Here is a 115,343-nt window from a genome sequence, read left to right as displayed (position 1 = left end):
TTCTCCGCTTTTTAAAAAAGTCTGCTATGATAAAAACACAGTGGCCGCTGTAAATATTCTTTAGGAATCAAAGATAATTAAAATTGGTACTAATAATTACTAAAAATTTCTAATATTCCATTTGCTTTAGAAGAATTTAGAAAGGGAGGATTAAGTATGCATGCGATTTATCTCGTCATTGCTGCCGCCTGTATATTACTGATTGGCTACCGCCTTTATGGAACGTTTATGGCCTCCAAAGTTCTGGCCATTGACCCTCGGATAGTTACACCGGCTAAACGTTTGGAAGATGGGCATGACTTTGTTCCGACGAATCGCTGGGTCGCATTTGGCCATCACTTCGCGGCAATCGCTGCCGCCGGACCTTTAGTAGGACCGGTTTTGGCTGCTCAATTTGGCTACCTGCCGGGTACCTTGTGGATTCTGATTGGAGGAGTCCTGGGAGGAGCAGTTCATGATATGGTGGTTCTGTTTGCTTCAATCCGGCACGATGGTCAATCTCTACCTCAGATTGCTAAAAAGGAAATAGGTCCTGTAACAGGAGCTGCGGCATCATTAGCGGTATTATTCATCTTGATTATTACGATGGCCGGCTTGTCAATTGTTATTGTTAGTTCTTTGAATACCAACCCCTGGGGGGCCTTCACAGTTGCCATGACGATTCCCATCGCCATCTTTATTGGAATTTATATGCGTTTCCTGCGCCCGGGAAAATTGGGTGAGGCATCCGTAATTGGAGTTGCGCTTATTCTCCTGGCAGTGGCGCTCGGGCCCATGATAAAGAGTTCAGCTTTAGCTCCTTACTTTAATTACAGTGTTCATGCTATCGAAATCGCTCTCCCTGTCTATGCCTTTGTCGCCGCGGCTTTGCCCGTTTGGCTCCTTTTGGCGCCGCGCGATTATTTAAGTTCTTATCTTAAGATCGGCACAATCGGTGCCTTGGCTCTGGGAATCATATTTGTGAATCCCGTACTGCAAATGCCGCCTGTAACAAAGTTCATCAACGGCGGCGGCCCAATTATTGCCGGTAAAGTTTGGCCCTTTGTCTTTATTACCATTGCTTGCGGAGCCATGTCCGGTTTCCATAGCTTAATTGCTGCTGGGACGACACCGAAAATGCTGGAAAGTGAAAAAGATATTAAGATTGTTGGCTTTGGCGCGATGCTCATGGAATCTTTCGTCGCCATTATGGCTATGATTGCCGCATCCGTTCTCCCAGTGGGGGATTACTTTGCAATTAATACCACACCGGCAGTTTTTGCTCACCTTGGCATGCATGTTGACAAATTACCCATGCTTTCCAATCTTATTGGGTTGAATGTCGCAGGCCGTCCCGGTGGATCAGTTTCTTTAGCAGTCGGAATGTCCTATGTATTTAGCAGCATACCTGGTTTAAGCCATTTGGTTGCTTACTGGTATCAATTCGCTATCATGTTTGAAGCCGTATTTATTCTCACTGCAGTAGATGCCGGAACGAGAGCAGCGCGCTATGTTGTTCAAGATATGATCGGCGTTGTCATTAAACCTTTTAAAAAGATTACCTGGTGGCCGGGTGCTGTCATCAGTGCAGCTCTTGTCTCATTCGCTTGGGGTTATCTCTTGTATGGCGGGAATATTTCCACAGTTTGGCCGCTCTTTGGAGTTTCGAATCAATTGCTCGCTTCATTAGCTATGGTGGTCGGTACGTCGATTATTTTAAAGAGCACCGGGCGAATCTCCTATGCCCTAACCACCTTTATCCCATTTATTTTTCTGTTCATAACGACCTTAGATGCCTCCTACTTTAATGTCACAAAAGTTTATCTGCCTCAACATATGACCTTAAATGTTATTCTTTCCGTCATTATGGCAATTTTGGCTTTGATCATCGTTGCTGATGCTTTTGTTAAATGGGCAGCCTTGATAAGAGATAAGAAAACTCTTGAGAGCCAAAGACTCCGACATCAAGAAATCGTTAAAGATCTTGCAGCGAAGTAATTGAGGTGGCGAACAATGTGGACAATCTCTCCGGAGGCTCTGGCTTTTCTTGAGAAAAGAGAAGTCGCGACGATTTCAGTAGATATGCCGATAATTGTTAATGGATGCTGCCTCCAGATTTCTGAGCCGCCCCCTGTGTATTTGGGTGAGCTCAAGGTGAGAAAAGGGTTAAAGGTCCCTGCAGGGTCTTATACGACATTGGAAGTCCAAGGGATTAAACTCAATGTTCCCTCTCATTTACGCAACATGAATCTTGTGATTGATTTGACTCGCTTTTTTCGCAGAGAGAAATTGGTCATCGAAGGTTGGAATCTTTGCTAGGTATTGGAGATTCATTCTCGTGAACTAAATTAATTAAATGCAGAAAAAGTATTGACAGAAAGAAATAAATGGATTAAAATCAATCCCAATACAACGTTCGAAATACACTTCAACACGATGAAGGGAAGTCCCGGTCTTAAGCCGTTTAGAGAGCTGGCGGTTGGTGCAAGTCAGTCTGCTAAGTCTAAGGATTCCATCCCGGAGTGGCCAATGATGAATTGTGACGGGTTCCGCCCGATAGCGCGGACAAAAGTTGGCCGATTTTGGCAACATGGGTGGCAACGCGGGAATAACCTCTCGTCCCTTTAGGGGATGAGAGGTTTGTTTGTGTTTATAGCGTTTATTTCCTATGCTCTTAACTGGCTTGAACTTGGGTGGCACCGCGGAATTCCCGCCCCAATGAAGGGGCGGGTTTTGTTGTTTTCTGGACATCCAGTATATTACAATTTAATTAAAATATTTAAGAAAAGGAGAGTTGTGTAAATTGTTAACGAGAAATAGTGATAGCAGTAATACGCAGTAATAGGTAGTGACACGCAGTAATACGCATATTACGCAGTGGTAGGTAGTAATAGGCAGCGATAGTAGTGAGAGATAGCGATAGATAGTGACAATTGTGATAATGAGAAAGTTAAATTTGAGGATAGAATAAAAGGAGGATTATTTCATGGCAAGAATATACAATTTTTCAGCAGGTCCGGCCGTATTACCGGAAGAGGTGTTAAAAGAAGCGGCAGAGGAGATGTTGGATTATAACGGTACAGGCATGTCTGTTATGGAGATGAGTCATCGGTCAAAAGCCTTTGAAGAAATAATTACGGATGCTGAGAAAACGTTAAGAGATTTGATGAACATTCCGGAGAATTACAAGGTATTGTTCCTCCAAGGCGGAGCATCCCAACAATTCGCGATGATTCCAATGAACTTGATGAAGAATAGAGTAGCAGATCACATTAATACCGGGCAATGGGCTAAAAAGGCCATCGCCGAAGGCAAAATTTATGGCAAGATCAATGTCATCGCTTCTTCTGAGGATAAGATGTTTTCCTATATACCTGACCTCAAGAACCTGGCAATATCCGATAATGCTGATTATGTGTATATTTGCCATAACAACACAATCTATGGCACAAAATATAATCAGTTACCAGAAACAGGCGGCAAGATCTTAGTTGCGGATATGTCCTCGGATATTCTTTCAGAACCGGTTGACGTCACGAAATACGGCATCATTTTTGCCGGCGTTCAGAAAAATATTGGCCCTGCAGGAGTTGTGGTCGTTATTATTCGCGAAGATCTAATTACCGATGATGTCTTGCCTGGGACGCCGACAATGTTAAGATATAAGACCCATGCCCAAAACAAATCCCTTTATAATACCCCTCCTGCCTACGGTATCTATATCTGTGGCAAAGTATTTAAGTGGGTTCAAAAGTTAGGCGGTCTTGAGGCTATGAAGAAACGAAACGAGGAGAAGGCAGCGATCTTGTATAACTATCTCGATTCAAGCAAACTGTTTAAGGGAACTGTCGTCAAGAAGGATCGTTCGCTCATGAATGTGCCCTTTGTTACGGGTTCAGAGGAACTTGATGCTAAATTTATCAAAGAATCAAAGGCAGCCGGCTTTGAAAACCTAAAAGGGCATAGAACTGTTGGCGGAATGAGAGCGAGTATTTATAATGCTATGCCAATTGAAGGTGTTAGAAAGCTCGTGGAATTTATGAAAAAATTTGAGGACGAAAACAAGCAGCTTTAGTGAGTGAAAAGCGGATTTAATAATAAGCAGGCAAATAACAAGAGGATTTAAGAAGGAGTCGATGAAACAATGTTTAAGATCAACCGATTGAACAATATAGCCCATGTGGGCTTGGACTTACTCACGGACAATTATGAGATGGTGGAGGGCCTTAATACTGCCGATGCGGCACTTGTCAGGAGCGCAAATCTTCATGAAATAGAACTGCCGAATTCTTTGAAGGCTATAGCCCGAGCCGGAGCCGGAGTTAATAATATTCCTCTCGATAAATGTGCTGAAAAAGGAATTGTTGTTTTTAATACACCGGGCGCGAATGCAAATGGAGTTAAAGAGATTGTAATCGCCTCATTGATTCTTGCTTCTCGTGACCTTCTGGGAGGAATAAACTGGGTGACTTCCGTTAAGGAGGAGCCCGAGGTTGCCAAACTCGTGGAAAAAAATAAAGCTAAGTTCGTGGGAACTGAAATTAAAGGTAAAAAACTAGGGGTAATCGGATTGGGAGCCATCGGAGTTATGGTTGCCAATGTGGCCATTAAACTGGAAATGGAAGTCTACGGCTATGATCCCTTTATTTCTGTGGGCTCTGCCTGGAAACTTTCAAAGTATATTAAGCCAAGTAAATCTTTGGAAGAGATCTATCGTGAGTGTGATTTTATTACGGTTCATGTACCCTTAACCGATACGACCAAGGGTATGTTCAATCAAGACGCTTTCGCCCTAATGAAGGATGGAGTTAAACTTCTTAACTTCTCCAGAGACACTTTGGTTAATGATGACGACATCATCGCAGCTTTAGATTCAGGCAAAGTTGGCAAATATGTAACAGATTTTCCTAATCCCAAAGTGGTTGGACATCAAGGAGTTATCGCAATTCCTCACTTAGGAGCTTCGACGAATGAATCAGAAGATAATTGCGCCGTCATGGCAGTTGTTCAGCTGATGGACTATCTGGAAAATGGGAATATCAAAAACTCGGTCAACTTCCCTAATTGTGACATGGGAGTTTGTACTCAGGCAGAGCGTATTGCTATTCATCATCGCAATGTACCCAACATGTTAAGTCAATTTACCGCAGCGTTTGCCAAAGAAAACATTAATATATCGGACATGATGAATAGGAGTAAAGGACAGTGGGCATATACCATGCTCGATATCGAACCTCCTTCGAATCCTGACATTATTAAGAGAATCGAAGACATTGATGGGGTTTTGAGAATCAGGGTCATTAAGTAATTCTACCTATTTACACTTCGGTAAGCAGAAGAACATGATTAAACGAAATTCTTCGTGCCGCATAATAGTGAACTCATTCAGCTAAAGCCGAACATCGGGGCTTCAAGTAGTGGGGACCTTAAAAACTGGATAAATTAACTTGAGGGGACCATTTTTGATCCCCTTGAATTTTGTTTATCGGAGAATGATCGTAAAATTTAATGATACTAGAAGCAACGAATAACTATTTCTGGGAATGGAGGAAACATACTTTGGCTGCGATCAAACCTTTTAAAGCTGTAAGACCCCGAGAAGATATTGCCGGCAGAGTTGCCGCACTGCCGTATGACGTTTTTAACCGCGAAGAAGCACTAGCCGAAGTCTTAAAAGAACCGTTCTCTTTTTTGAAGATTGACAGAGCTGAAACTCAATTTGCCAAGGACTTCAACCCGTATGATGCAAAAGTGTATGAGAAAGCAAGAGATATCCTTCAAAAAATGATCAGCGAAGGTATCTTCATCAAGGAGAACAAGGACTGTTACTATATCTACGAGTTAACGATGAATGGCCGTTCCCAGGCGGGTCTTGTTGGCTGTGCCTCGATTGATGATTATCTGCATAACGTTATCAAAAAGCATGAGAAAACGCGGGAAGAGAAAGAAATTGACCGCATCAATCATGTGGATATTTGCAATGCTCAAACCGGTCCAATATTTTTAGCGTATCGTTCCCAAAAAACTATTAATGACATAGTGGAAAAAATAAAAAGGGAAAAGCCAATATATGATTTTATCGCTCCTGACCAAATTAGGCATACAGTATGGAAAATTGCTAACGAGACTGATATCGAAAAGATCGCAAGAGTATTTAGAAAGATCGAAAGTGTCTATATCGCTGATGGCCATCATCGCACGGCTTCTGCAGTAAAAGTTGGATTAAAACGAAGAGAAGCCAATCCCAATTATACTGGAGAAGAGGAGTTTAACTTTTTTCTCTCCGTGCTGTTTCCCCATGACCAGTTGATGATCTTAGATTACAACCGTGTGGTCAAAGATTTAAACGGTTATACGAAAGAAGAGTTTCTCAAGGCTGTGAGTCAATCATTTTTAATCGAAAATATTGGCCAAGACCCATATAAACCAACAGAAAAGGCTGCATTCGGGATGTACTTGGAAGGAGTTTGGTATAAGTTAACCGCCAAGAAGGAGATTCGCTCAGATGACCCGGTTGAGGGGCTTGACGTTTCTTTACTGCAAAATTATCTATTGACACCTATTCTGAAGATAAAGGATATTCGGACAGACAAGAGAATTGATTTTGTCGGCGGAATAAGGGGCCTTAAGGAACTTGAAAGAAGGGTCAACAGTGACATGAAGGTCGCCTTCGCAATGTCCCCAACTTCTATTAATGAATTGCTTAATGTATCCGATGCAGGTCAATTAATGCCGCCAAAGTCGACCTGGTTTGAACCGAAACTTAGGAGCGGATTATTTATTCATGAACTGGACTAAGATAATTATTTCGCCCAAGCACCGAACAAACTCCTCGTGGAATATTTTGGAATGTAGTCGAAATGAGGAGGGATATTTAATGTATCATTACGTTCGCAGAGGCGATACTTTGCATAAAATAGCTCAATGTCATGGAACTAGTGTGCGAAGACTTATATCCTTAAATCCACAGATTTCTAATCCAAATTATATCTATCCTGGGCAGCGAATTAGAGTTCATTAATTTTTGCAGCGTGGAGGGTTTAAGCTCTCCACGTTGCATTTTATATCGGGATTCTCAACCCTCCCTTTATGTTAGCCTTTGTTTTTGATATTTATAGAAGCAACATAAAAAGGAAACCTAGGCAAGCACCTAGGCAAAAGGATTGAAGGAAAGAATCAATTAGGCCGATACTCTCGTTCAAGATCGTGGATTCTGGTTAAGGTCGGCGGATGATCATAGCTAAACCAGACTATGAACCCTGGAGGGTCTAGATCAGTTAAACTATTGCGTGCCAAATCTTCCTGAAGTTGAATTTCCGCCGGAAGGTTGCCGGTTAGCTCTAAAGAGAAATAATCGGCATTTCGTTCCATTTGTCTGGAAATGGCATTTTGGAGGGGGCTGCTTACAAAGAGGAGGAGAATAAGTGCAAGCTGCAAGGCGGCCCAGAGCTCTGGTGGTTTAGTGGAGTTTTTGGGCAGCCATGGCTTTAAGAGAAAGGTCAAGATACTAAAAACGATAAAACCGCCTGCCATTCCCAACAGGAGTCCGTGGGCAACATCGTTATGACGCCAATGCCCCATTTCGTGAGCAATAACAGCCTTGATCTCAGGCAGGGAATAATTTTTTAACAGGGTATCATAAATTACAATTCGCTTTGTACTGCCTACTCCGGTAAAATAGGCGTTGGCAAAGGTCGTTTGTTTGCTGGCATCCATCTCGAGAACAGAGCCAACGTTTAATCCTGCCTTATGTGCAAGTTCATTAACCATGGTAGTAATTGCGGACTTAGGTAGGGGTTCAAAATGGTTGAAAATTGGGGATACGATAATGGGCCAAAAGAAATATTCCACAACGAGCCAAAGACTAAACAACAGTGAGCCGACTAACCACCAATAGCGGGATATTTTATTGACCAATAGGAAGAAAATAATCCCTCCTGCCAGTGAGAGAACAAGATCAATACTTGTATTTTTTAAATAATCGATCCACCAAGCAACTTGACTTTGGGTACTAAAACCCCAGATTTTCTGCCAGTAGTATCCGCTGTAATATGAGAAAGGCAGAGAAATTAAAGTGCTTACAAGCCATATGGCAAGGATGGAAAGGACGGAAACTAACCAATAATTTCGGCTAAGATTCCGGACACGTTGAAACAAAATGCGCCCTCTGGTACTAAAGAGCAGCCAGGTTAAAAAACCGATCTGCAAACACAAATGGACGATATAAACAATACGGGGAGCGTAATTGTATATTCTGGCCTTCTCTGCTAAAGCTAAAGAAAAATACTTGCTTATGGAAGGGTCAATTGGCCTGGGAAAGAGGGCGGAAATGAGATAGAGAAGCGCAAAGACCGCTGTTAAACTTAGAAGAAGGAACCAGGCTTGAGAAATGCGGCGGAAGCTGTTGCCGATCGTTATCATTTTTTATTACCTCCTTGCAACTTTGCGTGTATGTTATTATTATAGATCCAATTAGAGTAACAATGGAGGTTGAGAGAATTGAAAATTGCAAACGGCGTTGAAGCCCTTGAACTGACAGTTAATCTCATGGGGCGTCAAACAACCATTTATCCAGCACTATTTTGGGATAAAGACTCTGTAATTCTAGTAGATGCCGGTTTCCCGAGTTTAGAACCACAAATTAAGGAGGCCATTGAAAAAACCGGGGTTTCCTTTGATCGCTTGACCAAAGTTATTATAACTCATCAAGATATTGATCATATTGGCAGTTTACCGGAAATCTTGGCTTGTTCACAACAAAAAGTTGAAGTATTAGCACATGAGGTTGAAAAGCCGTACATTCAAGGTGATAAGCCCCTGATTAAAGCGGATGCTGCGAAACGATCTAAACTCTTTGAAACGTTACCGGAAGAGCAACGAAAACGACTTCAAGCGGTATTTTCCAACCCTCCGAAAGCTAAAGTTGACAGAACTATTGAAGATGGTGAAGAACTCCCTTATTGCGGCGGAATTATCGTCATCCATACACCAGGACATACTCCCGGTCATATCTGTTTGTATCATAAAGCAACTAAAACGTTGGTGACCGGAGATGCCCTTACTGCCGATGACGGCCTATTATCAGGGCCCAATCCCTCTGCTACTTACGATCTAGATGAAGCGAACAAGTCGATGAAGAAACTAGCTCGATTGGATATTGATAATGTTATTTGCTACCATGGGGGCGTATTTACTAATGATGTACAAAAACGGATTTTGCAGCTGGCTCTTTAATGTTTGAGAGCATAAAGACGATGAACTTAAAACTGTCTGAGCGATTAAACAAAAACAAAAACTTCTAAAAGCCTAAAAAACCAGCCCTCTGACCTAAACTAAGTTAGGTAGAGGGCTGGTTTTTTTACTATAATCTATTTATCATCGAAACTATCCGGTTTATCTTCAGTCTTAGGATTTTGGCCAAACTCTCTGGGATCAAAAGGAGACCGTCCCTCTTCTCTGCCGAAATGGTGAGCAAATTGTCCGCCATGGAAGGGCGGATGACCGCCTCTCCGGTCACAATGCGGGCCAAAACCCCTGCCGTCAAAAGGCGGATGTCCATGGTCATGTCCATGTCCATGCCAATGTGTTCCAGGTTCAATATTTCCGAATTGCTGTTCTAACTTATCAATAATACGACTCAGATAGTCGCTGAGAGCTGATTGCTCCTCTTGATTTAGACAGCTGAATAAGGATTCAGGATCTCCCTGCCGTTCATTTTGGTCAGATACCGTTTTTCCCGCTTCCGTCAAACGTACTTCCATAACACGGCGGTCAGTCTGGGAAGGGGTTCGGGTGATAAAACCGCTTCGCTCTAATTTTGCCAGCAATTCCCCCAAAGATTGGGAGCGAATATCCAAGATATCGGAGAGTTCCTTCTGACTAATTTCCGGCTTTAACTTCAGCAGTGCCAGAACCCGGCCTTGGCCTCGATGAGAGTCCCCCATGGGGCCATGGTGCCTGTGGTTGTGTTGATGATAGCGGTGAAGGAGCCATTCAAGGCGGACAAATTGATCGAATAAGTCTAACTCATTGTTAGTCATAATTAATCCTCGCTTTCTGTAAGCAATTAATATTTAGTAAGGTACCTTATGAATAGAATTATAAAGGTACCTTACTAAATTGTCAACTATGACTTTCATAGACTCCTTGGTGTATGATATAAAGCATGAGCGTTCAAGCAGATATAAAGGAGATGATCTAGGGTGTTAATGTTGACGACACTCTATATAGTTCTGGTTGTTTTGCTGGCCAGTCTTTTACAGACCTTGACCGGGTTTGGTTATGCTTTGCTGGCGACCCCCTTGCTTACCTTGGTTATAGACACAAAGGAAGTCGTAATGTTTACGCTGGTAACCTCAACACTGATCAGTGTAATTATGATTTGTCGAACGGCCGGGAAAGCAAGGTTCCGTCAGTTGATCCTGCCTTTTGCAGCCAGCATCATGGGGATACTTCCCGGTTTGTATGTTATGAGGGTTATAAGTGAGAGTCTTTTAAAAGGCTTTGTTGGCATTGTTCTTATAGCGAGTTCCATTCTCATGACTAAAAGTTCCAGGATTAAAATCCGCCGCCAAGGATTGTTTAAGGCTGTGCTTGGCTTTATAAGCGGTTTTCTGACTGCCACAACCGGCCTGGGCGGACCGCCGATGGTTTTATGCATGATAGCGCTGAGTGAAGATAAAGAGCTGGTGAGAGCCAGCCTGGCACGCTTTTTCCTCCTTTCAAACATCGTAACCCTAAGTATGTCTTATTTTGCTCAAACGTTTCACTTGGAATACCTCAATTTCAATGTCTTGGTTGCCTGTCTGGTCATTTTCTTAGGCTACTGGATCGGCGAAAAGTTATTCGTTCGCCTTGATTTTCCTACCCTTAAAAAATTTGGCCTAAGCGTTATCTTGTTCAGCGGTCTGGCCATGTTCGCTCAATTTATACATTAGTTTAAAACTATGTTCCAAAAGAAAGTTCATTAGAACTAGTCAAAAAGAGTTTCAGGGTTCCTTGATAGGAATTCTGAAACTCTTTTTGACCTCCATTGGTAACTGAATGGTTGGTTATATTGAATGGTTTGGCTATTTTGTGGAAAGTTAAACTATGGTCTTGTTTGCAAGATCTGCAATTGATCCTTAAGAAGTTTCCGAGAAAGATCAAAGAATTAATCAGAACAAAAAGTAAAGTGTGAATAATAATCAAATTAGAACTTTGGCAAAATACTTGTTAATTTTATCACAATAAGCTAATATTTGTTTTGTATAATGAAAGCGCGTTTCAAAGAATTGAACAAATATTGCAACTAATTATGAATTAATATCTATTGTTTATTTGCAGAACAAAACAAAGGGGTATTACAAATGGAAAAAGTCGACGAGGTTTTGGAAAAGTTCCGATATGCTAAAGAAGACCTTATACAAATTCTGCTCGAACTACAGATGCTTTCGGGGAAAAATTATTTGCCCCAGGAGTGGGTGGAATATGTTGCGAAGGCCCTTGACATGCCTATGAACAAGGTTTACGGAGTTATGACCTTCTATGGGATGTTTAGCACCAAGCCCAGAGGGAAAAATCTCATTGAAGTTTGTAAGAGCGGTCCCTGTCATGTGTCAGGTTCTCAAGGTATTGAACTGATGTTAGAAAAAGAGTTGGCAATTAAGCCGGGGGAAACAACTGACGATGGACTCTTTACTTTGGAACGTTCCAATTGCTTTGGTGCCTGCGATATAGCCCCTGCCATAAAAATCGGCGAAAAAGTTTATGGCAATTTAACACCGGACTCGCTCAGAGCAGTCATCAAATCTTACAGAGAGGAGGCTTAACAGTATGGGAAACACCAAGATATTAAGTTCGCGTTTTGGGAAAATTAAGCCGGACTCCGTGGAAGAATTTGTTGCTGCCGGTGGTTACGAAGGGTTAAAAAAAGCAATTACCATGAAACCTGAAGAGATTATTCAGGAGATTAAAAATGCCTATCTTTTTGGACGAGGAGGAGCGGCATATCCCACGGGAGTTAAGTGGGAACAGGCTTATGCCATTCCTCTGGAAAAAGGGCCCAAATACATGATTTGTAATGCGGACGAAGGAGAACCGGGAACTTTTAAGGACCGCCATATTATGGCAGAGGATCCCTTGATGTTAATCGAAGGGATGACAATTGGGGCCTTTATTTTCGGGGCTAAGGAAGGATACATTTATTGCCGTGGTGAGTATTCCGGAATTCAAAAAATATTAAAAAGTGCTATTAAGAACGCTACAGAGGCTGGATACCTCGGGGAAAACATCATGGGTACCGGACTGAACTTTAATATAAAGGTAGTTTCAGGAGCAGGAGCTTATGTGTGCGGCGAAAATACCGCCTTAGTTGAATCAATCGAGGGAAAAACCGGAAGGCCCAGGCGTAAACCACCATATATCAAGAATGCGGGCCTTAATATGATGCCGACCGTCTTAAATAATGTAGAGACTTATGCCTGTATTCCCTGGATTGTTAAGGAAGGCGGAGAAACGTTTCTATCGGTGGGGACGGAATTCAGCGGCGGGACAAAATTGATGTGTCTCTCCGGAAATGTTGTGCAGCGGGGAGTTTATGAAGTGCCTTTTGGAACGACCCTTAGAGAACTTATTTATGGCCTCGGCGGGGGAATTGCCGGCGGCAAAACGTTGAAATTTGTACATTTGGGTGGATCAAGCGGAGCTTGTTTCCCTGAAGAATTACTGGATACAAAAATTTGTTATAACGACCTGCGGAAAAACGGTTTATCACTGGGTTCAGGAGCCGTTCTTGTTGTCGATGACACTCATTGCGTTGTTGATTATCTCAAGACGGTCATGGAGTTCTTCGAAGATGAGTCCTGCGGTAAGTGTACTCCTTGCCGGGAAGGAAATCGAAGAATGGTTGAAATTCTAGAAAAGCTGACTTCAGGCAGAGGGGCGAAGGAAGATCTCGAGCGTCTTCAGAGATTAGCTCGGACGATGAGAAATACAAGCTTTTGCGGCCTGGGCCAAAGCGCTCCAGTTCCTGTTACTACACTGCTCAAGCATTTTGCAGCTGAATTTGAAGCTCATGTTCAGGGCCGATGTCCCAGTGGAAAATGCAGCATGAGCGGGGTAAGGAGGTAAATAAGGATGGAAAAGATCAACCTGACAATTGATGGCATAGATATTTCCGTTGCCAAGGGGTCTACGATTTTACAAGCGGCTAAAGAAGCCAAAGTCGATATTCCAACACTTTGTTTCCTGCAAGGAGTTCATGAACCAGGCTCTTGCAGAATCTGTGTTGTTGAAGTTGAAGGCTGGAGGGGACTGCAGCCTGCCTGCGTGACGAAGGCTGAGGAAGGGATTGTAGTTAAAACCTCAAGCAGGCTGGTGCGGGAGACACGGAGAGACATCTTAGAGCTCATATTGGCAAACCATAATCGGGAATGCTTATCTTGCAAGAGAAATCAAAAATGTGAGCTGCAGAAACTAGCCGAAGATTTTGGCATTGACTCCAATTACTATGAAAAAAAAGGAACTTGCGTGGAGTTGGATCAATCCGGCCCGGTGGTCAGGGATACCAGCAAATGTGTTTTATGCGGCCGATGTGTCAGCGTTTGCTCGAACATTCAAAAGGTTAATGCCATTGACTTAGCCTATAGAGGGCCCAATACCTCTGTCACCACTCCCTATGAACAAAGTCTATCTCTGCGTTCCTGCATAAATTGCGGGCAGTGTATAAAGGTTTGTCCCGTAGGCGCACTTCAGGAAAGAGATGATACGGAAAAGGTTTGGAAGGCGCTTGAAGATCCGGAACTCCATGTCGTCGTCCAAACAGCTCCTGCTGTCAGAGTTGCTTTGGGTGAGGAATTTGGCCTGCCTGTTGGAACCAATGTTAAAGGGAAAATGGTAACTGCCCTTAAAAGATTAGGGTTTAATAAGATATTCGATACCACCTTTGGCGCAGATCTTACCATCATGGAAGAAGGTACAGAACTGCTGCACAGGATCAATAATGGAGGCAAGCTGCCGTTGATTACTTCTTGCTCTCCAGGATGGGTTAAATTCTGCGAGCATAATTATTCCGATTTTCTGGATAATCTTTCAAGCTGCAGGTCACCTCAGCAGATGTTTGGAGCGGTAGCTAAGTCCTATTATCCGCAAAAAGCAGGTCTTGATGCGAACAAGGTCTTTGTTGTCTCGGTTATGCCTTGTACAGCCAAAAAGTTTGAAGCAGACCGTGAAGAACTGAAGATCAATGGCCTTAAGGATGTTGATGCTGTCATAACGACGAGGGAACTCGCTAAAATGATTAAACAGGCGGGTATAAACTTTAATGAACTATCAGACAGCTATTATGATGAACTTCTTGGCACTTCAACCGGTGCAGGTGTAATCTTTGCCAATACCGGAGGGGTTATGGAAGCAGCTCTGCGAACAGTTGCTGATATTTTAACCGGTGAAGATCTTCAAACCATTGAATATCACGAAGTTCGTGGTTTAGAGGGAACCAAAGAAGCAACAGTCAATATCAATGGGATGGAATTAAATGTGGCAATTGCCCATGGGACAGGTAATGCGGCGAAGCTCCTTGATACGATCAGGGAAGGTAAAGCAGACTATCATTTTATTGAAGTTATGGCTTGCCCTGGAGGCTGTATTAATGGCGGCGGTCAGCCGATTTTGATGGATAAATCCAAAACTCAAGAGGTTAATCAATTACGAGCTGCCAGTATCTATTCCTTAGACAGAACAGCCGTTAAGAGAAAATCCCATGATAATCCTGAAATTAAAAAGATTTACGCAGAATTTTTGGACAAGCCAGGCAGTAGTAAGGCTCATCAATTACTGCACACTCATTATATTGCCAGAAACTAAAGAGTTGTTCTTGGAAAGCTTGGCAAATGAATTATGGCTTTCGCTGAACGAGTTACTAAAAATAAAAACAAATAGCGAAAAAGAAAAAGAACTCCGTATATGAAAATATTGCGGAGTTCTTTTTGGCGGCGTTTAGTTAAGTAATTCTGCGTTCTCAAACCAGTTTCCGATAACTTCGGGTTGGTTCGCTTTATCTAATTGATTAAGAAATTGGTCATCCTTATTAACGATAATCCATTCACCGGATTGTTCGCTATACTGAATTCTTCCCAAAGTTTTGGCTGAACTATTTGTTAAATTACCTGCAGGGCAGAAGGCAATAATGTCATTGCAGAAAATCTTCTTCCCTTTCTTGTCCCAAAGATTCGTGAATTGCATAGTATCGAACCCTATATACGCTATGACCTTTTCCTCCCAATCGTTTTCATAATGGTTCGACAAACAATTTAAGGTATAATGAATCCCCTCTGAGGAAATATGAACAGGATATTCGGTATGCCCTAACTTTTTTAGATAATCAGGAAGCCATAAATCTTGATCATAAATCAAGGCCATCTCTTTTTTATCATAGGCTCTGAATTCTCTTACGTCTTTGCCCATAGCACCGCTCCCCTTACAATTTAGCTATTTTCAGTATAATCTAAATAGTGAAGTTCGTCTATAATATTAGACTTTTCAATTATCTTATTTTAGTTACGCCACAGGTGCACTGCTTAGAGAAAATACTTTCGGGAAATTTTAGTATAAAGTTAAAGGGACAGGTACGTTGTTTTTTTAAAACAATGTCCTGTCCCTTTAGTTCTTAGCCTAAGTTGATCAATGAACTATTTTTGCTGAACCGTATAAGACAGATCAGCCGTAGCCGAGATTGTAATCTTTTCCGGACTTTGTGGTTGGGGAGTTGCAGAAGTGCTAAGGGAAACAGAATTTCTGGTGTAAGGCTGAATATTGGAAGCTGAATTAAAATCAATTTTGAGGCTGTCTAATTTGTCTATCGTAACACCTAAAGCGTTGGCACTGCTAAGAATATTCTGTTTCGCAGCGGCAATCGCGGAAGCAATGACTTGATCTTTGTATTTCGCTGGATCTTGGATGGAATAGTTAACCGAATTTACATTGACTTCGCTGATATCTGCCAGTTTATCGAGAATTTCCCCGACTTTATCTAACTCTTTAATAGTTACGGTCATACTGCTGTTCGAGGAGTAGACGGTAACTTCATTTTTAGTATTATTATCTGTTTTTGTATAGGAATAAGTGGAATAGTTTGTAGTCGTAATAGCATCTTTGCTTAGACCTTCGCCTACAAGCAAATCCATGGCCTTGTTAACAGCAGTCGAATTATTTTCCTGCGCTAACGCCGCACTGCTTGCTTCAGTCCTTACGGATAAATTGAGTTGGACTATGTCAGGGTCTACGTCTACGGAACTGGTTGCCGAAGTCTCGATTGTACCTGCTTGTTGCTGAATTTCTGCAGCAGATGCGGTTTGAGCAAATAATAGGGTTAGCACAAGGGCAAAAAATATAAGCTTAAGACTCTTTTTCAATTGAGACGCCTCCTTAGTAATTTATCATTCTAAAAAATCATCTAACAAAACAGTAACCAAATTAGGTTTTAAGGGCATTGACAGTTCGCCTTAGTAAAATAACTAATAACCATTCAATTGTAAGATGTCCGCTTCTATCGTTGTTGGGGCAATCACCCCTTTCATAGTAATTAATAGCCAGAGCTTGTTAACCACAAGTGAACTCGTTCAGCTAAAGCTGAACATCGAGACTTCGGTGGGGGACCCACTCCCACTTAAAGAAGTGGGAGTCTTACGATTGGATCAATTTGCTGGTTAAGTCAGCCCATTCCAAAAGTTATTAAATGTAAGGCTGTCCACTTTGAAGAATATATTAACGCCATTGATATAGACATAGCCTTCCTTAAAAAGCCGTAATTCCACACCGCTGCCATCCTTTAAGCGGATATCTATAAATCGTTGATCCGTTGTACCCTGTTGAGAAAATAAATAGTCTAAGTCTTCTTCAGCCACAGGAACAGAGTTTTCTAATGCTGCCAGAAAGACATTAAATTGATCAAGATTTAACAGGGATTTGTAATTATTTTTCCCGTTGTTCCAACTATCGAAATCCTCATAACGAACGGAGGCAATATGGTTTTCGATCTGGAACTTACCAACTATATCATGTCCCGTTTTCACAGTGATGCCATTCAGACAATCAAAGAACTGAGCATCAACTTCACCGTTGATTTGTCCATACGTCATGATTCTGAAGCTCTTGTCATAGCCCTTGACGGAATAGACGTCTTGGATCCCAACCGTCGAAGCCAATTCTTCATCATAATCGTTCTGCTGACTCCATTCTGTGATAGTACTCTTTGTGGTGCCAAGCTTTTCGCCCACCAGCGCAGCGGCTCTGTTTAGATCCAGGGGTAAAGAGCTGTGAATATAAATCCTCCCTTGATAGACAATAAGCTCCATCATTTTTGCTGTTGTTACCGAATCTTTTGTCCTAACCGGTAATTGAACTTTGGGTATATAAATTCCCTCATTTTGCTGATTCAACCCTTGTGATATTGGCGCCTGTGAACTGACACCGTTATTGCCATTGCCTCTGAGCAAAGTTCTGGGTTCCGGTGTTGTTTCATTTCCAGCCGGGATTTGCTGAGAACTGTTGGCCCCGTTGTTCTGTTGAAGTGCTTCTGAGTTGCCATTTTGCTTAGTTGGAGGAAGAGAGGGTGCTTGGACGCCAGAGTCGCTTCGGGTTTGAGGAACGACAGTTTCAGTTTGGCTGTTATTTTGGCCGGTATGCTGGTCTGTAGGTTGATCGTTAATTTGACTGTTAATTTGGCTATTATTTAGATTGTTATTAGGTTGCGGGAGGTTTGAATTTTGAGCATTGTTTCCTTGTATTTTCTGTTCCGCTTGGTTGCCGCCTTTATTATCGGGAAGGAAGGCAATGGAAGTGTTATCGGGGGTGTTGTTTTGAACAGCTGATTTTGGAGGGGTTGCAATCTGATAATTGGCCAGTACTCCTGCCCCAATAGCCACGATAAGCCCAGCGGCTATTACAGCTATAGGTTTGAAGGGCATTCCCCTTGCCAGCTTCCCGTTTAATTTGGCGGATAATCTTTGTTCCATGTCATCATCCGGCTCAAGTTTTCCGATGACGCGTTTAATATCAAAGCTGTTCATTTTCATTTCCTTCCAATTCCAGTTTTAGAAGCTGACGACCCCTCTGCAAACGCATTTTTATTGCTGACTCTTTGCAGCTTAGAATTTGGGCGATTTCTTTAATCGAATAATCTTCAAAATAATAAAGGTAAATTACCGATTTATACTTCGTAGGCAGGTTGATAATTTCTTTTAAAATACCGGAGTCTGCCGGATCATCGTAATAATGATCGATTTCCTCCATTTTTATGACTCGTTTGTGCCAAACACTGCGCAGGGTATCCCGACAAAGATTAACCGTAACTTTAATAAGCCATGCTTTCTCATGGCCGTCATTATTAAAAGTCGGTGATTTGAACAGAAGCTTATAAAATACCTCTTGCATAATTTCTTCGGCATCATCTTTATTTCCGAGATGAACCATGGCAATTTTGAAAACCATGTCACCATACAACTTGTATCTTGTTGAAAAATTACTGCCAGGCCATTGGGGCATGTAAGAATCTCCTTTCATCTATAACACGATTGATTATAGAAAAAAGTCACAAAGTCAATTATAATTTTTTGAAGAAAAATAAACTTTATCTTTTTGCGGCGAGAAGACTCCCTCAGCATTATCTAAAATGGAATCCTGAAAACAAAAGACGATGACATTGCTAATTATTTCATGCTATTATTGGTTTATAAGCTTCAAGAATGATGGGGTTTAAAAAATGAACAACTTGCCCATTAAATTTAAGCGTTTTCTCCTGCTGATAACGGTTCTGGCGTCTGCACTTCTCTTGGTTTCAATAGTTCATACGAAATGGACCTCAGCAACGATAACACATCTTTTGATTTTAGGAATACTTGCCGTACTTTGTGAATCATTTCCTGTAGCCTTACCGCGAGGTGGGTTTGTCACAGTAAGTTTTGCCGTTTTCTACACGGCGTTAATTTTATACCCTGGAGGCGTTGCTTTTTCAGTTTCAGTATTAGGAGGTCTCTTTCCGTTGGGGAGGGGCGCCAAAGAACATCCTTTGTTTAAACGGCTATATAACAGTTCTCAGTATTTGTTATCTCAGGCCGTTGCTCAATATGTTTTGTGGCTTGCGGGAATTGGCGGCGGTTTTCATAATAAGTTTCGTTCCCTCGTCATATATGTCATGGTATCTCTAATTTATATGCTTTCCAATATTTCCCTTGTGACAATAGGCTTAAGTTTTCTGAAAGATAAGCCGATGCGGGCAATTTGGCTGAGTAATATGCGCTGGGTGCTGCCAAATATTATTATTCTCGCCCCTGTAGGGTACATAATGGCTTTGATTTATTATCACCATGGACCTTTGGGACTTTTACTGCTTTTAATACCGCTCTTAGCAGCGCACAGGTCTTTTCAGCTTTATATTACCATGCGAAAAGGTCATCTCGAAACCGTTGGTGCTCTTGTCCAGGCCCTTGAAGCAAAGGATAATTATACCAGCGGGCATTCGTCCAGAGTCGAAAGACTTGCACTTATTATAGCCGAGGCCATTGAGATGAGTGAGGATAAAATTGAATTTCTGAAGTATGCGGCTGTTTTGCATGATGTTGGCAAGATCGGGATAAGTGATGTTATTCTCAATAAGGAAGGAGAACTTCTGGAGACGGAGTGGGATTTAATTCGCAGCCATCCCGTTATCGGACAAGGGATCATCGAAAATATTAAATTTATGTTTGATATCGGGAAAGTGGTACGTCATCATCATGAACGCTACGACGGAAAAGGATATCCTGACGGAATTAAGGAGGAGGAAATACCCTTAGAATCACGGATCATCGCCGTTGCCGATACATACGATGCAATCATCTCTGATCGAAGTTATCGACCGGGTAGATCGCATGATGAGGCGGTTGAAGAATTAATGAGAGTTTCAGGATCTCAACTGGACCCTGAATTAGTAGGCGTCTTCTGTGATTTAATGAAAAATGACTTTGAACAGAAAGAAGTCTGTTATCTAGGTTCCTTTACTTGATCCAGTTTTTAAGACCCTAACGTCTATTACTATTATTGACTTTCGCTCTGCAAAAGTTAAATGATTATAAAATTAACAAACATAAAATAAGAAAAGCCTTGAAGAGGATAATTGTTCCCTTTCAAGGCTATTTTGATATCCGGCTTCCTTTTTCATGGTATACTTATAATTAGCGAAGGGAGGGGCAACGGCAAGCTGTGAGGAAGATTCTTAAGTCTGTAAAAATATGGATAGGAATTGTGTTGTTCCTATTGGGAATATTAATACCTTATTGGATAAAACCGCAGCTCATTGGCTTGGACCAATTACTGCAAACGATGCATCATAAGACAGACGGAAGTGCCTTGATGGTAAATGCCTTCCTGATCGTGTCTATTAATACGATTATTTCTATACCTCAGTTTCTCAGCGTGGTTATGTTAGGGGATGGAATGGCGGAAGTCTTTGAACGTCCTGCCTTAAAAACCGTCATCCCTTTGACCGTTGTTCCTTGCGCTTATGTAATTGTAAACTTGGTTACTCCCTTAAACTACAGCTTTGGAGCTACGGACATTTTTTTATGGCTCATGATTGTAGTGATGCAGACCTTAAGCAAACAAAAATTGAATATTGGGATGAAACTCTTGGTTTTTTCTCAATTGATTTTTGGCGTCGCTTGGTTAAATCAAGTTCCTTTTCTAACACCTTACGGCTTTGGCCAGGGTTCCTTATCATTAAAATTGAAACAATCAGCAATTCAAATTGGATTTGGCGAGGTTTTAACGCTTTATGCCAATGTGCTTTTCTTTATCTTCGTTGCCAGTGCTATCACGTTGTGGGTTTATTTGATTTTATATATGGAGAAATGGGCGATTTCTCAGGATTTGCTTCGTGCCCAGCTTGAAGCTAATGAATCCCGTTCGGGACGAGAGGTGCTTCATTTAGTTCATGATCTTAAAACGCCTTTAGCGACCATTGAGGGGCTGGTTTCTCTTATGGAGACGCGCTGGCCGGACCCAAAGATGCAGGAATACTGTCAAACGATTTATCGTTCCATTAATTCTATGAGTGCCATGGTATCGGAGATCTTATATGAAGATCGCAAAAATTGGTGTGAACTAAAAGACCTAATTGACTATATCCGAGCCACCCGTCTAAGTGGGACAAACTTATCCGTGGATATTGAATTAGAGGGAGAACCGCGATCAAATCTCTATATTAATAAAATCAGGTTAACTCGGGCAATCATAAATTTGATTGACAATGCCTTAGATGCAGTGCAGAATCGTGAAAATGGGAGGGTTATTTTGCGTGCCAAAACATTGGAAAATACAGTGAACCTTGAAGTGGAAGACAATGGCTATGGTATAACAGCAAGCGATGTTAAAAGAATCTGGAAGACCGGATACAGCACCAAAAACCATCCTGGTTTTGGCCTGGCCTTTGTACGACAGGTCGCTGAAGGGCATGAAGGATTTGTTAATATAAAAAGCGTCGTCGGTCAGGGAACTAAGGTTTGGATAACCTTGCCTTTGGGAGAGAGCCAATGAGAATAATAATTATGGATGATGAGCAGTCACTGCGCTATACCTTAAGCGAAATATTCAGTTTTGCCGGATGGGAGCCTATAGCCTATCCCAATGGCAGAGAAGGAATCGAAGGCTTCCTTAACCATGGAGCAGATATTATTTTAGTCGATTATCATATGCCGGAAATTGATGGTCTTGAAACGGTTCGCTTGATTAGAGAACATGATCAAGAAATCCCTATCCTTGTTCTCACTGTGGATGAACGGCAGGAAATTGCTGATCGTTTTCTGGATGCAGGCGCTACTGACTTTGCCCTTAAACCGGCCAAGGCACCGGATTTAATTGCCCGGGTCCAATTGCACATGCGGCTGCTGTATATGACTAAGGCGGTACAAGCCAATACCAAAGTACAAAACGAAGTTTTTGTTACCAAAGGAATTAGTAAATCAACGCTCTCGTATATCGAACGATATCTTACAGATTGTCCTGAACCTTCTACCGTAGAGGAGATCTCCAAAGAGCTGTCTCTTGCGGTCCCTACTGTTTATCGCTATCTCACTTATCTTGTTAATAATGGTAAAGTTCAGTCAATACCGAGTTATCAAAAAATTGGGCGGCCCAAAAATCGCTATTGTTGGATTTGATTTATGATCCGGAGTTGAATTATAGTTGGGATTAGCAGCGGCACTTACTATGAAGCATATTAGTAAGTGCCGTATTTATTGATCCGGTTTTTAAGGTCCCCACGTCTATAAGTGGGGGGTGTGTCCTTCGTTAACTTCAGGTGGGGAAGAGTCCTCCTTCGTCGCTAAGTACTCCTATCGGGGCTTCAGCTTTAGCTCAACGAGTTCACTTATAAAAATGGATAGATATTTATTATGTGTCTTATATAATAGTAACCGATTTAGGATTGTATACAATAATCAAACACTTTTTATCTTTTTTATTTCTTTAGTTGGTCAGGTTCATTTGCTATAATTAGGGAAAATAATTTGGAGGTGTTATATAAAATATAGGAAATATGTGATATTTTCTAATTCAACAAAGTAGGAGGAAGAAAATGAGAAAGATAAGAAGAATGATGGCCCTTGCTCTATCTGCAACCCTTGCCCTTGTTTCCTTAACAGGTTGCGGCAGCAGCTCTACTAACGGCAGCGCAGCGAGCAGCAGTTCCGCGAAAGGCAGCGATACCTTGGTTTATGCTCAAGGGGCAGAACCTAGAGGATTGGACCCGGCTCTCGTTGATGACGGCGAATCCGCTAAAGTAATGAGTAATATTTATGAAGGACTTTTAAAGTATGATAAAGATTCCACGAAGGTACAACCCTGCCTGGCTACCAGCTGGGATATAAGCCCTGATGGACTCAGCTATACCTTCCATCTTCGTAAAGGTGTTAAATTCCAAGACGGCACTGATTTTAATGCCGATGCAGTGAAGGCTAATATTGACCGTCAGCTGCCGCCTAAGGTTACTCAGGATATGGCATATGCCTCCTTTGTCTTCGGTTCTGTGAAAGACGTACAGGTAGTTGACCCAAATACCGTTAAAATTAACTTGAAGTCTCCAAGTACTCCATTCTTAAAGAATTTAGCAATGATCATGGCCGCACCCATGATTAGTCCTAAAGATCTTAAAGATAATAACAATAACGTTAACCAAAAACCTGTAGGAACAGGCCCTTACAAATTCGTCAAGTGGGATAAGGATCAAGACATTGTCTTAGTTGCCAATGATCAATATTGGGGAACTAAGCCTCTGATTAAAAATGTTGTCTTTAAATTTATCAAAGACAATTCAGCCCGCGTTGTGGCCTTAAACAATGGTGAAGCTGATGTTATCGATGGTATTGACGCTACTGTTGTAAAGCAGATTACCGATGCCGGCAACAAGATTTTCCAGGCACCGGGCATGAACATCAACTACATGGCTTACAATACCTCACGCAAACCCTTCAATGACAAAAATCTCCGCGCTGCTATATCTCAGGCGATCAATGTTCCTGAATTGGTAAAGAGTTTATATAAAGGCTATGCTGAACCTGCAACCTCGATTATGCCAACCTTCATGGAAGGGTATGACAAGAGCATTTCTCAAGTAGCCTATGATCCGCAAGCTGCAGCCAAAACGTTAAAAGCTGCCGGATTAACGACTGTTCACATGATTACCTATACCAACCCAAGACCTTATAACACCGCAACCGGTCAGGTATTGGCCGAAGCTATTCAAGGTTATCTTTCCAAAGTTGGAGTAACCGTTAAAATTGATTCCTATGACTGGACCACTTATAAACAAAAAGTTAAAGAAGGAGATTATGATATTGCCTTCTACGGTTGGGTCGGCGATAACGGAGACCCAGATAACTTCATGAACCTCTTATCGGATCCCGATCCGACGATGAATATTGCCCTTTATAACAATCCTCAATTCAACGACTTAATTAAAAAAGGCGTAGCTACCCCTGCCGGTGACGCCCGCAACGCAATTTACACTCAATTAGAGAAAATTGCAGCTGCTGATGCTGTGTGGCTTCCCATTTCCCACGCTCAAACCCTTTGTGCTTACAGACCTAATGTCCAAAACTTCTATTTCCATATGACTGGTATTACTCCTTTTGTAGGTGTATCTAAGAAATAACTTTGGTGTAGTTCTTTAAGAATTTAGACTGCCGAGAACCGGTTTCAAGCCGGTTCCCGGTTTGTTTATTTTATCTTTTAGTTCACTCAATTGAAAAACTCCCGCTTCTGTATGTGGGAGCGGTTCCCATACCTTGCTTCGATGGTGGGGAGACTCTATCCTTCAGCGCGATAGCATTTGTTATGGGCTAGGCGCTTTCGGCGCAAGTGTCCACAGGACACTTGCGTCACCGAAGCCCCGATGTTCAGCTTTAGAGAACGAGTTCACTTGGGGGAAAGGTGTTGCTAATGCTCAGATATATCATAAAACGCTTATTAATGTTGATTCCCGTGCTTTTAGGGGTTTCGATTATTGTTTTCCTGATCATGCGCGTATTTTCACCGGATCCTGCGCCCATTGTTTTAGGCCAGCATGCCACCCAGCAGGCTGTAGCTGCCTGGCGGCAGGTCAATGGCTTAAATGACCCCATCTATTTGCAATATTATCATTATCTCACAGGCGCATTGACGGGAAATCTTGGGACGTCCTACTATACTAAGCTTCCTGTTGTCAAAGAAATCATGTCACGTTTCCCGGCGACCATTGAACTGGCGATTGTTGCCATCATTTTGGCCTCATTTTTCGGTATAGTGATCGGTGTAATCTCTGCAGTCAAGAAGAACTCGATTTTCGATAATGCCGGGATGTTCATAGCCTTGATTGGTGTCTCGATGCCGATTTTTTGGCTGGGAATATTGTTAATTATTCTTTTCTCAGGTGCCCTGCACTGGCTTCCGTCTAATGGCCGAATTAATCCCCTCTTAGAGCCTGCGCATATCACTGGTTTTTTCCTCATTGACAGTTTGATGGCAGGTAATATGGACGCTTTCTTTGATGCCTTGCGGCATCTTATTTTGCCGGCAAGCGCTTTGGCCATGTATTCCATGGCGATTATCACCAGAATGACCCGCTCCAGCATGTTGGACACGCTGCAGCAGGACTTTATTCGAACGGCCCGGGCCAAAGGAGTTCCGGAGGGCAAAGTGGTCCGCAAGCATGCCTTGCGCAACGGCTTGATACCTATTGTCACCGTAATTGGTCTGCAGTTAGGCAGTCTTCTCGGCGGTGCTGTATTGACAGAGACAGTTTTCTCCTGGCCGGGGATTGGCGCTTATACTGTGGAATGTATTTTGAAATCTGATTTTCCAGTGGTTCAGGGTGTGGTATTACTGGTAGCTACCATTTATGTCTTAATGAATCTGATCGTCGATTTGATTTATGCCTTCCTTGATCCACGTATTAAATATTCTAAAAAAGAGGTGTAGCTTGTATGGAACCAAAATATTCTTCAAATCCCGATGAAAATCTACAGGCTGCAGAATACGTGGAAAAACCGGAATCGCAGCTTAAAGCAATGTGGGAAACACTCAGACAGAACAAAGCCGCAGTTGCCGGCCTGTTTATCATTGGAATTTTAGCAATTATTGCTCTGACAGTTTGGCTAAGTGAGCTCATGGGCAAACAGATATTACCCTATGACCCTAATTATGCCGATATGACGAAAAGTTTTATTAAACCTAATGCCCAGCACTGGTTTGGTACAGATCAACTAGGCAGGGATATGTTCAGCAGAATTCTTGACGGAACCAAAATCTCCTTGTTCGTAGGTGTTACAGCGGTAGCTATTTCCTTAACCATTGGAGTTATCTTTGGTGCTATTGCTGGTTATCGCGGCGGTAAAACGGATACAGTGATTATGAGGCTTATGGATATGATGCTGGCCATACCGTCGATCCTATTGGCTATCGCCTTTATGGCAGCCTTAGGCAAGGGCTTGGATAAAGCGATTATTGCCATTGGACTGGTATCTATTCCTGAGTATGCCCGTATCGTACGCGGCAGTATTCTTTCGGTTAAAGAAAATGATTATGTTCATGCGGCCAAAATTATGGGCAACAAAACGAGCCGTATTATCTATAAACATATTCTGCCTAATGTCATTTCCGTAATTGTTGTTAGGGCTACTTTGGGCGTTTCTACTGCAGTGTTGGATACAGCAGCCCTGGGTTTTCTGGGTCTGGGAGTACAGCCGCCCTTTGCTGAGTGGGGCGATATGCTTGGCCGGGCCAGGGGCTTCATTTTCTCGGCGCCTTATACACTCATCTTTCCCGGTATTGCCATCACGATTACTGTGTTGGCCTTTAACCTGTTAGGTGACGGGCTGCGGGATGCCCTTGATCCCAAATCCAGAATAAAATAAGGTGGTGAACAGGATGTTGCTGGAAGTAAAAAATTTGACAACGGAATTTAAGCTGAAGCGCGGTATAGTCAAGGCTGTCGATGATATCAGCTTTACGATAGATAAGGGTGAGATTCTGGCTATTGTCGGTGAGTCCGGCTCGGGTAAAAGCGTCACGTCTCTTTCCATCATGGGCCTTTTGCAAAAACCGGGCAAGGTTACCGGGGGGCAGATTTTTTATAAATCTCAGGATTTAAGTACCTTGAGCAAAAAAGAATTGCAAAAACTTCGCGGTAATCAGATCTCCATGATATTCCAAGAACCGATGACATCGCTTAATCCTGTTTGGCGTATCAAGGACCAGATCATGGAAAGCATTATGCTTCATATGAAACTTTCGAAAAAGGATGCCTTAGCACGGACGATTGAAATTTTAGAAACGGTTGGAATACCATCAGCGGCCCAGCGGGCCAACGATTACCCCCATCAAATGAGCGGCGGTATGCGCCAAAGGGTAATGACAGCTATGGCTCTGGCCTGCAACCCCGAACTATTGATTGCCGATGAGCCTACGACAGCTCTTGATGTGACCATTCAGGCTCAGATTTTGGAATTGCTTTATCGCATGAGAGAAAAGTTCCATATGGCAGTAATGCTTATTACTCATGATTTAGGCGTGGTTTCTGAAGCCGCTGACCGTGTTATTGTTATGTACTGCGGTAAAATCATGGAAGAGGCAGATGTCAGAACCTTATTCAATAATCCGATGCATCCCTATACGATTGGCTTGCTGAAGTCCATCCCGCAAATCGATAATGACAGCGACGAACGCTTATATATGATCAAAGGGATGGTCCCTAACCCTTTGAATATGCCTAAAGGTTGTCCCTTTTCTGATCGCTGTGAGCAGAGTATGGAACGATGTACTCAAGAAATGCCCCAATTGCAGGACATTGACGGCCATAAGGTCCGGTGCTTTTTACATGATGCAAAGGAAGGGGGATCGGCTAAACAATGAGTGAAGTGTTGATGGATATCCAGGACCTTGCGAAACATTTTGTAATCGATACCAATTTCTTTGGTAAGCCTGTCTCGGTCTTAAAAGCTGTTGACGGCGTGTCCTTTAGCATCAATCAAGGTGAGGCCTTTGGCTTAGTAGGTGAATCCGGCTGCGGAAAAACGACTCTCGGCAAAATTTTAGTAAATCTTTACCGGCCGACCAGCGGCAAATTATTTTTTGAAGGTAAGGATTTGACAGTTCTTAATGAAGAACAGCGCCGTGCATACTGTAAGGATATCCAGATGATCTTTCAGGACCCCTACGCTTCACTGAATCCAAAAATGACAGTAGGTGATATCATTGCCGAGCCGATTCTGATCAATGGCCTGCTGCCGAGAAATCAGGTGGAAGAGCGTGTAATCTATCTTTTAAACTGTGTAGGGCTGGCTCGACACCAGCGTAACCGTTACCCGCACGAATTCTCCGGCGGGCAGCGTCAGCGTGTCGGAATTGCCCGTGCCTTGGCGGTAGAACCGAAGATCATTGTCTGTGACGAACCGGTATCCGCTTTGGACGTGTCCATTCAGGCTCAGGTCTTGAATCTGTTAGGAGATTTAAAGGAAGAGTTTGGTCTGACCTATCTCTTTATTGCCCACGGCTTGAATGTTGTTAAACATATTAGTGACCGTGTAGGCGTCATGTATTTGGGCAAACTGGTAGAAGTTGCCCCGAAGAAAGAACTTTATGCCAATCCTTTGCATCCCTATACCCAAGCCCTGCTTTCTGCTATTCCCGTCATAAATCCTGAGAAGAAAATGGAACGCATCATTTTAGAAGGGGACGTACCCAGCCCCATCAATCCGCCTGCAGGCTGTCGTTTTTGTTCGCGCTGCTTTAAAAAACTGGAACAGTGTAAACTCAACGAACCAAAATTAAAAGAAGTTTCTCCTGGCCATTTTGTTGCTTGCCATTTATTTGATTGAAAAGAAAACTTACAGTCAATTGTAGTAAGAAATGAAATATTAACAGTGCTAAAATGTCTGCTGTAAAACAACTTTCATTAATCAGCAAATTGCTATTGCCAATTCATTTGGAGCAAATAAAAACGAGTAAACGGGTTATACTAGCAAAAGCCTCTTAATTAAGACACATTCATAATCCAATAATTTTGTCCCAATATTTTATGGTTATCTCTATTGGGGCATTGCGCAAGGACCTCCGGACGCGGAGGTCCTCATTAGTTTTCCCAATTCACAAATTCACCTCCCATAATAAGGTTTAACACTTTCTAAAGATCTTTTTCATTAAATCCTAACAGAATTCGTTTATCCTATAAAAAGGGCATGTTATAAGCTGATGATACAGAAGAGAACTTAATCTACATAATTTGGAAGTGAAATGGAGGCGATTTCTTCTTGACTGGTACTACTAATAATACTACTATTGCAAGTAGTACTTAAATGAGGATGGGTGAAATCTATGTTATCAAATAAAGAACTTATGTTATTAAAATTCGTCAAGACTAAACCGTCCTATGCTTATGAAATAGAAAAGATGATTGAAGATCGGGAAATAAGAACATGGGTCAAAATTGGGGGTACGACAATCTATCAGGCCTTAGATAGGTTATGCAATAAGGGCCTTCTCGCATACAAAATTGAAAAAGAGGGGAACATGCCCCAACGGAAACGCTACTACATAACGGAAAACGGCAATAAAGCCTTTGAAAATGCAACTGAAAAAATTTTGAAACACAGTGAACGCTACTACTTTGATTTAAGCGTCGGTTTGTCTTGTCGCAATTTAATGGATTCGGAAATTTTCAAGCAAACCATTCAAGAACGCTTAATAAATCTAAATGATTTTGTGAACCATTTTAATGAGAAGTTCGCAAAAACAAAAGAGTTATATCCTACGAAGAGACTGATGGTAAAAGAATATCTTCTGTCTCATTATCAGCTAGAGCAACGGTTCCTGGAAAAAATCTTAAAGGAGATGGACAATAAAGGCGAATAATCGAGAGCAATCCGTTTCACAAAACTAAGTGAAGATTTTAATTTGCAGTTATGAACGACAATGTCAAGTTTGGAGGTTAATTTGGTGGGTATTACTGAACTATCGATAAAAAGGCCTGCAACAATTATTATTCTTGTAGTTTTACTCTTGGGCCTGGGAATTATTGGCTACAATAGTATGGGTGTAGACATGCTGCCCTCTATGAATATACCTGTTATTACAGTTTCAGTCAGCTATGCAGGCGCAGGTTCTGATGAAATTAATAAAGAAATTGTAATGCCGCTAGAGAATGCCGTTTCCGGGATAAGCGGAATTGATACCATCTCATCGACGGCAAGGCAGGGCGCAGGCACAACAGTTATAACCTTTACCCAGGATACAGATATTAACTCTGCCCTTATGGATGTGGAAAAAGCAGTGGACAGAGCCGAGAGGCAATTGCCGACAGATGCGGATAAACCGATCATCCAAAAGATCGACCCTAATGCTTCTGCTGTCCTGATGCTAACAGTTTCCGGGTCAACCTCTTATGACGAAATTTATAATGTGGCTTATAACGTCCAGCAGGGCCTTCAGAATCTCCCTAACATAGGCCAAGTATCACTTCTGGGAGCTAACGCTAAGCAGCTGCAAGTAAAACTGGATAAATCAGCTGTTGAATATTATGGAATTAACCTAAAAACATTAATGGCCTTAATTGGTTCCGAAAATGTGAATACTCCGGCAGGGGATATTGTTCAGGGTCAAAGCGACTTAACGGTGGACATGATCGGAGAATTCCAAAATATTGATGATGTCAAAAATATCATGGTTCCAACCAGTAACTCCGGCAGTGTTCGTTTGGGTGATATTGCTCAGGTTAATTTTGATTACCCGACAAATGATACCTCAATTAAATTAAACGGCAAAAATGCTATAGCCATAAGCATTCAAAAACAGAGTGATGCTAATGTGGTGGAGACAGTTGATGGCGTTAAAAAAGAACTTGTCAATATCAGAAAAACTCTTCCTAAAGGAGTTGATCTGGGCATTGCCTACGATACCACAACCTCTATCAAGGCTTCAGTCGACGATATTAAGGAAAATATTATCGAAGGTATCATCACTACTGCCCTGGTGTTATTCCTATTTCTGCGTAACTGGCGTTCATCACTCATTGTCTTGATCGCCATTCCAACGTCCTTAGTCTCAACCTTCTTTGCCATGTACGTATGCCATTTCACTCTCAATATGATGTCGCTTTTGGCTTTGTCACTTTGCATCGGCATTTTGGTTGATGACTCCATTGTCGTTCTGGAGAATATTATTCGGCATCGGCAAATGGGTAAAAGTCCAGCGCAGGCCGCTCTGGATGGGCGGCAAGAAATTGGGATGGCTGCTGTAGCTATAACTCTCTGCGATGTTGTTGTTTTTACACCGGTAGCCTTTGTGTCAGGAACATCAGGGGCACTGTTTAGGGAATTCGGTCTTACTGTGGCTTTTGCAGCCTTATTTTCTCTCTTTATTTCCTTTACCGTAACCCCTATGCTCTCTTCAAGAATCTTACGTGACGAAGTTAATCCCTTTGATTCTAAGGGAAATAGTAAGTTAAGAAAATACCTTCTCAAGGTCATGGAGCGTTCAAGCTTATTCCAAAAGGCCAAAGAGTTACATCCCTTCGAAAAAGCTACAGAGCAATATGAAAAGACTCTGTTGTGGTCAATGAATCACAGGATGAAAATCATCGCGGTCTTTGCCATCGGAGTTATTGCGAGTATTGCCTTACTGCCTTTGGGAGCCATCAAGACAGAGTTTATTCCTCAGACCGACAATAATCAGTTGTCCGTAAATCTTTTGCTTAATCCCGGGGCCAGCCTAGAGCAAACTGAAAGCAAAGCAATTGTTGTGGAAAAATACTTACACACGTTGCCGGAAGTTACAAGCGTGTTTTCCAGGATAGGCGGCAGTGATAAATCTACGGCTAATTTCGTTGTGGGACTTGTGGATAAAAGTCAGCGCAAGAAGAGCCAAGCCCAAGTGGGTGATGAAATTCGAGGGTGGAGTAAAAAACTAACGGGTGCCAGCGTAATGGTCTCCCAAGCATCCATGGGTTCAGGGGGATTTGGCTTCGGCGGCGGCGGCCGAGGCGGCGGAGGTGGTATACAGATAAATCTGGAAGGCAGCGATAACACTGTTTTGAAATCCATCTCTTATAAAGTTGAAGACTTAGTTAAATCAATACCGGGTATTGTTGATGTTAACAACTCTGTAAGACAAAATGAAAATGAAATTAAGGTCAATGTTAACCGTCTGGCCTGTAATCAATACGGCGTATCTCCTTCCGATGTTGCATCTATTCTAAGAACAAGTATCGCTGGATCAACGGTGGGAGAATACACGGACAGCGACGGCACCTCCCACGATATCGTCGTAAGTTTTGAAGACAACCAGATAAAAACCCCGGATGACATCGGTTCTATTAAGATAATGAATGCCGCAGGACAGCAAATCGCTTTGAATCAGGTTGCCTCTATTGTCTTAGCAGATAGTCAGAAAACCATCTCCAGGCAGGATAGGTTAGAGGTTATTAATATTACGGCTAATTTGCAGCAAAATGTAGCTTTAGGAACTGCTAATGCAGAAATTCAAAGCAAATTGAGCACAATCTCCCTGCCGTATGGATATAGTATAAAATTTGGCGGAAATCAAAAAAGCATGTCAGACTCTTTTGGAAGCCTTGGCGAAGCTATGGCGGGATCAATCGTACTTGTCTACATGATTCTTGTCATACTCTACGAATCGTTCCTGACCCCCTTGATTAGAATGCTTTCCTTGCCTTGTGCAATTATTGGAGCCTTTGTCATGCTGGCGATTACGAGAAACACCCTGAACTTGACAACAATGATAGGGCTCATTATGCTTGACGGTTTGGCGTCTAAAAATGGGACTTTGCTTATTGACTATACCAATACCCTAATGAAGAGAGGCAAATCCTTGAGAGAGGCCTTGATTGAATCGGGAACAACTCGACTGAGACCGATCATTATGACATCATTGACGATGATTGTAGGAATGCTGCCTGCTGTATTTACGTTCGGTCAGGGCAGCGAGATGAAAGTTGGGATGGCCCTGGTCATTATCGGGGGCATGATCGCCTCAACGATATTCACACCTATTATCTTGCCCGTAGTTTATACCGTTATGGATGATATAAAAAACCGTCCTCGCAAGAGACGAAAGATTTTAAAACATACGGAGGCTTAAGAGTGATGAGATATGATAAAAAGCGTATGGCGATTTCAGTTTTGAGTATTGGTATGTCGTTCATTTTAACCGCCTGCGGGACGGCGGCTCCCAAACAGCAGAGTGCAGTTAACGTTAGTGTTGTACAGGCAGCTTCAGGCTCAATTACGACGAATGTCGAATATTCCAGCGAATTAAAACCATTTCAGGATATAACGATTTCTCCGAAAATTGCCGGAAAGGTTGCGACGGTGCAAGCTGATGTAGGAGATGAGGTTACACAAGGTCAGGTGTTGTTTACTCTTGACTCAAGTGATTTACAGGCTCAGCTCCAGCAGCAGCAGGCAAATCTGGAAGGAAGCCAAGTCAATTATGATAAAACACAAGGATCAGCTTATCAGCAACAATTGCTTACTGCGGAGGAAGCTCAACAAAATGCTCAAATAACTTATAACAATGCTCAAGATACTTATAATAAGGACAAAACGCTGTATAATGCCGGAGCATTATCGCAACAAAGTCTGGAGAATGATAAAAAGACTCTCGATGAGGCAACTGTCGCTCTGAATTCTGCCAACTCAAACCTGAATTTACTCAAGGAACAATCAGGACCACAGTCTGTAGAAGCTGCGGCAGCCCAAGTAAAGCAGGCGCAGTCAGCCGTAAACTATGCACAGGTTCAGGTTCAAAACACAACGATTACTTCACCGATTACTGGGACTGTTTCAAGTCGTAATATAGATATAGGAGAGATTGCATCGAGTGCGACTCAAGCTTTTACGGTGATCAACACTAAAACTGTCGTCGCTGAGGTTAATGTCCCGGATACCACGGTCATCAATCTCAAAAAAGGCCAAACAGTACCGGTTAAAATTAGCGCATTGAATAATAAAACCGTCAATGGGACGATCAACATTATCAGTCCTGCTGCCGACAAAACAAATTCCTATGTTATTGATGTTAATTTAGATAATACTAATAATGAATTAAAAGCAGGAATGTATGCTACAGTGGTTCTCCCGGCGCAAGAAAAGGATAATATCGTGACGGTACCTAACGGGGCAATATCTGTAGAGGACGGGGTTTCTTATGTTTATGCTGTTGTAAATAACACTGTAGATAAGATTCCTGTACAAGTTGGGATTTCTAACGATAAAATCTCCGAGATTGTCAGTGGCTTAAAACCAGGTGAAAATGTAATCACCGAAGGTCAAATTTTCTTAAATGACGGTGAGAAAGTAAAAATCTCTAAAGATAACACGACGACTACCACGACTACCACGACTAAGAAAACTAAGACAACCAATTCAACTTACTCAACTAAAAAGTAATTTATCCAATTATAAGATTTCCGATTTTAGCAGTGGAAGTGGGTCCCATCATACGTTGCTTGTTGGGTCAGAGTCCTCCTTTGCCGCGAAGTATTCCTTTTGGTATAGGCTCTGAAATGATCGTCTCCAGTGGAGACTATCATTTCAGAGCAGTTTTGACATTAGAAAAGATAGGAAATCAGGAAAATATGGGTATCTACAAGCCTTATTTTAAAAAATACAAATTGTTATTCTTCACAGCGGTAAGCTGTGTATTTTTTGAGGCCCTCTGTGATTTGATGCAGCCGACAATCATGGCCCGCATCATTGATGAGGGCGTGAAAAACAGCCAAATGGCAACCGTAATTAAATTTGGGCTGCTGATGTTATTGATCACAGCAATCGGGGCCTTTTTTGCGGGCACGAGGAGCGTCCTGGCAAGTAAGGTGTCTCAAAGCTTTGGAGCGGATCTGCGCTATGATGTCTTTGCTAAGATTATCAAGTTTTCTGAAGTAAGTTCCGATAAGATTGAAAGCGGTTCGCTGATCACTCGCATGACCAATGACATCTCCCAAGTAACCCAATTTATCAACGGCTTAATGAGGATCTTTTTTAAAGCGCCAATTACTTGCTTAGGAAGCATCATTCTGGCTGTTATGTTAAGCCGCCAGATGAGCTTAATCCTATTTCTCGTCGTGATGATTGTGGCCTTTTTTATCGTTATCAGTATGAAACTGAGCTATGTCCGTTTTTCTAAGGTCCAATATGCCATTGATAAAGTAAATTCAGTGGTTCAGGAATATTTGATGGGTGTAAGACTCGTTAAAGCCTTTGGACGGTATGCGGATGAGGAGGATAAGTTCGACAGCGCCAATTCTGATCTGGCTGCTAAAACGTTGTCCTCCCAGATTGTTATTGCCTATTTTTCCCCCCTTATGTCTCTAAGTATTAATCTGGGGATTGCTCTGATTTTATATATTGGAAGCATACTCTATGGGCATGGGGATATCGAAGTCGGAAAAATAGCCGCCTTCATTAGCTATATGACACAGATCTTAGCCTCTCTGATCATGATCACGAACATTTTCAATGTCTTTGTCAGGACGAAAGCCTCTACAGAACGAATCAATGAGGTGCTGAACAGCGAGGAGGATTTTAAAGGTTCCGGTCAAACATCTGATCATCATTCAGGAGAGCTTGAGTTTAAAAACGTAACCTTTGCCTATCCCAGCGGCAGCGGTCTGCCGACGATCAAAAATCTCTCCTTTAAGATTAATTCAGGAGAAACCCTGGCAATTATTGGGCCTACGGGCTCAGGGAAATCCACCCTTGTCTGGCTTTTCCTACATTTTTATGACGTCCTGGAAGGTGCTATTTATTTTAATGGAAGGGATATTAAAACCCTTAACAGCGATAGCTTGAGAGAAAATATTGCCCTGGCACCGCAAAAGAGCATGCTTTTCTCTGGAACTGTTTTCGAAAATATAGCTTGGGGAAATCCCCAAGCCTCTAAAGAGGAAATTACTCAGGCAGCCCACGCTGCCCAGGCGGACGGATTTATTCAAAATATGTCTGCTCAATACGACAGCAGTTTAGGTCAGGGCGGAGTAAATCTTTCAGGCGGCCAAAAGCAGCGCATTTCTATTGCCAGGGCCTTGGTAAAAAAAGCGCCTGTTCTGATTCTGGATGACTGCACGAGTGCCCTTGATGCCGTTACTGAAGCGAAGGTCAGAAGGGCAATCAATCAAGCCGAGAACCGCAGAACAGTAATCATGATAACGCAAAGGATAGGAACCGCAATGTTTGCCGATAAAATTCTTGTACTTGACAATGGATTGAACGTTGGCTTTGGCAGTCATCAAGAACTCCTGCAGTCCTGTAAAACCTATCAGGGAATTTTTGACTCGCAAATAGGCGGCGACTTGAAAGGGATTACGCATGGCTAAGAGTAACAATAAAAGCTTTGAAAATATGCCTAACTTGGGCAGGATTGGCGGCGGAGGGCCAAGACGATTTGCTCCCACAGAAAAGCCGAAAAACACAAAAGCAACGCTGCAAAGACTGCTGGGGATCTTTATGTTATGGCGAAGGTCCTTCTTTCTGTCAATCGCTTTAACAGTCACTTCCGCCACAGTCGCCTTATTTACCCCGCTTTTTTTAGGCATGGCAATCAATACCTTCCATCCCCAAACCAATACTGTCGATAAATCATTATTGGCAGACTATATCCTGATTCTGGTGGCATGTTACCTTGCCGGCTGGCTTCTTGATACATCCAATGGCATTCTGATGGCCAAGGTTACCCAAAAACTTGTCAAACACATTCGAACCGAGTTTTTTGCTAAGCTGCAGAACATCCCCCTGGATTTTTATGACACGAGATCACACGGGGACACTATGAGCAGGGTTACTAATGATGTTGATAATATCAGCAGCACTATTTCCCAGACGACGACTCAGCTTATCGCGAGCGTTTTTACTATTGCAGGTTCCTTTATTATGATGCTCGTCCTAAGCCCCATTTTGACGCTCGTTGCCATGATATCCATACCACTGTTTTTCTTGTTAACCAAAACAATTACCAGACGCAGCCGAGGCTATTTTTTAGGGCAGCAGCAAAAGCTGGGTGCGTTAAACGGTGTAATTGAAGAGAGCATTAACGGTTTGAAGATGGTCAAAGCCTTTAACCAGCAGCAAAATGTTCTGACGGATTTTGGGAATACCAATCAGGAGCTTTGTGATTATTCGACAAAGGCTCAAATCTGGGCTGGTTTTATGATGCCGTTTATGAATGTTATTAATAACCTGAGCTTTGCTATCATTGCCTGTACAGGTGGAATATTGTCAGTTAAAGGAGTCATAACTGTTGGGGTGGTCGTAAGTTTTCTGACCTACTCCAAACAATTCGGTCAGCCTTTAAATAATATTGCCGGAATGTTTAATAACATCCAATCGGCCTTGGCCGGTGCGGAAAGAGTCTTTGAAATCATGGACGAAAAAGAAGAAGTCCCTGACCGAGCGGATATAAAAGAACTAACTGACCCTCAAGGAGCGGTCGAATTTCGTAATGTCACGTTTTTCTATAATCCCGGCAAACCGGTGTTAACGGATATCAACTTTAAAGTCAGCCCTGGTGAAGTTGTTGCTTTAGTCGGTGAAACAGGTGCTGGAAAAACGACGATTGTCAATTTATTAACTCGTTTTTATGAGCTGGACCAAGGGAAAATTCTCATTGACAACAGGGATATTACGGAAATTGCCAGAAAAAACTTAAGAAGCTGTTTCTCAGTCGTATTACAAGATACTTGTCTCTTTACAGGTACGATCTACGATAATATCCGTTATTCAAGACCTTCTGCCTCAGATGAGGAAGTCAAAGAGGCCGCTAAGCTGGCTCATGGCGACGAATTTATAACCCGTTTGCCCAAAGGCTATGATACGATCGTAACCGGCAGTACAGATAACCTTAGTCAAGGACAGCGCCAATTACTGGCTATCGCCCGGGCCATACTATGCGACGCTCCGATTTTAATTCTTGATGAGGCTACAAGCAGTGTTGATACCAAGACCGAAAAAGAAATTCAGCATGCACTGTTGACTCTCATGAAAAATCGGACGAGCTTTTTAATTGCTCATCGACTTTCAACCATTCGCGATGCTGACAAAATAATGGTTATCGGCAGCGGAAAAATATTGGAGAGCGGAACTCATGATGAACTTATGAGAAGCAAAGGGGCTTATTATGAAATGGTAATAAGCCAAATGGGATATGAGGATAAGCTGGAATCAGATGCCGATTCGTTTAAAGTCTTTTAACAACTGCTCTGGCTTTTGACGATTGGGAAAATAGCAGGGTTATTCAAAATCGCTTTTAGAAAATAAAGTAAAACAAATTAGCTCGAAAAGACGTTTTAACGCCTTTTCGAGTACTTTTTTTCATTGGTTTACCGAGCGAAAGCAAGAGTGATGAATAAGAAACATATGATCCTGGTCTTCGATGAATTTCAAGAGGTTATTCGGATTGCCGGTGAAGATGCACTCAAGGTCATGCGCTCTTACTTCCAAGCACACCAAAATGTCGCTTATCTTTTCCTCGGGTCTAAAGAAGGCATGATGAATACCATTTTTGGCGATAAGAGACAAGCCTTTTATCGTTTTGCAACAATTTTACCTATTCCTTCGATTCCTTCAGAGGCCTGGTGGATTATATAACTCGTAAATTCCAAGCGCAAAATATTATGCTTAATGACCGCGTAATTTCAGAGATCCTAACGTTAAGCAAAGGACATCCTCAAGATACCATGCTTTTATGTTCAGAAATATATTATTCCTTGCTCGAAGCTGGGGTAAAGACCTTAAGCTTGGATTTTGTCAGGCTTGGTTTTGAAGGGGCGCTGCTGTCATTATCTCCGGTCTCTGATGAGCTTCTGGATGAGTTAGGGAGTTTAGGCAATTCTCGCCGAGTTTTGATTAGTTTAGCGAAGGGGCTCCTTATTTACTCTGGGATGAGCGGGAATCCCAACGACATTAAGAGGGCCGTCGATCTGCTCATTGACAAGGTAATCATCGAAAAAACAGGGCGTGGAGCTTATCGATTTGTGGAGCCGATGTTAAAGATTACCTTGATAGACGAATCGAGGGCTATCAGCCTTCAATTGAAAACAGCCTGTCAGCAATAGAAAGACCGCTGCCGATTAATAATAAGATTATTATCAATTTCATTTTTTCACATCCTATAATGTTTCATACAGTATTCAATCAATCGTAAGACTCCTGCCTCTACAAGTGGGAGTGGTTCCCATACCTTGCTTCGGTGGGGACAGAGTCCATCCTTCAGCGCGATAGTATTTGTTATGGGCTAGGCGCTTTCGGCGAAAGTGCCCACAGGACACTTTCGTCACCGAAGCTCCGATGTTCAGCTTTAGGTGAACGAATTCCCTAGTAGGCTTTCTCTGCAAATATGGAATATCCTTCCAGTTATATTCTTTATGGTTTTTCGACATTAATGAATCAATTTTACGTTGAAAAATAACACCAAACACTATATACTGCATTACATCAGTAATGTACTACATGTCCCTAACATCTCTAATTTGGGAAGTGAGAATGTGATCCTGAATTCCGACAGTATGAAACCTATCTACATTCAAATATCTGAATGGCTGGAAACGGAAATTTTGCGGGCTAACCTTAAAGAAGGGGAGCGTATTTACTCGCAATACCAACTGGCAGAAATGTTTAATATTAATCCTGCTACCGCAGCCAAAGGGCTCAATATTCTCGTCGATGAAACTATTGCTTATAAGAAGCGGGGCTTGGGTTTGTTTGTAGCGCCGAATGCCAAACAGTTTATTCTTCATAAACGCAGAAGTCAGGTTTTGAAACAGCTGATTAACGAAATTGTTCTTGAAGCGAAGCATCTGGATGTTAAAGAGACCGAATTAATGGATTTAATACACCAGGTTTTCAATGAGATTGAGGAGGATAAAGAATGACAGTTATTCAGGGGGAGAATCTTACCAAATCCTATGGCAAAACTTTAGCCTTAGACAATCTGACCTTCCAAATCGAAGAAAATAAACTTACCGGCCTAATAGGCAGAAATGGTGCGGGAAAAACAACGCTGCTGAAGCTCATAGCCGGGTATTTGAAGCCCAGCCGGGGAGAGATCAACGTATTTTCTCACAATCCCTTTGACAGTCTTCAGGTCTCTGCCAATATCATCTTCATCGACAATCATATGGCTTTTCCCACTGCCTTTAGTCTCGATGATATCTTAACCGAAGTTGCTCACTACTATCAAAATTGGAACGCCAAACTTGCCCACGGATTATTTGACTATTTTTCCTTCAATCCAAAGCAGCGGCATGGCAGCTTATCCAAAGGCAATCAAAGTACATTTAACATGATCATCGGTCTAGCTGCCCGTTGCCCGCTGACCATCTTTGATGAACCGACAAGCGGGATGGACTCTGCTGTACGAAAAGACTTCTATAGGGCGTTGCTTAAGGACTATTTGGAATATCCTCGTACTATAATCCTTTCTAGTCACTTGCTGAGTGAAGTGGAGGATATTTTAGAAGATATTCTTCTTCTCAGGGACGGGACAAAATGCCTTCACCAATCGGTCCTTGAGCTTAAGGAATATGCTCTTGGTCTTAAGGGACCAAAGCAAACGGTTTTAGAACGGTTGAAGGGGCAGGAAATTCTACATACTGAGGAGTTCGCCCAGGGGAGTTTGTATGCAGTGATAAAAAATCAAGGATTGACCTCTCAACAATTCCTTAAACATGAGGATCTTGAACTTCTGCCGGTGTCTCTGGAAGACTTGTGCATCTACTTAACAGGCAATGCCAAAGGGGGGATTGATCATGTCTTTAAACAATAATTTATTGTCTATCGCTTCTCGCCAGTATGTCTATAAATTAAAGGCCAATTCGTCCGGGGTCTACTCTCTGATCTTTATCCAAGTTTTGGCCTTATTATTTTCCCTCAGCGGAATTCAGAGTATGTCCAGTGTTTCTGAAACATTGAGGGTCAATGTCAAATATTTCTCCGCAGATATAATAATTAGTTTTACATTTATTTGGATTTTCTTTATGTCTTTAAGATTGACATCAATTAATTCTAAAACTATGGATTTTACTCTTGTTACGAACCGTTTATCAAGTCATTTGTCCAATATAGGACTATTGCTGACAACAATAATCTTCGGCAGCATATCGTCATCTTTAATGGGCTTTGTGCTTAAAATCATAATGTATTTTGCCTTTGACCGCTCCCAGATAGGGGTAAATGGTTTCTACCCGGTTTTTTCAGACATTTTGTTAGGGATTATTACGACAGGTCTTTATATGACCCTGATTGCTTCCATGGGTTATCTGTTAGGAATCTTAATTCAGATCCATGTGCTCTTTGTAGTATTATACCCCGCGGCTCTCTTCGGACTGGAAAAAGTAAATCCGCAAATGTTAAAGTTATCCTTTGATTTCTTTGCCTCCGAAACATCGCCGTTACTATTTGCCATAAGAATTATTCTTTCGTCTCTAATCGTGTTTTCCCTCAGTTGTTTGCTTTCCAATCGCATGGAGGTGAGGAAATGAGTATTATTGGTCTTCCCATAGCTGTTGCCATCTTGGTTGTTGTAATTATGCTGGCAAGGAAACTTGGAACTATAGTTGTGACCTTTATGAGCTGGCGCAAAAGTGCGATTATAGCAGGCGTTTACCTCCTTGGCCTGATCTTATCCGTTGTGATTGCAGCAGTATTGCCCAATCATGGTTTTGGATTGATGGAGAGAAGCCATACAGGGGGGGGCATACAAAAAGGAAATGTATGGACTACCTCTTATTCTATTAGAACCCAGAAGGACTTTGAGAGCCAGCCCGGGCTGTATTTAAACAGCCGCCAAACATTTAAAATAGATCAAAGGGCAGTAAAACTTGGGTTTGCCCCGAACCCGGGACACTTTCAAATTTATGTTGAGCAGAAAGAGGCGGATGACGGCAAAATCGATGTTTCGACCTATAGTACTCCTTTTTATGTTGGAGAGACGGATTATACAAAGCTGCTTCAGCCGCCCAAAGTTATCTTTCAGGATGGATTATTGGTAATAGAACCTGTTCAACAAACGTTAACACTTAAATTATTCAAGTCGAATTTTACTCAGAGCCAATTTGAAGGAAAAAATGCGGTGAACTTGCAAAATGGTTTAAGCTCAAGTTTCGGTTGGAGTGAAGTTTTATTGAGAGTTCCTAAAAGTATGAAGATTGATAAAGGGCAGAATTACTTACAATACCTCGATAAGGATTAACAGTGATTCAGTTTATCCCCGCTTCTCCTTGTTAATCATTCAATTTAAGGCGATCTTACTCCACAATACCAGTGAAGCGAGATCGCCTTTCGCTATCTGAATTCACTTTTAATTTTTAACCCTAAGTTTCTACACATCCCCTTGGTCCTTCGTTAACTTCAGGTGGGGTAGAGTCCTCCTTCGCCGCTAAGTATTCTTATTGGGAAAGGCGGCTCGGCAATAATGTCCATTGGACATTATTGTATCTGAAACCCCGATGTTCAGCTTGAGCTGAACAAGTTCCCTGGGTGTGACTTTTATCACACCAAAAGACTTGTCTTGGTCACAGTGTTTTCCCCTAATTTGCTTTAAACTAACTATTGTCAGGTTGAGTTAAGACAAAACTTTAAATAAAATTTAGGGGGATACACGAATGAGTATGTTTTGCTATCAATGTCAGGAAACAGCGAAAGGAACCGGCTGCACCATTAAGGGAGTTTGCGGGAAGACAGAAAATGTTGCTAATTTGCAAGATCTTCTCATCTATACCTTAAAAGGAATTTCTATCTTTGCCCTTCAAGCACGAGAAATGGGTATTGTCAGACCGGAGATTGATAAATTCATCATGGAAAGCCTCTTTACTACGATCACCAATGCTAACTTTGACAGAAGCCGATTCGTTGCAAGAATTGAAGAAGGGCTAAAACTTCGCGATGAACTCAAGCAAGCCATTATTAAAGCGGGCGGCACCATATCTGCAGACTTGAATGACGCTGCAACATGGACAGGTTCTGCTGGAGAATTTGATCAGAAGGCAGCTCTCGTCGGAATTTTAACGACAGAAAATGAAGATGTACGTTCTTTGAGACAGTTACTCACCTACGGCCTAAAGGGCATGGCGGCCTATGCGGAACACGCTTATACCTTGGCTTATAAAGAAGATGGAATTTTTGCCTTCATTGAAAAGGCCTTAGCAGCTACGTTAGATGATACCTTAGCAGCAGATGCTCTCGTCGCCTTGAACTTGGAAGCAGGAAAATATGGCGTTGAGGTTATGGCTCTTCTGGACAAGGCTAATACCACAACCTATGGCAATCCTGAACTGACTAAAGTAAATATCGGGGTCAGAAACAATCCGGCCATCCTGGTCAGTGGACACGATCTAAAAGATCTTGAAGAATTACTGATTCAAACCCAGGGTACAGGTGTTGACGTTTATACTCACGGTGAAATGCTCCCGGCCCATTACTATCCGGCCTTTAAGAAATACGACAATTTCGTAGGCAACTATGGAAATGCTTGGTACAAACAAGATAAAGAATTCGAATCCTTCAATGGACCGATTTTACTAACCACGAACTGCCTGATTCCTCCCAAGGATTCCTACAAAGACCGCCTCTATACAACGGGAGCTGTGGGCTTTGAAGGAATTAAGCACATCTCTGACCGTGCTGACGGCCAAAGCAAAGATTTCTCTGCTCTTATTGCACACGCTAAGCAATGCCCGTCCCCCACTGAGATTGAAACAGGGGAAATAATCGGAGGTTTCGCTCACAATCAAGTCCTGGCCCTGGCGGATAAAGTTGTTGAAGCAGTAAAATCAGGTGCCATTAAACGCTTCTTCGTCATGGCCGGCTGCGATGGCCGCATGAAGAGTCGCGACTATTACGCCAACTTCGCCGAGGCTTTGCCGAAAGACACTGTGATTCTGACCGCAGGATGTGCAAAATATAAATACAATAAATTAAACTTAGGAGATATCGGCGGCATTCCCAGAGTTCTTGATGCGGGCCAATGCAACGATTCCTACTCCTTAGCAGTAATAGCCCTGAAACTCAAAGAAGTCTTTGGACTTGACGATGTGAACCAGCTTCCTATTTCCTACAACATCGCCTGGTATGAGCAAAAAGCGGTTATCGTTTTACTGGCTCTCCTTTATCTGGGTGTAAAAAACATTCACTTAGGCCCCACGCTCCCGGCCTTCTTATCCCCGAATGTTGCTAAAGTTCTCGTTGAAAACTTTGGTATTGCAGGTATCACTAATGTTGAGGATGATCTGAAGATCTTCCTGGGATAATTAAATGGTGCAGAAAAGAGTTGCAGTGAACCGGAGAACCGGTTTGCTGCAACTCTTTATTGTTGTATAGGAAAGTATATATTTTGGACCTGTGGATAAGTATGAGTGTGCATCGTCACACTTTTTTTGCTTTAGGTAAACTATTGTTGTTATATGGATTACTATAGGATTTTAAAGCCATGAAGATTTTAGAAAACCGGGATGTGAATTTAATGATCGCAAATTCCGGATGAAACTTTTGTCAAAATTGTCAGTTACATGGGAGGAAAAAGAATTTTCACGTCGAAAATAACTTTGGATAGGAACTTTAAACTTTATTTTAAAGGATCGAGGAGAGTTTTCATGTCAGAAGTGACTTTTTCTAGCCAAGACTGGGAGCAGGCTATTATGCAAATTAAATCGGTGATCGCTGCTCGTATTAATCTCAATAATCAAGGGGAAATCGAAGAAGTTCATGTTCTGGCTAATTCAGGAAGACCTCCTAAACAGGTAGTCCGAGATGTTGAATCAGTGATGGCTGCACAGTTTGGTTTGGAGATCGATCATAAAAAGATCAGTGTGGCGCAAATCGGGGATGATGAGGAAAACAACGTACTCGCTGTTGTTGAGTCAACCCGGCCAAAATTGGTCGGCGTTACCCTCAGAACCGTCAATGGTATGGCTGAAGTTAAAGTCGAGCTATTGTCTGGAGACAAGCTGATTGAAGGAATTGCTGAAGGGCCATCTTCCGCCTATAACAAACTTCGCCTCTTCGTCGATGCCACCCTTAAGGCCATTGCATCCATTGCGTTAAAAGAATTTATATTTGTAACTGAAGATGTAGGTATCATGCGACTGGCTAAACAAGAGGTTGCTTTAGTATCTATAACCTTAATAGCCCCTATGGGAGAGCAGTCCTTGACCGGATGTGCTTTGGTCCGGAGTGATGACCGAGAAGCAGTGGTTAAGGCGACTCTAGATGCAGTCAACAGAAAGCTTAAATTTCTCATAAACGATTAAACTTGCTAATTTTGGCCGACTTATTAACAATTAGATTTTGAATTCTGTTTGATTCCCTTGAGCGAAGCGGAAAAAACAGCGGAACGGAAAAAGAGCGGAGCGGTTAAACTATACCTTTGAAAAAAATCAAGGAGGTTTACCGCAATGAGCAAATTATTAAAAGCTATTACTGTTCTCGTAACACTCGTTCTTGCCGGCGGCGCTAGCTTCAGAATCTGATTGTGAAAGAGTCGGCCAAATAATTCTTTAGAGGTATTGAAGATGCATTCATTATCCAAAAGATTTAAAGGCCTTTTTATTTTAGTTACTATATTAGCCGTTTTAATATTGATTATTTCCGCAAAAAATTCGGTTTGGAATAATAATCAGTTTATTGACATTCTAATTTTTAGCATCTTAGCAATTGCCAGCGAATCTCTTCCAGTTGCTCTTCCAAGAGGTGGATTTGTTACAGTTAGTTATTCAGTTTTCTTTACAGCAGTGATCCTTTTTCCTTCCTGTGGAGCTCTTATTGTTGCAGCTGTAGGAGGCCTTTTTCCCTTAGGAAATGCGTCCAAAGATACGCCTCTATTTAAACGTGTATTTAACGGTTCTCAATATTTATTATCGCAAGCAGCAGCTGTATGTGTTTTAAAGCTGACAGGAATAGAAAGTTTTCATACAAAAATTTCTTCTTTAGTAGGTTATATATTGGTAGCTTTTGCTTACATGATTACTAATATTTCTATAGTAACTTTAGCTCTGGGCTTTCTTCAAAGAAAGTCTCCTTGGTCAATATGGATAAGTAATATGCGTTGGGCTTTGCCAAACTTCATGGCTCTTGTGCCAGTGGGCTATTTAATGGCCTTAATTTTTTATAATTATGGAGCCTTAGGACTTTTTTTGCTTTTTATTCCTCTCTTAGTTTGCCGCCATTCTTTTCAACTCTATATGGATATGCGCGAAAATTACCTTAATACTGTAGAAGCTCTTGTCCAGGCTCTTGAGGCCAAGGATAAATATACTAGCGGGCATTCGGCAAGAGTTGGGAAACTTGCCGTCGTCATAGCAGAAGAAATTGAAATGAACGAAGATAAGACGGAGTTTCTTAAATATGCAGCTGTATTGCATGACGTCGGAAAGATAGGGGTTAGCGAAATAATCTTGAATAAAGAAGGCAAATTGTTGGATTCGGAATGGGAATCCATTCGCAGTCATCCGGTTATTGGGGAAACCATTATCAAAAGCATAAAATTTATGTTCGATATCGGACAAGTAGTTCGTCATCATCATGAGCGTTATGACGGCAAAGGCTATCCCGATGGGATTCAAGGAGAAGATATTCCCCTAGAGTCTCGGATTATTGCTGTAGCCGATACCTATGATGCGATTACGTCAGATCGGAGTTACCGTAAAGGTAAGACTCATGAGGAAGCCATTGAAGAGCTGAAGAGAGTTGCCGGATCACAATTAGACCCTAAATTAGTTGAGGTTTTTTGTAGAGTCGTCACACTGGAATCGGTATCTCGGATAATTAATGCCGGGAAGATTCAGATAGCTTCGTCCTGCTGAGCATATTAGATGGAAGTTGAGGTAAAGCATGCTTATTGAAACCTTGATTTTATCGCTAATTGTAAGTTTACTATGCGGAGGAGAACTAAATCGTTTGGGTGAGCTAGCCTTGCGGCAGTTTTGGTTTGTCCCAATGGCTTTCTTGCTGCAGGGCGTAGTTTATTGGGCGAGCCTTCGACATAGCGGTCTGGTTCCTGGTCAGCTTTGTTCGCTTCTTGATACCGGGTCATATTTTTTGCTGCTGATCTTTACGTTACGAAATCGTTCCCTAAAGGGAATATGGCTAATTGCTGGAGGGGTCTTCCTCAATACCTTAGTAATAGCTTTAAACGGGGGGGTTATGCCCGTTGATCCCCTTTTTCTGCCGGAAACCAGCCGTAAGGCGTTGCTGGCCGGGCAGGGTACGCATGGGTTGATGACTGCAGCAACTCATTTAAAGATTTTGGCCGATCGGTTTTATTTGGCTGTTCCTGGGCTTCAGAAACAAGTGTTTAGTATCGGAGACTGTCTTATTGATATAGGATGCTTTACGTTGATTTTTAAGACGACAAGGAGATCGGCCAATAAGCAAGAAAAGCAAACTGCTTGATTTTTTTATTTCTTCATTTCTAAAATAATCTCTAATGCACTATTTGAGGTCTTTAAAGAAACAAACTAAAAAGGGACCGTTTCATAATGATTATCTATCTGTTTTATAAATAAAACCCTGCATATAAGTGGGAGATTTTACACCACTATTTATGCAGGGTTTTGTTTAATGAAGGGCGTTTATGTATTTTGCAACAGCAAGTCTTTCATGTTTGTGTAATTTCACCAGTTTATCATCCAAAATATCCTGTTTTTCGAAGTTTGCTTTCGTCACAGATTTCATCAGTTTCATTAAGTTCAGGGATACAGAGGTCAAAGGGAGCAGCAAATACTTGGTATGGCTTATGTAGTAAGTAATTGGAGATTTGTCTGAGTAATTCTCTTGAAATACTTTGGTGTTGCCAGGTAGGGAGCTGCCTGCCTATAGGGTATCCCGTCAATGATTTCCCATCGCTCATCTTCCGGCCACGTTAAGTAATCGGCGTAGGTAATTTCTCCTTTGATTCCGGTAAAGGCATAAAATCACTCCTTACTGGAAAATAACTTCAGGTGGGGTAGAGTCCTCCTTCGCCGCTAAGTATTCCTATTGGGAAAGGCGGCTCGGCAAATATATCCACTGGGCATTATTGTATCTGAAGCCCCGATACTCAGCTTTGGCTGAACGAGTTCACTATCCCTTTAATAGATCCCGGACAACTTCTCCCGCTATAAGCAACCCAACTACCGATGGCACAAAGGAGATGCTTCCCGGAGTTTGACGCTTTTGCATCGCGAGAGTTCCTTCGTTTTCGGAATTAATAGTCGTTGAATTGTCGGACGAAGGAGCCGGAGAGACTGAAGAAATAGGGGCGATCGGAAGTTCGGAACTGGAAACTACCTTCACGCCGCGCGTGATACCTTCTTGACGCAGTAATTTGCGCATGGTTTTCGCCAGGGGGTCACCACTGGTCTTGGAAATGTCACTGACTTGGTAATTTTCGGCTGTAAGCCTGTTGCCAGCCCCCATACTTGAGATTAAAGGTATTTCCCGTGCTAAACATTCTTTGATTAAAATTACTTTGCTGGAAACTGTATCGATGGCATCCACCACATAGTCCGGTTTCCTTTGCAGGAAATCGGCAACATTTTCTGCTGAAATAAATTCTTTGAAGATTTCAACGTGAGCCTCCGGATTTATCTCTTTGATTCGGCGTTGCATAACTTCTACCTTCGCTTCACCAATCGTGGAGTGAAGAGCATGGATTTGACGGTTGAGATTTGAAATGCTGATTTCATCAAAATCAACCATAATTAAATGACCAACTGAGGCGCGCGCCAGTGCTTCGACGGTATAGGAACCGACTCCGCCTATTCCGAAAATGAGGACCGTACTGAGGCGAAGCTTTTCTAAGCCCTCACTGCCAATTAAAAGTTCAGTTCTCGAAAATTTATGTTCCATCGTGTCCCCCGTATAGAGAATTATTTATCTTTTTGCGGCGAGAAGACTCTCATCCTTTTTAGGCGGCGAGATGAATCGCCGCTCCCCAATTATTGTAGAACACCAGTTCTAAACTTGTTCTTGTTGTGGTGAAATAAGGGAAATAAGGATAACGTGCTTAGCGAAGTGTTGGTAGGGGAGGCTCACTGTTATTGTAGCATAACCATCTACAAATAAGCTAATCTTGGGGTTACCGCGGTTTTCGACCTCACTCTGCTTCTTTGGCATAAGTAAACTAATTGATATTATTGTTTACTCTGTCAATAGCTTGTTTTCATTATTCGTGATGCCCTTAATAACGGCCTGCGAGTCTAATAATTATTAGCTAATGACGGTATATGAGCAGCGGATATTTCGGACAGAAACTTCTCTTGAAAGGACTACGATAGAAGTGAGGGAGAGGAATGTGGGGACTAAATCTTAGGACGTTGAGTGAAGCTTGTATGAAGAAGTTCATGGGCCCTTTCACCATATGGTTCACCGATGTACTTTTTGTACAGTTCTATGACGGCAGGGTTTTCGTGAGATTTACGGCGGGGTTTGGAGCGATCTTCTTCGTAGATGGCGGCGGCCCGAGCTTTAAGAATTTCCACATTGCCATGATGATAAGGCTGCCCGCCGCCGCCGATGCATCCGCCGGGACAGGCCATAATCTCGATGGCATCATACTCGGCTTCACCGGTTTGTATCTTTTCCAGAATTGTGCGCGCATTGCCCAGGCCGTGGGTTACTGCTATTTTAAACTCCCGCCCTTCGATAGGGATAACGGCTTCTTTAATGCCGTCCATGCCGCGGAGACTTTCGAACTCGACATGTTCCAAGGGTTTTCCTGTCAGCCATTCGTAGGCGGTTCTCAGGGCAGCTTCGATAACTCCTCCTGTCGTGCCGAAAACGACGGCAGCTCCCGTTGACTCGCCTAAAGGATGGTCGAATTCTTCATCGTTAAGCCGTTCAAAGTGAATCCCGGCTTCCCGAATCATGCGGCATAACTCCCGGGTGGTAATAACAATGTCCACATCCGGTGTGACAGGATCTTGCCCCAGTTCCGGCCGGGCGGCTTCGTATTTCTTAGCAACGCAAGGCATGACCGATACAACGGTTATTTTCTGAGGATCGATGCCGTAGGTATCTGCATAATAGCTTTTGGCTAAGACTCCTAACATTTCGTGAGGGGATTTGCAGGTCGATGGGATATCCAGGAGATCAGGGAATTGATGCTCAAAGAATTTAACCCAGGCAGGGCAGCAGCTTGTCAGGATCGGCAGCCGTCCTCCATGTTTCAGACGGTGAATGAATTCTGTAGCCTCTTCCATAATCGTTACGTCTGCTCCAAACTCCGTATCAAAGACACGGTCAAAGCCGAGACGGCGTAGAGCTGCCACCATTTTGCCTGTGACTATGGTCCCCGGTTCCAGACCAAAACCTTCGCCCAGTGCAACTCTTACTGCTGGGGCTGTTTCCACAATTACGTAGCGTGACGGATCGTTAAGAGCTTTCCAGACCTTATCGACTTGATCCAATTCCATTAACGCTCCAGTTGGACAGACAGCAATGCATTGACCGCAGAAGGTGCATGAGGTTTCATGCTGGGGTAAATCAAAAGCAGTTTTTACAACGGTCTCAAAACCACGTCCGACGGCGGAATAAACACCGACAGTTTGCACATCGTTACACATCGTTTCACAGCGCCGGCAGCGAATGCATTTGTTGGGATCACGGATAATAGCCAGACTTGATTTGTCGATTTCAAATTTAGTTTCTTCGCCTTCGTAGGTGATATTCCGTACTCCAAGATCGGCGGCGAGAGCCTGGAGGTCACAATCCAAATTCTTGGCACAGGTTAAACATGATTTTGGATGGTCGGAGAGCAGAAGCTCCACCATGGTTCGTCTGGCCTGGATAGCACGGGGCGTATCTGTTTTAACGACCATATTATGAGATACCGGGGTCGAGCAAGCGGGGGCCAAAGTACGGCGGCCTTCAACCTCGACCAGGCAGACACGACAAGAAGCGATGTGATTATTAAGTCTCATCTCATGTAAGTTCAAATAACATAAAGTTGGAATATCGATATTAACGGTTCTTGCGGCATCTAGAATAGACATTCCTTCCGGAACTGTAAGGGGTATGTCATTAATCGTTAATTGTACATCCATAGAGAAGCCTCCTTCTGGGGTCCTTAATGGCGAATAATAGCGTCAAAGCGGCATTTTTCCAAACATGCTCCGCATTTTAGGCAGCGTTCTTGATCAATGATGTGTGGTTCTTTGGGCGAGCCTGTAATACAGCCTGCCGGACAATTTTTGGCACAAAGAGTACAGCCTTTGCATTTATCGGTAATATCGTATCGAAGTAAGCTCTTACAAACCCCCGCCGGGCACGTTTTGTCAACGATATGAGCAAGGTATTCATCCCGAAAATACTCAATAGTGGATAAGATGGGGTTAGGAGCGCTTTGGCCCAGGCCGCAAAGCGAAGAATCTTTAATGGTCTTGCCTAATTTCTCAAGCTGATCCAAATCATCAAGGGTTCCTTTGCCTTCGGTGATCTTCGTAAGAATTTCGTGGAGACGTTTCGTTCCCACACGACAGGCCGTACAGCGGCCGCAAGATTCGTCGACGGTAAATTCTAAATAGAACTTGGCAATATTGACCATGCAATCGCTTTCATCCATAACAATCAGCCCGCCCGATCCCATCATGGAACCAATGGCGATTAAGGATTCATAATCAATCGGAGTGTCCAAGAATTTTGTGGGGATACATCCTCCTGAGGGGCCGCCTGTTTGCGCGGCTTTGAAGGTCTTGTGGTGCTTAATTCCTCCGCCGATGTCAAAAATAATTTGCCGCAGTGTCGTTCCCATAGGAACTTCTACCAGTCCTACATTGTTGACCTTTCCTGCCAGAGCAAAGACCTTGGTTCCTTTGCTTTTTTCTGTACCAATCCCTGCGAACCAATCCCCTCCTTTTAAAATAATTGGGGGAATATTGGCCAGGGTTTCGACATTATTGACGCAAGTTGGTTTCCCCCAAAGTCCTTGTTGAGCGGGAAAGGGCGGTTTAACCGAAGGTTCGCCGCGGGTTCCTTCGATAGAATGGATTAGTGCTGTTTCCTCTCCGCAGACAAAGGCTCCTGCTCCGTATTTAATTTCAATGTCAAAACAAAAATCGCTGCTTAAAATGTTTTTGCCGAGCAATCCATACTGCTTGGCTTGTTTAATGGCGATTTCTAAGCGATGAATAGCCAGAGGATATTCAGCTCGGATATAGATAAAGCCGTGAGAGGCACCAATGGTATGTCCGGCTATCAACATAGCCTCTAAGACGCTGTGAGGATCTCCCTCCAAAATTGAGCGGTCCATGAAAGCTCCCGGATCACCTTCGTCAGCATTGCAAATAATATAACGATTATTTGCCTCATTGTTGTGAGTCAACTCCCACTTTACACCGGTGGGAAATCCTCCGCCGCCGCGGCCGCGCAGACCGCTTTGCTTTATAACATCAATGACTGATTCCGGCGTCATGGCAAATAAGACCTTGGCTAAGGCTTGATAACCGTCGACAGCAATATATTCCAGGATATCCTCAGGTGAAATCAAGCTGCAGTTGCGCAAGGCAATACGCATTTGGCTGTGATAAAAAGGAAGGTCTGAAGCGATGCGTTCTTCGGTATTTGGATCTTGATAGAGAAGGCGTTCAAGGGGTTTTCCCTGAATGAAATGTTCTTCAACAAGTTCAGGCACATCTTTGGGAGAAACCTCTAGGTAAAGGACGTTATCGGGGTGAACTTCAAGAATGGGGCCCTTTTCGCAGAAGCCAAAACAGCCCGTTTGCAGAACATTAATTTGTTCTGCAAGGCCGCGTCGCTGAAGTTCTGCCTTAAGTGCCTCGACAATCTGAGGGCTATTCGAGGCGTGACAGCCTGTTCCGCCGCAGACCATAACCTGTCTCGGCTTTCCTTGAGCCTCAGAGACAGAAATTGGTTGGGCAGATCGTCGATTCTGAAGGAGAACCTGGTGTTGAGCTTTTAGGTTATTAAGGTCGTCTCTGGTTTTTAGTTTCATGTTGATGTTCCTTCCTTCAACGCAGGTTCTCGGTATTCATCTAAGATCTGTTTGATATCTTCCGGATGGATAAGGCGGCCATAAACTTTACCATCGACCATCATAACAGGGGCAAGGCCGCAGGCCCCGATACAACGTAAGGAATCAAGGGAAAAATGCCCATCCTCTGTCGTTTGGCCGGTTTTAATTCCAAGCTGTTTTTCAATTTCCTGCTGCAATTTCTCAGCACCTCGGACAAAGCAAGCGGTTCCCATACAAACATTAACAACATGTTTTCCCCGAGGTTTCATTGTAAAAAAAGAGTAAAAGCTTACGACTCCGTAAACCTTGGCTGAAGGAATATCAAGTTTCGCAGCGATATGACGCTGGACTTTATCCGGCAAGTAGCCAAAAAGCTGCTGGGCATGATGCAGAATGGCGATCAAATTTTCCTTTTTATAAGGAAGGCCGTCAATGTAGCGGTCAAGCTGTTGATAAGGATTATATGGGGAAGGGTTGTCACACATCGGGAAACCTCCTTTTTTTATTAGTACATAAAGTTAGCATACCCATTGATAAAAAAATTACGTATTAAAAATTTGCAGTAAAGGTGTGTCAAAGGGACGGTCCTTTCAACACTCTTTAATTTGTTAAAGGTGTGTTAAAGGGACGGTCCTATTAACACTCTTTCAAATCGTCAGTGGTGCAAAATAAGTTGAAATAGTTTTTTTACGAAGGCTCTCTGTCTTTTATGCAGTTAAGTGTGTCAAAAGGACCGTCCCCCTGACACATTGACCTGAAGTATTTACGAAGCTTATAATAAGCTTGGATCAATACTCTCTCGGGGTAAGGAGTGAGACTATGGATCAGGATCAGAATTTAAAACTTGTAGAAGAAACGGAGCTTTTGTTCAGAAGAGTCTGGAAAAAATACCAGAATTTCTTGATGTTTGCTTCATGTGAGTTATCCATGCAGCAAATGATGTTCCTTAAATTATTGGAACAGAAAGGCACCTGTACTCCTTCGGATATTGCTCAGCAGTTCGAGATTACTTTGGGTGCCGTAACGAGTTTTGTGGATCGCTTGCATAAGTTGGGCCTGATTATGCGAACTCGCAGTGAGGAAGACCGCAGAGTTGTTCTCATTCAGCTTTCTCCCCAGGGAGAAGATGCACTCTTAACCTTTGAGAGGGAGCGAAAGAAAAAACTTAGTTGTTTAATGCAGAGGCTCGATCCTTTGCATCTCAACAAATTAAATACGGCTTTGGAGCAATTGAATTCCGTTTTGGCTGAATTGGAAGCCAACCCTTTTACTGAATAGGCGTCAATTAGAGAATAGTCCTGTAAGATATTTTAGAAATTGCAGATTTGGGGATAGCTAAGACGATGAAAAGGAAGAAGTAGGAGTTTTTTTATGAGCAAAAAAAATATTGGGCCTATGGCAATATTGTTTATTATTCAATTTTTGGTTATGGTAGGGTTCGGAATCGTTGTGCCGATCCTTCCCTTTTTAGTCAGCAAACTTGGCGGAGGCGCCTTTGCCTTAGGGGTTTTCATGTCCGCATATTCAATTATGCAGTTCTTTTTTGCACCGGTCTGGGGCAAGCTCTCGGATCGAATTGGAAGACGTCCCGTTATCCTCATAGGGCTTCTTGGCTATGGCGTAACCTTTTTAATGTTCGGCATGGTCAACAATCTTTATATATTAATCGTCCTCAGGGCTTTGGCGGGAATCGTTTCCTCAGCAACATTACCTACAGCTATGGCGTACTTAGCAGATATTACCGAAGGAGCTGATCGTGCCAAGGGAATGGGGATGATCGGTGCGGCCATGGGGATGGGAATGATTTTTGGGCCTGCTTTGGGAGGGTTCCTGGGAGAATATAGTTTCTCTCTTCCTTTTTTTGTGGCAGGGGGATTGGCGTTATTACTCCTTCCCTTTACCTGGTTTTTCTTGCCGGAATCGCTTAAGGAAATGAATAAAGGCTCAGGCCGAAAGAGAGCCAGACTTACTCCTCAGGTTCTCAAAGATCCTTTATTTTTCCTCTTCGCCTTTAATTTCACCTTGAATTTTACGATGTCCATGTTTGAGAGTACCTTTGCTTTATTGGCCGCAGCCAAAGTAGGTTTCGGCCCTACGGATATGGGGATAACCTTTGCTATTATGGGAATCTTTGCTGTGATTGTTCAGGGAGGACTTATCGGGAAATTAGTCAAAACGTTTGGGGATGCTAAACTCGTCAATACAGGAGCACTCTTATGTGCTGTCGGCTTGTCATTGATTATTATCTCGGCAGATGATAAAAGTATAGTTTTTCTGATTGCCTCGACGGTTATCTTTATGGTAGGCAATTCCTTAATGGTTCCCACTAGTTCAAGTCTTGTCTCTAAACAAAGCAATCGGGGACAAGGAGCATCTCTTGGTCTCTTTCAATCGTTTGCCAGTCTGGGCAGAATCCTCGGGCCTGTGACAGGGGGAGCTCTTTTTGCCTTGTACATGGGGCTGCCGTATATGACGGGAGCAGCCATTTTAGTGCTTGTTGTAATACTGGCGGGACGTAAAATCAGCATCAAAGTTTCTGAGCCTCTGGTACAAGATTAAAAAATAGAATAAACTAGGAAAGAAGTTAGTGGGGGTGGGCCCTTCGTATGAACGAGTTCACTCTTCAGCCCAAGATTTAAAGAGCTTAATGTAGGTGGTTTTATGGTTAAGAAAATAAATAATACCCAAAGCGCTAACCTCACCCTAGGGGGAATTACCTTGGGGTTTTTGTTGAGTTATCCTTTTCACGCCACAAGCTTTTGGGGCGGACTTATCTCCAGCGGGTGCAGTGCGGGAATGATAGGAGGACTTGCCGATTGGTTCGCAGTGACAGCTTTATTTCGGCGGCCTTTAGGAATTAGGCCTGGCAAACTGCTGCGTACAGAAATTATTCCTAGAAATCGCGAACGGATTTTCAACGCTCTGGCGGATATGGTTCAGGACGAATTACTGACTAAAGATGTCTTGAAACAAAAACTAGGGATGTGGGATTTTTCAGGGGAGTTGCTTAAGGTCTTTCAACAGGATCAGGTCAAGGAATCTGCCAAACAACTGCTTGTTGACTTGACCGAGGAAATTAAGCGCTCTTTGGACACGAACAGTTTATCTCGATCTCTGCAAGGACTACTGCAAGAGAACCTGATCAGCCAAGAGAACCTGACTAGGCTGGAGCTCTCGGAAACCTTAATTGCCGTTCTTGAATTTTCTCTTGAGCATGGTCAAATTGATCATTTGTTGCAGGCTTTATGTAAGGCTATGAAAGAACTGCTGCTCCAACCCACGGTGAATAGAGCATTGACAAACATGATAGAGGCAGCCTTAATACGATATGGAGCTAATAACCCGACGCGTAAACTCGTTGGCAAGTTTTTGCCCTCACCAGAAGTTCTTGCCCAGGGTATTATAGATAAAGGGAAGACCGCTTTGCAGGACGGAACTGTTGAGCGCTGGCTGAAGGAATTGGTTCGGAAGGGCATTATAAACCTGAAGACGAACCCGGAAATGCAGGATAAGGTCAGTCAACTTTGTGCTAAAGCTTTAACCGCCCTTACATACACCGACAGCGATCTGCCTGAAGAGGCTGAGTCGACCAGGGAAACGAGTTCTGATCTAGTACCCAAAGTTATTGAACGCGGCTTGAAGAAGCTGCGGGATGACTGGGATCAAAATCTGGAAGCAATAAAGCATAAGCCGGAGTTAAGGAAAGCCTTCAATCGAGAAGTTCGAAGCTTCCTGGAAAGACAAATTGAAGATCATCATGATGTTATTGGACGAACGGTTCGCGAAGGACTTTATCCCCTAACGAATGATAAGCTGGTCACACTGATCGAAGAGAAGGCGGGCAATGATTTGCAGATGATACGGATTAACGGATCTCTTGTGGGCGGCCTGGTTGGGATGCTGATTTATGTATTGGGGATGGTGTTCCGATGAATTATCATAAGAAAGCCAACATCACACTTGCTCTTGTCTTTATTGGCTTTTTAGGGTCTGTTTTCTTAAAATACACTTACCCACAAAGCGTAGGCTGGCAGCTTCTTAATTTCATCCTTGAAGCAGCCTTGGTGGGTGGGATCGCCGATTGGTTTGCGGTCACGGCCATTTTTAAAAAACCGCTGGGCTGGGGGTATCATACAGAGCTCATTCCGCGTAATCGCGTGAAACTCATCGAAGCTGTGGCAGGGATGGTCCAAACAGAACTCTTGCACATGGACATAATTCGCCGGAAAATCTCTGAAGTCGCCTACCTCGACGCACTTGTTCAGTTTGTGGAAAAGCAGGGAGGGGCAGCCTATTTAACGGACAAAGCCGTTTTTTTCCTGCGGCACACGGCGGAAAAACAGGACCCAGCTGTCCTGGCAGAGAAATTAACCGGGTTTCTCCAGCAGAAAGCACAGACTTGGCCCTTAGCTCCGAAGGTTGAGAAGTTAAGCCGCTGGGCCTTAACTAAAGGCTATCTTGATCAAGGTTTGGATCGCTTCGTGGAACTGCTTTGGGAAAAGGCCTCAGAAGGAGAGACTCGCCAGCTTATTCTTAATTATTTGGAGACCATCAAAGCCGAGAAACTAGGCAATGGCGGGACAATTTTTCGGACCCTCTTAGGTTTTGTAGAAATGTCTGACGGATTAAATATGGAAGAAGCAGCAGATGCCCTGCATATCGAACTACTGCTTACCCTGCGTAAGTTTAATGACCCGGCAGATCCCCTGCGCCAAGCCCTAAGAGAAAGTCTCGTCAACAATCTGGAATCCTTAACAGCAGACACAGATTTCCAAGCACAAGTCGAATCCTGGAAAAACGGCCTATTGCAAGAGAACTTTTTCCAGGAACTCCTCACCAAAATCCTGAGTATTTTCCTGAACACAGCTTCCTCCACCGAACCGGAAGTCCTAAACAACGTAATCGCCCCCTATATCCAACAGGGCTGGAACGACTTTCAGAACAATAAACACCTTCAAGACCAGCTTAATTCCTTTGTCACAGACATCTTGTGTCAGGTTATCCAAAATGAACACCACGAAATTGGCATGATCGTCAGGGAAACCCTCACAAGTTACTCAAACGAAGATTTGAATCAATTTGTCGAAGAAAAAGCCGGAAACGATCTTCAATGGATTCGTATCAATGGCTCAATGATCGGCAGCCTTGTAGGAATGTTCTTGTTTTTCTTCTTAGACTATGTCTATGATCCTTATATTGGACCATTTATTGTGCATGTAGCTCAGCTTATCCATTAAAGGCCCTATATGAAGCTTCAGACTTGGTTTTTCGGAATACAGATTTACAGTCAATTATTCGCAAGGGGCCGTTGCATGATGAATATCTATCCGTTTTTATAAATGGAATTCTGCATATGTGGAGGGTTCAAACCACTATTTATGCGGGATTTTGTTAAATAAAAAGCGTTTATGCATTTTGCATCAGTCCCTTGTTTGGATTGTAAAGGAAAGTGGACGCTGTCTTCGACCTGCTCAAGCTGGTTTTTCAATACTCCCTCCTTTGCCACTCTGATAAATAGACCTTAGAGGAAGGGAGCTTCGCCCACAAGAGGGAACTCATTGCATGGAGAGGCGGCAAGGCCCACAAAGGTTGCGTGGGAAGCGAAGCCGGTGGTTCACATCAGGTATTACCCTGTGGTTCTGGTACGAAAGTGTCCAGTGGACATTTTCGCTCGAAGCGGCTATCTTCAGAGAATATTTATCCGCTGAAGATAGCTCCCACGCTACCGAGTGGGCGAGCCTTGGAATGCTGAGTGAGCGATGTGGGCGAAGCTCCCCGACCCGAGGATTCTCCATATAATGCTCCATCAAAGGAAATTGCTGTCTTGACCCATCAGGTATACAAAATTCATACCCACCAGGGGATTGCCAAACGACCTTTTAACGTGCTAAAATACCAACCATAAGGTGTGCACACCCTGGACCCAATATTAAGAAAACCGAAACAAAGCAATGGCGCTTTGAGTTAACTCTTTAATCGGAGTGAACTCAAAGCGCCATTTTATTTGTTCAACAGGAGGAATAACAAATGGATACTGGAGATACAGCGTTCGTCTTAGTGTCAACAGCGCTTGTCCTTTTAATGACGCCCGGTTTGGCATTCTTTTACGGAGGCATGGTCCGCAAAAAGAACGTCCTTAGTACGATCATGCATAGTTGGATTATTATAGGACTTATATCGTTACAGTGGATTTTAATAGGCTATACCTTAGCTTTTGGACCGGATTTTCATGGTATTATTGGCAGTTTAAATTGGTTAGGTTTAAATGGAGTAGGGGCAGCTCCTAATCCGGATTACGCGGCCACGATTCCCGCCATTGTTTTTATGGCTTTCCAAATGATGTTTGCTGTGATTACTCCAGCCCTCATTAGCGGTTCCTTTGCAGAACGAATGCGCTTCCCGGCCTTTATTATCTTTTCGCTGCTCTGGGCTACTCTAATTTATGATCCGCTTGCCCATTGGGTCTGGGGAGTCGGCGGTTTCCTAAGAACACTCGGAGCATTAGATTTTGCAGGCGGAAACGTGGTTCATATCAGTTCCGGATACTCAGGTTTAATTGTAGCTTTAGTATTGGGAAAACGTAAAGGCCTGGGCAAAGACTCCATGGCGCCTCACCACATCCCCTTTACCGTCTTGGGAGCAGGTCTCTTGTGGTTTGGCTGGTTCGGTTTTAACGCCGGGAGTGCTTTGGGGGCTAACGGCCTCGCCGGTATGGCCTTGGTGAATACCAATACGGCTGCTGCCGCAGCTGCCATCGCCTGGGCTGTAGTTGAACGTTATCATCGCGGAAAATCAACGGTTCTCGGCGCAGCCAGCGGAGCTGTGGCAGGTTTGGTTGCCATCACACCGGGAGCCGGATTTGTAACACCCCTTTCATCAATTCTCATCGGTTTTATCGGCGGAGCTATTTGTTATCTGACTATTAGTGTAATGAAGGCAAAATTCGGATATGATGATGCTTTAGATGCTTTTGGCTGCCATGGAATTGGCGGAACCTGGGGAGCTTTGGCTACTGGTATTTTTGCGACCAAGACGATTAACCCTGCCGGTGCCAATGGACTATTGTACGGAAACCCTTCACAATTGGGAATTCAGGCTCTGAGTGTTTTAGCGACGGTAGCCTTTGCAGTTATTGGTACTTGGATACTTTTAAAAATTGTCGGCCTGTTTACGAAACTGCGGGTAAGTGACGATCAAGAAACGATTGGCTTGGATCTCTCACTTCATGGTGAAGAGGCTTATCCGGACTTCATCTGATTTCAGCATAGTTAATGTTAATATTTTAGAACGAGCAGGGGGGACCTTGATGAAGAAGATAGAGGCTATCATTCGGCCTGGAAAGCTGGACGTTGTTAAAGATGCCTTAAGCAATCATGGGGTTAATGGTTTGACAGTGACGCAGGTTATTGGCTGCGGCAAACAAAAAGGGCATACCCAGGTCTATCGGGGAGTTGAGTATAATATTCATCTTATCCCCAAAGTAAAAATTGAAATTGTAGTTAAAGATCAGGATGTTGATGCGGTGATTCAGACGATTGTGCAGGAGGCAAGGACAGGGGAAATTGGAGATGGGAAGATCTTCGTCACATCTGTGGAGAACGCCTTTACCATCAGAACGGGAAATGTCGGAGAAAACGCTCTATAACCCATATATTTTCTATCGCAAAAAAGCGTTGAGGTTGGGATTTGATGAAATGAAGTCAGATCCCAACCTTTTTGCTTGTCGCTTTGATATACAGGATTAGTTTTTTTGACATTATGAAATTAATTCAACTATAGAATATAAAAATGCAATTAAAGAAAGGATTATTGAAAAATTTAGAGAACTTTTTAATCATGTTTCAATATAAGTGCCTAAGGCAGCAGGAGAATGAATAAGTGCACAAAAATATAGACTTGAGAGCAAAAATTTTACTATCACTTGGCATAATTACTTTACTGTCCTTTGTGATTATCACTTATATCCTATCGATGGAATCGAGTGAAATGGCCAAGGATTCAGCTTATCAATCGGCCGAAGAAAGCGCTGAAGAAAATGGCACCTATGTAAAGGCTAACCTGGATTTTGCTATGGACACGGCGAGAACACTGTCCTATACATTTCAACAAGTGCGGCTTACTCACCATCCTGACCGGGTGGTAATGGGCAGGATTCTTGCTAAAGTCCTGCAAGATAACCCTCAGTTTACTGCAGTCTGGACTCTATGGGAACCGAATGCTCTTGACGGTATGGATGCAGACTATAAGAACAAACCAGGTTATGACGGCACAGGCCGTTTTATACCTTATTATAGTAATCAAAATGGCAAGATTCATTTAGAACCTCTCGTGAATTATGGAACCCCAGGAGCAGGAGATTATTACTTAATTCCCAAAAGAACAAATAAGGAAACAGTAATTGAACCTTGTTGCTATCCGATTATGGGTAAAAACGTCATGATAACCAGGGTGGTTGTGCCCATTATGATCGAAGGAACCTTTGATGGAGTTGTTGGAATTGACATTTCCTCTGAAACCTTTCAGAAGGCGATAACTTCTGCCGGCCCCCTAGAAAGAGGATATATAAGCCTTTTGTCCAATGATGGCCGAGTCGTGGCGAGCAGCAATCCCTCTAAAATAGGCGCGGCCGTCGAAGACAGCAGCGCAAAAGAGGCGATTAAACAAGGAAAACGTTTTAGTACAATGAATAAAGATTCATATGAAATTTATAAACCTATAACGATTGGCAGAACGACAACTCCTTGGTCTATGTCAGTTCATGTTCCTATGGGTTTGATTCTCGAGGAAGCCACTAAGAAACGCAGAGAGATTGTTGTTCATGGGATCATTTGGACCGCAGTTATCAGTTTAATACTCTTTTTTGTTGAGAGCAGGATAACCAATCAACACCTGAAGAAGGAGATCAAGGAGCGGCAAGCGTTTCAGGAGCGTATTTTACGCTTAGCATCCATTGTCGAGTCTACGGATGAAGGAATTATCGGTTTGAGCTTAGAAGGGATTATCCTGGATTGGAACCGAGGGGCAGAAAGAATATACGGCTATACTAAACAGGAGATTATTGGCAAAACAATAAAAGGCTTAATTCCTCAAGACAGAATGCAGGAATTTGGAGATATTATTTGGAACGTTTCTCACGGGATTTCAGTAACCAACAGCGAGACTCAGCGTATAAAGAAAGACGGGCAGCTGATTTATGTCTACCTGACCGTTTCCCCTATTAAGAATCAAAGGGGAGAGATTATAGGCATGTCGACAATCGTTCGTGACATAACAACCCAAAAAATATTGGAAAAAGAAATGACAAGAATGGAACATATGAATTTGATCGGGGAAATGGCTGCGAGCATTGGCCATGAGGTTAGGAATCCCATGACAACGGTTAGAGGATTTTTGCAACTCCTTGAAGCCAATCCAACGTCTGAGCATTATAGAAATTATATTCCCCTTATGATCAGTGAGCTTGATCGAGCCAATTCGATTATCACAGAGTTTTTATCCATCAGCCGAACGAAGGCCACCGAGTTTGCCCGGGGAAACCTCAACGATATTTTAGAATCCATTAGGCCTCTTTTGGAAGTGGATGCAATACGCGAGGACAAATTGGTCGTCTTGGAAAAAGGAGAGGTGCCGGATTTATTATTAAACGACAAAGAGATCCGGCAATTGATTATTAATCTGTCCCGCAATGGTTTGGAAGCCATGAAAGAAGGCGGTCATCTTATCGATCCGCGATGAGGGAACAGGTATTAGTCCTGAAATTATCGACCGCTTAGGTACTCCTTTCTTAACAACAAAAGAACAGGGGACTGGTTTAGGCCTGGCAGTTTGTTATGGCATTGCAGCCCGTCATGATGCCAGTATTGACGTGGTGACAAATTCGCAGGGAACAACATTTTTAGTAAAGTTTAAGCTTAAATCATTTGACCTTAACTGACCTTTGTTATAAAATAAACGTAATCGGCCAGAATATATTAGGTTAAATACTGCTAATTAATATTGTGAATAGGGGGAATTATAAATGGGTTATCTCGTTCCAATGGTTGTGGAGCAAACCAATCGCGGAGAACGCTCCTATGATATCTACTCTCGTCTTCTTAAAGACAGAATCATTTTTCTTGGCGGCGCAATCGACGACGATGTAGCTAATCTTGTTGTGGCGCAAATGCTTTTCCTTGAAGCAGAAGATCCTGAAAAGGATATCAACTTATACATCAACAGTCCGGGCGGTTCAATTACAGCCGGAATGGCTATTTACGACACCATGCAATACATTCGTTCTGACGTACGCACCATCTGCATCGGGATGGCTGCCAGTATGGGAGCTTTCCTGTTAGCTGCCGGAACTAAAGGAAAACGCGCTGTTCTTCCTAATGCAGAAGTGCTAATCCATCAGCCCTTAATCGGCGGACATGGCCTTTCCGGGCAAGCAACGGAAATCGAAATTCATGCCAAACAATTACTGCGTACTAAGGCAAAAATGAACAAAATTTTGGCTGAAAGAACAGGCCAACCATTGGAAAAAGTTGAAAAAGACACGGACCGGGATTATTATATGACTGCTGAAGAAGCAAAAGAGTATGGTATAGTGGATCAAGTAGTCGAGAAGGCCGAATTAAAGAAAGAAACAAAAGAAAATAGTTAATAGATAATCTTAGCGGTTAGGCATAAAAGTTAAAGGTTATAACTAAGTTAAAGGTTATAACTAAGTTAAAGGTTATAACTAAGTTAAAGACTATAACTAGCTGCAATAAAATTAAAGGCTGAAACAAAATCGACGTCCCGATTTGTTCCAGCCTTTTCTGCTATTTGTCCGCAAATTCCAAACGTTAATTAAATTGTAATTTTGTCTAAATAATCATGCAGAAACTCAAAGCCTAAGCCGGCTAAGAACCATTCAGGGGCCATTTTTAAGGTGATAAGTCCGTTAATGTTTAAAGGATCAGAATAGTGCCAGGGGCAGTGCCCAAGAATGATCGCCAGCATTAAACCGCTGGTATACTCAACAAGCCAAATAAGCGTTAAATAAAAGGTACCGCGTATCCACCAAGGGATAGTACGGATTTTGCTGTGCAGAGGCTCGAGAAATACAGCAAGGCCATAGATTGGGAACATAACCAAAAAGGTAAATCCCTGCATACTGTAATCGCCTTTTAGAAGAGAGGCGATCCCCGTATAGATGACCTCAAGAACGAGGCCGACTATTCCGTAGATTAGAAAATGTTTTAATGTTTTCATGGGGTTAGTATGGTTGATCAGAATTGGCCCATACATAGTACTAATAAGTATCTATTGGAAGACGTGGCTTGTGATTCCTTAAATTCCTTATTATACTAAAATAATAGGTATATGGAAGGAACTTCTTGGCTTATTGGCGAATGTGTAAGAGAGTTCTATTATATACATAATGGACAGAAATAAGTGTTATGAAAAAGGAGAGTCAACTATGCGCAAAATTCGCAAAGCCGTAATACCGGCAGCAGGACTGGGTACTCGATTTTTACCGGCAACGAAGGCCCAACCGAAAGAGATGTTGCCTATTGTCGATAAACCAACAATTCAATATATTGTGGAAGAAGCCATTAATTCCGGGATAGAAGATATTATTATCGTAACCGGCCGCAATAAACGGGCTATTGAAGACCACTTTGACCGCTCCATGGAACTGGAGACCTATCTGGAAAAAAATTCCAAAGAAGAACTGCTGGATTTGGTTCAAGATATCGCAAGGTTAGCGGATATCTATTACGTTCGCCAGAAAGAAGCTTTGGGCTTAGGCCATGCAATCTATAGCGCGCGTAAATTTATCGGCCAGGAACCCTTTGCCGTTCTGTTGGGTGACGATATTATTAATTCTGAAGTACCTGCCTTGCGGCAAATGATGAACCAATATGAGCGTTATGGTGCCAGTATGGTCGGGGTTCAGGAAGTATCTTTGGATGATATTTCTAAATACGGAATTGTTGATGGTGAAAAGTTTGCTGAGCGCCTGTACCGGGCTAAGAATCTGGTTGAAAAACCGCAGCCGGAAGACGCCCCTCTGACTCATCTGGCAATTATGGGACGCTATATTTTAAATCCGGAGATATTTGATCTATTAGAAGCCCTGCCACCGGGCAAAGGCGGGGAGATACAGCTTACAGATGGAATTAAGGAACTAGGGCGCTATCAGGAAGTTATGGCTTATGAATTTGACGGACGCCGGCATGATGTGGGTGATAAGTTGGGGTTTGTCGAGGCCACTATTGAATATGCCTTGCGCCGGGAGGATCTTGCCGAAGAACTAATGAGTTATTTGCAAAATCTCGTACGAAATATTGGTAGCAATGAATAGGAATCAACAAATTATTATGATAAATGCTGAGTCATTTTCGCGAAAAAGTATTACTCTAAAGCGTCTGTTGGCAAATCGATACTTCTAGAGACGGAAAATAGGTCGTGTCACACAGCAAAAGTGACAAGCTTCTCTCCCAATAATTGGTAAAATACTCACGTACCAAGAAAAAAGAAATAAGGAGGGAAGAGACCAATGAGGCCAATGGATAAGAAGCGGATAGCGACTGTTGCGGGAACGCTGGTTCTGGCAGGCGCTGTTGTTGCCGCCGGGGTTTATGGACCCAGTGTGTGGAAAGTATTTCGGCAACAAAGCACGGTATCAGACCAAGCAGTTATTCAGAATCCAGTAGTTGACAACACCAATACACCTGGCAACAATGCGGCCGCCAGTGGCACGGGCACAGGCACAGGGACGGGAACCGGACCCGGAACTGGATCTGGATCTGGGACTGGTGCGTCGTTGCCTGACGGTGGGGCAGCACCCGGAAAAGCCACGCCAACCGTAATTGCTCCCAGTACGATTAACACACCTGCTCAAGGTGACACAGGTTCCAAAAATAAATATAAGGAACCGGATACGACCAAAATCGACTTGGCGCCATCGGTTGCAGCTTACTTCGGAGACAACGCCTTAAGCAATGATGCCAAAACGTTAGCCTTTGGCACTGCGTGGAACATCCATCAATATGTGGATGGCTATCTGTATGGACCGGCAGCAGGTCCTCAAATGAACGAACAGGATATCAAAAAGTACATCATCTTCCACAAGACTCTTTGGGACAAGCAGCTTAAAAATGAGCCCAATGCAAGCAAAGCGGCAGCGTTCACGAATTATTTCGACCTTCTGCTAAATACGGGGATCGATGCCTTTGATTCGAAAGATAAGGCTCGAATTGAGCAATTCCATCAGGGGATTCATGACTTAGATAGTCATATCTTTCGCAATGATACAAATTCTAAAATCTATGGGGCAACGCCGTTTGCAACTAAACGGACCTAATTCGAGGTTTGGTTAAGCAGTAATAACAGAAGGGGTATGCAGCTTAGTCGGAGCAATTAAACTGGCAAGGAATGCGCAGAATTATTTCCATGGTGCAAACGGCAATAGGTATCTCGCATAGATTATTTTTTAAAAGACATAAGGGTTAAGCATGTTGAGATGACACATGGAAAACCTGATTTTAAAATAGAATTTCGCTGTCTAAAGGGATGATCTTAGACGAAATTTGACTTGCTATTAAACAACTGAATAAACAACTTGATTCAGTAGACTGTGACCTTGTTTGACAAGGTTGAAAACTAATTAAGTTGTTGCAAGAAAAACCACCCATAGCAATTGAATAAATCGCAAGGCCTGCCCGAATGGACAGGCCTTGCGATTTATCCAAGCGTAAGACTCCCACTTCTTTAAGTGGGAGTGGGTCCCCCTGTACTCTGCTTCGGTGGGGGTAGAGTCCCCCGCCGAAGTCTCGATGTTCTGAACGAGTTCACTTCCTAAATTAAGGCCTAAATGTCTAAAAATCTTTTTCACTGGTCATGATAGTAGTAAAAATCCAGTTGAAGGAGATTTTGGTCTTTATGCGTAAAATGAATTACCTAATAGGCGGGTTGACGCTAGGTTTGGGGGTTTTGACAGGGATAATAGGAATGTCATTAGTTGCAAATTCCAGTTCAGCTGCCTCCTTTATTAACAAGCTGCGGGGGCAGGAAAATGTCCATACAGTTTCGGTCCCAGTTGCTGATTCAAGTCAAGTCCCGCAAACGGGCAATACAGAGACGGATACCTCCGTAAATAACTCGACTTCGGATCAAACATCGGGAAACTCTTCCACTCCGGGTCAGAGCGATTCAAGTTTAAGCGCCAATACAGCAGCTCAAAATGGCGGCAGCCAAGGGCAGGCAAAAGGAACCTCTGTCCCTGAGGCTTTAAAGAATCAAATAATTGCCGATTATAAACAGGATATTGGGACATTTTTTGATGCTTGGAAGTCGGTGGATATTGACACCTTCCGCTTAAAGCTTGCCAAGGCCTATTCCGGAGAGATATATGAAAAACATGCACGGCGCGCCGAAGAATTCCTAGTTCAGGGCATAGGTTTGGACGTCACCTCCGTTAACTTTGATCGGGTCGATGTAGAAAGTGCCGATGATAATACAGCAACTCTGCGGGTAGATTACCGTTACACCGCCAGGGATTACAATATCACTGAGAGCGTTCCTGTCGGGGAAGAGCATGAACAAAATGTACATGTTCGCGTGAACCTGATGAAATTGAATTCTCATTGGCTGATTACCGGTGAGAGCTCCATCAGTAATTAAAAGATCCAAAAAACTAGAGGTAATCTCGAGTTTACTCACTGCAAGATGCTCCGCTTCCAACGGCTAGATTTACTCACAAATCTGCTGGTTGCTAAGCGGAGCTTTTTTGAGGAAGAAACAGAGTTCATCGCAAAACTTTCTTTAGCGTGCAGAAACGGCTGGTCTATGATAAACTATCCTGAGTTTAATTAATTAATAAAAGAACAAGGGAGGCCGAAGGGAAAGGTGGGAATCAACTTAGCCCAGGAAACGAAACACCTTGAATGGGCCGATATTTTAAAAGGCCTGGGAATTTTGACCGTTGTCTGGGGACACGCAGGAAGCAAAGTTTCCTTCTATATGTTTTGGTTTCATATGCCCTTGTTTTTTTGGATCAGCGGCTATTTGTACAGCTTTAAACCTATGTCTAAAGGTACTCAGTATGTTCAGCGCAAAGTAAAGCACCTTATAGTGCCCTATGTGTTTTATCTCGTTCTTTTGACTCTGCCGGTTCTTGTCTTCAATGGTTACAGAGGTTATTCGGCGCTGGAATTTTGGCACCAGAATTGGGAAGCCCTTTTATTGGGAGGCAGTCTTTTAGGAGGAGTATATGCCACCTTTTGGTTTCCCACTGTTTTGCTTTTTGTTCAGGTCGTTTATGATGTTTTCTGTCGTAAGCTTTCTTCCCCTTTGGTGAGAGGGCTGATAATCGCAGGGTGCTTCTTGCTGGCTTATGGTGAATCACGCTATCTGCCCAACACCTTTGTGCCTTGGAATTTGGATGTCGGCCTCTATGCCATTGTGTTTTATGCTCTCGGACATCTCATGAGACAAAGAAAGCTTCTGGAAGACCTGAAAATACGGCGCATGGCTTTCGGGATTGCATGGATCATAGTTTTAGGCTTTATTTATTTATATGCTCACCATATCCTGGACTATGGTTTGGATATGAAACATCGTCAATACTATTATTTCGGAACAAACCTTCTGCTTCCGGCAGCGTTCATCGTGCTTTTCGTTCAACTGAGCATGTTCCTTGAACACATTCAGGGGTTGAAACAGGGATTAAGCTATATTGGGGAAGCATCCATGGTGATTATGTATTTGCATCCCGGTGCAGCTGCTTTTGCTCGCCGGTTCCTGGCCATTACACCTCTGCGTTTTTTTGTTATCGGGATTATTGTCCCTCTTCTCTTTTATCAGGTAATACAGCATGTCCCTTACGGACGCTATTTTGCTTTGGGTGAGACTCGTCAAAAGGATAACCAAAACCAGACCGATTTTTGTAATCTTCCCAACAAATCAGTATAATTATAATAGATAACTCGGGAATCACTCCCGCTTGTGAAGTGGGAGCCCTGCGACTGGATAAATTAAGCAGGCCCCGTATGCAGCAAGTGCATATAGCTGTCTGTCTTTATCGAGAGCAGATAAACGAGTAATTATACTAAAAGAGGAAACGTAGAGATTAATGAAAAATCAAGGGGCTCAAGCCAAAACAGAGAAAATTGCCGAAATTAATTTTCTTAGAGGATTTAGTATTTTAGCGGTTTTAGCAATTCATACGACAGGCTACTTTACAAAAGTTCAGCCTTATAAAACTTTAGCTCTTTTAGGTATTTGGACGGATGTATTTTCTCAATTTGCCGTTCCTTTATTTATTGCAATTTCCGGTTTTGTTTTAGCGAAGAATTATCGCCAAAATTTCCCTGTGACGAAGTTTTACGTTAAAAGGGCACGTTCGATTCTTCCCCAATATGTAATTTTTTCCGCCTTGTACACGGCGTTTAATCATTGGCAGGAAATGCAGAACAGTTCGCTGCCGGCTAATCTGAAGCTAATTGCCGAAAGCATCTGGCATTCCGACGCATCCTATCATTTGTGGTTTTTTGCCATTATTATTCAGCTGTATATTGCTTACCCTTTAATTATTAAAGGGTATGATTTTTGTAAAGCACGCGGCAAATCAGAATACTTTCTCACGGGAATGCTCGTTATTCAAGTTCTTTGGATGGTAGGCGCCCATACCTCTTATGCCAATGTCATTAAGGTTAACGGAATTGCCTACCTTTTCTACTTCACGCTTGGAATTTATTCCTTTGACCATTTCGTCCAATTAAGAGCGTTCCCTAAGAGCCTGACGCCGATTTGGGGAACGATGTCTCTGATTTTGACCTTTGGAGCCAGTTTTTTTATTGTTATAGGTTTAACCACTGGTCATATCTATGATGAAATTCCGCCCTATTTCACAACGGGTTCAGAGCTTGTTTATCCGGTTTTGAGACTGGTAACCTTTCTTTTCTTATGGAACTTGGCCGGCAGCCTGGCCCGGAGCAGGAATTTTTTTGCAAAGGTCATGACGAGACTCGGGGATTATTCTTTTGGGATTTATCTCATTCATCTCTTTTTTAATCAAACAACGATTAATATTTTAAGCAGTCATCAGATAGGCCCCAATCAATGGGTTTTCTATCCAATTGTCTTTACGGTTACCTTAATTTTAAGCTATGCTGGAGTTCGCATCATCAGTTATTTGCCCTTTAGTTATTACTTAGTCGGTTTTGGTCAACAAAAAGTGGTTAAGCGTTAAGCCGAAAAAATACTAAGAGGCTGTAGTTTGACGGGATGTTTGAGTTGTAAAAGCATATAAGTTGTAGTAAACTTTAGAACGATAAAGATTCATTACTTTTTGTACTGCAGAATGTATAATTTTGTTTTCTTTAGGTATATCAGAAGGGGCTGAACTAAGTGTTATTTCGTAAACGTACATTAATCCTTATGCTGATTGATGCTCTGTTAATCAACATAGCAGCCTTTAGCAGTTTTTATTTACGTTTTGAGATCTTTGGGCATATTCCGTTAGAGTACTATCAAACTTATTACCATACAGCCGCAGCGGCTACGATCTTGTATATTGCTGTTTTCTACATATTTGGTCTGTATAACAGGCTTTGGCAATATGCCAGTACCGGAGAGCTGCTTTCCATTATCTATGCGGTAACCGTTGGAACAGCCGGGACAGTAGCAGTTGTTTATTACTATAGTATTGGTTTATCAAAATTTCCTTTAAGAATGCCCAACTCCGCTGCCGTTTTGCTCTGGTTGGTCATGGTTTTTTTAATTGGCGGTTCGCGCTTTATCTGGCGCATAGTGCAGGAAAATGTCTTTGACCGACATGTTCCGGGTTCCCAAAAACAAGTGCTCATCGTAGGAGCCGGAGATGCCGGTGTTTTAGCTGCCAGAGAATTAAAAAACCGCAACTACCGTGATGGACGTCCGATCGGCTTTATTGACGACGACAGCGAGAAGCAAAAGCTTCAGCTGCTGGGAATTCCTGTTTTAGGAACACGTAAAGATATTAACCGCGTCGTCAAAGGTCACAATATTGATGAAGTTATTATTGCTATGCCTTCGGCCTCAGGCGACTCGGTCCGTGAGATTGTGCAAATTTGCGAAAAGTCTGGTGTCGATTTGAAAATCATGCCGGGTGTATATGACGTCATCAGCGGAGATATTAATATCAAGCCTATTCGGCAGATTCAAGTGGAAGATTTATTGGGCCGTGATCCTGTTTCTGTGGATTTAGAAGAGGTAGCAGGTTATGTTTCCGGCGAGACGGTATTTATTACCGGTGCCGGAGGTTCCATCGGGTCGGAAATTTCCCGACAGGTTGCCAGGTTTAATCCCGGGAAACTGGTGCTGATTGGGCACGGAGAAAACAGTATTTTTGATATTGAACAGGAACTTCGCTCTGAGCGGCCGGGAATTGATTACGTTACTGAAATTTTGGATATTAAAGACAGGGAAAAAGTATTTTTGGTATTTGGTCGGTATAAACCAGGGGTAGTCTTTCATGCCGCAGCCCATAAGCATGTTCCTCTAATGGAGCGGAATCCGGAAGAAGCCCTGAAAAATAATGTGCTGGGTACTCAGAATCTAGCGGAAGCTGCCGATGAATTTAAGGTTAAAACCTTTGTCTCCATATCTACGGATAAGGCGGTCAACCCTACCAGTATTATGGGAGCAACTAAGAGGACCGTTGAATTAATGATCCAGAATTTAGACCGCAGGTCGCAGACAAAATTTGTGGCGGTACGTTTTGGCAATGTATTAGGAAGCAGTGGCAGTGTTATTCCGACCTTTAAGAAACAAATTGCCAAAGGAGGCCCTGTCACCGTAACTCATCCGGAGATGATACGTTACTTTATGACCATCCCGGAAGCGACCCAGTTAGTGATCCAAGCCGGAGCTATGGCTCAGGGCGGAGAGATCTTTATTTTGGATATGGGCCAACCGGTTAAAATTTTGGACTTAGCTAAAGACTTGATTCGGCTTTCAGGTTTTGAGCCTGATGTCGATATTAAGATACAATTCACAGGGATTCGGCCGGGAGAAAAACTCTATGAGGAATTATTGACAGCAGAGGAAGGCATCACGTCTACGAAACACAGTCGAATATTTGTAGCAAAACCAAGCTTTATTGACGTGAGTGTTTTGGAAGAACTTACGCATATAGTTCGCGAGCGGGGCAGTTCTTTGACACGTGACGAAGTGATCTCCTTGTTGCAGACTGTCATTCCGACCTTTCACAAGAAGAACTCTAACGCTGTAGCCAAATAAGGAGGAATTGAGTCATTATGATGACCGTAAAAAATGTGATTACTAGTGAGGATGTTATTGCCAAGGCCCTCAAAGAAAAGATCCTAAAACACGAAGCTCGTATCGGGGTCATGGGCTTGGGATATGTAGGTCTCCCCTTGGCTGTTGAAAAAAGTAAGGTCGGCTTCTCGGTAATTGGTTTTGACATTAATTCTGTTCGGGTTGATCGTGTTAATGCTGCCGATAATTACATCGGTGATGTTAAAGATCAGGACCTGACAGATATGGTGGGCAAAGGCTTGTTAACTGCCACGACAGATTTCTCCCGTTTGGCTGAATGTGATGTCGTAATCATTTGCGTTCCGACCCCTTTGACCATCACCCGAGATCCGGATATTTCCTACATTGCTGCTTCTTCAGAGAAAATTGCCCAATACATTCGCCCAGGACAATTAATTACGCTGGAAAGCACCACCTATCCTGGTACAACAGAGGAAGTCATTCTACCCCTCTTGGAAAAGTCAGGCCTTAAAGTCGGAAAAGACTTTTTCTTGGCCTTCTCGCCGGAACGGGTTGACCCAGGCAACAAACGTTTCAGCACGAAAAACACCTCTAAAGTTGTTGGGGGAATGACTCCCATTTGCTTAGAGATCGCCTACGCGCTTTATATGCAAACCATCACGAACGTTGTTCCCGTCTCTTCTCCTGCAGCAGCTGAGCTGACTAAGGTCTTCGAGAATACCTATCGGGCCGTCAACATTGCCATGGTTAACGAACTGATGATGCTTTGCGACCGCATGGGGATTGATATTTGGGAAGTGGTGGAAGCTGCCGGAACGAAACCCTTCGGTATTCAAACCTTTTATCCCGGCCCTGGTGTTGGCGGTCACTGTATTCCTATTGACCCCTTCTATCTTACCTGGAAGGCTCGCGAATACGATTTCCATACGCGGTTCATTGAATTGGCGGGGGAAATTAATGTCGAGGTATCCTACTATGTTGTTAATAAGCTGGTCAGAGCGCTCAACAGCGAAAATAAGAGCTTAAAAGACGCTAAAATACTTGTTTTAGGAGTAGCCTATAAAAAGGATATTGACGATGTCCGTGAATCTCCGGCCTTAAAGATCATGGAGCTTCTGCGTAAACAGGGAGCTAATGTTACCTACCATGATCCCTATATTCCGGTGATTGAACCTCATGGCGGAAGTACGGTGCATCTGGAGAGCGTACCTCTGACTGATGAAGTATTGGCAGATGCCGACGGAGTTCTGATTTTAACCGACCATAGTGCGGTGGATTATGCACGTGTGGCGGAAAAGGCGAAGCTGGTCGTGGACACCCGCAATGCTACTAAAGAAGTCCAGGACAATCGGGACAAAATCTCTAAAATATAAGGTTTCTGCGCCGGAAACGGCGGAGAAACGGAAACTTGACTGAAATACGCGCTTAAGGGGAATCTTCATGATTCCCCTTAAACCTGTATATAGTAATAGTTATTTTTTACCAAAAAGTCATAAATTAACTGAACTCGTTCAGCTAAAGCTAAACATCAGGTCTTCGGTGACGAAAGCGCCCAGCCTATAACGAATTCTTTCGTGCTGAAGGATGGACTCTACCCCCGCCGAAGTAAGGCATGGGAACTACTCCACTTATCGAAGTGGGAGTCTGATGATTGGATAAAGATCTCAAGTCTGACAAACAATAATTTGAAATAGGTTATAAGCCTAAAGGAACTTTTATAGTTTGGCCCATGAACAATTGGGATTGTTATCAGAGATAAATTTTAAAGAAAAGAGATGTGGATTGATGAGCGAAGAAAAGAAAATCCGCTTTGCTATTATCGGATGCGGAAGAATAGCCCCCAAACATGCGGAATCTATCGCTGCCTTACCCGAAGCAGAATTAGTTGCTGTATGTGATATTGTACCTGAACATGCCCAAAACTTTGCGGATAAATACGGAGCAGAGCCTTATAAGGATTATCAGGAAATGCTCAAGAGACCGGACATTGACGTTGTGACGATTGCCACTCCCAGCGGTTTGCATGCCGAAATCGGAATTGCCGCTGCTGAAGCAGGAAAACATGTCATGGTGGAAAAACCAATGGCCATGACGCTGAACACAGCCGATGCTCTGATTGCTGCCTGCCGCAAAGCCGGCGTGAAATTAGCGGTCATTCACCAAAACCGTTTCAATGCTTCGATTAAGCTTGTGCGTAAAGCATTAGAGGATGGACGTTTCGGCAAACTAACCCATGGACAGGCTACTGTGCGCTGGAACCGCAATGACAATTACTACCTCCAAGCCCCCTGGCGCGGAACAAAGCTTCAAGACGGCGGGGTTCTTATGAACCAATCGATCCATAACATCGACTTACTGCAGTGGATGTTCGGCCCCGTGGATTCTGTTTTTGGATATACGTCAACGTTTTTGCGTAAAATTGAAATGGAAGACATGGGCGCAGCCGTGATTAAGTTTAAGAACGGTGCCATCGGTATCATTGAAGCCGCCTCGACCATTTACCCCAAGAACATTGAAGAAACGATCAATGTTTTCGGAGAAACGGGGTCTGTTATTGTTGGCGGAATTGCAGTGAACCGCATTGAAGTCTGGGAATTTCCGGACAGCGAAGAAGAGAAGAAACAAATCTTTGCCAGCCAGGAAGTTGACCCGCCGACCGTTTATGGCTTCGGACACCGTGAACTCATCTTGGACATGATTCACGCCATTCGTGAAGACCGAGTTCCGGCCATACCCGGAGAGGAAGGGCGAAAAGCTCTGGAAATTATTCTGGCCATTTATAAATGCCAAGAAACAAAACAGCCCGTTGTGTTTCCACTCATAGAAAGCTAAAAAAGGAGTAGAGTCTATGTCTCAAAACAACGTGCCGCGGCAGATTGCCCTGAGTGCTGTAGTGCCCTCAAGCGCAGCGATTGGGCCGTTTTGTGTGATTGGCGAAAACGTTATCCTGGGCGAAAATGTAGTTCTGGGAGCCGGTTGTGTTCTCGCTGATGGGGCAATTGTAGGTGCCGGAAGTGAACTCGGAAATTGTGTGACCCTTGGATCAGGAGCAAAACTGGGGCTTCATTCCCGGGTAGGAGACCATACTACGATATATCAGCAGACTCAGCTTGGTGATGAAGGCTTTATTGGCAGCAGTTCTTCTATCGGACGCTTGCCTAAAGCCGCTGCTACAAGTACGGTAAAAACCCAGGAAGACCTTCCCCCCCTTAACATGGGGAATGGCTATACCATCGGTTGTTCATCGGTTCTCTATGCAGGAACAACTTACTTAGATAAAGCGTTCATTGGCGATGGAGCAATAGTCCGGGAGCGGTGTTCAGTAGGTCAAAATGTTGTGATCGGCAGCGGAGTCGTCGTCGAAAATGATACTAAGATTGGCTCCTTTACCAAGATACAGACCGGTTCCTACATAACAGCCTATATGGAAATTGAGGAACGGGTATTTATTGCTCCCATGGTTACGACAACCAATGATAACTATATGGGACGCACGGAAAAGCGTTTCAAATCGATAAAAGGTGCGACGATTCAAAAAGGTGCCAGAATTGGCGGTGCGTCCATCCTTTTGCCGGGAGTCAAGGTTGCTCCCGAAACCTTTGTGGCAGCAGGAGCCCTGGTTACAAAAGATACCACAGCCAAACGTGTTGTTAAAGGTTTCCCGGCAAGAGATATGCGAGAGGTTCCAGAGGAGGAGCTTTTGCCTTGAACCTTGTTAGTCCTGAATTAGTATTGAATAGTAACAATAGGGTCGCAGCCTTTGTAAAAGGTTAGGCAACAAGGAGGAAAAAGATGTTCTGGAACATTGGAGTTACACGCAAGAACTCAAATAAATTGCTGCTTATTCTGGCAATCATGTTATCGACCATGATCTTGCCCTCAATAGAAATCCGTTCGAGTTTACCCCGCGTGCGTGTAGACGATGTCTTGATTTTCGGGGTATTTGCCCTCAATATCGTAATTGGACTGATCCATCGTACTCCGTCGGAGTATGACCTTGGATTAACGTATCATGAGGAGCAGGCTCGAGGGATGAGAGCAGTTACAGGTGTTTTCCTGCTCTTGTTGGGATCGATGATTGTATCGAATTTATTCGGGCTTATTTTTTTGAAGACCCCTTTTGGTCTCCGCGATGCCATGGAAGGGGTTACCCTGGCAAAATACTATCTGGCTGCCACATTGGCCGTTTCTCTGGATTTGCAGGAAGGGGAATTCAGCCTTTTACGTAATATCTTTCTTGTGGGCTTTGCCTTTATACTCCTTCTTTCCTGGGGGCAGTTTTTAAATATTGCCAATGTCAACGCCTGGCTGACGCCTTTCTTTGCCCGGTCACATTTAGACAATCTCGTAAATGCCAATCCTCCTCGGGTTTTAGGGACTTTTGACAATCCCAATGTCATGGGAATTTTCTCCGTCATTACGTTAACGGTATTTGTCTCCCTGTTTTATTTTCGAGACAATGAACGTGCCAGGTCAATCTTTCTCTTTGCTGCCGTCGGATTGACCATCAAACTGATCTTTATGACAATTTCTCGAACGGCCCTTTTGGGAACAGCCTTTGTGCTCGTACTCTTAAGTCTTTGGGCTTTGTTTAAATTCCGGTGGAAAAAGGACATGCTTATAAAGGTAGGCGCGTTGCTTATTTTAACCTTAGCAATCTTTTTTACCTCGCCCCGCGGGTTTACCACTCGAATTAATGAAGCAACGAATTTGGAGACAAGCACTTCTGCACAGGGCCACCTTCTGCGAGCGGGAAATGCTTTTGAGTATATTAAAGAATCTCCCATTTTAGGCTGGGGCACAGCTAAAACCACCATGACGACGTTGGTGGATGACGAATATGCCTTGATTACCCGACGTTATGGTGTGATTGGGCTGGTATTTTATCTCTGGCTATTTCTGCGTCCTCTGAAAGCTGCTCTTTGGAAAGCCCGGTTCTACAATTTTTCAAGTCCCGAACAAGGCATGAGGGAAACAAAAATATTGCTTGGTATCGCCTACGTTGCTGCGACAGGGGCAATCTTTATTTACAACATTACTGCCGGGATATTTTACAATCTTCAGTTAATGACTTTCTTTGCCTTGTTTATGGGTTTGATTTATAGGATAGAAGGGGAAAACGATTGAAAGTCTGCATATTAACCACGGCCCATTCTCCTTTTGATGAGCGAATTTTTCATAAGGAAGCCCGCAGCTTAGCTGAGGCAGGTTACGAAGTGGTCATTGTTGCACCATACACGACCTCCTTGGTTAAGGAAGGGATTAGGATTCAGGCTGTTCCGCCCTTATCCTCCAGGTCAGACCGAATTTGGCGGTTGAGATCTTTATACCAAACAGCCCTGCGGGAAAAGGCGGATATCTATCATTTCCATGACCCGGATTTGATTCCCGTAGGATTGCGCCTGAGCCGGAAACATCGGAAACCAGTTATTTATGATGTCCATGAATATTACGGCGACAGTCTTCTTACACGTTACTGGCTGCCTAAACCAATGCGTAAATTTGTGGCTAAAACTGTGGATCGAGTTGAAAAACGGGCAGCACGTTCTTTTGCCGGTATTATTACGGTAAACAATCATATGGCAGAACTTTTTAAACGGGAAAATCCCGAAGGGGAGATCCTGCATAATTATCCTTTGCAGCGGCAATTCCAATTTCCCCGGCCGGAAGGCAGCAAACCTCCAGTTATCTTATATCTCGGCGGAATTAACCGGGAAAGAGGCTTGGAGATCATTCTGCGGGCGATGCCTTTAGTTCGGGAAAAACATCCTGAGGCCGTCTGCGAATTAGTAGGGCCGGCAGAAACTGAAGATCTGGGACCGGACTTTTCTGATCTTACCCCCTGGTTAGAGCGGGGAAACGTTCACCTGCGGGGCAAGGTCCCTTATGAGCAGGTTCCGGGAATCTTGGCCCAGAGTTCCATAGCCTTAGTCCCTTTGCTGCCCACCCTGAATTACCGCAAAGCGATTCCTGTCAAGCTCTTAGAATACATGGCTGCCGGATTGCCTGTAGCAGGCTCGCGTTTTGGCTATATTGAAGAAATTATTGAGCAAAACCAGTGCGGGCTGCTCTGCAAACCTGGTGATCCGGAGAGCCTGGCCCAAGCGATATGTACTTTCATTGACAATCCTGCAGAATCCTTAACCTATGGTCAAAATGGCTGGGACGCCTTTCAGCGCGAGTATACCTGGGAGAAAGAACAAAGCAAACTGCTCAGACTTTATAAAAGAATTTTGTCTGCGAGGAAGCTGTAAGATGCGTGTTTTAATCTTGTCTCACATGTACCCGAATTCCGTATCCCCTTTAGGGGGGATTTTTGTCCGCCAACAAGCTGCCGCCTTGACTCAATTAGGCGCAGAAGTAAGGGTGGTAGCTCCAGTACCATGGGTGCCGGGTTTTATGTCGGGGCGGGGAAAATGGGGAGGATATCCGTCTGTTCCTTTTTTAGAGGAACCCGATGGATTTCCTGTTTTTCATCCTCGTGTGCTGGAATTTCCCCGTTCCCTGTTTTTTGAGTATTATCCGCAAACCTTTGCCCAGGGGCTGCAAAAGGTAGTTGTCGAACAGATCAGGCAAGGTGTCGACGTGATTCATGCTCATGTGGCTCATCCTGACGGAGCAGCCGCTTTAACATTCGGCCAGAAGTACCATCTTCCCGTTGTGGTCACGATTCATGGCCAGGACTTTGCTTATACTTTGCAGCGGAGCCGCGTCTGCGCGGAAAGTGTCAAAAAGACTCTCAAAGGGGCCTCGCAGGTGATCCTGGTCAGTCAAAAGCTTCAAACTCAGTACGGTTTGGAAACCTGGGCAGATAATTTAGCCAAGTATCAGGTCATCTACAATGGCGTTGATCTGGAGGATGTCGTTTCAAGTCCTAGCGATAAGGAAAGGCAGGCTGAAATGCCTGCTTCAGATCGTAATACAGAAATCGGCGGCCGCCATTGCCTTCTCAGTGTCGGTTTCTTGCGTCCTGACAAAGGCCATGCTGTCGTCCTGCAGGCTCTGCCGGAGCTTATCCGGGAATTCCCTGACTTGGAATACCGGATTGTGGGTGATGGGTCGGAACGTCAGACGTTAGAATCACTCACCGAGGAATTAGGCTTAAGAGACCATGTCGTTTTCTTAGGGAGTCTGCCCCATTCTGAGGCTATGCGTGAGATGTCCAGGTGCGACGTTTTTATATTACCAAGCTGGAAGGAAGCCTTCGGAGTCGTTTATCTTGAAGCCATGGCCCATGGAAAGCCGGTTATAGGCACTCAAGGTGAGGGAATTGCTGAAATTCTAGACCATAACGATGTCGGCAAAGCCGTTCCCCCTAAGGATGTTCAAGCGATTGCCGCTGCTGTGCGGGAACTTTTTAGAGATCCTCAGCGGCGACAGGACATGGGAATTCGAGGGAGGGAGCTTGTGACCCGTGAATTTACCTGGCTCTCCAATGCAGAGAAAACTCTCGCTGTTTATGAAAAGGCGAAATAGAGTTTTTAGATAATAATAAATTGAACTTGTTCAGCTAAAGCTGTCCCTTCCCAGTTGTAGAAGTGGGAGACTTATGATTGGTTAAAGACGTGGGCGCGTTTTAATTATCACTTTGAGTACGAACGACCTGATGATCGTAGAAAAGTTTATGGATAAAACGGTTGATTAATGGTTGAATAGAAAGGTGAACCTAAGTGGAACTACGATTAGTTCTTAAGAATGCTGCCGCCTTAAGTCTGGCAAGTGTACTTTCAAAAGCTATTACGGCTGTTGTGGCCATTGCCGTTACCCGTTATTTGGGACCGGATATCTATGGGGAGTATAATTCTGCCCTGGCCTTTGTAAGTACGTTTATCCTTTTTGTAGATTTCGGCCTGAGCAACTATATGGTTCAGGAAGGCTCCGTTGATGAGAGTGTTTTGCCCCTTTATTTGGGGAACACTTTGGCCTTTAAGACATTTACCTCACTGGCTATTTATGCACTCATGCTTATTCTGATGCCTGCCAAATTTGATTTAGCGATCAGGAACATGGTTATTGTCTTTGGGGTGGCCAGTGCGCTAAATGCCTTAGACAGTTCGGTTTATAACTATTTTCAGGCTAAGCAGCAAATGTATTATGCCGCAGTGTACCAATTCTTATCGACGTTTCTCATCGGTTTACTGACGATCATGGTGGTTTTAGGCAAAGGAAATGTCTTGATGATTACCTTTGCTCAACTGGCCGCGACCCTGCTCGTTTCAATCTTGCTTTATATTCACCTGAGAAGAAGTATTCGTCTTAAGTTTAATGGACGGCTTCTGGTTAAGATGCTGAGAAAGGGTCTGCCCTTTGGAGCCGCGGCTATTTTTTTATATGTCTATTTTCAAATTGACATGTTCATGCTTACCTTAATGAGTTCTAACCGGGAAATAGGGATTTATTCAGCCTCCTATCGCTTGATCGCCGTACTCTTATTTATCCCTGGCATTTTGACCAGTGTGATTTATCCCATCTTGTTTCAGCTCGGGGTGGAGAGCCGCGATAAACACCGGGAAACCATCGAAAAGATCTTTAAGGTTCTCAGCGCCGTGGGGATACCGGGCAGTGTGCTGCTCTTTGTTTTAGCTAACCCTCTATTATCCTGGCTTTATCATTATCGCTACCAGGAAACAATTCCCATTATGATGATTCTATGTTGGTTTTTCGCGCTTGAATGTCTGAGCTTCTCCTTAGGTGATATTTTAACAACAACCAACCGCCAATGGACGAGAGCTTGGATTCAGGGCGGAGCAGCCCTTTTAAATATCGGGATCAACCTTTACGCAATTCCCCGCTATGGAATTTACGGTGCCAGTGTGGCAACACTTATTACGGAACTGTATATCTTTGTCATGTATTATGGCGTTGTAAGGTTAAAAGTCTATAAAGTGCGCATCTGGCGGCAGTTACCGATTATTGTTCTGGCGTCTGCGGTTATGGCGGCGGTCGCTCATTTCCTGCGTCATCTCCATCCCTTGCTTTCAGGAGGAATTGCAGGAATTATTTATCTCGTAATTTTGATCAGCCTGGATCGCGACTTTCAACGTATTGGCGGCTATGTTTGGCGTCAGGCAAGACGGGCTTTATGAAACGGCTGCAAAGGAAACACTATAAATAATTGCCAGCTAAACAGAAACGGACTCACGTTACGATGGATATTCGGATATTGTTTTAACTTTTTGAATTCGAAGAAGTGTTCAAGTCTAAAAGATAAGAAGGAACATTTAAGTCTGGAAGAGATGAGGTAACAATTAAGTTGTTAAAGAAATTAGGATCAAATTAGAATTGAGGTAAGAAACAGTATGAAAATAATTACCGTCCTCGGTGCCCGGCCCCAGTTTATTAAAGCGGCACCCCTTTCCGCGGCTTTGCGGAAGAACCATGACGAGAAAATTGTCCACACGGGACAACATTACGATTATCAGATGTCGGATGTGTTTTTTGAAGAATTAGGCATTCCCAAACCGGAGTATTTTCTGGGAGTAGGCTCCAAACAACACGGAGCCCAGACCGGGGAAATGTTAACCAAAGTCGAAGAGGTCCTGCTGAAAGAAAAACCGGATTGGGTTTTAGTGTACGGAGATACGAACTCGACCTTGGCCGGGGCCTTGGCGGCTGCGAAACTCCATATTCCGATTGCTCATGTAGAGGCAGGGCTGCGCAGTTATAACCGGCAAATGCCCGAAGAAATCAATCGTGTCCTCACAGACCATCTGTCAGCCTTACTTTTCTGCCCCACAGACCGGGCTGTGGAGAATTTGGCTCTGGAAGGATTGACTGAAGGCGTAGTACGCACCGGGGATGTCATGGCAGATGCTCTTTATTATCATGCCCGGAGGGCTGAAGATCGCCAGCTGGGAGAAAATTTGCGCTATCCGGAGAAATCGTATCTTCTGGCTACGGTTCACCGCGCCGAAAATACGGATAACCCTGAGCGCTTGCAAGGAATTGTAGAAGCTTTCGCCCGGATTAAGGGACAGATCATTCTTCCCCTTCACCCCCGTACGAAAAAACTTCTGCAGGACCACAATATCTCTCTTCCGGAAAATGTTAAGCTGATTGAGCCCGTGGGCTATTTAGAAATGGTCCTTCTGGAAAAAGGAGCAGAGCTCATTCTTACCGATTCAGGAGGAGTTCAGAAGGAAGCTTACCTCTGGCGGGTGCCCTGTGTGACCATGAGGGATGAAACGGAATGGGTAGAGACAGTGCAAATAGGCTGGAATACCCTTACAGGCGCTTCTGCTGCTAAGATTGCGGCCGCAGTTGCCGGTTATCGCCAGAATCCTTTACCCCCTTATCAAGAGAATCTCTATGGAAACGGCCGAGCCAGCGAAGAAATCGCAGCGGCTCTGGAAAAGCAAAGAAGGTGAGTTGGGTGAGCAGCCGTAACGAACTTGGAAAGATCGGGATTTTTGTAGCCGAAGAGTTAGAGAGAGTCTATCAGGAGCTGACTGCCTTGATGGGAATACCTGCACCTGTTTGGCTAAAAGCCCGGGAGGGGCAAGGAGAGCCTAAGGCCGAGTCTGTGACTGGAATCGAGACTGAAACTGAGGCAGAGGCTGAGACCGAGACTGGGACTGAGACTAAGACTTTTTTAGCTTGTGATGTTGTTATCGTGGATGGTATTTCTTTGGAAGATCTTAAAGCAGCTGAAACAACGCCATCAGCAGGAACAAGCCCCTTGATTGTTGTCTGCGGACCAGTTCAAGGAAAAAATCCCGGTCTTCGTCTTGAAACTTTGCCCTTTAATCTTGGCCAAGAGGGGACACGCTTACTCATGGAGGGGCGGGACTATAGGGAAGCAGGAGTAGAGGAACCTTCTCTCGATCTGATGCTTGAGGAACTTCGCAGTGTTTTGCGCCGGGAAGTCAAAAACTATCTGGAACTTCCGCCGAAGCCCTGGGGCAATGCTTACATTATGACCCTCACTCACGATCTTGACATTTTAAGTCTGAGGGAAATGCCCATTGCCCGCACGTTTTTAGGCTATTTTTACCGCAGCTCCCTTGTTAACTGGAAACGTTGGCGCTCAGGCAAGGTAACGACCTCGGAATTTCTCCAGACCCTTTGGGAAATGGTTCGCACTTTGGCGGCGAAATTTGGTATGGGCCAGGATGTCTGGCAGAGGGCTTTACCGCTGCTTCTCCATTTGGAAAAACGCTTGAGTGTCCGCTCGAGCTTATATTTTATGCCTTTTCCGGGTAAGCCCGGCCTGCTGCCGCAAGCGCTGCAAGACGGCAAAAACCAAGGTGAGGCTGAAGTGAACGCTCCTGCCAATCGGGCCTCTTTTTATGATGCTGCTAAACACCGCAGAACGATAACCCGCCTGGAAGAAGAGGGCTGGGAAGCCGGAGTTCATGGTATCGATTCCTGGCATTCGGCCCCGGCGGCCAGAGCTGAGTATAAGCGAATTTCGCAGCTGACGGGACAGAAGGAACTGGGGGTGCGTATGCACTGGCTCTATTTTGAGACGCCAGCGTCTTTCCAGGCCATGGAAGAGGGTGGATTTTTATATGATGCTACCTTTGGCTATAATGAAGTTGTAGGTTTTCGAGCCGGAACCCTTCAGCCTTATCATCCTTTGAACTGCCAGACTTTATGGGAATTACCCTTACATATTCAAGATGGAGCCCTTTTGGCCGAAGAACACCTTGATTTAACACGGGAAGATGCTTTCAAGCAAGCGAAACCGGTCTTGGCCTGGGCTAAGCGCTTCGGCGGAGCGGTCAGCTTGCTTTGGCATAACCAGAGTTTTACAGCGCCTCGTTTTTGGGGAGAAGTTTATGAACAACTGATCGCTGAAGGGAAGCAGGACGGTGCTTGGATTGCCATCCCGCGCCAGGTGCTGAAATGGTTTGGTTTGAGACGGGAAGCTGAAGTGACCTTGACTAAGGAAGGAGCAAAATGGCAGGTATTTTGTACTCAACCTGGCGGAGAAGCCAATGATGGGCCAACAGATACTCCCCTGCCTCCTCTGCGAGTCCGGCTTTATCTTGATCCAGGCAGGATCAAAGAATGTTCTGTTGCTTATGAGGCGGGCGAAGGGTATATCGATATCCCGGCCCAACCCCTGGTAACCTTAGAAGTGGAAGGAGATGAACCGCGGTGATGCTGGTTCTGCAATGGTGTTTTTTTCTTCTCAGTCTGGCCGTCGTCGTTTATTGCGGCTGGAAAAAACCAAGCGCCTTAATCTCCTTTTTGGCCGGAGCCGTTGCCTTAGATGTCTCCATCAGGTGGTTTCCCCCTCTCGGGGGAATCGGTTCCCAGATTAACAGTTTGGCCCGCCTGTTTACAGTAGGGATTATAGTCGCACTCCTCTGGTCTCTTGGGCGAGACCCTGAGAAACGTCGGGAATTAAAGAAGTTGTTTAAGCATCCGATGACCATTGCCTTGCTGATTTATATCGCGGTCGGCGCTTTCAGCATTGTCTACACGATCAGCAAAGCCGATACGATCATGGGCGTCGTCCGGCTTATTACCATGTTTTTGCTGTATTTAGGCGTTTATCTGCTGGCAGAAAAGAGTACCGGTCTGCTCCCGCTGAAGGTTGTTCATTGGATGGGAGTGGCTCTGGTTCCTCTGACAATCTATGAAGGGGCAACGAAGCATTTTCTGTGGCGGGGATATTTAGCCGAGGGAATGATTGCCCGGGTCAATGCGACCTTTGTCGATCCTAACATATTTGCCCGCTATCTCGTTTTAGGGATCGTGGCTAATTTGCTGCTTCAATATATGTGCCAGGAGTCCCGCAAGCGATTTCTCTACCTGGGTACACTTATAGGTTTATTAGGCGCCTTAGCCATTACCTTATCCCGCAGCGGAGTGGTGACCCTGGTAGCTGTTTTAATCCTAATGTGCCTGCTTATTCCCCGTAAAGGAATACTTCAGCCCATTGGAGTACTGGGAATTATCGGAGTGGTGATTGCGGCCCTCAGGCCGACGGTCTGGAACCGCATTTTGACTATTCGCAACGGCTTGGGAGCGTTAGATGAGCAGCGTGCCTATCTCTTTAGAGTCTCCTTTGCCATGTTTCACGATCACCCTCTATTCGGAGTTGGTTTAGGCGGATTTCAGAAATCTTTCTTAACGAATTACCCGAGCTACAAGACAGTTATTCCTTATGTACAAGGGGTAACACTCTCACACACAACTATCTTGACCATTGCGGCGGAATTAGGTATAGTCGGACTGACAGCCTTGGCTTTAGTTTGGCTGGCCATTTTTAGAAACTTGTGGAACCTGCGCAGGAGCAGACAAGTCGAAGCAAGTAAAAGCGGCGTAAGTCGTCCTGAATTTTATAAGGGCACTGATCTTAATAATGCCAACCTTGAGGCTGCAACAGAAAACACTGGTAAACAGGAAGCAGTCAGCCGAAAGTCAGGCTTTCCTAGAGACTATCTGTTGGGTGTCGGCTATTTTTTATGGATCGCTGCCATATTTATCAGTTCACAGTCTGAAGCACGGTTTTTTGAAGATCCTATGATCTGGCTCAGCATGAGTATGATGGTACACCTGTTGGTGGGTAAAGTTGGGAGTGGAAATAGACGTGAGTTTAACGATACAGCCAATTGAGCGTAAGGAATGGGACGATTTCCTTAAAGGAATCCCTCAGGGATCACTATTCCACCGCTGGGAATGGCAGGATATTATCGAAATAGGTTTTGGCTTAAAGGTTGAGCGGCTGGGCCTTTTCGATGGCGAAGGGGTTTTAAGAGGGTTGCTTCCTTTGGCCGAACGGAAGATGAGTCTCTTAAAGTTAGCCGGAAGTGCCTTGTCCGGAGCGGCAACCCCTCACGCCGGACCTTGGGGAGCAGTAAGGCTTCAAGACGTGCTCCCGGCCCTGGAAGATTATCTGATGAAGAAACATATTGATTATGTCGAGGTTAGACTCCCGGATATGGCGGGAAAAGATAGTTTCGAAGCACAGGGGTACACCGTCGAAGAATTATTGACGTTGGATCTGGCGATGCCCCAAGATGAGGAAACATTATGGGCCGGCCTGGAAGTGCGCTGCCGCAACGCCGTGCGCAAGGCAGAAAAATCCGGTGTCGAAGTCTTTGCACCGGCAACGTTGGCAGAATGGCTGGACCCCTATTATGAGCTTTCAGTCGGCGTTTATCGCCGCCAGGATAAAGAGCCGCCGTTTACCAAGGAATACTTCACAGCTCTCTGGCAAAAACTATATCCGACAGGGGATTTAGTCGTTTTGCTGGCTCGTTATGAGGGCAAAATTATCGCCGGCGGTATTTTTCCCCGGGACAAAAATGTCGCCTATTATTTAGATGGGGTATCTAATCGGGACTACAGTAAACTAATGTCCAATAACCTTGTGCAGTGGGAATATCTCAAACGGGCCCAAGCCTTAGGGATTGAACTCTATGATATGGTAGGTGCCAACATTCCGAGTATCGCCAAATTTAAGAAAAGCTTTGGCAGCACAGAGCGCAAATATCTCTATGCCTACCGTAACCGGACCGTAGCGGCAAAAGTGGGACGGTCAGTCTATGCCAAGCACAGTGATACGATTAAGAAATTCCTCAAACGCTCCTGATCAAAGCTCCCCTTTGGCTAAGCAGGCGTGTCATGTTAAAATGGAGTAGAACATTTACCGAGGAGTAAAAAGGAGCGGCGTTCCGATTGCGTATTTTAATGTTAACACAATATTTTCCGCCGGAGTCCGGGGCAGCACAAGTTAGGCTTAAAGAAGTTGCCAAGGGACTGCAGGCCAACGGTCATCAAGTGACGGTGGTTACAGCTTTCCCGAACCATCCCAGCGGTATCATTCCTCCCGAATATCAAGGGCATTGGCGCATGAAAGATGAGGTCGATGGCATTCCCCTTTGGCGGACCTGGATTTATCCCGTTCAGCGGGGACGTTTTTGGAAACGTCTGCTGAACTATTTTTCCTTCGTTTTTTCCTCCTTTTGGGGCTTAAGCAAAGCCGGAAAACAGGATATTTTGTTCTTTGAATCACCGCCTTTATTTCTGGGAATAACAGCCTTAATCTATGGCCGCTTTACCCGCACCAAGATTATTATGAATATCTCAGACCTCTGGCCGGAATCAGCGGTGGCCCTGGGACTGGTCAACAGCCGCTGGATGATTGGCGCCGCCGAATGGCTCGAAAAGCTGCTCTACCGCCGGTCCTGGAAAATATCCTGTCAGACGGAAGGAATACGTTCCTCGCTACTGGAACGAGGTGTACCCAGCCATAAAGTGACTTTTTTACCGAACGGAGTGAATTTGGATCTTTTTGCCCCGCGGGAACGGGATGAAGCACTGGCACAGAAATTGGGAATTAAAAAGGATGACTTTGTTCTGATCTACGCCGGGACAATGGGTTACGCTCAGGGGTTGGAAACCGTGATCAAAACGGCGGAGCTCCTTCAAGAAGAGCCGGGGATTTGCTTTTTATTTGTCGGTGACGGCACGGAGAAACCCATGCTGGAGGATTTAGTCAAGGAAAAAGGCCTACAGAATGTAAGCTTTGTTGATTTTCAGCCCGTTCAGGAAATGCCAAGATATTTTTCTCTGGCTTCAGCAAGTATTGTTCCGCTAAAAAAGAATAAACTATTTGCAGGGGCACGTCCTTCGAAAATGTTTCCCGCTCTAGGTTCGGAAGTTCCGGTGATCTATTCCGGAGAAGGTGAAGCAGCCGAGTTGGTGTTATCCTCCGGCGGCGGCGTTGTTGTCGAACCGGAAAACAGTGCTGAATTAGCCCGGGCGATTGTGGAATTAAAGCAGAATCCGCAGCGGCTGGAAATGGGGAAACTGGGACGGAAGTTTGTGCAAGAGCATTATGCCTGGAGGCAAATAATTGTCCATTGGCTCAAAGAACTTGGCATGTGAACTATACTTGGGATATAAACAATAGCTAAGCATTAATACTTTGGACTAGAATAATAAACACTGAGACTGGACTATAGTTAAGATCGGGATTATACTTCATGAGCCAAAGGTAAGAAATAGTTATTAAAGAATTGATACTATAGATTTTGTCCTTGACTAGGAGGGAGACGTTACGATGAATCAGCGATCCTCGGCATCCGTAGAGAGCCTTAGGGTGACCTATCCTCAGTGGCAGCTTGTTTTAAAACGGTTGTTAGATTTTGTGGTCGCTTTATTTCTTCTTGTACTTATATCACCCTTTTGGCTGCTCATCGTCCTCTGGATACGCTCAGATTCCGAGGGGCCTGCCGTATTCACTCAGACCAGGGTGGGTTTACAGGGTAAGCCGTATACGATTTACAAGTTTCGCACCATGGTCCAGAATGCCGACGCCCTAATCAAAGACAAATTGGCCCAGGTTAAGGATCTCGAAGGATTTGTATTTCAGGAGAAAGATGATCCGCGAATCACCCGCAGCGGGCGGTTTCTCAGAAAAACCAGTTTAGACGAACTGCCTCAATTGTTAAACATTCTGCTGGGTAACATGAGTCTCGTTGGTCCGCGGCCAGAGGTTCCGGAAATCGCCAAACTTTATACGCCCCAGCAGCGGCAAAGGCTTAATGTCCTGCCCGGAGTCACGGGACTGGCCCAAATCAACGGCCGCAGTGAATTAACCTTAGGTGAAACCATGAACTATGACTTAGAGTATGTTCGAACCTGGAGTTTTTGGCTGGATTTAAAAATCCTCTGGCAAACGGTTTTTGTAGTTTTCAGTGGCAAAGGAGCTTACTAAGACCAGAAACCGGAGGTGAAAACAGGCGAACGGACGCTAGTGAACGAAGGACTCACTTATAGAAGCAGGGGTCTTAAAAACGGGATAAAACAGCTCCGATGATTAAATACACCGCAACTGAAAGGTGAGGCAGCGAAGACATTACTTCGCTGCCTCACCTTTCTTTATTTTCCTGTGCTGGAATTTCATTCTCTGGCCTTAAGAAGATATCATAGAATCATCACAAAAGGGACATTAAATTCTAAGAACTTCTTGCTATATTTAGATATGTAAGTTACCCGACTCCAATGATTTACCTTATTGATCCAATCGTAAGACTCCCACTTCTTCAAGTGGGAGTGGGTTCCCCGTACTCTGCTTCGGTGGGGGTAGAGTCCCCCAACGAGTTCACTGCTGGTTAACTTACGGTTATTAATTCTGTTAATGGGCATGCTATTTCTAGAAAATAAGGTCAAATCTGCAAACAAACGTAAGGAGTGTTCTTACCGGTGTTAAATAAAGAACCTCATTATTCGTCGGAAATTGAGGTCGAACCATTAAGTCCCTATCATATTCCTGAAGTCGCTCAATTGTATGAGGAAGTGTTTGGCGATCATTTCTTAGGCCATATGGGTCAGAGATTTTTGAGACCCTTCTGTGCCCAATTTATGAATTCTCCTACCAACTATGGGTATGTTGCCAAAAACAAGGGTAGAATCGTTGGTTTTGTCTTTGGGACAATTAACGGGCGTCCTTTTTCCCAATTTTACAGGCAAAATTTTTGGAAGCTGGTTGTCTTAGTTCTGCTTCGCTACGCTAGAGATGATTATGTCAGAAAACATATTAGAGATAGAATGAACTATGTTTCGGAGGCCTTCAAATCACTTTTTTGCCTTCAAGCAAAAGATAGCCAAATTCCTTCGGAACGCAGCTTGTTTGCTTCGGCTAGAATCCTGGCCATAGGTGTTGCTCCCAACTTTCGAGGCTTGGGAATTGCTAATCAATTAACCGGACATTTCTGTTCGCAAATGAAGCAAGAGGGCTTTAAGAAAGTTGGTCTGTCAACGCTTCCCTGGAACGATCGTGCCATCCGCTTCTACAAGAAAGATGGCTGGATTGTGGAGGAAAGTACTGATTCTTCGGTAAGCTTTTTGCGTTCGATCGGTTAGAACAAAACAATAGTATGCTCGTATCGTTCCCCGCTTTTAGAGAAGAGATTCAGCGATTGGCTGAAGAAAATAGTTTGTTGCCTTAGTACGGAATTTCACCGGACTAAGGCAATTTTTATTAAAATAATATCATTCTCTGCGCTTTTTGCTTGTAAGCTTATAATGGAGTTTTTTCCCCCACGGGAGGACTGCCCTAATTCTTGTCGAATATATGAGTAAAGAAACAAGAATTAGGGTTGGAAGGGGAAGAAGGAAATGTTTTGGCGCCGATACAAAAGGTTATTGGCCATTTTTATGGTCGCACTCTTTTTTATGCAGCTGGTACCGGTCAGGACAGCTTCGGCAGCAGTAGATAATACAGCATATTACACTGAAATCGGGCAAAAACTTGATTACTGGGCAAACAAATATAATATCCCTCCGGTACTTTTGAAAGCCATTGCTTGGATGGAAAGCGGCTGGAGGCAATATGAGCTCGATGATTCGGGACAGCCCATGCTTGACCATCCCTTAATTGGGAAGGACGGTATAGGAATCGGGATTATGCAAATCTCGAGTTACAGTTCGACCGATACAGCGACGATTGACAAACTGAAAAACGATATTGACTATAACATAGAAACAGGCTGTCAATTACTTAATCAAAAATGGCGGGCCGCGCCTAAAATTGGCAACGGCGACCGCAATGTTCTGGAAAACTGGTATTTTGCCGTCTGGGCCTACAACAACTGGGGCTCACGCAACAACCCTAATTTTAGGACAGGAACTCCGGCCTATCAGGATTCGATCTTCAGCCTCATGGGTCAAGAATACAACAGTGCAGTTACCTTTGCACCCGGGGCCGCCACGTACCCGGCGAACCTCCTGCCTTCTGTCAATCCGCCTAATAATTCCAGTCGTTACAGCACACCGGCGGAAACACATACCGGTGACTTGAAGATTGATCAGGATCAATTGCTTGCGACGGGCGGCGGAAGCGGTGGTGATGCTGCGAATGGAGATTATTGGTTCAACTATGCCCGCTGGGCCTCCTACTATGCCCTGGGTTTTTATAATACGGCCTATGACAGCTCCGCGATTACCGATAAAACCGTAGTTACACAGAAAATCCAAAGTGCGCAAACTAATCTTCTGGCTGAAGCCGATTCCCTCGTGCAGGAAGGGAAGGATTCCTCCGATGCCACTGCTGCCAAATATTATTGGACGGTTCTTCAAGGACCAAGTTTGAATCAAGATACTGCTTCCCAGGCTGCCACAGGTTTAAAGAATGCCTTGGGGAAATTACTGGATGAAGCCGACAACTTGGTTCAGACGGGAGATGCTTCAGGAGTTGAAAGCGCGGTTCAAGACTATGAGACAGTTTTACAAGGCTCCAGTGTTGATGCAGATCTTGTTCAGCGGGCAGACAACGGTCTTCCTACTGCCTATAATAAGCTATTGGACGAAGCCGATAAACTGGTCCTTGAAGGGACAACAGATGATAAAGCTACTGCGGCGGGTTACTATCAAACAGTTTTGCAAGGCCCTGGTTTAGATGCCGCTCTTACACAACGTGCTCAAACCGGTTATCAGGCAGCCGGCGGCTCGGGTTCATCAAGCTCTGGAACGACTCCGTCTTCAGGTTCAACCTCAGGCTCAACTTCGGGGTCTAGTTCAGGTTCAACCTCAGGTTCAACTTCAGGCTCGACTCCCGGCTCAACATCGGGTTCAACTCCGACTTCGCCTGCGCCGCCACAGCCTGCGGGTGCGGCAATAACCCGTCTTTACGGGACTCGTGCCGAAGATACGGCAATTAAGATCTCCCAAGAAGGCTGGGCCGATAACTCTGCCCCTGTTGTTCTTCTGGCCCGGGTGGACCGCTTCCAGGATGCTCTGGCGGCAGCCCCGCTGGCCAGAAAATTAAAGGCACCCCTCCTTCTAACAGCCCCTGACCAACTGGAGAGCAATGTCTTACAGGAATTGAAACGCTTGGGCGCAGGGACAAAAGTATTTGTTATCGGGGGAGAAGCTGCCATCAGCCCAAAAGTGACGGATGCCCTGACCCAGGCTAATTTGCCCTATGAACGTATTTTTGGGAATTCCGCTGCCGATACTGCTGCGGCAATTGCCAGCAGAATGGGACCCAGCACGCAGGTTATCCTTGCTTCGGCGACGAGTTTTCCTGATGCTTTATCTGCTTCGGCTCCGGCTGCTGCCTTGGGGATTCCTATCCTTCTGACGGAACGGAATACGCTGCCTGACTCAACACTGCAGCTTTTGCAAGATTACAAAGTAACGAAAACGATTATCGTCGGCGGGGAATACGCCGTTTCCACAGCCTTTGACAGCAAGGGCGGTCCCTTGGAGAACTATGGGCCGGTGCGCTTGGCTGGGGAGACAAAATATGATACGATGATTAAGATTGTAAACTATTTTCAACAAGACCCAACAACTTTAGTTATTGCGACGGGCGAAACGTTTCCGGACGGATTAGCAGGAGGAGCCTTTGCCGCCGTTACGGGAAGCCCCTTGCTCTTAATTCCGCAAGGGAGCTTAAACGCTGATACAAAGGCCTACCTGAAGGCCCAAAGCGGAAAAACAACGAAGGCTTATATACTCGGCGGAACAGGAGTTATCTCAACTTCTACTGAGCAGACTTTAGAAAGTCTGCTGACGTCTTCTTAATTCTATGAAATAGAACACGGGGGTTTGATTCATTGGCACAGCAATATAAAAGGCTATGGATAACAGGCCTCCTGTTCTTCATAGCCTTAGGCATTGAGCTTCTATATATAAAATCCTATCCTGTACGCTATTTTATCTCTCCGGATGGCTATCTTTACTCTAATATCGCTGAGAACTTTCTCCAGGGCAAAGGCCTGATGAATACGGCGAATTTTGCGGAAGGTGTTAATCATGTTGTCCAAGCTTTTCCTAAGACGCGTGACTATGTGATAGGACCTGTGTATCCCCTGCTTTTAGCCTTAATCTATGGAGTTTTTGGTTTTAAAAGTTACGCAATGGTGGTTATGGTTCTCCATGGTGTGCTTGGAGCAGCCAGCGCGGTACTTGCTTTCAAGACCGGTGAGCTTCTGTTTGGTAAGAGGTATGGTTGGATACCTTACGTCTTGACACTTGGTTACCCCTTGTTCGCGTTCTGGGGGATGTATGTCTTGACAGAAACGACGTATGTTTTGGCCATTTGGCTGTTTCTGTATTATTCAGTGCGCTATGCCCGCGAAATCAGCCGGCCCAAACTAACAACTCTTTTGATTTTGGGAGCGATGATAGGAGTTTCCAATCTTGTTCGTCCCTTGCTCTTGCTCTATTTCCCTGTTCTGGGATTTTGGATATTCTGGATGAAAGGCTGGCGGCTGAAGCAGGCGCTGCGGGATTTTATGCTGATTCTCTTCATGACCGTTGTAGTCATGAGCCCCTGGTGGATACGTAATGAGTTGAAATATCATCAGTTTATAGCCGTTTCCAATTACGGTTCTTATGAGTTTTATTTAGGGAATAACCCTCGAACGATTACAAACAGTTATTTCGTCATGGATCAACCCAGCTATGACCCGGCAGTCAAAGCAAGGATCGATAAACTTCCTCTCCTGGAGCAGGAAAAAGAGTATAAGAGTCTGGGTGTCTCCTATATCGTCAGCCATCCAGTGTTGTTCTTGGAGCGCACTTTTGCCAAAGAAAAGAACCTGTTTTGGCAGCCCGTAAGCCCCGAAGAAGGGCAGGCCTATAAAATGAAAGGGGCCTTCCTTGATAAGTGGTATCTGCTTTTAGGCTTAAGCGGAATAATCTTAAGTATTATTTGGTTGAAGAAATACAGTTTTCTTTTGCTTTATATACTTTACTACAGCTTTATCGTGAGTATGATCACAGTTGTTTCAGGAGGACGCTATCGCCTGCCGGTGATGCCGGCAATGATTTTGGTGGGGTCCCTGGGTTTTGTTCTGCTCCTTCAAGGAGCCGGGAAGCTGCTGCGGAGACCGGGAAGAGCCCCTAGGAGGTTGGCATAAACGATGACGCGTGTCCAAATCGTCGTACTCATTATGAGCATTTTGGTCACAGGGTTTATTATCGAACAAGTTCGCCAGCGTCGTCTGGCCGTTGAATATTCCTTAATTTGGATTGTTGCGGGCTTTGGCATGATCTTCTTATCCTTGTGGAGAAACGGGATCGAGTATTTGGCGAACCTCATGGGGATTTACTACGCACCCTCCGCGATTTTCGTAATCTTCGGGGTTTTGGTCTTTATTCTTTGTGTCCATTTTTCTCTGGAGATATCTAGATTGAGTTCCACGAATCGTGTTTTGGTGCAGAGAATTGCTTTACTTGAAGACGATTTAAGAAATTTGCAGCAGAGCCCTCAGACAAAATCCCCGCAAACTGGGAAGCGGAAACAAGCAGCGGAAACGAGTCCGCATAAGGACGTGTAAAACGAAGGTATGCAACGAATAATAGCGATTGTTCCGGCCTTGAATGAGGCCCGGAATATCGGTACCGTAGTAGACAATCTAAAAAAAGTATCCTCTTGGCTGGATGTTCTGGTTATCGATGACGGATCGACAGATCAAACGGCGGAGGTTGCCCGCAGACATGGGGCAAAGGTCATTTCCCTGCCTGTGAATTTGGGAATCGGGGGAGCTGTACAAACGGGGTTTCTCTATGCCGTTAGAAACCACTATGATGCTGCCCTGCAAGTAGATGGAGACGGGCAGCACAGAGCCGAAGAGATTGATAAATTGATCGAGCCCATTCTCAAGGACAGAGCTGATGTTACCATAGGATCGCGTTTTTTGAGCAAAACGGCCTATAAATCCTCCCGGTCCCGGCGCATGGGAATCTATCTTTTAAGTAAAACGATCCAGTCCGTTGTGCGCCGGAAATACACGGACCCGACCTCGGGATTTCGTGCCTATAACCAGAGAGCCCTGCGTATGGTCTCGGCCCATTATTCAACAGACTACCCGGAACCCGATGCCATTGTAACCTTGGTCAAAAACGGCATACGGGTTATAGAAGTCTCGGTGGAAATGGACGCTCGTATTTCAGGCAGCTCATCAATCACCCCCTTCAAAAGCGGGTACTATATGTTTAAGGTGAGCTTGGCCATCATCCTTAACTCAATGATGAGCAGGATCTGGCCCGAGCAATAATTTTTTGGGGACAATCCAGCAAATCATGATATAATTATCTCAATCCTTTGTTTGGGAGAGGAGATTGATAGTTTGAAAGCAACTAAAATCGAAAATAAGGACATCCTTGAAGCAGTTAATTCAGGTTCATCTTATTTTGAAATTGGTAACCGGAAATTTTTATTATTCGAAGTCGAACAATATCCGGACAATAATGATGCTAATGTTTACGAAGTAACTGATGACGAGGAAAAGCGACTGCTATTAGAGGCTTTAGAAGGAGATAACCCGATTCTTTCTGATTCAGAAATTGATAAAGCGTTAGGTTCTTTATGAAAATCCACTGGAGAAGATCAGCGGTTGATTCACTCATATCATTAGATAAATGGAGACGAGAAATAGAACTTAGACCTATGGCAGCATTCTTGAGGAGATACATCAATGAGTATTTTCAACGACAAGACTTTTCTATATATATTCCTGGAAAAGATGTAGTTATTGAAGGATACCCCATTAACCTTAAATTACTACTATTATCTATTGGAAAATCTGGGCCGTACAAAGTTTTCTATCGGCTTGAAAAAGATGAAATTGAAATTCTCCTAGTTCGTCATCCTCGACAAAATGAGATTTAATACACAAATCCGGAGAAATATTATAAACAATAAACAGAAGCTGAACGAGTTCACTGCAAATATGTACTCGAATTTTGCCCCAAAAAGCCGCCACTATTTTATTCAGTAAATTAGTGGCGGCTTTTCTCTTAGCGCAAATATTGCTTGAGGAGCGGGAATATGGCGTTGGAGCTTGCAGGATTAAGTGACCAGTTGAGTGACCAGGCTCCGATTCCGCCAAGTCCATATTGGTTGAGCAGGGACAGTTTGGCATTCCAGCTTTGAGCATCGTCGTAATAAACAGTATGGTTGCCGGATGAATCCGTGTAATTGAAATAAGGGATTTGAGAGGAATCTCTCTGAACGGGGCCTTGCGCTAAAGCCTCAAGTTCGGCCATACCGCCGGCTTTTCGCTGATAGGTGGCGTCACTTCCGCTGCCCGTAGTCCACCAGTCGTTGCCGTAGTAAGGTATACCGAGGAGTACTTTATGCATATCAACACCTTGACCTTTAGTGTATTCCATAACCTTGTTCATCCAATCAAGGGGTGCAATAGGCCCGGGAGTTGAATGGCTGTAGTCATAGGTCATAACATCCAGATAATCCACGTTTTGCGCTAACGCAGCGTAATTAAATTCTGTCAGCCAAGACTCGGAGCCTGTGCGAGCCATAACCGCTTCAATGACCAACTTGTTCAGAGGATGAAGTTTAGCATAGAGTTCTTGCATAAACTGCGTAAGATAGGGTCCTGTACTGTCGCTGATAAGTTCAAAGTCGATGACAATTCCGTCAGAGTTAGTGCTTTGGATTAAAGCGATAATCTTGTTTTCCAAGGCTGCCCGAGTTGCTGCTGAAGACAAGACCGTGTCTACGGTTTTTGGAGACGCCCAGCTTGACTGAATTACGGGAAGAACCTTAAGATCGCGGGCATGGACGGCGCTTGTGAATTGAGTATAGTTTCCCGGGGTGGCATCCCAGCCCCCGGTTACATTGCCATTGGCCGCGTCATCAAGGTAATACCAGCTCGGCCCAATCAGGTCTGCATAATCGGTAGCCGGTGAAGGGATTGATTGGAGCTGGCTGAGCATTCCCGTTGCTCCGCTGAGCCCGCCTTGAGTAAACTGCAAGGAAATTCGTGGCTGTATAACTCCTGTACGCAGGATACTTTCCATCTTGTAATTAATCACGCCCCACCCCCCAAGAATCGTAAAGGCAGTGCCCGATGATCGTTTTTGATCGAGATAAGCGGATGTATAAGAAGCTAATGGTTTTGAAGGAAACAAAAAGATCGGCGAATTGGTTTTTGCCGCGAGGGCCGCACCTGCTAAGGCATCGGGGAAATTTTCGCCTGTGGCAACATAGACTTTGGAACTGTCAAAGGGAAGCTGATTTAGAACGATACTATTTGTTTCGTACTGATCATATCCTGCATAACGGGCGGTAACAGTGACCGGCTGCGGGAGTTTCGCCAGCTGGTCTTCTATGGTTTTCTGAATAACAGCTGTTCCGCCGATCAGAGTAACCTGCCGGACTCCCATTTTGGCAAGAGCTGAGGCGGTGTCTGAAGGTAAGGAATCCGGACGCGTAAGTAAAATTGGTATCCCGTGAGCCGCCGCATAAGAAGAAATACTTAACGCATCGGGAAAATGTTCACCATTAACGATGAAAGCTTGGTCCGAGGTCGGAGTTGCCACACCGGCAATCGCTGCAGCAGTTCCATATTGATCCGTCCCAGCGAGACGTGTCGGCGTAATCCCCTGATCTATCAGGGTTTGCTCGATAGAACTGCTTAGAGCAACGGTTCCGCCGAGAAGATAGACATTTTTTGTCCCCAGTCGTTTCAGCTCGCTTAAAACAGCAGGATCTAAATGATCGGATTCTGTAAGCAGCAGGGGTCCATTTACTTTATGCGCCAAGACAGATCCTGTGAGCGCATCCGGGAAGTTTTGCCCTGTAGCGAGGACAGCAACAGGAGCTTGATCCCATCCGGCTTTGGAGATTTCGATGGCAGTATCATAGAGGGTATTGCCGTAGATTCGATCTGTGATGGAATCAGCAGGAGCGGCCTGGGCCACAAGGGAATGAAAGGGAACCAGATTGCTTATAACGGCTAAACCGCATATAAGGGCAATAGTGCAGGAGACCAGGCGAAATTTGTGCTTGTTGGTGCTGTATGGCTGATTGTGATTAGTTGGCTTAGATTTTTTTGTGAAGAATTTAATCATCTTCCCCTCCTTTTTTGGCAGCGGGTTTATTTGTTGCCATTAAGTATTCGTTACAAAAATGAGAACACCTGCCGAAATTTCGACAAGTCGAATGCCAATATCAAACAATTAGGGGTATTACAGGAGATTGCTTTTGATTGACGCAAAAAGAAGAAAAGGAAAGCGGCGATTTTTGTCGAATTAGTCGCTATATAAATGCTTTGAATTAAAGGGAGTGGGAGATATCTTCGGTAAAGTGAGTTTCGCTATTAGATCTGCACATAAAACTAAATATGGGATTGTTCCATTTTTAATAATTGGATTAATATTAAACTCTAATCTACTTATTTCCTCAATGGGGCGGGACGATCTTGCCATAAGAGCAATTAAGACTCAAAAACAAGCTCGAACCCAAGCTCAAGCAAAGACTCTTAGCTCGATAAAAAATACCGCATCGAATAAGTCTTTATTTTTAAGCCAAATGAATGGTAAAAAAACAAATGTTCAAACTCAATCGCCAAACTTGGCATCGGATTCATTACAATCAAAGCAAATTGTCGTCTCCGTATCCTCTAAAACAGATATTACAAATGTGGCTAAGGCATTTAAGGCCACGGTTCTACGTCGCGGGCCGTTAAATTTTGCGACCCTGGAATTTAACAGCACGACTAATGCAGTTTCTCTAATTCCCAGCCTCAAAAGGTTCCCTGGGGTTCTCACTGCGGAAGAGAATCACCTTCATAAGATAGCTGCTGTTGATTCCTCATCACCTCAAGATCCGTATTTTAAGTATCAATGGTCTATCGTCAACGGGGATGTTCAGGGAGCTTGGGACATGGGGGCAACAGGCAAGGGGGTAACAATTGCCATCGTAGATTCTGGGATTGCCCTCAACCATCCGGATTTAAAGGATAATATTGTCCCCGGCTACAATGCGATCACCCAAAGTGATGCCCCCGGGGATAATCAAGATGATAATGGACATGGTACACATGTTGCCGGGATCGCTGCAGCGGAACGCAATGATGTGGGAATTGTCGGTGTAGCCTATCAGGCGAAAATTATGCCTATTAAGGCAGTTGATTTTAAGGGAGATGGATATGATGATGCTATCGCTGCCGGAATAGTTTGGGCCGCCGATCATGGAGCAAAGATCATCAATCTTAGTCTCGGCTCGGAGAATGGAGTCTCGTCTGAGGTGATAAAGCAAGCTGTTAAACATGCTTATAACAAAGGATGTTTATTAGTCGCCTCCGCCGGAAATATCGATCCTTCGTCGCCCCAAAGCGCCGGAGTCAGTTATCCTGGAGCAGACCCACATGTCCTGGCTGTTGCCGCCACGGATAAATATGATAGTATCGCTTCCTTTTCTGCAACAGGGCCGCAGATCAGTTTAGCTGCTCCAGGGGATGGAATCGTCAGTGATTGGTGGAGTATGTCTGAGGGGCTAGGTTATGCCAATGCCAGCGGTACCTCAATGGCTTCTCCCTTTGTTGCCGGGGAGGCGGCTCTCATCTGGGGTTTACATCCTGATTGGACGCGAGAGCAAGTCGTTGCGGCCATGGAAGCAGGCGTTAAAGATCTTGGAACTCCTGGAAGAGACAATAAATACGGATATGGATTAGTTGATGTCAAACTTGCTTTGACCCTTGCCGCTCAAACAGAGCAAACTCTTTCTTCCCCGGCAAAAGTGGGCATTCTGGGAGGAAATGTGCAAAGCACGGATGGGTCGGCTAGTTTTAGTTTGTCAGTCCCCTCACAGGCTTTTGACTCTCCAGCTGATGTTTCCCTGACTACCGTTCCTACCCCGGCGGCTCTTCCTAACGGGGCAAGGATTTTAACTCCGGCCTTTGATGTGGAATGGGGAACAGAGACCCCTCAAGAAATGCTTTCCCTAAATTGCACTGATCCATCTTTGAAGGGAACAGCGAACGAAATTATTTATCACTGGGATGGCGAGCGCTGGATTGCCTTAGGGGGAGAACTTCAAACCGGAGAAATACATCTTGGCCTTTTTAATCCGGGCATTTATGCGGCAGGGACAGCTCAAGCCGCCGATCAATTAACTCAGCGTTTTGCGGGTATTACATCTGAAGAAACCGCGGTGGCAATTTCCCAGGCTGCCTTTCCGACAGGAGCGGATGCGGTGATACTCGCCCAGGCCAATCAGTTTCCGGATGCTCTGGCCGGTGCCCCTCTTGCTTACAAGCTGCAGGCGCCTATTCTGCTTACCTCCAGTTCTTCATTGACACCTGAGGTTCGGGAGGAAATCCAACGCCTTGCTCCAAAGACGATCTATCTCTTAGGCGGTCCGGCTGCCCTTTCTTCAGCAATCGAAATTGAGCTGCGACAGACTTATACCGTTAAACGACTTTACGGCTATACTGCGGAAGGTACTGCCCGTGCTATCGCTGAGGCATTAGGAACAAAAGGAAGAGCAGTGATTGCCAATGTAAATCATTTTCAAGATACGTTAACCATTTCCGCCTGGGCTGCACGCCAGGGAGTCCCCATACTGCTGACAGAAGCTGATGTTTTATCTGAAGATACGCAAACCGCTCTTGAGGAACTCCAGGTCACGGATACGCTGCTTGTAGGAGGAACAGCTGTCATTAGCTCCGAGATCGAAGATCAACTTTCTCTTCCTAAAAGGATTGCCGGGAACACAGTCTATGACACCGCAACGGCTGTTTTACAATCCTATCCTCCTCTTTCGTCAAAGCTGGAGTTAGCTACCGGAGAAAACTTCCCGGATGCTCTTACAGGAGCTGTGCGGGCAGCTATGGAAGGTTCAATGATTGTCTTAGTCCCGACAAAGACGGAAATACCTTCAAGTTTAGCGGCCCTTTTGAGGTCGTGGAAAGGAAAAGAAATTGAAACTTTGGGCGGGAAGGTCGCTCTGCCCGACAGTGTCGTCCAGAAGGTAGAGGCCATGCTGCGTTAGCAAGGGATAAAATACCATAATTTTTTGCAGGACATCATTTAGATATGTCGAATAATAGTAATTTGTTGCTAAAAAGGAGGGATCATAATTGGCTCATTTAAAATGGAAGATCATTGGGATAGTTATCGCAGTTTTTAGTTTCCTTATAGCGTTTCAAAATCCCGCGAATGCATCTCCCTTGGACTTTGGAACCACAAGAATTTACGGGGTAAGGCAGATTGACACGGCCATAAAAGTTTCTCAAGCGGGCTGGCAGCATGCGGATACAGTTTTATTGGCAAATTGTGATCATTTTCCGGATGCCTTAGTTGCCGCACCCCTTTCCCATCAATTAGATGCCCCCATTCTTTTGACCCAGTCCCAGGGAGTTGATCCTTATGTCATGCAGGAAATTAAACGCTTAGGTGCCAAAAAGGTCATTCTCTTAGGCGGAGTCATGGCTCTAAGCTCTCAAGTGGAAACGGATCTGGAAAATGCAGGTTTTCCACAGCCGGAACGGATTTGGGGCCAAGACCAATACGAAACGGCTCAAAAGGTTGCTGAACGTGTAGGATTTAAAGGCCAAGTAATTTTGGCCAATGGAGATCAGTTCCCGGATGCCTTGGCGATTTCCGCTTACGCCGGTGAGACAGAGACACCGATTCTTCTTACGCAGGCTAATACGATGCCTAATGCTACAAAACAAGAACTTGACACATTACGACAAAAATACGGAGATATTAATATTGTTGTTGTGGGTGGTGAGGCAGTTGTTTCCAGTTCAACCTTAACTGGCTTAAACAATGTGCAGCGCATAGCCGGAAATGATCGTTACGAGACCGCCGCAGACGTCTATGACTTCGCTCAGAACGATCTCACTGCGACAACGATGTACGTAGTAACCGGGGAAAATTTTCCGGATGCTCTTGCTGCCGGAGCATTGGCAGCAAAACAGCACGCGGAGATTGTTATGACTCAAGGAACCACGTTGCCGGGGCCAACATACTCCGTTTTATCAAGGCCAACCGCTAGCCCGCTCAATATGGTTATTATTGGTGGGCCTGCAGTCATTAGTGATCAAGTTAAGGGTATGCTTGAAGGGACAATTCCGCCCTCTTCATTATTAGCCGGACTAACTATTGTTGTTGACCCGGGACATGGAGGACCGGATACCGGTGCTATTGGCCCTTCAGGAACCTATGAAAAGAACAACACGTTGGCGGTTGGCTTAGATCTGGAAAATGATTTGCGTTCGGCTGGGGCACGGGTAATCATGACTCGAAGTACAGATGTATCTCCTGCTCAGGGGACGTATTCCGAGCTTTCTGACCTTCAAGCACGTACAAAAATTGCCAACGATGCCAATGCGGACATGTTCATCTGCTTGCACAATGATTCCTTCAGCAATCCAAGCGCTTCAGGGACAACAAGCTACTACAGTTCAGCAAGTCCTGTAGCTGATCAATCCCAGGCTCTTGCCAAAAATGTACAAAGTGAATTAGTGTCAGCGATAGGATTGAACGACCGAGGAGTAAAAGATGCTCCCTTTTATGTCATTAAAAACACGAAGATGCCGGCGGTTCTTATCGAAATTGGATTTATTTCCAACCCCAATGAGGAAAAACTTTTGGGGTCACCGGATTTCCAAGAGAAGGCAGCCGCAGGGATATGTGAAGGAATTTTGAAGTATAAAGGGTACTAGAGACGTATTTTCATACGAAGAGAATTAAAAGTGATCTCGGGTATTCAGCCAAGTCTATATGCTCAATTTTTCCTAAGCTTGTACTATTCGCTAAAACTTCTAAATAACATATTTATTAGATGTTAACAAGATTTTCACATCTTGGTCAAAAAACTATGCTATACTCAGATAAGCTTACTTGTAGAGTATATTTTTGGCTAAATAGTGGAAAACTAGTTAGTTTTAGTGTAGACTATACAAGTACTGACTGTGGTCTGTTCGGGGATTTTTGGGCTTGAATTAAAAGACTTATAAAAAAAAATCGGACAGTAAGCAGGAATATTAGTTATTATGGAGAATACATATAGCTAATGTAGACCCTTTTTTGTGGTTTCATATTTTATGCGGTTCTAAAGGGTAGCCTGAGCGGATGAGATATCATCTTCAGGGGGGACGCTCCCGCTAAAGTCTTAGGTCTACTTTTAGATATTGCGCAATGTCTAAAGATTGTGCTACTCATGTTAAGGGGGTGAGGGACGACTAAAAGACGTCCTAGGTAAGGAAAAGAGATAGTCATTCACCAGACAGAAGAGATCCAAAGACGAGAGGAGATATTCACTACATGAAAAAAACTAAAAAAGCTTTAGCATCTTTAGCTATTGCTGGAATGGCCTTAACAGTAGTACCGTTCAATGCTTTTGCTGATAGCACGGTGCCAACTCGTATAGCAGGTAATACCGCAGCTCAAACTGCTGCAGCAATCGCAGATCAAACCGGCTGGACTGGCACAGCAATTCTTGCTTCCTCAGCCTCCTATGGTATGGTAGATGCCCTGACTGCAGGACCGCTTTCTACTTATTTGAAAGCTCCGATCCTTTTAACCGGTCCTGGAAACACCTTAGACCCTGACACAAAAAATGAACTTACCAAACTCAATGTTAAAACGGTTTATGTCACCAGCGGTACCGCTGTAATCAGCCAAGCGGTGCTTGATCAATTATCAGGCATGGGCATTTCAGTTATTTCCCTTGGTGGTCAAGACCGTGCAGAAACTTCCGTTAACATTGCTAAAAGAATGGTTGGCGTAACTAAGGTTGCCGTTGCCAATGGATTACAAGATGCTCTTTCCATTGCTTCCGTTGCTTCCGCTGCCAATGAGCCTATTCTCTTAACTGACAAAAATTCCGTTCCTCCAAGTGTTGCAGCTTACTTAACAGCTAACCCGAGCATCACTTCATCTGATGTTATCGGCGGAACAGGTGTTATCAGTGATGCAGTAGCGGCTCAATTCCCGCACGCTACCCGCCATTTCGGAAACACCGCTTATGATACCAATAACCAAGTTATCCAAGACTTCAGTTCATCGCTCAAATTCGATAATGTCTATGTAGCCAATGGCAACACTGGTATTGATGCTCTTGCAGGTGCGCCTCTTGCAGCTATGACCAACTCCCCCATTGTCCTCACAGACGGAACAGTTCCTGCAGCAGCTACGTATGTTCACGGTAAACTGGCTACTGATGCTGTTGTAACTGCTCTCGGCGGTGCAGCTGTTGTTTCTGATCAAGTACGTACCGGTATTCTTACAGGACAAGTAACTAATCCAAGCGGCCCTGTAGCTGTTACCTCCGTAACTGCTGTCAGCGCTACGAGCTTCGAAGTAAAATTTAGCTCAGCACCCGCTGATCCATCTAAAGTTTCTTTCGCAGTTACCAATACAGGCTCTCCTGTTGCTGTAACTACTAGCTGGGACTCCACCAATACAGTAGCTACCTTGTCTTGCGCTAATAACTTGCCTGAAGGAAGCTATTCAATCGATGTTCAAAATGACTCAGTTGATCTTGGTACAAGCACTGTAGCTATCACTGCACAAAAGATTGCTAAGATTGATATCAATTCAACGAAACTTGCTGTGACCACAACAAGTTCAAGCATCACCGGCGGAATTGGTTATGCTACGTTTAAAGTATACGACCAATATGGCGTTGATATCACCAGCAGTTATCTGGCTAACAACATTACCTGGACAACCGGTGTCGGTTCTGTTACTGTTCCATCACACGGCGTATTGGAAGTAACACCTAGTGGCACCACGAATCTTCTTACCTTCTCCACAGTAGTTATCACAGGTTATGATTCAAGCTCAGGTGTTTCTACAAGTGCAACCTTAAATACTTCCACAGCTGCTGGTACATTAAGCGGCATTACGCTTAACAAACTGACCAGTTCAAACAACGCAGTTCTTACCGCTCAAGATACCAGCGACATTTGGTATATCGATTATACTGCTACGGATCTAAGCGGAAATTCTACCAATGATTATAACCTCGTTAAAAACGGTTTGATCACAACTGGGGATGACCTAGAACTAACAAGTTCTAATCCGTATGTAACTGCTAAAGTTGTCCAAGACCCTAATGACAGCAACAAAGCAGCTATTCAAGTTACAGTTAACAGCACCTCTGTTCAAATGGATATGCCTGTAACGATCACAGCCATGACTTATGGTGGAGCTCCTTCATCATTGAACTTGACATTAAAGAAACAGGCTAGTGTAAATACTTTCACTTTAATGGCTCCGTCTTACAGCATCGCTTCCGGTGAATACAAACAAATTCCATTTATGGCCTATGACCAAAATGGGGTTCAACTCACCAAATACAGCGATCTTAAGGATGTTGTTTTAAGCCCTCAATATACAGGCCCTGGGACTACCGGAGTTAAGCTGGTCCAAAATCCAGATGGAACTGCCAGCCTGTGGTATCAAGCTGCTGTCAATAACACTAACCAAAGTCAACCGGGTGTTATTACTGCAAGCGTTCCTGTAACCGGTAAGATCAGCACAATAACCATTAACGTCCAAACTCCTGTTAAAGCTAACACATTGTCCTTAGACAGCACAAAAGTTGTAAGTACAATGCAATCTGACGGTGCACAACAACGTATAGACTTTGGCTACAACTATGGCGGCTTATCGGTTCTTGACCAATATGGCAGACCGATGGATTTCACCGATCTCACCAAATATGGAGACGGTGGCATCACCTACAATGGTACGACCAACCCCAATGACAGATTCGTAGTTGTCGCATCCACAACAGGAAGTTCGATAGAGCTGCATCAAACCTATGGAGATGGAACTACTAGCTCTGCTATTCAATCTCAAGTTCTAATCAATGGCTTAGATGGCAGTGGTAATGGCGGCGAAGGTGTAGAAATCTTATCAGACGCCACAGGCCAACAAACCGTTACTTTTGCTCTGTATGATATTACACAAGCGAATAATGCCGCATTTAATCCCGCTCTCAAGAACTTTAGTGCATTAACAACATCAATTGATACCAAGACTATAACATTCTCGGTAATCAAAAATACTGATATCAAAGGTTATGCTATTGATAAAGTAGCTAGTCCTCTCTATACGGAATATGACTCAACGCTTGGCAGAGGTTTTACACCTCGTGTTAAGGCCTATGAGGCTAATCCATATGTATGGGGAACAACAGCCGGCGGCGGTAAAGTAGTATTGAAAAACGGCGCAATAAAAGGAGCGTATGTTGATTCAACTGACTTCACAGTTGACCCGACCGAAAAAGGTTCTATTTCTTATGGTACCTTGTCGGGAGCTGGAAACTATGATGCGGTCTATGTTGCAGCAAATAAATTAGATGCCTCGAAGACTGGTTCAAACACTACTTTGACAGTAATCATCCAAGGCGCTGATGGATTAACGCATACAGTAACTACTCCGATCACTTCTTCCACAACAAATCCTGTAGCACAATCGATTAACCTGTATGTTGATACAACAGTACCGGGTGTTACACTCTCCGATGATGGAACAACAGCTACAGTTCCGGTTGCTGACCTTGTTCAAGGACAATATCTGGCACGCTATATCAATCCTTCTGATGCCAATATCACAGGTAGCGGAGCAGACGTAAAAGATGGTAAAAATCCTGCACCTCTTTACTTCTACGCTAAAGATTCCTATGGTTCAAAAGGTATGGATTTAGCAAATGTCAGCCTCGTTGACAATTCAGATGACATTGACGCAACATCTGATGCCAGCCATACCAATTTCCAAATTGACCAATATGGACGAATTACTCACGTAGATGCTAGTGCTATTAACGCTGCTATTGCTGCAAACGGACACTATTACTTTACTGTTACTGCTGTAACAACAAGTGGATTAGTACAAACCGTTAAGATTAATGTAGTACAGTAATCTCAGATCCAAAGTTTACTGCATAAGTTACTAATTGAGATAGGGAGTCAATATGCTTTCGGGTGTATTGGCTCCTTTTCTTACATAGAATTGAGAAAAAAACTCACTGTAAAGGTTTATAGACGGTCAGTGAAAATAGATACAGCTATTTGGCACCTATCTTAAGAGATAATTGACTCACGACTTGTAAATTTAAGTAATTATTGCAGGTTTTTCATGTTTTTCGTGGTATAATTTGGCTATAAATTTATTGCTCCATCATATATCAAAGAGGTTTGATCAGTATTGAAAATAATATGAAGAGTAAAAATTATTTTGAAAGGAAGAGAGACAATAGTGATGCAAAAATTGAAACTCAAATCAGTTGCTATCTCACTTTGCCTATTAGTTTCAATGATAATGGTGCCCAAGGGTGCCTATGCAGTAACAGCGACGAAGATTCAGAATACCCGTCTTGCCGGAGAAGATCAGTATCAGACTGCTGCAGCTATTGCTAATGCAGGGTGGACTTCGTCCTATTACGCAGTCGTCGCCAGTGGGGAGAATTTTCCTGATGCATTATGTGCTGCTCCTCTAGCCGCAAAATATGATGCTCCCATTTTGCTTAATTCTGTCAATCACCTGGAGGACGCAACGAAAGAAGAACTTTTAAATTTGCATGTAAAAAGTGTAATTATGATTGGAGGACAAGGAATTCTCTCCGCAGGAGTGCAGCAAGAAATAGAGAATTTAGGCATTAATGTATGGAGAATTGCCGGACAAGATCGCTATGCAACATCTTTAGATGTAGCTCAAGTTTTAGGTAAGTCTGATGATGCAGTGATTGCTTCAGGTGATGATTTTCAAGATGTATTATCTGTTGCACCTATTGCGGCACTAAAACAAATGCCAATTATACTTACGCCCGAAAATTTGCTCCAGCCGGATATCAAGGATTATGTAGAGAAATCAGTAGAGAAAACCTATGTTTTAGGTGATGAGAGTTATATTAGTGATGGTGTTGTTAAGCAACTTCCTTCTCCCCAAAGAATAAATTCTACTGATCACTATAGTACAAATATCGAAATCATAAAAACGTTTGCTAAAGATCTTGATTTGAGCACATGCTATGTAGCAACAGGAGAAACCTACCCCGATGCATTGTCTGGATCTGTACTTGCCTCACTAACAAAATCGCCGGTCATTCTTGTAAAAGAACCACTTAACGCTGAAACCTTGAGTTTTTTTACGGATAATATGAACAACATTAAAAAGGTAACGGCTTTAGGTGGAACAGCAGTCGTATCGGATAATTTGCTAAGCACTATTACAACTAATACTAGTGCTGCTTCTGGAACTGCTACTGATAGCGGGACTAAGGGTAGTACTACTAGTGGTGTCAATGGCGGTACTGACAGCGGATCTAATACGGGAAATAATAGTGGAACTAATACCGGTGTTGATAATAACGGTATACTTGGAAGTCCAAATCATTTTGAGGCGGATGCCGTAGATACGAACGAGATCGATTTGTCTTGGGATTCGGTAAATAATGCCATTTCATATAATGTTTATAGAACCACTGCTGATTCGGGGATATATCAACTTGTTACTTCGGCTACTTTTCCATACTATACGGATGATACCGTTTCGTCTGGCGTAACATACTACTATAAAGTTCAGGCGGTAAATACAACAGGCACTGGTGCATTCTCAAACGTGGTGTACGCAACGGCTTTACTAGACCAGAGTGTTTTTTCTCCACCTACAAATCTTGTTGCAGTGGGCCAGAATAATTCGCAAATCCTGTTGAGTTGGAGCGGAGTCAGTAATGCTGCTTATTACAACATTTATAGGGCAACATCATTTTCTGGAACGTATGAGAAAATTGCCTCTCCGGCCTTTGTAACGTATCTTGACAGTTCGGTATCCACTGGTAAGGTTTATTATTATAAAGTGCAGGCGGTTGGTGCTAAAGGCCCAAGTGATTTCTCGAATATTACCTACACTGCCACAAAGTGATTTTGATAATCTCAAGGTTTGAGATTAGGAATCCAATAGACGGAGGCCTCTTACTTTCGCAGTGATCATTTTGGGGGCCTGCAAATACAATAACAATCATAAAACAACAATAACAGAACGATAATGGGACGATAATAATAGAATGAAAACTGGCCCTGATTTTTCTTTCTGAAATTCAGGGCCAGTTTTCATTCAACTATTACAAAGTATACTTTTTAAGCATTAACTTTAATTAATGGCTTCTGTCCTCAGCAGAGCTCGGCGGAAGCCAGGATATTATTAATCACTCTAATGTGTTCCTATTACTTAGTGTATACGATCTTGACTGTTTGCAGTAATCCGCTTGTTGTTACGCCGGTAACAGTCACATACTTAGTAAAGCCGGGCTCTGAACTGCTTAGTACTTCTTGGCCTAATGTATTTTTTGCAATGCTGCCATCACTGTTAAGGCTAAACTCGCCATTACTGGTAACATTAGTTGCAGTAAAATCACCAGTATTGCCCACTAGGCTTATTGATGCTAAATCGATACCTTTTGTTCCGTAGGAATCTTTAGCATAGAAGTACACTACAGCGCGATTTTTTCCGCCAACATTTAATGCAGCTGCGGCAGGAATATAACGGGAGAGATATTTTCCTACAGCTAAACCTGTAGTATCGGCATCGGAGCCCGCTTTAATATAAACCGTGGTGCCGTCGTCAGAGAGAGAGGCGCCATTTATTGTTTGGTCGACATACACGCCCATCGATTGTGCAACAGGGTTTGTCGTTGACGAAGTAATAGGCGTTGTTACGGCATGTGTCAGCCCGTCAGCACCTTTTATAGTTACAGTCAAGGTAGTGCTTGACGAAGACTTAGAAGGATCCAATTTTTTGGCCGCAACATAGACAGCATCGGCAGTATGCTTCGCGCAACTTACCTCACCGGTATTTTCTGTGTCAACTAAGAAGTCGCTGGAATTAACATAAGCCCCTTGTATAGAATAGCCGGCAAGCACTACTAAACCACCGCCTGCTGTCAGCCCAAATACATAAGGGTTAGCTTCGTACTCCTGTTGCTGAAGTGTAATTGCCCCTGCTGTTGTTGGAGCTGAATTTGTCGTTGCAGGAATTTTTGCATATATTGGATTTGGCTCTTTAGCAATAGTATAGCCTTTAATATCTTTATTTTGGAGCACTGAGTAAGTCACAGACTTAGAATCAATTGGGGATAAATCGTTGTAGTTCTTGATGCTGTTATTAAAAATGTAATCACCTCTGTTATAGGTTGAACCATCTGACCTTCTGCCAGAAACATTAGCCGTTTGGTAAGTATCATACAAATAGAAACGAACTGTTTGCTGACCTGGCTTTAAGGACCTGATTTCGATGCTTTTCCCAGCATTGGCAACAGCATACCTTACTCCATAACCTGCAGGCAGCATAACTTCTTTATCAGAACCACATTGATCCAAAGCAATGGAGCCTCCTGTAGTAGTTGCCGCAACTTGATACCGGTTACCATCGGCTCCGTATTTAGCAAGCGAGGTAAAGTCCATAGGTCTGCCATATTGATCGTTAACGGTTAAGCCCCCATAGTTGTAACCGAAGTCAACTTTTTCAATTGCGCCGTAGTCTGCGGCGGAGGTAGGAATCAAATTGCACGCAACAGTGGGCGCTTCCATAGAACTGATCATAATATGACTATTTAAAGTCAGCGTGTTGGCTTTGGGAAGTGTTTGGATATTAATGGTGATAGTGCTGATTTTACCTGATCCGGGGACACTTGCCGTAATGACTCCGGGCTGGCTTTGGTTGGAACCAGCAGGAAGTGTGCTAGCCTGATACCATAAACTTGCTGTACCGTCAGGATTTTGTATTAACTGTGCTCCTGGTTGACTTGAATTGGAATATAGAGGACTTAAAATAACATTCGTAAGATCACTATATCTGGTAAGTTGAACTCCGTTTTGGTCATAGGCCATAAACGGAATTTGTTTGTATTCACCAGAAGCAATTACTTGATTCGGAGCCATCAGAGTGAAGGTTTCAACAGATTGTTGTTTCTTCAGCGTTAAAGTCAAAGAGGAAGGGGTTCCTCCATAACACATAGCTGTAATAGTTACGGGCATATCCATTTGAACAGAGGTACTATTAACTGTAACTTGAATTGCAGCTTTGTTGCTGTCATTAGGATCTTGTACAACTTTGGCAGTTACATAGGGATTGGAGCATGTTATCTCGTAGTCGGTTCCAATTGTAATTAAGCCGTTTTTTACAAGGTTATAATCATTCGTGGGATTGCCACTCATATCTTTAGCGGTGTAATCAATATACCAAATGTTGCTGGTATCCTGAGCGGTAAGAATTGCATTGTTTGAGTTGATCAGTTTATTAAGCGTTATACTGCTTAATGTTCCAGCCGCTGTAGAAGTATTTAAAGTTGCACTTGTAGAAACACCGGAGCTTGAATCATAACCTGTGATAACCACTGTGGAGAAGGTGAGAAGATTCATGGTATTAGGTGTTACCTGTAATACACCATGCGTTGGAACAGTAATAGAACCGACACCAGTAGTCCAGGTAATGTTATTGGCCAGATAGCTGCTGGTAATATCACTGCCATATTGGTCCTGAGCTATAAAGGTAGCATAACCAATTCCGCCGGCAGTGGTTGAATTTGCTGTGGTCACAGCAAGTTTCGTTGAATTGATAGTGATCTTAGCAATTTTTTGTGCAGTAATAGCTACGGTGCTTGTGCCAAGATCAAACGAGTTATTTTGAACATCGATAGCGTAGCTTCCTTCAGGCAAGTTATTAGCGCAAGACAAGGTAGCTACTGTATTGGTGGAGTCCCAGCTGGTAGTTACAGTAACGGGAGAGCCTGTATTGGTAACTGTGAAAGAAACTTTAGATGGATCAGCAGGTGCTGAGCTGAATTTTACTTCGAAGCTCGCAGCGCTTACAGCAGTTACAGAGGTAACAGCTACAGGTCCACCTGGGTTATTTACTTGCCCTGTGAGAATACCGGTACGTACTTGATCAGAAACAACAGCTGCACCGCCGAGAGCAGTTACAACAGCATCAGCGGCTAGTTTACCGTGAACATACGCAGCTGCTGCAGGAACTGTTCCGTCTGTGAGGACAATGGGGGAGTTGGTCATAGCTGCAAGAGGCGCACCTGCAAGAGCATCAATACCAGTGTTGCCATTGGCTACATAGACATTATCGAATTTGAGCGATGAACTGAAGTCTTGGATAACTTGGTTATTGGTATCATAAGCGGTGTTTCCGAAATGGCGGGTAGCGTGCGGGAATTGAGCCGCTACTGCATCACTGATAACACCTGTTCCGCCGATAACATCAGATGAAGTGATGCTCGGGTTAGCTGTTAAGTAAGCTGCAACACTTGGAGGAACGGAATTTTTGTCAGTTAAGAGAATAGGCTCATTGGCAGCGGAAGCAACGGAAGCAATGGAAAGAGCATCTTGTAATCCATTGGCAACGGCAACCTTAGTTACGCCAACCATTCTTTTAGCAATGTTAACGGAAGTTTCTGCACGGTCTTGACCACCAAGGGAAATAACTGAAATGCCCATGCCTGATAATTGATCAAGCACCGCTTGGCTGATTACAGCGGTACCGCTGGTGACATAAACCGTTTTAACATTGAGTTTGGTAAGTTCATTTTTTGTGTCAGGGTCCAAGGTGTTTCCAGGACCGGTTAAAAGGATCGGAGCTTTCAAATAAGTAGAAAGTGGTCCTGCAGTCAGGGCATCTACCATACCATAGGAGGCTGAGGAAGCAAGAATTGCTATGCCAGTCCAGCCGGTTTGATCTGCGATTGCTGCAGCAGTTTGAGCTGCGGTATTACCTGCTATACGAGTTGGCACCATGCTGTCCGCGAAAGCATGTAATGGCACTGTGGTTAGGGTCATACTCATAATAGCCAATGATGCAAAGATATTTTGAGTTTTTTTCATTTGGAAAAAACCTCCTCTGTCTTTGGATCTTTCTGTGTAGTGGATGAATATCTCTTTTCCGAAACCGTTTAATAGTTTGTCGTGCACCCCCCTATTTAAATTTCTAAGAAAGGATTCTAGTGAACTCGTTCAGCTGAAGCTGAACATCAGGCTTCGGTGGGAGCTCTACCCCCATCGAAGCAAGCTATAGCCTCCACTCCCACTGTAGAAGTGGAGGCTTAAGATGGAAAAATAAATAATTAATTACTAAAAATGTATATCATAGAAAATGTATACAAAAACAATTCTACATTCGATAAAAGAACTCCTTCAAATTGGGAGAAAATTTTAAAATATTTTGAATATTATATATTAATGCAGTGTGTAATATGAATATTAATTACTCCAATTTTCCCCATCCTCTTTAAAAGGAAAAAAGATTAAAAAAGCAGGCAGTAAGTTCATATGAAGGAACAACAAGGTATTAATTATCTTTATAGACCTCAGGATAGCAGTATTTTGAAAAATATAGATTTTACAGACGATCTATAGTATTGTAAAGATATGTATGGACAGAAAGAAAATTGAGGAATCTTTTAAAGGAGGGATAATGGGATTTTATTAGGTATTTGCATAATAATTTTTGTATTGAGGATGGGGATAAATGAAAAGAAAGTTATTAAAAATTTTTAGCGTTTTGATGTTAATGTTTTTCATTTTTAGCTCCGTGGAAACAGTTTATGCGAGTGAAGTCCCAGCAGGCCTTGGTAATAAGACACACCCCCTAATAATTACGCCTGACCCTTCAATTCTGGTAAATCATGCGGTTGTACCCATTCCGGATAGTACCGTAATCCCTGTACATATATACTTAAAAATGTCTGATCCAGAGGGATTGGATAATTATGTTAAATCGGTGTCGGATCCCAAATCACCAAATTACCATCATTTTTTAACGCCGGATCAATTAAATGCGATGTTTGGTCCTCCTGATTCTGCAGTAACAAGTGTGAATTCGTATTTTACGTCCTTTGGATTAACTCGAGATAAAGCGGACAAATTAAAATCTCATTTAGAATATACAGGAACTGTTGGAACAATAGCGAAATTATTTAAAACTCAAATTAAGCAAGTTAAAATAGATGCTAAAGTTATGCCAACTGCAACTATGGCAATTAATGTGCCAGCAGAAGTATCTTCATATATTGAGACAATTACAGGCCTTACACCACACGAAATTAAGCATCCGGATAGCTCCTCTACACACAATCTAATAAAAATACCGATTTCTTCTGATGCAGTCATACCTAATTCAACATCGGGAGATAGCTTAACAATAACTTCAGATAGTCGATTTCAAAATGGACTATCTGCTCCGACAGGGCAAAATATATATCTGCGGATTATAGCAAAAGATCAAAGTGGTAATTATATAACTAATGCGCGATTATCCGTTTCTTTGCTTGGAGGTAATATTCCAGCTTCAGCATTGTGGGCCTCATCATTTGAGCCTAATAATACAGATTCTAATGGAGAAATGGACCTTTATATTAAGGCCTATCAGGCAGGGACTGAAAACTTTTCATTTTCAATCCCTGATTCTTCAGGTGGGACAGCGACAAATTCTATTTCTTTAACATGGACAGGGCCAAATATCGTACAGACTGCATTTACGCCGAATCAAATCAATACCGCTTATGATGCAACCAATATTGTGAATAATTTATCAGGTCATAATGCAAGTGTAGGGATCTATGGTGATACTATGCCCGACCCTAATGTTCTCGCTGCTTTTGAAAATAAATATGGGCTGCCTGCTGCGAATTTTATTCCTGTACCAGTTGATCAAACGGGCAATTCTCCCGATTCTGGAGCTGTTGAAGAAGCTGATTTGGACATTCAACGGGTAGAGTCATCGGCACCTGGAGCAACAATTTATTTCTACGCAGATTATGGAGATATGCTTGATGGATTGACTGCAGCGGTTCAGGAAGATAGAGTCTCAGTATATTCTATAAGTTACGGATTTATAGGACCTTTACCAACTGATTACGAAAATGCTTGGGAAACTCAATTGGAGGCAGCAGCGGCTGAAGGAATAACAGTTGTTGCTTCTTCAGGAGATAACGGCGCTTATGAAAATCTAGGTTCGACAAATCCCATGGCTTCACCATTTGCACAAATGCCGTCTGCCAGTCCTTATGTGTTAAGCGTTGGAGGAACGCAGTTAGCAATTAATAGCAATACTAATGAAACGGCAAGCGAGTGGGGATGGTCTTGGGACAACAACTGGAATGGTTATCCGAATGCCTCCGGAGGAGGATTTTCCACTGATTTCCCGGTTCCAGCCTGGCAAAACGGAATTGTTTCTAGCAGTGCTACAGGGAGGGGAGTGCCCGATCTTAGCTTTGCAGCTACTAGTCCGGGCTATGATACTTATTTGAGTGATCCTCCGCAAGATAATGCTATGGTGGGTACCAGTGCCTCAGCGCCAACTTTGGCCGGATGGATAGCAGCCTATAATGCTGAGCAAAATACTCGGCTGGGATTACTTAATCCCAACTTATATAAATTATATCAAGGAAACTTTTCTGTGTTTCACGATATAACGGTTGGCTATAATGGATGTTATAATGCCGGAACTGGATGGGATGCAGTTACAGGACTTGGTTCATTGGATGTTGATGCCTTTTTCAATGCTTTAACACCTTATTATACCTCGTTACCGGCGAAAGGAAGTTTAGATACGAACATAAGCGGGACGCTGAGCGGGACTGTCAACTTATGGGGGTGGTATTTGGACGGCAGCGGAGTGAGCACGGTACAAGTACTCATCGATAACAGTCCCGTAGGAACGGCAAGCTATGGAGACTCGCGAACGGATGTGGCAGCAGCACTTCCGGCGTATAACAACAGTAATTCGGGGTATCACTACAGCTTGGATACAACGAAACTTACGAACGGGAAGCATACCTTGGTGATTCAGGAAACAGGGAAGAACGGAAAACAGGCAAGCTTGCCTGGAGTAAACATTAATGTGAGTAATGTTTCGGCGCTGCCGGCACTGGGAAG

General features: G+C 43.8%; 88 protein-coding genes. 74 read left to right on the top strand and 14 right to left on the bottom strand.

Features of this window, described 5'->3' with window-relative positions; genetic code table 11:
• The first annotated feature begins 156 nt into the window (after positions 1 to 156).
• The 6 genes from DEAC_RS04400 to DEAC_RS22570 all read left to right on the top strand — a co-directional run bounded on the left by DEAC_RS04400 (position 157) and on the right by DEAC_RS22570 (position 7,000).
• The gene (locus tag DEAC_RS04400) at positions 157 to 1,977 is read left to right on the top strand and encodes a carbon starvation CstA family protein (RefSeq protein WP_047808830.1); all 1,821 of its coding nucleotides are present in this window, start codon (positions 157 to 159) and stop codon (positions 1,975 to 1,977) included.
• 15 nt (positions 1,978 to 1,992) lie between these two features.
• The gene (locus DEAC_RS04395) at positions 1,993 to 2,298 is read left to right on the top strand and encodes a hypothetical protein (RefSeq protein WP_047808829.1); all 306 of its coding nucleotides are present in this window, start codon (positions 1,993 to 1,995) and stop codon (positions 2,296 to 2,298) included.
• Positions 2,299 to 2,965: 667 nt separating this feature from the next.
• Positions 2,966 to 4,054: a 3-phosphoserine/phosphohydroxythreonine transaminase gene (gene serC, locus DEAC_RS04390; RefSeq protein ID WP_047808828.1), complete on the top strand. Its 1,089-nt coding sequence runs from the start codon at positions 2,966 to 2,968 to the stop codon at positions 4,052 to 4,054.
• 69 nt (positions 4,055 to 4,123) lie between these two features.
• Positions 4,124 to 5,287: a phosphoglycerate dehydrogenase gene (locus tag DEAC_RS04385; protein WP_047808827.1), complete on the top strand. Its 1,164-nt coding sequence runs from the start codon at positions 4,124 to 4,126 to the stop codon at positions 5,285 to 5,287.
• Between the two features lie 251 nt (positions 5,288 to 5,538).
• Positions 5,539 to 6,777: a DUF1015 domain-containing protein gene (locus tag DEAC_RS04380; RefSeq protein WP_047808826.1), complete on the top strand. Its 1,239-nt coding sequence runs from the start codon at positions 5,539 to 5,541 to the stop codon at positions 6,775 to 6,777.
• Positions 6,778 to 6,856: 79 nt separating this feature from the next.
• Entirely contained in the window at positions 6,857 to 7,000 is a 144-nt protein-coding gene (locus DEAC_RS22570; protein WP_083995897.1) for a LysM peptidoglycan-binding domain-containing protein, read from the top strand.
• A gap of 155 nt (positions 7,001 to 7,155) precedes the next feature.
• Here the strand turns inward: DEAC_RS22570 and DEAC_RS04375 are convergent, their stop codons facing one another.
• Entirely contained in the window at positions 7,156 to 8,400 is a 1,245-nt protein-coding gene (locus tag DEAC_RS04375) for a M48 family metallopeptidase (protein ID WP_047808825.1), read from the bottom strand.
• Positions 8,401 to 8,478: 78 nt separating this feature from the next.
• On the opposite strand from DEAC_RS04375, the gene DEAC_RS04370 reads away from it, so the two are divergent.
• Positions 8,479 to 9,213: an MBL fold metallo-hydrolase gene (locus DEAC_RS04370; RefSeq protein WP_053006277.1), complete on the top strand. Its 735-nt coding sequence runs from the start codon at positions 8,479 to 8,481 to the stop codon at positions 9,211 to 9,213.
• Positions 9,214 to 9,347: 134 nt separating this feature from the next.
• On the opposite strand, the gene DEAC_RS04365 is transcribed toward DEAC_RS04370, so the two are convergent.
• Positions 9,348 to 10,019 (bottom strand): MarR family winged helix-turn-helix transcriptional regulator, encoded by a 672-nt coding sequence (locus DEAC_RS04365; protein WP_083995895.1) that lies wholly within the window; start codon positions 10,017 to 10,019, stop codon positions 9,348 to 9,350.
• A gap of 168 nt (positions 10,020 to 10,187) precedes the next feature.
• Between DEAC_RS04365 and DEAC_RS04360 the strand changes: the two genes are divergently transcribed.
• From DEAC_RS04360 to DEAC_RS04345, 4 genes are all read left to right on the top strand, one after another.
• Positions 10,188 to 10,916 (top strand): sulfite exporter TauE/SafE family protein, encoded by a 729-nt coding sequence (locus tag DEAC_RS04360; protein ID WP_242847077.1) that lies wholly within the window; start codon positions 10,188 to 10,190, stop codon positions 10,914 to 10,916.
• A gap of 411 nt (positions 10,917 to 11,327) precedes the next feature.
• A complete protein-coding gene (locus DEAC_RS04355; RefSeq protein ID WP_047808823.1) occupies positions 11,328 to 11,789 on the top strand; it encodes an NADH-quinone oxidoreductase subunit NuoE family protein in 462 nt (153 codons plus the stop codon).
• Positions 11,790 to 11,793: 4 nt separating this feature from the next.
• A complete protein-coding gene (locus DEAC_RS04350; protein ID WP_047808822.1) occupies positions 11,794 to 13,089 on the top strand; it encodes a complex I 51 kDa subunit family protein in 1,296 nt (431 codons plus the stop codon).
• Between the two features lie 6 nt (positions 13,090 to 13,095).
• Positions 13,096 to 14,823, top strand: coding sequence for an NADH-dependent [FeFe] hydrogenase, group A6 (locus DEAC_RS04345; protein WP_047808821.1), 1,728 nt, complete (start codon positions 13,096 to 13,098; stop codon positions 14,821 to 14,823).
• A gap of 132 nt (positions 14,824 to 14,955) precedes the next feature.
• On the opposite strand, the gene DEAC_RS04340 is transcribed toward DEAC_RS04345, so the two are convergent.
• The 4 genes from DEAC_RS04340 to DEAC_RS04325 form a co-directional block, all read right to left on the bottom strand.
• A complete protein-coding gene (locus tag DEAC_RS04340) occupies positions 14,956 to 15,423 on the bottom strand; it encodes a YopX family protein (RefSeq protein WP_047808820.1) in 468 nt (155 codons plus the stop codon).
• Between the two features lie 224 nt (positions 15,424 to 15,647).
• Positions 15,648 to 16,370 (bottom strand): SIMPL domain-containing protein, encoded by a 723-nt coding sequence (locus DEAC_RS04335; protein WP_047808819.1) that lies wholly within the window; start codon positions 16,368 to 16,370, stop codon positions 15,648 to 15,650.
• A gap of 294 nt (positions 16,371 to 16,664) precedes the next feature.
• Entirely contained in the window at positions 16,665 to 18,026 is a 1,362-nt protein-coding gene (locus DEAC_RS23730) for a hypothetical protein (RefSeq protein WP_047808818.1), read from the bottom strand.
• Positions 18,013 to 18,501 (bottom strand): RNA polymerase sigma factor, encoded by a 489-nt coding sequence (locus DEAC_RS04325; protein ID WP_200903094.1) that lies wholly within the window; start codon positions 18,499 to 18,501, stop codon positions 18,013 to 18,015. Before DEAC_RS04325 ends, DEAC_RS23730 begins: the two co-directional genes overlap by 14 nt.
• Before the next feature lie 217 nt (positions 18,502 to 18,718).
• Between DEAC_RS04325 and DEAC_RS04320 the strand changes: the two genes are divergently transcribed.
• From DEAC_RS04320 to DEAC_RS04210, 23 genes are all read left to right on the top strand, one after another.
• The gene (locus DEAC_RS04320) at positions 18,719 to 19,999 is read left to right on the top strand and encodes an HD-GYP domain-containing protein (RefSeq protein WP_047808816.1); all 1,281 of its coding nucleotides are present in this window, start codon (positions 18,719 to 18,721) and stop codon (positions 19,997 to 19,999) included.
• 197 nt (positions 20,000 to 20,196) lie between these two features.
• Positions 20,197 to 21,528 (top strand): sensor histidine kinase, encoded by a 1,332-nt coding sequence (locus DEAC_RS04315; protein ID WP_047808815.1) that lies wholly within the window; start codon positions 20,197 to 20,199, stop codon positions 21,526 to 21,528.
• Positions 21,525 to 22,151, top strand: a complete 627-nt coding sequence (locus DEAC_RS04310) for a response regulator (RefSeq protein ID WP_047808814.1) — start codon at positions 21,525 to 21,527, stop codon at positions 22,149 to 22,151. Before DEAC_RS04315 ends, DEAC_RS04310 begins: the two co-directional genes overlap by 4 nt.
• Positions 22,152 to 22,567: 416 nt before the next feature.
• Positions 22,568 to 24,142: an ABC transporter substrate-binding protein gene (locus DEAC_RS04305; RefSeq protein ID WP_047808813.1), complete on the top strand. Its 1,575-nt coding sequence runs from the start codon at positions 22,568 to 22,570 to the stop codon at positions 24,140 to 24,142.
• A 287-nt stretch (positions 24,143 to 24,429) separates the two neighbouring features.
• On the top strand, positions 24,430 to 25,446 hold the full coding sequence (locus DEAC_RS04300) for an ABC transporter permease (RefSeq protein ID WP_047808812.1): 1,017 nt from the start codon (positions 24,430 to 24,432) through the stop codon (positions 25,444 to 25,446).
• Positions 25,447 to 25,451: 5 nt separating this feature from the next.
• Positions 25,452 to 26,381 (top strand): ABC transporter permease, encoded by a 930-nt coding sequence (locus DEAC_RS04295; protein ID WP_047808811.1) that lies wholly within the window; start codon positions 25,452 to 25,454, stop codon positions 26,379 to 26,381.
• A 13-nt stretch (positions 26,382 to 26,394) separates the two neighbouring features.
• The gene (locus DEAC_RS04290; RefSeq protein ID WP_047808810.1) at positions 26,395 to 27,378 is read left to right on the top strand and encodes an ABC transporter ATP-binding protein; all 984 of its coding nucleotides are present in this window, start codon (positions 26,395 to 26,397) and stop codon (positions 27,376 to 27,378) included.
• A complete protein-coding gene (locus DEAC_RS04285; RefSeq protein ID WP_047808809.1) occupies positions 27,375 to 28,343 on the top strand; it encodes an ABC transporter ATP-binding protein in 969 nt (322 codons plus the stop codon). Before DEAC_RS04290 ends, DEAC_RS04285 begins: the two co-directional genes overlap by 4 nt.
• Before the next feature lie 496 nt (positions 28,344 to 28,839).
• Complete coding sequence (locus DEAC_RS04280) at positions 28,840 to 29,376, top strand: PadR family transcriptional regulator (RefSeq protein WP_047808808.1); 537 nt, start codon at positions 28,840 to 28,842, stop codon at positions 29,374 to 29,376.
• An 84-nt stretch (positions 29,377 to 29,460) separates the two neighbouring features.
• Positions 29,461 to 32,619: an efflux RND transporter permease subunit gene (locus tag DEAC_RS04275; protein WP_047808807.1), complete on the top strand. Its 3,159-nt coding sequence runs from the start codon at positions 29,461 to 29,463 to the stop codon at positions 32,617 to 32,619.
• Positions 32,620 to 32,624: 5 nt separating this feature from the next.
• A complete protein-coding gene (locus DEAC_RS04270; protein ID WP_047809051.1) occupies positions 32,625 to 33,929 on the top strand; it encodes an efflux RND transporter periplasmic adaptor subunit in 1,305 nt (434 codons plus the stop codon).
• A 188-nt stretch (positions 33,930 to 34,117) separates the two neighbouring features.
• Positions 34,118 to 35,854, top strand: coding sequence for an ABC transporter ATP-binding protein (locus tag DEAC_RS04265; protein WP_047809050.1), 1,737 nt, complete (start codon positions 34,118 to 34,120; stop codon positions 35,852 to 35,854).
• Positions 35,847 to 37,724 (top strand): ABC transporter ATP-binding protein, encoded by a 1,878-nt coding sequence (locus DEAC_RS04260; RefSeq protein ID WP_047808806.1) that lies wholly within the window; start codon positions 35,847 to 35,849, stop codon positions 37,722 to 37,724. The genes DEAC_RS04265 and DEAC_RS04260 overlap by 8 nt, the downstream gene beginning before the upstream one ends.
• Before the next feature lie 150 nt (positions 37,725 to 37,874).
• Positions 37,875 to 38,120: an ATP-binding protein gene (locus DEAC_RS22055; protein WP_053006276.1), complete on the top strand. Its 246-nt coding sequence runs from the start codon at positions 37,875 to 37,877 to the stop codon at positions 38,118 to 38,120.
• Positions 38,108 to 38,587 (top strand): hypothetical protein, encoded by a 480-nt coding sequence (locus DEAC_RS04255; RefSeq protein ID WP_053006275.1) that lies wholly within the window; start codon positions 38,108 to 38,110, stop codon positions 38,585 to 38,587. The genes DEAC_RS22055 and DEAC_RS04255 overlap by 13 nt, the downstream gene beginning before the upstream one ends.
• A 450-nt stretch (positions 38,588 to 39,037) precedes the next feature.
• A complete protein-coding gene (locus DEAC_RS04250) occupies positions 39,038 to 39,403 on the top strand; it encodes a GntR family transcriptional regulator (RefSeq protein WP_047809049.1) in 366 nt (121 codons plus the stop codon).
• A complete protein-coding gene (locus DEAC_RS04245) occupies positions 39,400 to 40,296 on the top strand; it encodes an ABC transporter ATP-binding protein (RefSeq protein ID WP_047808805.1) in 897 nt (298 codons plus the stop codon). The genes DEAC_RS04250 and DEAC_RS04245 overlap by 4 nt, the downstream gene beginning before the upstream one ends.
• The gene (locus tag DEAC_RS04240; protein ID WP_047808804.1) at positions 40,280 to 41,011 is read left to right on the top strand and encodes a hypothetical protein; all 732 of its coding nucleotides are present in this window, start codon (positions 40,280 to 40,282) and stop codon (positions 41,009 to 41,011) included. The genes DEAC_RS04245 and DEAC_RS04240 overlap by 17 nt, the downstream gene beginning before the upstream one ends.
• Positions 41,008 to 41,721 (top strand): hypothetical protein, encoded by a 714-nt coding sequence (locus DEAC_RS04235; RefSeq protein ID WP_047808803.1) that lies wholly within the window; start codon positions 41,008 to 41,010, stop codon positions 41,719 to 41,721. The genes DEAC_RS04240 and DEAC_RS04235 overlap by 4 nt, the downstream gene beginning before the upstream one ends.
• A gap of 412 nt (positions 41,722 to 42,133) precedes the next feature.
• Positions 42,134 to 43,777, top strand: coding sequence for a hydroxylamine reductase (gene hcp / locus DEAC_RS04230; protein WP_047808802.1), 1,644 nt, complete (start codon positions 42,134 to 42,136; stop codon positions 43,775 to 43,777).
• Positions 43,778 to 44,119: 342 nt separating this feature from the next.
• Complete coding sequence (locus tag DEAC_RS04225) at positions 44,120 to 44,776, top strand: hypothetical protein (protein ID WP_047808801.1); 657 nt, start codon at positions 44,120 to 44,122, stop codon at positions 44,774 to 44,776.
• Between the two features lie 261 nt (positions 44,777 to 45,037).
• Complete coding sequence (locus DEAC_RS04215) at positions 45,038 to 46,327, top strand: HD-GYP domain-containing protein (protein ID WP_047808799.1); 1,290 nt, start codon at positions 45,038 to 45,040, stop codon at positions 46,325 to 46,327.
• Positions 46,328 to 46,355: 28 nt separating this feature from the next.
• Entirely contained in the window at positions 46,356 to 46,916 is a 561-nt protein-coding gene (locus DEAC_RS04210; RefSeq protein WP_047808798.1) for a DUF5317 domain-containing protein, read from the top strand.
• Positions 46,917 to 47,148: 232 nt separating this feature from the next.
• Here the strand turns inward: DEAC_RS04210 and DEAC_RS23195 are convergent, their stop codons facing one another.
• The 5 genes from DEAC_RS23195 to nuoE form a co-directional block, all read right to left on the bottom strand.
• A complete protein-coding gene (locus DEAC_RS23195) occupies positions 47,149 to 47,373 on the bottom strand; it encodes a hypothetical protein (RefSeq protein ID WP_152671349.1) in 225 nt (74 codons plus the stop codon).
• A 212-nt stretch (positions 47,374 to 47,585) separates the two neighbouring features.
• Entirely contained in the window at positions 47,586 to 48,353 is a 768-nt protein-coding gene (locus DEAC_RS04205) for a tRNA threonylcarbamoyladenosine dehydratase (protein ID WP_047808797.1), read from the bottom strand.
• Positions 48,354 to 48,805: 452 nt separating this feature from the next.
• Positions 48,806 to 50,548, bottom strand: a complete 1,743-nt coding sequence (locus tag DEAC_RS04200) for an NADH-dependent [FeFe] hydrogenase, group A6 (RefSeq protein ID WP_047808796.1) — start codon at positions 50,546 to 50,548, stop codon at positions 48,806 to 48,808.
• A 23-nt stretch (positions 50,549 to 50,571) separates the two neighbouring features.
• Positions 50,572 to 52,455, bottom strand: coding sequence for an NADH-quinone oxidoreductase subunit NuoF (locus DEAC_RS04195; protein WP_047808795.1), 1,884 nt, complete (start codon positions 52,453 to 52,455; stop codon positions 50,572 to 50,574).
• On the bottom strand, positions 52,452 to 52,961 hold the full coding sequence (gene nuoE, locus DEAC_RS04190) for an NADH-quinone oxidoreductase subunit NuoE (protein ID WP_047808794.1): 510 nt from the start codon (positions 52,959 to 52,961) through the stop codon (positions 52,452 to 52,454). The genes DEAC_RS04195 and nuoE overlap by 4 nt, the downstream gene beginning before the upstream one ends.
• Before the next feature lie 334 nt (positions 52,962 to 53,295).
• Between nuoE and DEAC_RS04185 the strand changes: the two genes are divergently transcribed.
• The 9 genes from DEAC_RS04185 to clpP all read left to right on the top strand — a co-directional run bounded on the left by DEAC_RS04185 (position 53,296) and on the right by clpP (position 63,118).
• Entirely contained in the window at positions 53,296 to 53,754 is a 459-nt protein-coding gene (locus tag DEAC_RS04185; RefSeq protein ID WP_047808793.1) for a MarR family winged helix-turn-helix transcriptional regulator, read from the top strand.
• 93 nt (positions 53,755 to 53,847) lie between these two features.
• On the top strand, positions 53,848 to 55,035 hold the full coding sequence (locus DEAC_RS04180) for an MFS transporter (RefSeq protein WP_047808792.1): 1,188 nt from the start codon (positions 53,848 to 53,850) through the stop codon (positions 55,033 to 55,035).
• 159 nt (positions 55,036 to 55,194) lie between these two features.
• Positions 55,195 to 56,409, top strand: coding sequence for a DUF445 domain-containing protein (locus tag DEAC_RS04175; RefSeq protein WP_242847070.1), 1,215 nt, complete (start codon positions 55,195 to 55,197; stop codon positions 56,407 to 56,409).
• A complete protein-coding gene (locus DEAC_RS04170; protein ID WP_047808790.1) occupies positions 56,406 to 57,713 on the top strand; it encodes a DUF445 domain-containing protein in 1,308 nt (435 codons plus the stop codon). The genes DEAC_RS04175 and DEAC_RS04170 overlap by 4 nt, the downstream gene beginning before the upstream one ends.
• A gap of 790 nt (positions 57,714 to 58,503) precedes the next feature.
• On the top strand, positions 58,504 to 59,733 hold the full coding sequence (locus DEAC_RS04165; RefSeq protein WP_047808789.1) for an ammonium transporter: 1,230 nt from the start codon (positions 58,504 to 58,506) through the stop codon (positions 59,731 to 59,733).
• Between the two features lie 49 nt (positions 59,734 to 59,782).
• Positions 59,783 to 60,121: a P-II family nitrogen regulator gene (locus DEAC_RS04160; protein WP_047808788.1), complete on the top strand. Its 339-nt coding sequence runs from the start codon at positions 59,783 to 59,785 to the stop codon at positions 60,119 to 60,121.
• Positions 60,122 to 60,354: 233 nt separating this feature from the next.
• Positions 60,355 to 62,211 carry a PAS domain S-box protein gene (locus DEAC_RS22050; RefSeq protein WP_242847069.1) on the top strand — a complete coding sequence of 619 codons (1,857 nt, stop codon included), beginning with the start codon at positions 60,355 to 60,357 and terminating at the stop codon, positions 62,209 to 62,211.
• A complete protein-coding gene (locus tag DEAC_RS24115; RefSeq protein ID WP_345788149.1) occupies positions 62,192 to 62,410 on the top strand; it encodes an ATP-binding protein in 219 nt (72 codons plus the stop codon). The genes DEAC_RS22050 and DEAC_RS24115 overlap by 20 nt, the downstream gene beginning before the upstream one ends.
• A gap of 84 nt (positions 62,411 to 62,494) precedes the next feature.
• A complete protein-coding gene (gene clpP, locus DEAC_RS04145) occupies positions 62,495 to 63,118 on the top strand; it encodes an ATP-dependent Clp endopeptidase proteolytic subunit ClpP (RefSeq protein ID WP_047808787.1) in 624 nt (207 codons plus the stop codon).
• A 188-nt stretch (positions 63,119 to 63,306) separates the two neighbouring features.
• Here the strand turns inward: clpP and DEAC_RS04140 are convergent, their stop codons facing one another.
• Complete coding sequence (locus DEAC_RS04140; RefSeq protein ID WP_047809047.1) at positions 63,307 to 63,711, bottom strand: putative ABC transporter permease; 405 nt, start codon at positions 63,709 to 63,711, stop codon at positions 63,307 to 63,309.
• Between the two features lie 208 nt (positions 63,712 to 63,919).
• Here DEAC_RS04140 and galU point away from each other — a divergent pair, with 208 nt between their 5' ends.
• The 26 genes from galU to DEAC_RS23190 all read left to right on the top strand — a co-directional run bounded on the left by galU (position 63,920) and on the right by DEAC_RS23190 (position 95,311).
• Entirely contained in the window at positions 63,920 to 64,807 is an 888-nt protein-coding gene (galU, locus tag DEAC_RS04135; protein WP_083995893.1) for a UTP--glucose-1-phosphate uridylyltransferase GalU, read from the top strand.
• A 195-nt stretch (positions 64,808 to 65,002) separates the two neighbouring features.
• Positions 65,003 to 65,809, top strand: coding sequence for a hypothetical protein (locus DEAC_RS04130; RefSeq protein WP_047808785.1), 807 nt, complete (start codon positions 65,003 to 65,005; stop codon positions 65,807 to 65,809).
• 578 nt (positions 65,810 to 66,387) lie between these two features.
• Positions 66,388 to 67,128, top strand: coding sequence for a hypothetical protein (locus DEAC_RS04125; RefSeq protein ID WP_047808784.1), 741 nt, complete (start codon positions 66,388 to 66,390; stop codon positions 67,126 to 67,128).
• Between the two features lie 225 nt (positions 67,129 to 67,353).
• Positions 67,354 to 68,418, top strand: coding sequence for an acyltransferase family protein (locus DEAC_RS04120; RefSeq protein ID WP_047808783.1), 1,065 nt, complete (start codon positions 67,354 to 67,356; stop codon positions 68,416 to 68,418).
• Between the two features lie 160 nt (positions 68,419 to 68,578).
• A complete protein-coding gene (locus tag DEAC_RS04115) occupies positions 68,579 to 69,697 on the top strand; it encodes an acyltransferase (protein ID WP_047808782.1) in 1,119 nt (372 codons plus the stop codon).
• 158 nt (positions 69,698 to 69,855) lie between these two features.
• Complete coding sequence (locus DEAC_RS04110) at positions 69,856 to 71,727, top strand: polysaccharide biosynthesis protein (protein ID WP_083995891.1); 1,872 nt, start codon at positions 69,856 to 69,858, stop codon at positions 71,725 to 71,727.
• Between the two features lie 17 nt (positions 71,728 to 71,744).
• Positions 71,745 to 73,100, top strand: a complete 1,356-nt coding sequence (locus DEAC_RS04105; RefSeq protein WP_047808781.1) for a nucleotide sugar dehydrogenase — start codon at positions 71,745 to 71,747, stop codon at positions 73,098 to 73,100.
• Positions 73,101 to 73,512: 412 nt separating this feature from the next.
• Positions 73,513 to 74,559 (top strand): Gfo/Idh/MocA family protein, encoded by a 1,047-nt coding sequence (locus DEAC_RS04100; protein ID WP_047808780.1) that lies wholly within the window; start codon positions 73,513 to 73,515, stop codon positions 74,557 to 74,559.
• Positions 74,560 to 74,575: 16 nt separating this feature from the next.
• Entirely contained in the window at positions 74,576 to 75,436 is an 861-nt protein-coding gene (locus tag DEAC_RS04095; RefSeq protein ID WP_047808779.1) for an acyltransferase, read from the top strand.
• Positions 75,437 to 75,519: 83 nt separating this feature from the next.
• Positions 75,520 to 76,854, top strand: a complete 1,335-nt coding sequence (locus DEAC_RS04090; RefSeq protein ID WP_047808778.1) for an O-antigen ligase family protein — start codon at positions 75,520 to 75,522, stop codon at positions 76,852 to 76,854.
• On the top strand, positions 76,851 to 77,981 hold the full coding sequence (locus DEAC_RS04085; RefSeq protein WP_047808777.1) for a glycosyltransferase family 4 protein: 1,131 nt from the start codon (positions 76,851 to 76,853) through the stop codon (positions 77,979 to 77,981). The genes DEAC_RS04090 and DEAC_RS04085 overlap by 4 nt, the downstream gene beginning before the upstream one ends.
• A gap of 1 nt (position 77,982) precedes the next feature.
• Positions 77,983 to 79,203 carry a glycosyltransferase family 4 protein gene (locus DEAC_RS04080; RefSeq protein WP_047808776.1) on the top strand — a complete coding sequence of 407 codons (1,221 nt, stop codon included), beginning with the start codon at positions 77,983 to 77,985 and terminating at the stop codon, positions 79,201 to 79,203.
• Between the two features lie 194 nt (positions 79,204 to 79,397).
• Positions 79,398 to 80,813 carry a flippase gene (locus tag DEAC_RS04075; protein WP_047808775.1) on the top strand — a complete coding sequence of 472 codons (1,416 nt, stop codon included), beginning with the start codon at positions 79,398 to 79,400 and terminating at the stop codon, positions 80,811 to 80,813.
• A gap of 213 nt (positions 80,814 to 81,026) precedes the next feature.
• Positions 81,027 to 82,094, top strand: coding sequence for a non-hydrolyzing UDP-N-acetylglucosamine 2-epimerase (wecB, locus tag DEAC_RS04070; RefSeq protein ID WP_047808774.1), 1,068 nt, complete (start codon positions 81,027 to 81,029; stop codon positions 82,092 to 82,094).
• A gap of 5 nt (positions 82,095 to 82,099) precedes the next feature.
• On the top strand, positions 82,100 to 83,833 hold the full coding sequence (locus DEAC_RS04065; RefSeq protein ID WP_047808773.1) for a polysaccharide deacetylase family protein: 1,734 nt from the start codon (positions 82,100 to 82,102) through the stop codon (positions 83,831 to 83,833).
• Positions 83,830 to 85,296, top strand: a complete 1,467-nt coding sequence (locus tag DEAC_RS04060; protein ID WP_242847068.1) for an O-antigen ligase family protein — start codon at positions 83,830 to 83,832, stop codon at positions 85,294 to 85,296. Before DEAC_RS04065 ends, DEAC_RS04060 begins: the two co-directional genes overlap by 4 nt.
• Positions 85,271 to 86,275 (top strand): lipid II:glycine glycyltransferase FemX, encoded by a 1,005-nt coding sequence (locus DEAC_RS04055; protein ID WP_047808771.1) that lies wholly within the window; start codon positions 85,271 to 85,273, stop codon positions 86,273 to 86,275. The genes DEAC_RS04060 and DEAC_RS04055 overlap by 26 nt, the downstream gene beginning before the upstream one ends.
• An 86-nt stretch (positions 86,276 to 86,361) precedes the next feature.
• A complete protein-coding gene (locus DEAC_RS04050; protein WP_047808770.1) occupies positions 86,362 to 87,573 on the top strand; it encodes a glycosyltransferase family 4 protein in 1,212 nt (403 codons plus the stop codon).
• 175 nt (positions 87,574 to 87,748) lie between these two features.
• A complete protein-coding gene (locus tag DEAC_RS04045) occupies positions 87,749 to 88,405 on the top strand; it encodes a sugar transferase (RefSeq protein WP_152671348.1) in 657 nt (218 codons plus the stop codon).
• 488 nt (positions 88,406 to 88,893) lie between these two features.
• Positions 88,894 to 89,553 (top strand): GNAT family N-acetyltransferase, encoded by a 660-nt coding sequence (locus tag DEAC_RS04040; RefSeq protein ID WP_047808769.1) that lies wholly within the window; start codon positions 88,894 to 88,896, stop codon positions 89,551 to 89,553.
• A gap of 255 nt (positions 89,554 to 89,808) precedes the next feature.
• Positions 89,809 to 92,217 carry a cell wall-binding repeat-containing protein gene (locus DEAC_RS04035; protein WP_047808768.1) on the top strand — a complete coding sequence of 803 codons (2,409 nt, stop codon included), beginning with the start codon at positions 89,809 to 89,811 and terminating at the stop codon, positions 92,215 to 92,217.
• A 32-nt stretch (positions 92,218 to 92,249) separates the two neighbouring features.
• A complete protein-coding gene (locus tag DEAC_RS04030; RefSeq protein ID WP_047808767.1) occupies positions 92,250 to 93,557 on the top strand; it encodes an ArnT family glycosyltransferase in 1,308 nt (435 codons plus the stop codon).
• A gap of 3 nt (positions 93,558 to 93,560) precedes the next feature.
• Positions 93,561 to 93,977, top strand: coding sequence for a DUF2304 domain-containing protein (locus tag DEAC_RS04025; RefSeq protein ID WP_047808766.1), 417 nt, complete (start codon positions 93,561 to 93,563; stop codon positions 93,975 to 93,977).
• Positions 93,978 to 93,986: 9 nt separating this feature from the next.
• On the top strand, positions 93,987 to 94,697 hold the full coding sequence (locus DEAC_RS04020) for a glycosyltransferase family 2 protein (protein ID WP_047808765.1): 711 nt from the start codon (positions 93,987 to 93,989) through the stop codon (positions 94,695 to 94,697).
• 72 nt (positions 94,698 to 94,769) lie between these two features.
• A complete protein-coding gene (locus DEAC_RS04015; RefSeq protein ID WP_047808764.1) occupies positions 94,770 to 95,012 on the top strand; it encodes a hypothetical protein in 243 nt (80 codons plus the stop codon).
• Positions 95,009 to 95,311, top strand: a complete 303-nt coding sequence (locus DEAC_RS23190) for a hypothetical protein (RefSeq protein ID WP_152671347.1) — start codon at positions 95,009 to 95,011, stop codon at positions 95,309 to 95,311. Before DEAC_RS04015 ends, DEAC_RS23190 begins: the two co-directional genes overlap by 4 nt.
• 128 nt (positions 95,312 to 95,439) lie before the next feature.
• Here the strand turns inward: DEAC_RS23190 and DEAC_RS04005 are convergent, their stop codons facing one another.
• Entirely contained in the window at positions 95,440 to 97,515 is a 2,076-nt protein-coding gene (locus DEAC_RS04005; protein ID WP_083995889.1) for a cell wall-binding repeat-containing protein, read from the bottom strand.
• Between the two features lie 460 nt (positions 97,516 to 97,975).
• On the opposite strand from DEAC_RS04005, the gene DEAC_RS04000 reads away from it, so the two are divergent.
• From DEAC_RS04000 to DEAC_RS03985, 4 genes are all read left to right on the top strand, one after another.
• Complete coding sequence (locus DEAC_RS04000; protein ID WP_200903093.1) at positions 97,976 to 100,438, top strand: S8 family serine peptidase; 2,463 nt, start codon at positions 97,976 to 97,978, stop codon at positions 100,436 to 100,438.
• 88 nt (positions 100,439 to 100,526) lie between these two features.
• Complete coding sequence (locus DEAC_RS03995; RefSeq protein ID WP_083995887.1) at positions 100,527 to 102,119, top strand: N-acetylmuramoyl-L-alanine amidase; 1,593 nt, start codon at positions 100,527 to 100,529, stop codon at positions 102,117 to 102,119.
• 601 nt (positions 102,120 to 102,720) lie between these two features.
• Entirely contained in the window at positions 102,721 to 106,329 is a 3,609-nt protein-coding gene (locus tag DEAC_RS22565; RefSeq protein ID WP_047808761.1) for a cell wall-binding repeat-containing protein, read from the top strand.
• Between the two features lie 393 nt (positions 106,330 to 106,722).
• A complete protein-coding gene (locus tag DEAC_RS03985; RefSeq protein WP_161796417.1) occupies positions 106,723 to 108,330 on the top strand; it encodes a cell wall-binding repeat-containing protein in 1,608 nt (535 codons plus the stop codon).
• Positions 108,331 to 108,632: 302 nt separating this feature from the next.
• Here DEAC_RS03985 and DEAC_RS03980 read toward each other — a convergent pair whose 3' ends face one another.
• Positions 108,633 to 112,292 carry a cell wall-binding repeat-containing protein gene (locus DEAC_RS03980; RefSeq protein ID WP_053006273.1) on the bottom strand — a complete coding sequence of 1,220 codons (3,660 nt, stop codon included), beginning with the start codon at positions 112,290 to 112,292 and terminating at the stop codon, positions 108,633 to 108,635.
• A 643-nt stretch (positions 112,293 to 112,935) separates the two neighbouring features.
• Here DEAC_RS03980 and DEAC_RS22040 point away from each other — a divergent pair.
• Positions 112,936 to 115,343: S53 family peptidase (locus DEAC_RS22040; protein WP_161796416.1), on the top strand; the 2,408-nt coding region annotated here is incomplete at its 3' end.

The sequence above is a fragment of the Desulfosporosinus acididurans genome, assembly GCF_001029285.1.
Lineage (GTDB): Bacteria > Bacillota > Desulfitobacteriia > Desulfitobacteriales > Desulfitobacteriaceae > Desulfosporosinus > Desulfosporosinus acididurans.
Note: the sequence above shows the minus strand (reverse complement) of the source record. Positions and strands in the feature narration are given on the sequence as shown.

Coding starts and splice junctions, on each gene's coding strand:
- DEAC_RS04400 (WP_047808830.1), top strand. CDS start 157: ATGCATGCGATTTATCTCGTCATTGCTGCCGCCTGTATATTACTGATT.
- DEAC_RS04395 (WP_047808829.1), top strand. CDS start 1,993: ATGTGGACAATCTCTCCGGAGGCTCTGGCTTTTCTTGAGAAAAGAGAA.
- serC (WP_047808828.1), top strand. CDS start 2,966: ATGGCAAGAATATACAATTTTTCAGCAGGTCCGGCCGTATTACCGGAA.
- DEAC_RS04385 (WP_047808827.1), top strand. CDS start 4,124: ATGTTTAAGATCAACCGATTGAACAATATAGCCCATGTGGGCTTGGAC.
- DEAC_RS22570 (WP_083995897.1), top strand. CDS start 6,857: ATGTATCATTACGTTCGCAGAGGCGATACTTTGCATAAAATAGCTCAA.
- DEAC_RS04375 (WP_047808825.1), bottom strand. CDS start 8,400: ATGATAACGATCGGCAACAGCTTCCGCCGCATTTCTCAAGCCTGGTTC.
- DEAC_RS04365 (WP_083995895.1), bottom strand. CDS start 10,019: ATGACTAACAATGAGTTAGACTTATTCGATCAATTTGTCCGCCTTGAA.
- DEAC_RS04360 (WP_242847077.1), top strand. CDS start 10,188: ATGTTGACGACACTCTATATAGTTCTGGTTGTTTTGCTGGCCAGTCTT.
- DEAC_RS04355 (WP_047808823.1), top strand. CDS start 11,328: ATGGAAAAAGTCGACGAGGTTTTGGAAAAGTTCCGATATGCTAAAGAA.
- DEAC_RS04350 (WP_047808822.1), top strand. CDS start 11,794: ATGGGAAACACCAAGATATTAAGTTCGCGTTTTGGGAAAATTAAGCCG.
- DEAC_RS04345 (WP_047808821.1), top strand. CDS start 13,096: ATGGAAAAGATCAACCTGACAATTGATGGCATAGATATTTCCGTTGCC.
- DEAC_RS04340 (WP_047808820.1), bottom strand. CDS start 15,423: ATGGGCAAAGACGTAAGAGAATTCAGAGCCTATGATAAAAAAGAGATG.
- DEAC_RS23730 (WP_047808818.1), bottom strand. CDS start 18,026: ATGAACAGCTTTGATATTAAACGCGTCATCGGAAAACTTGAGCCGGAT.
- DEAC_RS04325 (WP_200903094.1), bottom strand. CDS start 18,501: ATGCCCCAATGGCCTGGCAGTAATTTTTCAACAAGATACAAGTTGTAT.
- DEAC_RS04320 (WP_047808816.1), top strand. CDS start 18,719: ATGAACAACTTGCCCATTAAATTTAAGCGTTTTCTCCTGCTGATAACG.
- DEAC_RS04310 (WP_047808814.1), top strand. CDS start 21,525: ATGAGAATAATAATTATGGATGATGAGCAGTCACTGCGCTATACCTTA.
- DEAC_RS04305 (WP_047808813.1), top strand. CDS start 22,568: ATGAGAAAGATAAGAAGAATGATGGCCCTTGCTCTATCTGCAACCCTT.
- DEAC_RS04300 (WP_047808812.1), top strand. CDS start 24,430: ATGCTCAGATATATCATAAAACGCTTATTAATGTTGATTCCCGTGCTT.
- DEAC_RS04295 (WP_047808811.1), top strand. CDS start 25,452: ATGGAACCAAAATATTCTTCAAATCCCGATGAAAATCTACAGGCTGCA.
- DEAC_RS04290 (WP_047808810.1), top strand. CDS start 26,395: ATGTTGCTGGAAGTAAAAAATTTGACAACGGAATTTAAGCTGAAGCGC.
- DEAC_RS04285 (WP_047808809.1), top strand. CDS start 27,375: ATGAGTGAAGTGTTGATGGATATCCAGGACCTTGCGAAACATTTTGTA.
- DEAC_RS04280 (WP_047808808.1), top strand. CDS start 28,840: ATGTTATCAAATAAAGAACTTATGTTATTAAAATTCGTCAAGACTAAA.
- DEAC_RS04270 (WP_047809051.1), top strand. CDS start 32,625: ATGAGATATGATAAAAAGCGTATGGCGATTTCAGTTTTGAGTATTGGT.
- DEAC_RS04265 (WP_047809050.1), top strand. CDS start 34,118: ATGGGTATCTACAAGCCTTATTTTAAAAAATACAAATTGTTATTCTTC.
- DEAC_RS04260 (WP_047808806.1), top strand. CDS start 35,847: ATGGCTAAGAGTAACAATAAAAGCTTTGAAAATATGCCTAACTTGGGC.
- DEAC_RS22055 (WP_053006276.1), top strand. CDS start 37,875: ATGAATAAGAAACATATGATCCTGGTCTTCGATGAATTTCAAGAGGTT.
- DEAC_RS04250 (WP_047809049.1), top strand. CDS start 39,038: ATGAAACCTATCTACATTCAAATATCTGAATGGCTGGAAACGGAAATT.
- DEAC_RS04245 (WP_047808805.1), top strand. CDS start 39,400: ATGACAGTTATTCAGGGGGAGAATCTTACCAAATCCTATGGCAAAACT.
- DEAC_RS04240 (WP_047808804.1), top strand. CDS start 40,280: ATGTCTTTAAACAATAATTTATTGTCTATCGCTTCTCGCCAGTATGTC.
- DEAC_RS04235 (WP_047808803.1), top strand. CDS start 41,008: ATGAGTATTATTGGTCTTCCCATAGCTGTTGCCATCTTGGTTGTTGTA.
- hcp (WP_047808802.1), top strand. CDS start 42,134: ATGAGTATGTTTTGCTATCAATGTCAGGAAACAGCGAAAGGAACCGGC.
- DEAC_RS04225 (WP_047808801.1), top strand. CDS start 44,120: ATGTCAGAAGTGACTTTTTCTAGCCAAGACTGGGAGCAGGCTATTATG.
- DEAC_RS04215 (WP_047808799.1), top strand. CDS start 45,038: ATGCATTCATTATCCAAAAGATTTAAAGGCCTTTTTATTTTAGTTACT.
- DEAC_RS04210 (WP_047808798.1), top strand. CDS start 46,356: ATGCTTATTGAAACCTTGATTTTATCGCTAATTGTAAGTTTACTATGC.
- DEAC_RS23195 (WP_152671349.1), bottom strand. CDS start 47,373: ATGAGCGATGGGAAATCATTGACGGGATACCCTATAGGCAGGCAGCTC.
- DEAC_RS04205 (WP_047808797.1), bottom strand. CDS start 48,353: ATGGAACATAAATTTTCGAGAACTGAACTTTTAATTGGCAGTGAGGGC.
- DEAC_RS04200 (WP_047808796.1), bottom strand. CDS start 50,548: ATGGATGTACAATTAACGATTAATGACATACCCCTTACAGTTCCGGAA.
- DEAC_RS04195 (WP_047808795.1), bottom strand. CDS start 52,455: ATGAAACTAAAAACCAGAGACGACCTTAATAACCTAAAAGCTCAACAC.
- nuoE (WP_047808794.1), bottom strand. CDS start 52,961: ATGTGTGACAACCCTTCCCCATATAATCCTTATCAACAGCTTGACCGC.
- DEAC_RS04185 (WP_047808793.1), top strand. CDS start 53,296: ATGGATCAGGATCAGAATTTAAAACTTGTAGAAGAAACGGAGCTTTTG.
- DEAC_RS04180 (WP_047808792.1), top strand. CDS start 53,848: ATGAGCAAAAAAAATATTGGGCCTATGGCAATATTGTTTATTATTCAA.
- DEAC_RS04170 (WP_047808790.1), top strand. CDS start 56,406: ATGAATTATCATAAGAAAGCCAACATCACACTTGCTCTTGTCTTTATT.
- DEAC_RS04165 (WP_047808789.1), top strand. CDS start 58,504: ATGGATACTGGAGATACAGCGTTCGTCTTAGTGTCAACAGCGCTTGTC.
- DEAC_RS04160 (WP_047808788.1), top strand. CDS start 59,783: ATGAAGAAGATAGAGGCTATCATTCGGCCTGGAAAGCTGGACGTTGTT.
- clpP (WP_047808787.1), top strand. CDS start 62,495: ATGGGTTATCTCGTTCCAATGGTTGTGGAGCAAACCAATCGCGGAGAA.
- DEAC_RS04140 (WP_047809047.1), bottom strand. CDS start 63,711: ATGAAAACATTAAAACATTTTCTAATCTACGGAATAGTCGGCCTCGTT.
- galU (WP_083995893.1), top strand. CDS start 63,920: ATGCGCAAAATTCGCAAAGCCGTAATACCGGCAGCAGGACTGGGTACT.
- DEAC_RS04130 (WP_047808785.1), top strand. CDS start 65,003: ATGAGGCCAATGGATAAGAAGCGGATAGCGACTGTTGCGGGAACGCTG.
- DEAC_RS04125 (WP_047808784.1), top strand. CDS start 66,388: ATGCGTAAAATGAATTACCTAATAGGCGGGTTGACGCTAGGTTTGGGG.
- DEAC_RS04115 (WP_047808782.1), top strand. CDS start 68,579: ATGAAAAATCAAGGGGCTCAAGCCAAAACAGAGAAAATTGCCGAAATT.
- DEAC_RS04105 (WP_047808781.1), top strand. CDS start 71,745: ATGATGACCGTAAAAAATGTGATTACTAGTGAGGATGTTATTGCCAAG.
- DEAC_RS04100 (WP_047808780.1), top strand. CDS start 73,513: ATGAGCGAAGAAAAGAAAATCCGCTTTGCTATTATCGGATGCGGAAGA.
- DEAC_RS04095 (WP_047808779.1), top strand. CDS start 74,576: ATGTCTCAAAACAACGTGCCGCGGCAGATTGCCCTGAGTGCTGTAGTG.
- DEAC_RS04090 (WP_047808778.1), top strand. CDS start 75,520: ATGTTCTGGAACATTGGAGTTACACGCAAGAACTCAAATAAATTGCTG.
- DEAC_RS04080 (WP_047808776.1), top strand. CDS start 77,983: ATGCGTGTTTTAATCTTGTCTCACATGTACCCGAATTCCGTATCCCCT.
- wecB (WP_047808774.1), top strand. CDS start 81,027: ATGAAAATAATTACCGTCCTCGGTGCCCGGCCCCAGTTTATTAAAGCG.
- DEAC_RS04045 (WP_152671348.1), top strand. CDS start 87,749: ATGAATCAGCGATCCTCGGCATCCGTAGAGAGCCTTAGGGTGACCTAT.
- DEAC_RS04035 (WP_047808768.1), top strand. CDS start 89,809: ATGTTTTGGCGCCGATACAAAAGGTTATTGGCCATTTTTATGGTCGCA.
- DEAC_RS04025 (WP_047808766.1), top strand. CDS start 93,561: ATGACGCGTGTCCAAATCGTCGTACTCATTATGAGCATTTTGGTCACA.
- DEAC_RS04020 (WP_047808765.1), top strand. CDS start 93,987: ATGCAACGAATAATAGCGATTGTTCCGGCCTTGAATGAGGCCCGGAAT.
- DEAC_RS23190 (WP_152671347.1), top strand. CDS start 95,009: ATGAAAATCCACTGGAGAAGATCAGCGGTTGATTCACTCATATCATTA.
- DEAC_RS04005 (WP_083995889.1), bottom strand. CDS start 97,515: ATGATTAAATTCTTCACAAAAAAATCTAAGCCAACTAATCACAATCAG.
- DEAC_RS04000 (WP_200903093.1), top strand. CDS start 97,976: ATGAATGGTAAAAAAACAAATGTTCAAACTCAATCGCCAAACTTGGCA.
- DEAC_RS22565 (WP_047808761.1), top strand. CDS start 102,721: ATGAAAAAAACTAAAAAAGCTTTAGCATCTTTAGCTATTGCTGGAATG.
- DEAC_RS03985 (WP_161796417.1), top strand. CDS start 106,723: ATGATAATGGTGCCCAAGGGTGCCTATGCAGTAACAGCGACGAAGATT.
- DEAC_RS03980 (WP_053006273.1), bottom strand. CDS start 112,292: ATGAAAAAAACTCAAAATATCTTTGCATCATTGGCTATTATGAGTATG.